This window comes from Comamonas thiooxydans (assembly GCF_002157685.2).
Taxonomy (GTDB): domain Bacteria; phylum Pseudomonadota; class Gammaproteobacteria; order Burkholderiales; family Burkholderiaceae_C; genus Comamonas; species Comamonas testosteroni_H.
This window is the reverse complement of record NZ_AP026738.1, coordinates 2,228,780-2,341,166: the sequence shown is the minus strand read 5'-3', so window position 1 is coordinate 2,341,166 and position 112,387 is coordinate 2,228,780. Positions and strand designations below refer to the sequence as shown.

Here is a 112,387-nt window from a genome sequence, read left to right as displayed (position 1 = left end):
CACCATCATGCGCGAGCATGGCGCCTGGGTAAAGATCGCCTTTGACCAGGTCGCCGAGGATGTCAAGCACCGCGCAGAAGAGCTGCACTTTGCCCGCACCCGGGCTGCATTCTGAGAAAACCCCAGGCTATATATCCAAGGAGACCCATATGCTTCTGAAAGACAAAGTCATCATCATCTCTGGCATCGGCCCCGGCATGGGCATCAAGCTCGCCCTGCGCGCGGCGGAATATCAGGCCAAGGCCGTGGTGCTGGCAGCCCGTACACAGTCCATGCTCGATGAGGCAAAGCAAGCGATTCGCGATGCCGGCCACTCCAGCGAGACGCTCAAAGTGTCCACCGATATCTCGCAGCCCGAGCAGTGCCAGCGGCTTGCAGAGCTGACCATTGCCAAGTTCGGCCGCATCGATGCGCTGATCAACTCGGCCTATGCCCATGGGACCTGGGGCTCTTCGAGCAACTCCTCCATGGATGACTGGCGCAAGGTCATGGAAGTCAATCTCTACGGCTCCATGAACATGACCCAGGCTGTGGTGCCGCAGATGAAAAAGCAAAAAGACGGCAGCATTGTGATGATCAACACCATGGCAACGCGCCGCCCCAATCAGCTTGAAGCGGGTTACGCCGTCTCCAAGGGCGCGCTCAAGACTGCGGTGCAGTATCTGGCAGAAGACCTGGGGCCCTTCGGTATCCGCGTCAACAGCACCTACAACGGCTGGATGTGGGGCGCACCGGTCAAAGGCTATTTCCAGGCAGAAGCCAAGCGCCAGGGGGTGTCCATGGAATCGCTGGTCGACGTAATTGCCCAGCAGATTCCCTTGCGCAACGAGATTCCCGACGATGCCGATTGCGCCTCCGCAGCGCTGTATCTGGCCAGCGACTATGCGCGCGTGGTGACCGGCGCCCAACTGGACGTCAGTGGCGGCCACTACCTACCTCACTAAATTCCAGCGGAGAACAGCATGCAAACTCTTCTGGATATTGAGGAAATCAAACAGCTCAAGGCGCGCTACTTTCGCGGCATCGACACCTGCAACCTGGAGCTTCTGAAAACCGTTCTGGCCGATGCTGTCCATATCCGCTTCGACAGCCCGACTTACCAGTATGAGATCAATGGCATCGATGAAGCCATGAACTTCTACCGCAATGCCTTCACCCATCGGCGCTTTGGTATGCACAACGGGCATACACCGGAAATCAAGGTCAACGGTGACACGGCCACCGGCATCTGGTACCTCAATGATCTGTTCATCAATCTGGATGAGCAGACCATACTCACCGGCAGTGCGCTATACGAGGACTGCTATACCAGGGTCGCCGGTCGGTGGCGGGTGCAGCGCACGGGCTACAAGCGGCTGCTGGAGATGATTGAGCCTCTGAGCAGTGGTTGTCGCATCACATCGCGACCTATTACGAGCAACTTATAAGCAACATAAAGACTGCTATTGGACTTTCCCTTAGAAGGTAGACATGCCTAGGGACAGTCCAATGCAGGCTGACGGACGAGCAGGTGCAGAGCTCTGCACCTGAATCCTTTTGCTCCTATAAAGCGCTTTTGTGGAGCGCTTTTTGGTTCGATGCGCACCGTGTTCGGCACGGTGATGCTTTGAGTTTGCACAAATCCAGGTTGAGCTCGCATGAGCCTCGTTATCGCTTCCTGTCTGGCCGAGAGGAGCGCGTCTTGAATGCCGCGAGATCCTGCGCTCTCTTGAACCACCAAATCCACGATCTGCAGCAATCTCTTGTGCAGGACTGGCTTTCTCCCGCTGATTGCCATCATTGACTACGGCCGCACGATACCCCGATTACCTCTCGACGCGGGTCAGGTGATCCAGTGACGGTTTTCAAGCAAGCAGCAGGCGGCGGCTATCGGTTTCAGGCCGGATTTCACGCCTCAACTTCAACGGATCAGTGCGAGATTGAGGTGCGAATTCAGTTTGCAGAGGGCTGATCCAAGCCCCGCCTGATTCCACCGGCTATTTAGTCAACGCCCGAGGCATTTACTTGAATGTCAATTCACTCAATGAAATCTTGATGAAGGAATTGATGCAAAGCAACGAATCAAGAAGAACCTTGTTGCAAGTCAATTTTGTAGGTAATCTCGTGGCAAAGTTCGTTATCGGATCTCTATCGCCAAATCATGGATGCCCAGGCATCCAAGCCAAGGGGGATTGCTAATGACAGAACCTCAGCCTGAATCGACTCGTACCGAGGAGTTGCGCAGCTTCGCATTTCTCGCAGTTGTTATGGCACCTATATTGGCCGTTGTACTGATTGCGTCTTACGGCTTTGCGATCTGGTTTTATCAGATGATCATCGGTGGCCCCCCACATGCATGAAGAATCTGAGCCCATTGAAACTCATACCGACTTGCATATCACCAGTCTGGTTGTGCATGTGCTTCCCCATGCACTGGCGCAAGTAGCTGCCGGCATCGTCACGATCAAAGGCGCTCAAATACATGGAAGTCATCCCGCCGGCAAGTTGGTGGTGACCTTGGAAGCGCCCCATGCAAGAGAAATACTTGATTGCGTGTCTCAGATTGAGCTGCTTGATGGCGTAATCAACGCATCCCTGGTTTATCAGCATGTTGAGAACTGGCAGTCGCTAAACCAAGAGGTAACACATGACTAGCACTAGGCGTGATTTTGTCCGTCAATCTGCAGCCGCAGCCGCAGGGGCTGTTGCAGGCATCCCCATAGAAGTTCTGTCCCAGGATGCAGGAGCAATGGCTGCCGACCTGAAGTGGTCCAAGGCGCCATGCCGCTTTTGCGGTACAGGTTGCGGCGTCATGGTGGCCGTCAAGGACAACCGCGTAGTGGCCACTCAGGGTGACCCTGAGGCCGAGGTCAACCGGGGACTGAACTGCGTCAAGGGTTACTTCCTGTCCAAGATCATGTATGGCGGTGATCGTCTGACAAAGCCGTTGCTGCGCATGAAGAATGGTCGCTATGCCAAGGATGGCGAGTTCCAGCAGGTTTCCTGGGATACGGCATTCGACGTCATGGCAGAGCAGTTCAAAAAGACGCTCAAGGCCAAGGGGGCCGACGCGGTGGGCATGTTCGGCTCCGGCCAGTGGACGGTATGGGAGGGCTATGCCGCCTCCAAGCTGTTCAAGGCGGGCTTTCGCACCAACAACATTGATCCCAATGCACGGCACTGCATGGCCTCGGCAGTTGCCGGCTTCATGCGCACCTTTGGCATGGACGAGCCCATGGGCTGCTATGACGACATCGAGGCCGCGACTGCCTTTGTGCTATGGGGCTCGAACATGGCTGAAATGCATCCGGTGCTATGGACGCGCGTGACCGACAGGCGCCTGTCCACACCAGGCGTGAAGGTGGCCGTGCTGTCCACCTTCGAGCACCGCTCGTATGAGTTGGCGGACATGTCTCTGACCTTCAAGCCTCAGACCGACCTGGCCATACTCAACTACATCGCCAATCACATCATCACCACAGGCAGGGTCAACAAGGATTTTGTCTCCAAGCACTGCAATTTCAAGCTCGGCAACACCGATATCGGCTACGGGCTGCGTCCCGAGCACCCCCTGCAGAAGGCTGCCAAGAACGCCAAGGATCCCAACGGTGCCAAGTCCATAAACTACGAGGAATACGCCAAGTTCGTATCCACCTATACGCTTGAGTACACAACCAAGCTCACGGGTGTACCGGCCAACCGTCTCAAGGCTCTTGCCGAGCTCTATGCAGACCCCAATAGCAAGGTGGTGTCGTTCTGGACCATGGGTTTCAACCAGCACACACGGGGTGTCTGGGCCAACAACATGGTCTACAACATCCACTTGCTGCTGGGCAAGATCGCCACACCCGGCAACAGCCCGTTCTCACTGACGGGACAGCCTTCTGCCTGCGGAACGGCGCGTGAGGTGGGCACCTTCTCGCACCGCCTGCCAGCGGACATGGTGGTGACGAACCCAGAGCATCGCAAGACTGCTGAAACCATCTGGAAGCTGCCCGAAGGCACGATTCCACCCAAGCCCGGCTACCATGCCGTGGAACAAAACCGTGCGCTCAAGGACGGCAGGCTCAATGCCTACTGGGTGATGGTCAACAACAACATACAGGCCGGCGCCAACCTCGCGCAGGAAGGCTACCCAGGCTACCGCAATCCTGACAATTTCGTGGTGGTCTCCGATGTCTACCCCACAGTCACAGCCGTAGCCGCCGATCTGATCTTGCCGTCGGCCATGTGGGTCGAGAAGGAAGGTGCCTACGGTAATGCAGAGCGCCGCACCCACTTTTGGCACCAGCTGGTCAAGGCTCCTGGTGAGGCGCGCTCCGACCTGTGGCAATTGATGGAGTTCTCCAAGCGTTTCAAGGTCGAGGAAGTCTGGCCCGAGGAACTGCTGGCCAAGAAGCCCCAGCTGCGCGGCAAGACCCTGTTCGAGGTGCTGTACCGCAACGGCAACGTGGACAAGTTCCCCTTGGCCGACATGGACCCTGCCTATGAAAACGAGGAAGCCAAGGCCTTTGGCTTCTATCCGCAAAAAGGTCTGTTCGAGGAGTACGCCTCGTTCGGCCGTGGCCATGGCCACGATCTGGCACCGTTCGACCAATACCACAAGGTGCGCGGCATGCGCTGGCCCGTGGTCAACGGCAAGGAAACGCTCTGGCGCTACCGCGAAGGCTCGGACCCCTATGTGAAAGCTGGTACGGGCTACCAGTTCTACGGCAATATCGACGGCAAGGCCAACATCTTCGCCTTGCCATACGAGCCACCGGCGGAGGCTCCGGACAAGGATTACCCGTTCTGGCTTTCCACGGGCCGGGTGCTTGAGCACTGGCATTCAGGATCCATGACCCGGCGCGTACCCGAGCTGCATCGTGCCGTGCCTAACGCACTGTGCTACATGCATCCTGACGATGCCAAAGCACTGGGCGTGCGCCGCGGCAGCGAAGTCGAGCTGTCCTCTCGGCGCGGCGCCATGCGCACGCGCGTCGAGACCCGCGGCCGCAACAAGCCGCCGCGCGGATTGGTCTATGTCCCCTGGTTCGACGCCAGCCAGCTGATCAACAAGGTGACGCTGGATGCTACCGACCCGATTTCGTTGCAGACGGACTTCAAGAAGTGCGCTGTGAAGATCACCAAGGTTTGACGAAAGAGAGGTTGACCATGAACTTCTTGCGCAAACTCGTCCGTCTTGTGGGCATGCTGCTCATGCTCAATATAGGTATGGCCTGGACGCCAGCCGCCATCGCGGAGACCTTCTATGACTCGGCGCGTGGCCCCACGCCCATCATGCAGGCAACCAAGCCGCCAGTGCTTGGCAATGCCGTCAATGATGATGTGCGCCGCACGCGCAACTACACCTGGCAACCGCCCACGATCCCCCATCGCGTGGACGGCTATCAGGTGGACAAGAACTTCAACAAATGCATGGACTGCCACTCGCGAACCAAGGCCGAGATCTCGCAGGCCGTGCCGGTATCGGTCACGCACTATATGGATCGCGACGGGCGCATGTTGGGGCAGGTATCCACGCGACGCTACTTCTGCCAGCAATGCCATGTGGCCCAGGATGCCGTCCGCCCTCTGGTCAGCAACACCTTCGAAGACGTGGATACCGTGATTCTGAAGGCCCTGCAGTCCCAGTCGGGCAAGGCATCCAAGAAAAACTGACGCTGCGGCGCACGAGGCTCATCTATGTTGACACTTCTCAAGCGCTACTGGGCGGTGATCCGCCGCCCCAGCGTACATTTCAGCCTGGGCTTTCTGACCATCGGCGGCTTCATCGGCGGCATCCTCTTCTGGGGCGCGTTCAATACCGCCATGGAGCTGACCAACACGGAGAAATTCTGCACGGGTTGTCATGAGATGCGGGACAACGTGTTTGCAGAGCTCAAGAGCACGATCCACTACACCAACCGCTCGGGCGTACGTGCGGTATGCTCCAACTGTCATGTGCCCCACGACTGGACCGACAAGATCGCTCGCAAGATGCAGGCCTCCAAAGAAGTGTGGGGCAAGATCTTCGGAACGATCGACACGCCTGAAAAATTCGAAGCCAAGCGGCTGGAGTTGGCGCAGCACGAGTGGGCTCGCTTCAAGGCCAACGATTCGCTGGAGTGCCGCAACTGCCATAACTACGACTCCATGGATATGACGCGGCAGAGTTTGCGTGCACAGAACATGCACAGCACCTATTTGGCCAGCAAGGAAAAAACCTGTATCGATTGCCACAAGGGCATTGCCCACAAGCTGCCTCACATTCCCCCCGGACAGGGTCCCAGCGACACGCCAGGTCAGAAAGTGCCAGGGCCAGCTGAGGCTTCGGTTGCGTCGGTGCAGTAGCGGGATGAATGGCTTGGGCACGGCTGCTTCCAGATTTCTTTGCATATCCGGCCTGGGTTGTGTACGCGGCGGCCGGGTGGTGCTGCGCGATCTGGGCTTGGAACTCGGTGGCGGTCAGCTCCTGATGCTCAGAGGTCATAACGGCGCGGGCAAGAGCAGCCTGCTGCGTTGTCTGGCCGGCCTTCTGCCATGGCGCACTGGAAGCCTCCAGTGGTGCGGCGCTACGCTGTCCCCTCAGGATCCAGCCTACCAGCGGCAACTGGCCTATATGGGGCATCAGGCAGGAATGAGCGACACCTTGACAGCGATGGAGAATCTGCGCTTTGCACTGGATTTGATGGCAGTGAGCTGGAATGAAGCACGCGTGCAAGCCGTTTTGCAGGCCTTGTCGATGACGGAAGTCGTCGCACGGCCTTTTGGCCGACTGTCCCAGGGTCAGCGCCGGCGATTGGGGCTGGCCCGTGTTTTGCTGGGCGAGCGTCCGCTTTGGTTGCTGGACGAACCCGACAACTGTCTGGATGTCCAGGGCGAACAATATCTGGTCGAGGCACTGGAGCAGCATCTGGCCTCAGGAGGAATGGCCGTGGTGGCTTCGCACCGCAACCTGGTGCTGCCGACGCCCTGGGTGTCGGCGCTGGACTTATCCCGCTCCGTGGTCACGACGACAATGAATGAGCAGGTGGCTGTTTGCTGAGAGCTGTGTGCGCAAGAGAGTTGAAATTGGCCGCTCGAAGGCCTTCCGATGCCTTGGGCGGGCTGTTCTTCTTCGTGCTGGTGGGCAGTCTTTTCCCCTTGGCTTTGGGACCGGACGCGCCCCTGCTGAAGCAGATTGCGCCGGGCATTGTGTGGGTCGCGGCCTTGCTGGCCGTGTTGCTGGGGCAGCACCGGCTGTTCGAGAGCGACATGGCCGACGGCTCGCTGGAGCAGTGGTTGCTGGCGCCTGCGTCCCTTTCGCTGCTGGTGGGCCTCAAGGTGGCCACGCACTGGTTGCTGGGTGTGTTGCCATTGTTGCTGGTGGCCCCCTTGCTGGGCTGGCAGTACGGCCTGGATGGGGCGGTGGTCGGCATTCTGCTGGCATCGCTGGCCCTGGGAACGCCCAGCCTGTGCCTGCTGGCGGCACTGGGCGCAGCACTGACACTGGGTGTGCGGGGGCAGTTGCTGCTGGCTCTGGTGGTGCTGCCGCTGAGCGTGCCCATCCTGATTTTTGGCAGCCATGCCGTGGCCCAGGCGCAGCAAGGGCTGAGTGCAGCGCCTGCTCTCAATCTGCTGGGGGCCTGCCTGTGTCTGGCGTTACTGGCCGGCCCCTGGGCTATAGCAGCGGCCTTGCGCCTTGCGCTGGAGTGATATGAATTCTCTTACTTCCAATGCATCACCGACGCCTGCAGCAGGGTCCAGCGGCCGCAAATGGCGCCAACTGACTTCGCCCCCGATTTTTTACCACTGGGCGGGTCGAGTCTGGCCCTGGATGGCCGTGCTGGCTGCCGTGCTGGCTGCTGCGGGTCTATGGGTCGGATTTGGACTGGCACCTACGGATCACCAACAGGGCGAGGTCTACCGCATTATCTTTTTGCATGTGCCGGCCGCCTGGATGTCCATGTTCATCTATCTGGTGGCAGCGCTCCATGCTGCCCTGGGGTTGATTTACGGCACCCGTCTTTCCCCCCTACTGGCAAGGGCCCTGGCACCCACGGGAGCTTTGTTCACAGCCATCGCCTTATGGACCGGGGCTGCCTGGGGCAAGCCGACCTGGGGAGCCTGGTGGGTATGGGATGCCCGTCTGACGTCGGAGCTGATCCTGCTGTTCCTGTATCTGGGTTATATGGCCATGGTCTCGGCCATAGAGGATTCGCGTCGGGCCGATGGCGCTGGCGCCATCGTGCTACTTGCTGGCGTGGTCAATATTCCCATCATCTATTTCTCGGTTCAGTGGTGGAGCACCCTGCATCAGGGTGCGAGTATCCGCATGGATACAGCTCCCAGCATGACACACACCATGCTGGCCGGCATGCTGCTGATGGCGCTGGCCTGCTGGGCCTATACGCTGGCCGTCGCTCTGGTACGGGCACGTTGCCTGATTCTGGAGCGAGCCCGCGAGGAGAGTCTGTAATGCAGGATCATGCTTTTTTCATTGCTCTGGCCTACGGTGTGAGCGCGATGGCGCTGGGTATCGAGCTGGTCAGCATCTTTGTGCGCAGCCGTCGCCTGAAGGCTGAAGCCGCGTCCGGACTCGCACCTGGGGAGAACCCATGAAGCCGCGCCAGCGTCGCCTGCTGTGGGTGTTGGCAGGACTTGCGCTGGTGGCCGCCGCCGTCACGCTGGTGCTGCGAGCGCTCAACTCCAATGTGATGTTCTTCTACAGCCCCAGCCAGGTTCATGCGGGCGAGGTTCCGCATGGTGCGGCCTTTCGCCTGGGAGGCCTGGTGGAGCCTGGCTCACTGCAGCGCAGCGGCGATGGAATGCTGCTGCGCTTTGCCGTGACCGATGAAGTGCGCAGTGTGCCTGTGCAGTATCGAGGATTGCTGCCCGACCTGTTCCGCGAGGGCAAAGGTGTGGTGGTATCGGGCCGTATGCAGGCGGACGGGGCCTTCCAGGCCTCCGAGGTTCTGGCCAAGCACGACGAGAACTACATGCCGCCCGAAGCGGCCCATGCATTGAAAAACGCCGCTGGCAAGCCGTCGGAAAAGTCTGCCGACGACGCCACTGCCAGGGAAGCCGGCCAGGACAGCGCCGGTGCCGTCTCCAGCGGAGGCCGCACATGATCGCTGAACTTGGCGTGTTCGCCCTGGTACTGGCCCTGGTTACGGCAGTGCTGCTGGCGGTGCTGCCGCTGGCCGGTGCCCACTGGGGACTGGCGGGCTGGGTAAGGCTGGCCCGGCCCGCAGCCTTTTTGCTATGCGCATTGTGCGTGCTGTCTTCGGCCAGCCTGTTCTGGTGCTTCTGGCGCGCAGACTTCTCGGTGCTGTATGTGGCGGCCAATTCGCATAGCGACCTGCCCATGGCCTACAAGCTGGCAGCGTTCTGGGGCGGTCATGAAGGTTCCATGCTGCTGTGGCAGCTCATGCTCTCGGGCTGGACCCTGGCGGTGGCCTGGCGCAGCCGAGACCTGCCGCCGGCCTTCGTGGCGCGCGTGCTCTCGGTGCTGGGCTGGATCAGTGTGGGCCTGCTGCTGTTCCTGCTGTTTCTCTCCAACCCGTTTACGCGCCTGATCCCGGCTGCTGCGGAAGGCAAGGACCTCAACCCCCTGCTGCAGGATCCCGGCATGGTGCTACATCCGCCGCTGCTGTACATGGGCTATGTGGGCTTTGCCGTGCCTTTTGCGTTCGCACTTGCGGCACTGATCTCGGGCGAGCTGGGTGCGGCCTGGGCGCGCTGGTCGCGTTCCTGGACACTGGCGGCATGGGGTTTTCTCACGCTGGGCATTCTGCTGGGCAGCGCCTGGGCCTATTACGTATTGGGCTGGGGCGGCTGGTGGTTCTGGGACCCTGTGGAAAACGCCTCTTTCATGCCCTGGCTGGTGGGCACGGCCCTGCTGCATTCGCTGATCGTGACCGACCAGCGCGGCGCCTTTCGCAGCTGGTCGGCCCTGCTGGCCATCTGCGCATTTTCACTGAGCCTGCTGGGTACCTTTCTCGTGCGCTCCGGCGTGCTTACCTCGGTTCATGCCTTTGCCGTGGACCCAGGGCGGGGGCTCTTCATCCTGTGTTTCATCGTGGCTGTGGTGGGAACATCGCTGTGGCTGTTCGCCTGGCGCGCGCCGGAGCTGGGCCGGGGCTCCGGGGAATTTGCCATGCTCTCGCGCGAAACCTTTTTGCTGATCAACAACGTGCTCTTCACGGCTGCCGCGCTGGCGGTGCTCATAGGCACGCTGTACCCGCTGGCGCTCGATGTGCTGAGCGGCGAGAAGATCTCCGTGGGGCCGCCGTACTTCCAGGCCGTCTTTTTGCCCTTGGTACTTCCGGCCCTGGCCCTGATGGGCGTGGGCACGGTGGCGCGCTGGAAGAGTAGCCAGGCCGCAGAGCTGTGGCGGCGCCTTCGCATGGCTTTGATACTGAGTGCAGCCTCTGCTGCCGTGCTGGCGCTGGCCGGCGGCTGGACTGGCCTGCGCCTGTCGCCCGCCACCTTGCTGGGCCTGGCGCTGGGCCTGTGGTGCCTGTTCAGCACGCTGGCCCATGTCTGGCAGCGCCTGGGGCAAGGCCTGGAAATCGGCCATCTGGGTCAGCGCCTGTCGCGCCAACCCTGGGGCTGGTGGGGCATGCTGATGGCCCATGCCGGTGCGGGCGTGTTCGTGCTGGCGGTAAGCTTGGCCGACGGGCTGGAGAGCCGGCACGAAACCACGCTGGCGCAGGGTGAGACTGCCGAGGCGGGTGGCTACCGCTTCCGCTTCGACAGCCTTGGTCCCGCCGCCGGCCCCAACTATGACGCGCAACGTGCCCAATTCACCGTCAGCCGAGCGGGACTGGACAGCTGGAGCATGTTTCCCGAGAAGCGGGTTTACCGCGCCCAGGGCATGGCGCTGAGCCAGGCCGCCATTGACAGCGGCTGGACACGCGACGTTTTCGTGGCCCTGGGCGATCCACTGGACGATCAAGGCCTGCGCTGGACCGTACGCCTACAGGTCAAGCCTTTCATGGACTGGGTCTGGATAGGCACACTGATGATGGCGCTGGGCGCGGGCCTGAGCCTTATGGACCGGCGCTTTCGTACAGCCAAGCAGCGAGCGCACAGCCAGTCCGGCGCTCCGGCCCTGCAAGGAGCTGCCTGATGCGCTTTGTCCTGCCCCTGGCAATATTTTTAGGCTTAGCCATCATGCTCGGGCTTGGCCTGCAGCGTGACCCACGGGCCTTGCCTTCGGCGCTGCTCGAACAGCCAGCACCGGCCATAGACCGCCCTCTGCTCGAAGACCCGCAGCAAGTCCTGCATCTGCAGGACCTGCGAGGTCGGGCCTGGCTGCTCAACGTCTGGGCCTCATGGTGCGCACCCTGCCGACAGGAGCTACCCGTATTGGCTGAACTCTCGAAGCGCGACGCGGTCGCCGTCTACGGCCTGAACTACAAGGATCAGCCGGACAAGGCTCGCGCGCTGCTGCGGGTGGCGGGCAACCCCTACCGAGCTTCAGCCATCGACGGCGATGGCCGCGTAGGCATGGACTTCGGCATCCAGGGAGTGCCGGAAACCTTTGTCATTGACGGCCAGGGCCGCGTGCGCTATCGCCATGTGGGCCCGGTAACCGCAGAGATATGGCGCGACCGGCTGCTGCCGGTCATCAGGAGTCTGCAATGAAACCGCGAAGTATCGGCGCAGCCTGCACGGCGGCCTTCCTGGCCTGCATGGCGATGCTGGCCCAGGCCGGACAGACCGCTCGGGACCAGGAGCTGCTGGATCGTGAAATGGCGCTGGCCGCTCAGCTTCGCTGTGTCGTCTGCCAGAACCAGACCGTGGCCGAATCGCGTGCCCCCATGGCCGAGGACATGCGCCGCGAGATCCGTAACCAACTCGAGCAGGGCCATAGCAATGAGCAGGTGATCAACTTCTTCGAACAGCGCTACGGCTCCTTTGTGCGCTACAACCCGCCCTGGAAGCCATCGACCTGGTTGCTGTGGAGCGGCCCCTTCCTGGCCGCGCTGGGGGGCTTTGTGCTGCTGCGCAGAACGCTGCGCCGCAGGCTCATGCCGAATGTCCCGCTGACCCCGGAGCAGCGTGATCGTGCGCGCCAGTGGCTGGACACGACCTCGAAGGAGGAACGCCAATGAGCGCCATGCACTGGTTGTGGCTGGGCGCCATCGCCCTGATGCTGCTTAGCCTGGCGGTACTGCTGCCGCCTTTGCTGGCCGAGGTCCCATTGCCCGCCAGCGATCCTGATGAAGCGCTGCGCCGCCTCTACCAGGCCCAGTTGGCCGAGCTGACGCTGGAGCGCTCAGGCGGACGCCTGAGCGAGACCGACCATGCTCAAGCGGTCGAAGAACTTCAGCGACGTCTGCTCAGCGAGCTGGACAGACCCCGAGCATCGGTTGCCTGGAGCCAAAGTCCATGGCTGCGCCGTGGCAGCGCGCTGTTGTTGGCGGTGCTGCTCCCTCTCGCCGCGTTCGCTTTGTACCTGCAGGTGGGCGACCCCAAGGCTGCAGCGCAGCTGGCGCAGGAGCAGCCCGGCGCGCACGGAGACGGCGCGGACGATACACAGGTGCAGACCATGGTGGACGGACTGGCCCGGCGTCTTGAGGAGCAACCCCAGAACCTGCCTGGCTGGGTGATGCTGGCCCGCTCCTATGAAACTCTGGAGCTCTTTGACGCTGCGGCCCAAGCGTACCGGCGGGCTTTGCAGGAAGCGCGGCGTAGCGCGGCGGATGAGGAAGTTCAGGCAAGGTTATGGGCCGATCTTGCCGACGCGCTGGCATCGGCACAGGGCGGTGATCTGGATGGCGAGGCCGGCAAGGCCATAAAGCAGGCACTGATGTTGCAGCCTGATCAACCCAAGGCACTGGCCCTTGCAGGGAGTGCAGCCGTGCGCCACGGCAAGCTGGATGAGGCACAAAAGAACTGGCAGGCCCTGCTGCGCCAATTGGAGCCAGGATCGGACATGGCACTGCGAGTGCAAGATGATCTGCTCAAGCTGGAGGCTTTGGCGTCTGAAGACAGTTCAAGCATCACTGCCAAGACTGCGGCTGCATCCAAGAGCCGCCTGAGCGGAGAATTGCGCTGGGCAGCCTCCAAGGCCAATCCATCTGAACCAGCCCGATTGGCAAAGGCTCAGGTCTTTGTCGTGGCTCGCGCCGACGGTCACCCCCGCCCTGTGGCAGTGCTGCGCCTGCCTGCGACCTCCCTGCCGGCACATTTCACGGTGGGACCGGAGAACCTGCTCGATCCTTCAGTTTCGCTGTCGTCATTCCCGGAGCTACGTTTGCAGGCGCGGCTGTCGCTGGACGGCCAAGCCATGCCACGAGCTGGAGATATCTACAGTCAGTCGTTCTCGGTGACTCCCGGCTCCTCGAACTTGCTGCTGGAATTGAACCCGGCCTTCTAACAAGTGTGTCTGGACTGTGGCCAGTTAGGCAGTCCGGATCGTGCAGTCACGCATAGAACCTCGCAGCAATCTGCACATCAGGCTGATGGCACGCTTGGCTTCCGTACTCTTGCGGAGATATTCAGCGCATGTGTCGCATTGACCGGTTGAATCCGCCAGCGATTCCCGTCCTTCGATCACGGCAGCCCTGCATCAGCTCTACGCACCAGACACGCCATTCCCTTCGAAAAAACAAAGCCCACAGTTATCAGAGTGACTGCGGTCCTTGTTGTACGGCCTGACTACTTGGATACTCAACATGATCGATGACTTCAATCGCGAGGCTCCGGGCATTGATGTGGACTTCTCGCTGCCGACGCATCGTGTGATCCGAGTGCTGACGCAGATCATGGCCAGGCGTGGAAAGCCACAGGCGATCCGTTGTGACAGCGGGCTGGAATACATCCGCACCACGCTGCTGCACTAGGCCGGTTTCCAAGAAATTCGCATTGAGCACATTCAGCCAGGCAAGCCCCAGCAGAATGCCTATGTGTAACGCTTCAACAGAACGGTCCGCTTTGAGCTGCTGTCACATTAGTATTGGAGCGATCTCGAAGATGTTCTGGAGTTCGCCACGTAATGGATGTGGCACTGTAACCACGAACGCCCGAACATGGCCTTTGCCGGCACTACCCCAAAACAGCGGCTCGCCATGGCCACATAGCTTATTTCTCAGGGCAATGGGGGAATTACCGTCCTTGCCCCCGATGCAGCAACGTGCGGCAATTGGGACAACCTAGCCGCAGCCCATGCGGCCAAATGGCCGAGGCCCATACATGTAGCTAGGTTATCCCTATCACCGCATCGCTGGCCCCGCGTGCCAACACCCGGGAAAATGACTGGCACATGCCGGCGAAAGTATCCGCGCTGGCGCTTAGCGGGCTGTCGCTGCGGTAGATCAGGCAGTTGTCGAAGGTCGGCGACGACTCCTCTATGGGCAGGGCCACGACATCGTTGCCCAGCAAATTGTTGTCCATCATGACCACGGGCACCATGGCCAGCCAGTCCGTCCCTCGGAGCAGGGGCGTGAGGTGGGAGAAAGACTCGCAGGTGGCGGCCACCCGCGGCATGGGCAGGCCTTGCTCGGCATGAAAGCGCAGCACTGTGCCCCCGGGGCCGCCGGGCGGGCCCAGCAGCACCCATTCCTGGCCTTGCAAGGCTTTGAGACGGCACGCCCCGGCTAGGGGGTGACCGCGCCTGGCTATCACCACCAGGGCGCTGCGAAACAGCTTGCGCACTTCAAAGCCCGCGGCCACTCCCGCATCGGGCACGGCGGTGACCGCCAGTTGGATGCGCGACTGCTGTAGTTCGGGCAGCAACTGCTCATAAAAGCCGCTGAACAAGCGCAGCTGCACTGAGGGAAAGCGTCGGTGGAACTCGGGAACCACCAGGTGCAGCAAAACCGCCGTAGGCGTGGGCCCCAGGCCAATGGCCAGGCTGCCGCCCTCGGAAGTGAGGGCCTGGCGCGCATCCTCCTCGGCCTTGTAGGCCTCGCGCGTAATGAGCTTGGCGCGCGGCAGCAGCCTCTCGCCCTCGGCCGTCAGCGCAACGCCCTGCACCGAGCGGCGCAGCAGTTGCACGCCCAGCGTGGCTTCCAGCGCCTTGAGGCTGGTCGTGATCCCGGCCTGTGAAATATCCAACTGGCGCGAAGCCGCCCTGAAGCCGCCGCACTCCACCACGGCCAGAAAAACTCTCAACTGTTGCAGCGTCATGGCCTTTACCGATAAGAAAACCTGATCACTATAAGCCTCTCCTAGCTTATCCAGCGCAGCGCTTGTCCCTACCATCGACTACGCAAACACACTTTTCGCCATCTCATTTAATTTAGAAGTTTCAAAGTGAAAACACAGGTTGCAATCATTGGAGGCGGGCCCGCCGGATTACTTTTATCCCATTTGCTGTACCAGGCCGGCGTGGACAGCGTGGTGCTGGAGCACCGCAGTCGCGCCCAGGTTGAGGCACGCATACGCGCAGGCGTGCTCGAGCAGGGAACGGTCGATCTGCTGCGCAGTTGCGGTCTGGGCGAGCGCATGGACAAGGAAGGCCATTTGCACGACGGCATGAAGATCGCCTGGGCCGGCCAGGAGAGCTTCTTCATCGATGTGCACAAGCACCTGGGCAAGCGCTTCATGGCCTACGGCCAGACCCAGATTCAGGAGGACTTGCATGCGGCCAGCGATGCGCGCTCGGCGCGCATACTGCATGAGGCCATGAACGTAAGCTTGCACGATGTGGACGACCAGGCGCCTTTCGTCACCTTCGAGCATAAAGGCCGCGCACAACGTCTGGACTGCGAGTTCATCGCGGGCTGTGACGGCTTTCACGGCGTCTCGCGCAAGACCATTCCCGCCGATGTGCTGCGCGAGTTCGAGAAGGTCTATCCGTTTGGATGGCTGGGCATCCTGTCTGAGACGCCGCCGCTGGACGACATCGTCTACGCAAATCACCCGCGTGGCTTTGCGCTGGCCTCCATGCGCAACCCCATGCTGAGCCGCTACTACATACAAGTGCCCCTGGACACACGCCTGGATGACTGGTCGGACGAGCGCTTTTGGGAAGAACTAAAGGCCCGCTATCCCAAGGAGATGGCTGAGCGCATCGTCACCGGCCCGTCCATCGAAAAATCGATTGCCCCCCTGCGCAGCTACGTGGCTGAACCCATGCGCCATGGCCGCCTGTTCCTGGCCGGCGATGCGGCCCACATCGTGCCGCCCACGGGCGCCAAGGGGCTGAACCTCGCCGTCTCCGATGTGTTTTACCTGTCCAGGGCCCTGGCCAGTTTCTATGCCACGGGCTCGGCCGAACTCATAGACGGCTACAGCGACATGGCGCTGCGCCGCGTCTGGACCTCGGTGCGCACCTCCTGGTATCTGACCAATCTGCTGCACCGCTTTCCGGACAGCTCGGCCTTCGACCAGCGCGCCCAGGAGTACGAGCTCGAATACCTGCGCGCCAACCCCTCGGCCCAGTTGGCCTTGGCCGAGCAATACGCAGGCCTGCCGTTCGAGGAAGTCGCAGGCGTAGCTGCAACTAAAGCGAAAGGAGAAAGCTCATGAAGGAGCAACTTATGGAGACAAAAGCCGCCCTGGCCGACATCCCCGGCACCTATGTTTTCGACGGTACCCAGCACCGCCTGGGTCTGAGGCTTAACCTGTTTTGCAAGTCCCTGGACGACAAACACAACCGCGAGCGTTTTCGCCAGGATCCCGAGCAATATCTTGCAGGCCATGCCCTGTCCGATGAACAGCTGGCCGCCGTGAGCTCACGCGACTGGCTGGCCATGCTGAGCCTGGGCGGCAACATTTACTACCTATTCAAGCTGGCCATCTTCGATGGCTGGAGCATGCAGCACGCGGGAGCAGCCATGTCCGGCACGGGCATGAGCGTGGACGAATTCCGCCAGATGATGCTCAGCGGCGGCCGGCCCATAGAAGGCTGGCGCAGCCGCAAGGAGGCTTACCATGGCTGAGATCATTGGAGGCGTTGGCACATCGCATGTGCCAGCCATTGGCGCGGCCATTGACCATGACAAATGCCACGAGCCCTACTGGCAGCCCGTGTTTGCGGGCATGCTGGCCGCGCGCGATTGGATAGCGAAGACCCGGCCCGATGTCTGCATCATTGTCTACAACGACCATGCATCCTGCTTCGACCTGAGGCTGACGCCGACCTTTGCGCTGGGCGTGGGTGAGAAGTTCGCCCCACATGACGAAGGCTATGGCCCCAGGCCCGTACCCGAGGTCCAGGGCGCTCCAGAGCTGGCCTGGCATATCGCCGACTCCCTGATCACCCAGAACTTCGACCTCACCCTGGTCAGCGAGATGAGCGTAGACCACGGTCTGACCGTGCCCTTGTCGATTCTCTACGACCAGCCTTCGGTATGGCCCTGCAAGGTGATTCCACTGTGCGTGAACGTGATACAGCACCCGCTGCCCACAGCTGCGCGCTGCCATGCGCTGGGCAAGGCCTTGCGCGCCGCCATAGAAAGCCATGCCAGCGGTCTCAAGGTCGCCGTCATTGGCACGGGCGGGCTATCGCACCAGTTGCAGGGGGAGCGTGCCGGCCTGATCAACGCGACCTATGACCAGCACTGGTTGGACCTCTTGATACACAAGCCCGAGTGGATCGCGGAAATCGGCGTTGCCGAGATGCTGCGCGAGACGGGCTCGGAAGGGGTAGAAGCCATCATGTGGCTGGTTATGCGCGGCTGCCTCAACGACCGGGTCAACACTTTGCACCGCTTCTACCATGTGCCTGTCTCGAACACTGCCTACGGACTGGTGGTGCTGGAAAACGAATGACTCCCTTGAGCTGTCTGCAGCGCTTTCCCTTTGAAAACAGGGGGACAGCCTGCTCGCTGTCCCTCAGTGGAGAGCTAGTTTTATTGCACTTGGGTACTGAGTAGGCTTCCCCCTTAGCAACGTGGACCTACGCATGCAACTCCAAGCACCGCTGAGATCACTGAATTTCAAACAACAAGGAGACAAACCATGCCCATCCACCTCAAACTCACACGCTACCCGATTCTCGCAGCAATTGCTGCAATGGTCGCACTGACCTCGCCAACCATGGCATCCAACGTCGGCACTTGGCCGCAAAAGCCTGTACGTGTGATTGTCAACTTCCCGCCGGGAAGTTCGCCTGATGTGGTCGCTCGGGCGATTACCGTGCCCCTGGCACAGGCCCTGGGCCAGCCTTTTGTGATCGACAATCGGTCGGGCGCTGGCGGCAGTCTGGGCGCCGATGCCGCAGCCAAGTCCGCCGCCGACGGCTATACACTGCTAGCCTCCTCGGGCAGTGCTATTTCCATCAATCCCCATGTCTATCGCAAGCTTCCTTACGACACGGAAAAGGACTTGTCCCCCGTGGCCGCAGCGGCGCGCATAGAGCTTTTTTTGGTTGCGCGTGCAGATGCGCCCTTCAACAGCTTCGATGAACTGGTTACTTATGCGAGAGCCAACCCCGGTCAACTAAGCTATGGTTCGCCCGGAAACGGAACGGCTCCCCATATCGCCGGTGAAATGCTCAAGGAGCAGGCCAAGATCAACCTGCTTCATGTGCCCTACAGGGGGGCAGCCAATGTGCTGCAGGACGTGCTCGCAGGACAGATCGACGTCTTCTTCGACCCAGGCATTGCCATCAGCCATATTCAGAACAAAAAACTCAAGCTGATTGCTGTGGGTAGCCTCAAGCGCTCCAGCCTGTTTGCCCAAACGCCAACGCTGGATGAGCTAGGCCTCAAGGGCTTTGATGCAGGCACCAGCCATGCGTTCTACCTGCCAGCAGGCACCCCCCAGTCTATCGTCCAGCGCCTGAACCAGGAAATCAATCGCATCGTGCAGACGCCCGCGGTCACCTCCCAGATCCATGCTCTAGGGGCCGAGGTGCAGGTACTGTCTCCAGAACGGCTGCGCATCCAAATCCGGCAAGATCACCAGCGCTTTGGCGAAGTGGTCAAGCGACAGGGTATTCGCGCAGAATAACGTTGGCAGGCGATGTGTGTTGATTTCCATCTCAAAGTGACCCACAAACCTACGCACAGGACTGCTCGGTACGGGCACCCCAACAGGCGACCTTGGCACGGGCAGAGGCGAGCGAGCATCACATCAACCTGCAGCGATTGGATCTGGAACTCCAGATCCGTTCAGCCGACGAAAATGCTCACTCATTGCTCCAGCGCGCTGATCTCTATGATGGCTTGACGGCAGAGACGGACATAGTACGCAAAGCATTTTTGAGCAGTGAAACCACCTTGGAAACGTTCGCTGCTGGACGTTTTGACAGACTAGGCTCCGATGTGTGTGCTGGCCGTTGTAATAAACGATTCAGCTATCCAAATCTACCTGTAGTTCGTCAATGGATTTGTAGATTTGTGCCTGAATGCCACCTGCTAGAACTTGTGCAAGATAGTCTTGTGGAACAGCATCACAGATGCCATTGGTCTGTGTGTGATTAGCGTTGGTCTTGGTGTAATCGATGTCAGGCGCTACTGCATAAATCAGCGGTTGAGGTGAGGTAGCCTCGAGCGATGAATCTGCCCACGCAGAACAAGCCTCGTTACCGCACCGCCAACTGGAAGCAATACCACGAAGCGCTCAAAGCGCTGGGCTCCTTGACTATCTGGCTGGATAAAAGCATATCTTGGTTTGCCGCTACCAACCGATAGGAAAAGTTTTGAGTTTAGAAATAGATGCGGATGTCCAGGAACAGGTTGTTTTGGGTAGCCATGGGACAGCAGCAACGAGCCAACGTAAGGGGCGCCGGCACAATCTCAAAAGTATTGCGTACGGGCAGTATGTGAATAGTGCCTCTGCCCGTCCTGATCCGCTGTTTGAGTTCAGTTTCTCTCCCCCTCGCTGTGAATGCGATTAGGCAACGGCATTCAGCTCGTGGCTGGAAAATCATCCACACGCACAAGGGGCAGGAGTTTTTGATCAGTCGAACCAAGCTCGGGTGCGACTTCTCAGCTCCACTACCGGGCATTAGTTACTCCTCGCTGATGGCGATGGATGATAGAAACCCGATCTACGTTTTGCTGCCCCCGGCTGCGTGATGACTTGACGGGCCGGCGCTGTTTCTGCGCCATGTCCGGCATGGATGCCGGTCAATCGATCGACATCACGCCCCAGATCTGGCGACTGTTCAAGGTCATGAACGGCATGCTTAAAAAACTTCCGAGTCAAACAGCAACTGACATCAATCCAGTGCGCTGATTCCAGCTGTAGCCAAGGCGCATGACCTCATGCGTGACCCGCAGGCAGGCCCCAGGAGATGCGAGGATGACCCTCCAGGACTCCCTTGCAGCCAGGTACCGCCAGTTAGGAGGTAGCTCCAGATACGAGATCTGCGCAGTGGCTGCGCAGACCTCAGCCTCTTTTGCGAGTCACCAAACAGTTGAGCTTTTCAGCGCTTTGAATCGCTAAACGCTGATCAAGATGGAAAAATTGTGGGAACCTGTGGAAAGAGAAGATCCAAATTAGTGGGGAATTGCGACACTTTTTGTGCTGAGAAATACGCACTTGAGCACCCAAGTCTGAGAATTCTTTTCCTACTCTGGAAACAAAAATGCCCGCTTTTCAGCGGGCATTTTCTGTTGCAAACTCTGGTTTCGTTTGCAGTTTGGTAGGCGCGATTGGACTCGAACCAACGACCCCCACCATGTCAAGGTGGTGCTCTAACCAGCTGAGCTACGCGCCTGTTGTTCTGTTCGATGAAGCAATTGTAGCACGGGTTTTTCACTCATTTTTTGAGAGCTAACATTTTCTTGTCATCGAGCACTGTCAGGCGCAATCGGGACTTACGTCAGCGCCTTCTGGCCGAGCGAACGCCGGACACACTGGCGACGATGCCAAGTACCTTGTTGAGGCGACCCGAATCTGCCACCTCCACCGTGAACGTCATCCATGCCGTCCCCTTGACGGACTGGGTCTGCACCCCGATGACATTGGTCTTCTCGCGCGCAAACACGTCCGAGATATCGCGCAGCAAGCCTTGACGGTCGGCCGCCTCCACCGCAACGTCCACAGGGTAAACCGGTCCGCCCTTGTCCACGTGCTTGGGAGTACCCCAGTCGACCTCGATGACGCGCTCGGGGCTCTTGGCCATCATCTCGCGGAAATTGGAGCAATCGCAGCGGTGCACGCTCACGCCCTTGCCACGAGTCACAAAGCCGCCGATCTCGTCCGGAGGAGCAGGCTTGCAGCATTTGGCCAGTTGAGTCATGAGCGAATCAACGCCCACCACCAGCACCCCGCCGCGCGAAGAATCATGGCCGCGCGCCTTGCGCACCGGCGTGAACGCATCTTCCTCTGGCGTTTCTTCACTGGGACGCAGCACGACTTCGATATTGCGCAGTGAATACTCGTCCTTGCCCACGACTTCAAACAGTGCATCGGCAGACTTGAAGCCCAGCTGTGCAGCCAGCTCTTCAAGCTTGATCGCCGTCTTGCCCTCGCGCTGCAGCAGCTTTTCAACAGCCTCGCGCCCGCGCGAGACGGTTTCGTGCGTAGCCTGGGCATTGAACCAGGCGCGCACCTTGGCCTTGGCCCGGTTGCTGACCAGATAACCCAGCTCGGCATTGAGCCAGTCTCGGGAGGGGCGGTCTTCCTTGGCCGTATTGATCTCTACCGTCTGGCCGCTTTCCAGAGCGGTGTTCAGCGGCACCATGGCCCCGTCCACACGCGCACCACGGCAGCGGTGGCCCAGGCTGGTGTGCACCGAGTAGGCGAAGTCCACCGGCGTAGCCCCTTGCGGCAGCTCGATCACGGCCGCATCGGGAGTCAGTACATAGATGCGATCTTCAAACAGACCACGCTGGGCCGAGCCCGTCAGGTCACTGCCCCAGGCCAGCAACTGGCGCAGCACGGCGATCTTGGCGTCATATTCGCTGGACGCAGACACGCCCGCATAGCCTTTGGTACCAGCTTCCTTGTAAGCCCAGTGCGCGGCCACGCCATGCTCGGCATGGTCGTGCATGGCCTGGGTGCGGATCTGGATCTCTATGGTGCGGCCGGTTTCATCGCGCACCACCGTGTGCAGAGACTGATAACCGTTGGGCTTGGGTTTGGCAATGTAGTCGTCGAACTCCTTTTCCAGCGGCGTGAATTGCTCGTGCACCCAGGACAGGGCTGCATAGCAGTCCTTGACCGTAGGCACGATGACGCGCATGGCACGAATATCGAACAGTTGGTCAAAGCTCAGCGACTTTCCGCGCATCTTCTTGACGATGCTGTAGATATGCTTGGGTCGCCCCTGAACCGAGGCGCTGATACTGTGGGCGCGCAAGTCGGCTTCGAGCCGCGCACGCATCTGCTCCATATAGGCTTCGCGCTCGACCCGCTTTTCGTCGAGCAGACGCGCGATCTGGCGGTAGGTATCGGGCTCCAGAAATCGGAACGCCAGATCTTCGAGCTCCCATTTGATCTGCCAGATGCCCAGACGGTTGGCCAGCGGCGCAAAGACATAGAGAGCTTCTCGCGCAATGCTGGGTGAAACCGGACTCTTCTCGGCCGCGTAGTAGCGAAGCGTCTGCAGACGCGACGCCAGGCGCAGCAGCACCACGCGCAGGTCGCGCGAAAAGCCCAGCAGCATCTTGCGCACGTTCTCGGTCTGCGTGGCCACGCCATCGACATGCTGGCTGCTCAGCTCGGCGTCTCGCGCCTGCTGCTGCACGCGAATGAGCTTGATGGTTTCGACCGCCAGGGTCGCAAAATTATCGCCGAACGCCTTGGCAATCACTTCCTGTGGCTTGTTCAGGTGCACGCTGGCATGCACCAGATAAATGGCCGCCTGCATGGTTTCCGAGCCGCCGATTTTCTTGAGGATGGCGGCAACGGCGTCGGCATGGGTCAGGGTGTTTTCACCGGTCTCCATGACTTCGCCGGCAATCAGCGGTTCTGCAAAGGCGCGGGCACGCGCCAGCGCATTGACTTGATCGGGCAAAACCTCGGAAGTGGCGGTAATCAGATGCGGCGTAGGCTCCGTGAGCTTGGGTGCGGCGTCAGAGACGGTGGTTACGGTATCGCTGGTCTTCATGCAGCTTCCTCTTGGGCCTGCTGCGCAAGACTGATGCTCGCAGGCAGACCCTTATCCCCTTGTAAAAACTTTTGTATCAAAGCCACTTGTCCCGGCACTACCAGTGTTGGAGCATGTCCCACGCCTTCCAGTTCCGTGCAATGCGCCCTGGGGCCACGCTCGGCCATGGCTTGGGCGGTACGGCTCGAAAGCAGATCGGACTCGGCCCCTCTGACAAGCAAGACCTGTGCCGTGATCTGGTCGTAAAGCTGCCAGAGCAAGGCCTCACCAGCCTCAGCGGTCTCGCGCGTCATCTGAGCCATGGGCACTGCAATACGGGGGTCGTAATGCAGCACCACGCCCCCTTGGGGATCTGGCTTGATCATGGCCTGCGAGAGCCGGCTCCACTGCTCATCGCTATGTGGGCCGAATCCTTCGGAAATCAAGCGCATGGCGGCGGCAGCGCTCTCGAAGTTGGGAAACTGCAAGCTTTTGCCGACATAGGAACCGATCCGTTCCAGCGACTCCCACTCAATGGTCGGGCCGACGTCGTTGAGCACCAGCCGCCGAACAGGCACCGGCAGCGGCAGGCCGGGCTGGCCCACGATGCCCATGCCGATCAGGCCGCCCATGCTGGTACCCACCCAGTCCAGGGTTTCAATAGGCACCTGAGCATGCAGCTGGGCCAGCAGCGCCAACATATCGGCTGCGTACAGCGGCAGCTGATAACCCATGGGGTCGGCCAGCCAGTCGCTTTCGCCGCGTCCCACCACATCGGGGCAGATCACGCGGGCAAAGCGACTGAGCTCGGCGGCCAGCACATCAAAGTCCCGCCCCTGCCGTGAGAGGCCGTGCACGCAGACGATGACATGAGGATGTCTTGGGTTGCCGGTATGGTTCCATTCCCAGTACGCCATGCGGTGCGTTCCCTCGGGCTGAGCCTCGACCTGTTGGCGGCGCTGAGCACTGGCCCAGGTGGGAGCCGTTGCAGAGGCTCCGGGACACGATACGTAATTCAGCGTAGGTTGATTCATGGAGAACGCGTTTTCAAGACCGGGGCCGATAATGGCTGTCGTCGCATCGTCAATCGCTGAGAGAGTCATCAACATAGGCTCCAAGTACAGGCAACTTTGGACGGACGTTGCGAGAGGTCTGTGGATTCAGATATCGGCAGACCGTCGACATGGAGATATCGTACCTCGCCATAAGCTGCTTTAAGGTGGCCCCGGCCTGCTTTAATTGCCTCAGCTCGTTTTGCTCAATATCACTGAGCTTTCCCCTACTCCCACCCCACCTTACCCCTCTGTTATAGGCGGCTATTTGCCCAGCCAAGGCCCGCTCTCTAATGATGGAGCGCTCTAACTGAGCAACAGCACCCAGCACCTGCACCATAAAGATGCCTACCGGCACAGAGGTATCAAGCGGCTCAGTCAAAGACCGGATATGCGCGCCGGCGGACTGGACGCTGTCCAGAATCGCCAGCAAATCCTTAAGGGACCGGGCAACACGGTCCATTTTGTAAACAACAAGGATGTCGCCGGCCTTCAAAGACGACAGACAGCGTTGCAATTGAGGCCGTGCACTTACAGCACTTGCCTTCTCTTGATAGATCTTTGAAACACCTGCCTTATTCAACGCGTCAATTTGCAGATAAGTCTCCTGCTCCCTTGTCGAGACGCGAGCATATCCAATCAGCACTTTTTCCCTCCGTTGTTTTGATAGCTGGAATGCTATTGAGATCGCCATTTATCTAAGCTGAGATTAAATCCATTGCTTCTCTTTTCATAGCAAAAATGCCATTCTTGAAAATGGCCAGAATCACTTGCTGAGGGTTGAGCGCCTTCGGCGATTTGTTTCTCAGGCGAGAGTGGCGACCGGCATTTATGAATAAGGGATACACCCTCCGTCGATCTGTATGCCTTGCAAGAGCTGCGGCGCGCACCTGGTGCGGTGCGTGGGGTTCTGCCTGGTCAAACGTTGACATCAGGGGCGCGGCCCCCGATACCCCCATCAGCTGTTAGAACCTGCAGTCATAAAAATGTCCACGGACTGATTGGCCATTTAATTTAGAAGTGGCCGATAGCCCTCTCAGTTATCCATCAGAACAGAGCGCACCTGTGAATTGCGCCTCGCCAGGGCTTCCAGGTAGCCGCCTGCCTGTTGCTGCTGTTCCTGGCGCACCTGGGCCACCTCCTGGGGCATTGGCGCGTTGCTGTAGCGGGTGTTGCGGCCATCGCTGCGTGAACCAGTCGCAGCATCAACCACTAGGGGCCTGTCCTGGCCGCCGGTGTTCAGGTATGGAGCGTCGCAGGTGACGGGCCGAACGACCCCGTCAAACTTCACTGTGACCATGCAGTTAGCCAGGCGCTTGACGCTGTAGCCCGCATCCTCCAGGTCATCGCTGGTGACCTCAAACATGCGGCGGGTGCCATCGCTGACGATGAAGAGCGTGACGCTTTTGTCCTTCTTCGACAGATGTCCCGCTACGTGTAGCTGCTTGCCGAACAGCGGTTCTTTGGTCTGAGGTGCGGCCTCAGCAGGGGCCGCGGTGGCCTGCTGCGACTCCTTTGGCTTAGGCTCGACCGACGCTGGAGCTGATGACGCGACGACAGGGGTTGCAACAGCACCAGGTGCGGGGCCGAGGACGCGCGGCTTGACGGGTGGCGAAGGCACGATCTTGCGGCCCCATACATCGTGCTTACCATCAGGCCAGAAGGCCCAGATCACCAGAAGCACCGACAGGAGTAGCCAGAACTTCTTGAAGCGGTTGAATTTGACGATCATGGGGCTGACGTCTGTCACCCCAGATTCAGCAGATCCGCTGCTTTGCGTGTTGCTACGGTACAGGCCGAAATACTGGCTCTTGTATTCGCGTTCGTCGGTCTGGATGACTGCGCCGCGATAGCCGGCATGCACCTTGCGGATGTAGCTATCTTTCCGGCCCAGGATGTCGGCCTTGCGGCACTTGATGAGCGTGGCGATGAGCTGGGCGATGGGCTGGTTGATGTCGCGGAAGCTTTGCGTCATCAGCAGCACATCGGCGTTGTAGTGCCGATGCAGCTTGAACCATTGCACGACGCTTTCAGGGGTGCCCAGCTTGGGCAGCGCGACGTGACATTCGTCGATGACGTACAGGGGGCCTTGGTTCTTGGAACCGCGCCATTCGCTGTAGTAGTCCCAGACGGTACCGAACGTAAACACGTTCTCGGACTGGGGAATGGGCTCCTTGTCCGTCCAGAGCTGAAACGCTTCCTGCTCTGCAATGTTGGCTGCGTTCCAGTCGCCGAGCTGGGGTGTTGGCCTGGTGCGAACTTCGACCAGGTCGCGATAACTGGGGTCGATGGCCGCGAGCGCATCGATGTTCAGCGGCAGGTTTGTGATGACCTTGCGCCCGGCCTGGAGCGCGGGCAGCACGTGATAGGCCACTGCCTCATAGCTTTTGCCAGAGCCAGGGATGCCCTCTAGTCCATTGATCATGAGCCGAGCCTTGTGAACGGGATGAGCTGGAGCGCCAGCCGTATGCCGATAGCCGTGACGACAATGGCCATGGCCGTGCCGATGCCCGAGAGCTGCATCACAGTGACGATCTCGGGCGGCAGGTTGATGTTGTCGGCAATGCCCTTGAGCGGTGACACATCGACTGCATCAAGGGCGGCTTTGATGATTTCAAAGAGCTTCTCAATCAGCCAGGACACGGCGTCCGTGAACATGTCCCAGGCCGCTTTAAAGATGGCCTTGATGAGGTCTGCCGCCCACTTGTACCAAGCATCAACGACATCCTTGGCCCACTTGAAATACTCGGTCAGAGACTCCGTGAGCCACGAGAAAAATGCATCAATACGACGCTTGAGCCAATCGAACATGCTCAGCCTCCGAAGATCAGACGACGCGCGGTAATGAGCGCGGTCAGGATGGTGATGGCCTTGAGCACATCCCAAAGCCACAAGGGCGGAGAGATGTCATGCACACCGAAATCACCCACCGGCCTAAAGTTGAGATCAACGATCCAGACTGGTGCAGTTCCGCCATCCCCGATCTTTGGCATCAGGGCCATTGCAAGAGAGCCAAGGCCAGAGTTCTTAATGCCTGCACTGCTTTGCTTCCAGACCTCTACAGGCCCCTGCGGATACTTGGGCTCATAGAGCTTGCCGAACTCACCAGCTCCGGTGCCAGGAAGACCCGCCTTGCCAGGGCCGCTACCCGTGTCGCTACCGCAATCTTTGATGGTGCAGCCGTCGCCATCGCCGTTCCCGTTACCGCTTCCAGTACCTGAGCCTGTGCCGCTCTGGTTGTCTTTGCCTGGAACAGGATTGGCATTGACCGCAGCGCAAAGCATTCCATCCTTGTTTTTGGCCTTGGCGCAGTACTGGTCCTGGCTGACCTTGTCTGTCGAAGTCGTGGTACCGGTGACGTTGCCGTTAGCGTCCTTGGTGGTCTTGGTCGTGGTGGACTCACAGACGCCGTTAGAGCAAGTTGTCGTGGTCTTGCCTTCGGTGCTGGTGCCGTCGCTGTTCTTTGTGGTTCCTGTCCAGTCCACGCCTGTGGCACTCGCAGCAGGTATGCAAACCGTGTCGCCATTTACCGTTCCGGTTTGCCCAGCGCAACGCTTGTCTATTGGCTCGGCTTTTTCCGCAGGAGGCGGTGCATCAGGTGCAGATGGCTCACTAGGCGTGCCGTAGCTGCACTTGCCGCCTGTAAGGGTGCCCATGCCCTTGTAGAGGGTCTTGCCGGTGCTATCGGTTACGCCTGTGCTTGGGCCGGCATTCGCCATGCAGCCTTGGCTGCAGCCTGGAAACTTAGGTTCGTGCCAAAACAGGTCATCAGGGGGCTGATAGCAGGATGTAGTCGCATCACCATCGTAGGTGGCATATGAATGCTGAGAGCCTTTGGCGGCAGAGCAAAAGGCGGCAAGTGCAGAGCACTTATCTTGCGTGCACTGCCCCTTAGCCTTGTCGAAATACTGACCCGCAGGGCAAACAGGACAAGGGGCAATGGAGAAATCCACATAGGCCATGACCGCCTCAACAGTGGATCCATCGCCCTGCTTTGACGAGCCGTAGCAGACAATTTTAGATCCAGAGATTTGCGCTCTAGTCGCACTCCATTTGGGGTTATAGCGTGCGCCGCTCGCGTTGCAAATGGCCATCTCGCCGTAGTAGTACTGTCCGCCGATTTGAGAGAACGGTGTCTCGCATTGCTCGGCAGAGAACGCAGTACTGCAGAAGGAGACGACAAAGAGGAAAAGGACCTGGATGATGTTGCGCATGCCTAGATCCTTGCGAGCATGAAAAAACAAATCGCCCCGATTGCACCGATCAGCGCAAAAGCAGCGTGGACGGCGACAACCAGGGCGACGATCAACATGGCGAAGCCTTAGATCTTGGCGATGATGCGCTTGACGATCGCAGGGCCCTTCAAGTAGAGCGCGATACCCACGATGATCACGCCCATGGCGAGAACCTTGACGTTGATCCCGGACAGATCGACAGCGTCAAACAGATCATCCAGGCCTGCAGCGTGAGACGATGCAACGGCCAAGGCACCCGCAGAACCTGCAACGACCTTGGCACCGTACTGACGGGCGATAGAACGAGTTTTATTGAACATGATTTCTCCTGAAAAGATCGGTGCGAACTTGCACCAGGGAGCAGGCACAGCGCCCGCTCTCGGCTGCAATCTCAAGCCTTGCGGATCATCGCTATCACGACGCCAAGCACGTAGCCGACCAGGGCCAGAGAGAACACGATGCCGAACCCCAGGGTCACAGACTTGGCGATGCTCTCGGGCGTGATGCCCAGCGCGGCAAAGTCTTGAACGGTGATTTCCGTTATCGCGACCTGGTTGCCGGGCTGACATGGGCTTTCGACCTGGGTGCAAATGAAGTAAGTCATTGGCGTTCAAACGGCATCAGTACTCAGTCGCATCAGGCAAGTCTTCAACCCATTCGACATAGGGTCGAATGTTGTTGGAGCCACAAACAGGACAGCCACACTGCACAACTTCATCGACGGTAAAGCCAAGGTTGATTTCGTGGCACTCATCGCAGCAGGCCGTGTCGTCTTCGAGTTCTCTGCTCATGGGGATACCTCATCAAAGTTCGTCCAGGTCAATGACCTGGGCCTTGTGGAATGAATCAACGTGATCCGCGATCATTTCGACAGCGGTTTCCATGTCGTCCACAGTGCAGGCATCACGCAAGAGCAGCACCCAGCGCGGCTGGCCGTCATCTGGGTCAGGAGAGAGGAAAGCGCCGGTAAATGCCGACTGGATCACGTAGCGGGACATGCTTAAGCAGCCTTCCCGGATGCCTTGGGCTTGATGTCCACCAGCACGAGCTTGGAGGACTGATCAGCGCCTGCAGCCATTTCAAAGACGCAATCAACGGCAACACCCCCAACCGGCCACGAGTTCTTCAAGTGCTTCCACTTGCCGTACTCGGCAGAGGTGCCCATCTTGAAAGGTCGAGTGACTTGGCCCAGGCTTTCGCCGTTCTGGCTATCCGGCAGGTCGACGGCCAGATGGAACGTGGTCGAGTCGAAGGCGCGGCCCTCGTAATCGCCTTTGCTGGACTTGATGCCAGTGAGTACACCTTGTGCTTGAAAACGCATGTTGATTCCTTGGTTTAGGCATTAGGCAAATGCCGGACTAGCCCGCCCACTGCTAGCCAGCTTGGTAAAGACACGTTGATATGCGGCCTCTATGTCGGCCATGCCGAATTTCCTGAGGCGGTTTGGCAGCTTGTTTTCAAACTCTTTGAAAAGGCTGTGCATCTGCTCTCTGGGCAGGTTGATGAAGGCCAAGACAGCCGACGCACCAGCGGTATTCATGAACCAGCGCGCATTGCGCGTCACTTCGGCGTCGATGGTTTGAATCTGGACTTGCTTCTCGCACTTGACGGGTTCAGGAATGGCCTGAGCGCCCAGCTCTCGCAAGATGGATGCATGCCAGTCGCTGGCACCGGCAAAGAAGTCAGCAGGACGGCGCAGCATGTCGGGCAGCAGCACACGCTTTTGGTTGCCGTAGCGCAGCTCGACGCGGATCCATTGCGAGTCATCCTCTTTGCCGAAAAGCTGCTTGCCCTTCTCGTAGATGTTGGTGAGCTTGCCCCCGGCCCGAGAGCCAAGATAGAAACTACGACCCTTCTTTTTGGAAAGGTAGCTGCCTGAAACGTCCTCATCAGGACGATGGCCGAGGTGATCCATCAAGCCAGAGCGGTACTCTTCAAAGAAGCGCTCAAAGACGTCGCCATGGCCCTTGTCGCTCATACCGTCCATGAAGTCGGCAGCCAAGTCGATGCGCGTGATGACGCCGCGATGATCTTCGATGTAATCAGCCATGACCTGGGGCCAGCCGCGCTGCGCAAATGTGCAGGCCATGCCTTCCAGATTTACGTGCAGCGTGTTGTTTTGGTTCTCGGCACGCTTGCCGTTATTCGTGGCCAGGAAACCCACCCAGCCGACCGGATGACCCTTGCGCAGAATGTCGATGCGGAAGCGGTAGAAGTCCTTGCCCTTTTGAATCAGAGGATCTGCGGTGAAGTCCTGGCCGAGGATTTCCGCGACCTCCTCTGCCAGGGTGAATGCCTGCGAGCTGGCCTGATAGTCTGGGTCGGGCAAGTCCTTGAGCAGGTTCACCACACGCTGACGGCGTTGCTTGACTTCGGCATGCGCAGCGGCGCGGCGGTTCTCACTCCATCCATCGCGCTCGGCCATGTAGTCGATAGATCCATCCGGCTCAGGAAACAGCAGCTCAACACTTGGGACTGGTGCATGACGGCGGTTCACTGTGAAGCGCAGCCAGTCGATATGGATGTAAGACCACTCTTCAACTTTTGCCGCATGCAAGCGCACCTTGATTTCGCGGTTGTTGACCAGGACTAGATCGTTTTGGCGCTTGCTCATACGCCCTGCCCTGTAGAAGTTGTCCCCGTGTTACCTACGGGGACAGAAGATGAATAAGCCGGTGCGTACCCACCAAAATTGATAGCAGCGGGAGCAGCTGCGGACGTATCCCCGCAAGCGGGGCCCCTCGCCGCAGCAGCTCGCGCTTGCAAGACGATCACGAGGTTCTGACGGGTCAGGAAGTCGGCAATGGATTGCCATTGAGCACGATTGCGGGTCATACGCGCCCCCAACCAGGAGCGCCAGAGCAGTAAGCGCCGGAAATCAAATACCCGGCTTCACGCTTGCACTCATGGCACCAAAATTTCGTCCAAGAATGCGAAGGGCCATACCTTTTGGATACGGCTTCAAAGTTGCGGCGGGTTTTCTCAAGAAAGCGAGCCTGCTCCGACTGGTAGGACTGATAGGCCTGAGGCTCATACATGCCGCCAGAGCCTGGAGTGCGCTCAATCAAGGTAATCATGAGCCTGCCCCCTTGCGTGCCTTAAAGCGCTGAACCGCTTCAACAACACAACCAATAGCCAGAAGCACAAACAGGGCAATGCCGAACGCCAAAACAATGAGGGCTTGAGCGCGAAAGGCCCATTCAGCGAAGAAAAGGAATGTGCTCATGCGCGCCCCAGACGGTGATCTACGAAGCGCATGTAAACACGCAACGCCGCCTGACACTCTCGATAGCTCGGATAGTCAGGGCTAGATGGCATGCCGTCCAAGCGGGCCAGCTCAGCAAAGAGCCAGTCCACGTACTCACCGATTGGGCGATAAATGGTGCCCTCCACCTGGTCGACCTGGGCGGAAGCCGTCTTAAGATCAGCAGCTTCTAAAGAGGGAGAAGCCGCCGTGGGATTTATCGGATTGGGTCTGCTGTTGCCGTTAATAGCAGCCGGAATAGGACTACTGCTCACGTACTGGGTGCTGTACTCAGCTATCAAAGCAGGTGTCAGAGACGGAGTTTCAGAGGCGAGATTCAAGCTACCCGCTGCACCATCGGCACAAGCTCCATCTGCGCCGCCTGGGTTCAAATGGGTTCTGATGCCAGACAAGCCGACAGCCGGCAATGCGCGGCTAGATGACTTGCGGATCGATTGAGGAGTGGTGCCCTCCACCTGATCGACCTGGGCGGAAGCCGCCAGGCGAGCGCTTCGGTCTTTTTGACCAGGCGGAGGACTTATTGGGGACGTGTGAACGGTTTTAGACATGCTGGCGGCTCCTAGGTTTTTCTCAGGAGCCGCCTAGCTCTGCTTCTGGCGGTAGGGCGTGCTGTTGATCACTGCATCTGCCCGAGCTGGTTGGCTCCTGCTTAGAATCAGCACACACCTCACAAAGGTGTACACAATTAATTCGTGTATCAATTAGTACACGAATTCATGGTGTAGTCAACAACTTAATTGGTGTAAACGACAGGAGCGACCATGTCCGTGAAAGCCTTGATAGACAAAGCGATAGAACAAGCCGGTAGCCAGGCCAAGCTGGCCGAGATGATGGGAGTAAAGCAACAACACATCAGCGCTTGGAAAACAGGGGTTCGCACCTGCACGATGCCAACGCGCATACAACTGTGCGAGATAACTGGCTATGACCTAAAAACAGCCCTCCTAGAGCAAGTCATAGAAGGGCTAGACGAGAGCGACGAAACTCAAAAAGGCGCCAAGGAAATGATCCAAGCTATGCTTGACGCGTTCCCCAACCGTTCGTAATTCATTCGGAGACCTTGTATGTCCATGTTGAAAGGCAAAACCGCTCTCGTGACGGGATCGACCAGCGGAATCGGCCTAGGTATCGCAATCGCCCTGGCACGCCAGGGTGCCAATATCGTGCTCAACGGCTTTGGCGATGTCGAAGCACCACGCGCCCAGGTGCTTGATGCCGGCAAAGCGGCCGGTATCGAAGTCGGCTACCACGGAGCAGACATGAGCAAGGCCACCGACATTGAAGCCATGATGAAATACGCCGCCGCCGAATTCGGCCGCGTCGACATCCTGGTCAACAACGCCGGCATTCAGCATGTGGCCAAGGTGCAGGACTTCCCTGTGGAGAAGTGGGATGCCATCCTCGCCATCAACCTGAGCAGCGCCTTCCACACCACGCGCCTGGCCCTGCCCGCCATGCAGCAGGCCAACTGGGGCCGCATCATCAATGTGGCCTCGGTACACGGCCTGGTCGGCTCGGCCGAAAAATCGGCTTATGTCGCTGCAAAGCACGGCATCGTCGGCTTGACCAAGGTGACGGCGCTGGAAAACGCAACCACCGGCGTGACCTGCAACGCCATCTGCCCCGGCTGGGTGCTGACGCCGCTGGTACAAAAGCAGGTGGACGCGAAGGCTGCCGCCCAAGGCATCAGCAATGAAGACGCCACCAAGCAGTTGCTGGGAGAAAAAGAGCCTTCGATGCAGTTCACCACGCCCGAAGAGCTCGGCGAACTGGCCGTCTTCTTCTGCTCTGCCGCGGCCAACAATGTGCGCGGCGTGGCATGGAATATGGACGGTGGCTGGGCCGCACAATAAAAGCCGCTCGGCTCCGACGCATGCGTCTATCAATTAGATAGCATCCAGCACCTGCCAGGAAATATATTCAGCATCAAATCATGATGAAAATCAAAAAGGAGCAGCGCAAGCTGCTCCTTTTTTATACACGCCGCGCGGATCCGATCACTGCATCTGAATCGAGCCACCGACGCTGACTGTCACCTCGGTGCGATCCGCCTCCACCGGCACGGGCGCGGCATCCGCATAGCTGGCCTTGGCCATGCTCATCATGCGCGGGCGAGGCATGGGATGCCCGCCGCCACCGCTGCTGCTCACATCGACCTCGCGCAGGCTGTAGCCCGCAAAACCGAAGCTCTTGGAGATGGCCGCAGCACGCTGGCGGAAGCTCTCGATCGCCTTGGCCTGGGCCTCGCCCTCCACCTTTTCCCGTGCTTCGCGCGAGAGGCCGAAGCTCATGCTGGCCAGCGTCATGTCCTGCACCTTGGCCGCAGCCTGAGTGATGCGCACAAAGTCGCGCCCCTGCAGCACGATCTCTGCCTGGCCCTGCCAGCCTTCGATCTTGCCGTTGTTGCCATAACGCGGCGAGATGGAGAAATTGCCGGTGCTCAACTCCATCTGCCGACCTTGCGCATCGTTGCGCAGCGTGGTCATGGCGGACTCCACGATCTTCTGCAACTGGGACTGCACCGAAGCGGCATCGCGGCCGTCCTTGCTGGCCGACAGCGTCGCCGTCATCCAGTCCTGCTTGACCTCCACCGTGCCCTGGGCCGACAGCTGCACCACATTGGCGGGTCTTTGCATGTCACGAACGGCGCCCTGGGCCCATACATTGCCGCCGGCGCAGGCCGCAGCCAGCGCAAGTGCGGCGGCCGCGGCGCGAGAGGAAGAGGAAGAGGAAGACTTGGAAAATTGATTCATGCGGTTCACCCTTGTAAGTAAATCAGGCCATGCAGATACACATGCATTTCACCATTGCGCAAAGTCGCTGCAGCGCAGCATGTCAGCCCAGAGTGTGACTTTATGTACGAATACTCCACATTCGACACACCAACAGAACAAACACTGAAACAATAGTGCAAAATACTCTTGAAAAGTTCCTCATGAAACATTTATTGTTCCATTAATAAACGCAACAATCGTAACAAGCAGCAAGACTTGACCTTGTTTTGCTGGATTTTTTTGATCTAGCGATAACAATGGGCCAGTTACAAATAAATCGACAAGGACGATCATGGCAACGACGAACAACCGTACTGACAAGATCCTCGTGGTGGATGACGATGCACGCATCCGCGACCTGCTGCGCCGCTATCTGACGCAGGAAGGCTTCGAGATCATGATTGCCGAGGACGGCAAGGCGCTCAACCGCATCCTGCTGCGCGAGACTGTCGACCTGATCGTGCTGGATCTGATGATGCCCGGCGAGGATGGCCTGTCCATCTGCCGCCGCCTGCGCTCGGCCAATGACCGCACTCCCATCATCATGCTGACCGCCAAGGGCGAGGACGTGGACCGTATCGTGGGCCTGGAAGTGGGTGCCGACGACTATCTGGGCAAGCCCTTCAACCCCCGCGAACTGCTGGCCCGCATCCATGCCGTGCTGCGCCGCCGCCCGCCTCAGGAAGCACCGGGCGCGCCTTCTGGCGACAACGAGGTGGTGACCTTTGGCCCCTTCACCTTCGACCTGGGCACTCGCGTGCTGCAAAAAAATGGCGAGGAGTTGCCACTCACCACCGGCGAATTCGCCATGCTCAAGGCCCTGGTGCGCCACCCACGCCAGCCTCTGTCGCGCGAAAAGCTGGCCCTGCTGGCCCGTGGCCGCGAATTCGAGCCGTTTGACCGCAGCCTGGACGTGCAGGTTTCTCGCCTGCGCAAGCTGATCGAGGAAGACGCTGCCGCACCACGCTATATCCAGACCGTCTGGGGCGTGGGCTATGTGTTCGTACCCGATGGCATGAACTGATTCTGCCCGCCTCCATCGCAACAAGCCGCCCGCTGCGCGGCTTGTTGCGCTTGGGGGCTGGCCCATAAGTCAAGCTCTTTCAACAAACACCAGTAGATAGACACTTTTTGGACAAACCGTAACCCGTGTCGCCCATATTGGGCGTACCCTCGGGCCCAGTTATTTCCGCATTGCTGTTCATGAGCGCTTTTCACCATCCGCCGCCCGACGCCACCAGCCCCGTACCTCTGGAGTACGAGCGGCGCAGCACAGCTCGCTCCCCCGTGGGGCTGAACCTGTTCTGGCGTACTTTCTGCCTGCTGGCCCTGCTGCTGGTGGGCAGCATTCTGGCCTGGCTGCAGACACTGCGGGCACTGGATTTCGAGCCGCGCACGCTGCAGACGGCCAAGCAAGTAGCCTCTTTGGTCAACCTGAGTCGCGCTGCCCTCGAGCATTCGGACGCGATCAACCGCGTCTCCCTGATCAAGACCATGGCCGACCAGGAAGGCGTGCGCATTCTGCCCCGCGAGCCCGGCGACTCCTTCGAGCTGCTGGAGCAGAACGCGCTGGGCCAGAAGCTGACCGAGGAGCTGACCACCCGCCTGGGCTACGGCACCGTGGTGGCGCGCAGCGTCAACGGAGAACCCGGCCTGTGGGTGGGCTTCACCATCAACGGCGACCGCAACTGGATGCTGATGGACCAGTCGCGCTTCACTCCCGCCAGCGGCCAGACCTGGCTGATCTGGCTGATCACGGCCGCCCTGCTGTCGCTCATCGGCGCGGCCGCCATCGCCCGCCTGATCAACCGTCCACTCAAACAACTGTCCTATGCAGCCAATCGCGTGCGAGAGGGCGACTTTGACGCCAGCCAGCTCGACGAGGAGGCCGTGACCAGCGAAATCCGCGAAGTCAATATCGGCTTCAACCGCATGGCGCAGAAGCTGGCCAAGCTGGAGCAGGACCGTGCCGTGATGCTGGCTGGTATCTCCCACGACCTGCGCACGCCGCTCGCGCGGCTGCGTCTGGAAACCGAGATGAGCGTCTATGACGATGTGGCACGCGAGCATATGGTGGCCGACATCGTTCAACTGGACGCCACCATCGACAAATTCCTGGATTACGCCCGCCCCGATCATCGCGTCATGCTCAGCCCCGTGGATCTGCACGCCGTGGTTGCCTCCTGCGTCTATGCCGTGCAGGACCACCGTGAGCTGCAGATCACCATGAACGTGCCCGAAGATCTCTATGTCATGGCCGACGAGGTGGAGCTGGCGCGCGTGATCTCCAATCTCTTCGAGAATGCACGCCGCTACGGCAAGACCCCGTCCACCGACACCACCGAGGTGGACGTGGTTGCCAAGGAAAGCGAGAAATGGGTGGTCATCCGCATCCGCGACCATGGCAAGGGCGTGCCGGCCGAGCAACTGGCCAACCTGACCCAGCCCTTCTTCCGCGGCGACACGGCGCGCACGGCTGCCGCAGGTGCGGGCCTGGGCCTGTCCATCGTGGACAAGACGGTGCAGCGCATGGGCGGCATGTTTGCCCTTTCCAACTCATCGACGGGCGGCCTGGTCGCCCATCTGCAGCTGCAGCGCGCCATGGGTGTGACGGCCGGTGCGGCGCCCGAACAGCGCCTGCAGCGCCCCCAAGTCAAGCGCAATCTGCCGCGCGACAAGAAAGACGACGAGACTGCGGAAGACTGAATCGGCCCGCCTCCATGCACAATCGGCATCGCCTTTTCAACCATCTGCCGGAGAGTTCACCATGCAAGCCCGATGCCTGTGCAAAGCCGTTCTCGTCACCGCACCCGATACCCACGAAGTTCATGTCTGCCATTGCAGCATGTGCCGGCGCTGGGGAGAAGGCCCAGCCTTCACCCTGCATGGCGGCACGGCGGTGCAGACCAGCGGCCCCATCACACGCTATGCCTCCTCGCCCTGGGCCGAGCGTGCCTTCTGCAGCAGCTGCGGCACCCACCTCTTCTACTGCCTGCTGGCCAGCAACGAGCATTTTCTGTCGGCCGGGCTGTTTCAGGATGCCCAGGGGCTGACACTGGCACAGCAGATCTATATCGACGAGAAGCCCGACTATTACGCGCTGGCCAATGACACCCCGACCCTGACCGGGGCCGAGGTGCAAGCCCTCTACAGCGATTCATGACCGGCCTTCGCAGCGGCCATTGCGCCGAACGTGGCTAGGCAGTCCGTACCAGCAAGGCCACGGCACGAGCCTCCATGGCCTGCTGCTGACCCACAGGCCCCAGCTTCTCGGCTGTCTTGGCCTTGACGTTGACCTGTTCCACATCCAGCTCCAGCACCTGGGCAATGCGCTCGCGCATCTTCTCGATATGGGGTGCCAGCTTGGGCGCCTGAGCCACGATGGTGCTGTCAATATTGCCGATCTCGAAGCCCTTGGCGCGCACGCGCCTGGCAGCCTCGGCCAGTAGCACGGCCGAGTCCGCCCCCTTGAACTGCGCGTCGGTATCCGAGAAATGACGGCCGATATCGCCCAGCGCCGCGGCGCCGAACAAGGCGTCGGTGATTGCATGCAGCAGCACGTCGGCATCCGAATGACCGAGCAAGCCCAGGCTGTGAGGCACTTCGACACCGCCGAGAATCAGCTTGCGTCCAGGGACCAGGGCATGGACATCCCAGCCTTCACCAATACGAAAATTCATGAAAATTCCTTCCAAACCCTTGCCCACAAAGTACAAGCAGCTATCAAATTAAATACCATCTGCGCCAATCCGGCTCGGACACGGTCTTGCCAGCCGCCAAGACCTGTCGATGGCGAATCCGTCTAGCCACGCGCCTTGCGCTGCAGCAGCACGGCCTCGGCCAGCGCGAAGTCGTCGGGGTAGGTCACCTTGAAGTTCTGCGCACCGCCCGGCACCAGTCTGGGGGAGTGACCGGCCAGTTCCATGGCGCTGGCTTCGTCGGTCACGGCTGCGCCAGCCGCCTGCAGCGCAGCCAGCAAGGCTGCGATGCGGAACATCTGCGGCGTCTGTGCCAGCCATTTGTCGCTGCGCTCCACCGTCTGCGCCACACGCGCCGGGCCCGCACCGGCGGCCTGCTGCTTGAGGGTGTCAGGCAGCTTCAGCGCCAGCAGCCCCCCTACCGCATCCGGCAGACAGGCATCGATCAAGGCATTGACCTGCGCCGATGCGACCAGACAGCGCGCCGCATCATGCACCAGCACCCAGTCTTCGCCGCTGGCCCCCATGCGCAGCAACTCCTGCAGGCCGTTGCTCACGGTCTCGGCACGGGTGACTCCGCCGCAGGCAGCAATGCCGAGCCGAGCGTCCGTGGCGCGCCCCCGCCAGAAACCATCGGAAGCAGAGACCACCAGCAGCACCCGGTGCATGCGCTGCACCGCCAACATGGCGGCCAGCGTGTGCATGACCATGGGCTGGCCGGCAACGTTCTGGTATTGCTTGGGCAGCTCGGGGGCCGGGGAATCTGCAGCAATGGCGCGCAGACCGACGCCCGCGCAGGGAATCAGCCCCCAGCAACGGGGTGCAGATGCCGACGACGACGCCGCAGCAGCGTTTGCCTTGTCGTCCGTCATGGACTCAGGCGAGAAAAACCGATCTGTCATGCACAGTATTTTAAAATCACCATTTCGTCCGAAAGCGCGTGAGATCCATCGACGACCTGCTTTCGGCTTGCATCGCCTTGAGGTGTCCCCATTTTGAGTGAATGCGCCGCCAACCGTCAGCTCCGCGCTGATTGGGCTGTGAGCCCTGCCTCTGATGGCCGGACTCGCCCGCATTCAATCTGTCCCCGTTTTTTTGCATCCAGCCCGCACCTGTGCGCCGCTGCCTGCGCCCGTCTGTGAAAAACCATGCAACTGCCCAAGCTCACCCCCGGTAAACGCTTTCACCTGCCCCGCCCCGTTGGCAGCGCCGACGCGCTGTTGCTGGCCAGGCTGGGCGAGCGTGAAAAGCAGGACGGCCGGGTCACGGCCATCGTCACGGCCGATGCCGCCGATGCCCACCGCCTCATGGAGGAGATGGCTTTCTTCGCCCCCGAGCTGCGCTGCGCATTGTTTCCCGATTGGGAAACCCTGCCCTACGACAGCTTCTCGCCGCACCAGGATCTGATCAGCGAACGCCTGGCCACGCTGTGGCGCATCAACCAGCGCGACAAGCAGCATGGCGCCGATGTGGTCATCGTGCCCGCCACCACGGCCCTCTATCGCCTGGCCCCGCCCTCGTTTCTGGCCGGCTATACCTTTGAATTCAAGCAGGGCCAGAAGCTGGACGAGGCCAAGCTCAAGGCCCAGCTCACGCTGGCGGGCTACCAGCATGTGTCCCAGGTGGTCAGCCATGGCGAATACGCGGTACGCGGCGGTCTGATCGATCTGTTCCCCATGGGCTCGCTCCAGCCCTACCGCGTGGACCTGTTCGACGACGAGATCGACTCCATCCGCACCTTCGACCCCGACACCCAGCGCAGCCTCTACCCCGTGCCCGAGGTGCGCCTGCTGCCCGGCCGCGAATTCCCGATGGACGAGGAGGCGCGCGCCAAGTTCCGCAGCCGCTGGCGCGAGCTGCTCGAGGGCGACCCCACGCGCAGCCGCATCTACAAGGACATGGGTCTGGGCATTGCCACGGCCGGCATCGAGTACTACCTGCCGCTGTTCTTTGACGAAACGGCCACGGTCTTCGACTATCTGGGCGACGAGGCCACCGTGGTGCTGCATGGCGATCTGGAGCCGGCCTTCCAGCGCTTCTGGCAGGACACCAAGGATCGCTACCGCCTGGTGCAAGGCGACCCCGACCACCCGGCGCTGCCGCCCGAGACCCTGTTTCTCAGCGCCGACCAGTTCTATACCCGCAGCAAGGAGCATGCCCAGCTGGCCTTGCGCCCGGGCACCGAAGATGTGGCCGACAGCGCCATCTTCCAGAAGCTCGAAGACCTTTCCGTGCTACGCGGGGCCGATGACCCGCTGGCCAAGCTGCAAAAACATATAGCAGCTGGCGCAAGCCGGGTATTGCTTCTGGCCGAATCCGATGGCAGACGCGAGAGCCTGCTGGACTTTTTCCGCGCCTCGGGCGTCAACCCGCCTGTGTTCGATTCTCTGGCCGAGTTCCAGGCCGATGCCACGGAAAAGGTCGGCATTGCCACCTCCAGCCTGATGACGGGCTTTGCCTGGGTCGAGGAAGGCCTGGACTTCGTCACCGAAACCGAGCTGTTCGCCAGCAGCCCCACAGGCCGCCGTCGCCGCCGACAGGAGCAAGTCAGCGATGTGGAAGCCCTGATCAAGGACCTGTCCGAGCTCAAGGTGGGCGACCCCATCGTCCATGCCGACCACGGCATCGGCCGCTATCGCGGGCTGATCAATATGGACATGGGCCAGAAGAACCCGGACGGCACGCCCGCGTTTCAGGAGTTTCTGCATCTGGAATATGCGGCCGACGCCGTGCTCTATGTGCCCGTCAGCCAGTTGCACCTGATCAGCCGCTACACCGGCGTCTCGCCCGACGATGCGCCGCTGCACAAGCTGGGCGGCACGCAATGGGAAAAAGCCAAGCGCAAGGCCGCCGAACAGGTGCGCGACTCCGCCGCCGAGCTGCTCAATATCTACGCCCGCCGCGCCGCACGCCAGGGCCATGCCTTCCGCTTCCCCACGGCCGACTACGAGCAGTTTGTGGCCGACTTCGGCTTCGAGGAAACAGCCGACCAGCGCGCCGCCATCCACGCCGTGGTGCAGGACATGATCAGCCCCCAGCCCATGGACCGCCTTGTCTGTGGCGATGTGGGTTTTGGCAAGACCGAGGTCGCGCTGCGTGCGGCCTTTGTGGCAGCCATGGGCGGCAAGCAGGTCGCCTTCCTGGCCCCCACCACGCTTCTGGCCGAGCAGCATTACCAGACCCTGGTGGACCGCTTCTCCAAATGGCCAATCAAGGTGGCCGAGGTGTCGCGCTTTCGCTCGGGCAAGGAGATCACGGCGGCCATCAAGGGCATCTCGGACGGTACGGTGGATATCGTGGTCGGCACGCACAAGCTGCTGTCCGAGTCCACGCAGTTCAAGAACCTGGGCCTGCTCATCATCGACGAGGAGCACCGCTTTGGCGTGCGCCACAAGGAGGCCATGAAGGCCATGCGTGCCGAGGTCGATGTGCTGACGCTGACGGCCACCCCGATTCCGCGCACCATGGGCATGGCACTGGAGGGGCTGCGCGATCTGTCGGTGATCGCCACGGCGCCGCAGCGGCGCCTGGCCATCAAGACCTTTGTGCGCAACGAGGGCACGGGCGTGATTCGCGAAGCCGTGCTGCGCGAGCTCAAGCGCGGTGGACAGATCTACTTCCTGCACAACGAGGTCGAGACCATAGAGAACCGCAAGCAGAAGCTGGAGGAAATCCTGCCCGAGGCGCGCATCGCCGTGGCCCACGGCCAGATGCCCGAGCGCGAGCTGGAGCGCGTGATGCGCGATTTCGTCGCCCAGCGCTACAACATATTGCTGTGCTCGACCATCATCGAGACCGGCATCGACGTGCCATCGGCCAACACCATTCTCATCAGCCGCGCCGACAAGTTCGGTCTGGCCCAGCTTCACCAGCTGCGCGGCCGCGTGGGACGCAGCCACCATCAGGCCTATGCCTATCTGATGGTGCCGGACCTGGACGGCCTGACCAAACAGGCCCAGCAGCGACTGGAGGCCATCCAGCAGATGGAGGAGCTGGGCTCGGGCTTCTATCTGGCCATGCATGACCTGGAGATCCGTGGCGCCGGCGAGGTGCTGGGCGAAAACCAGAGCGGCAATATGATGGAAGTGGGCTTTCAGCTCTATAACGAGATGCTGTCCGAAGCCGTGCGCAGCCTCAAGGCCGGCAAGGAACCCGATCTGCTCTCGCCGCTGTCGGCATCCACCGACATCAACCTGCACGCCCCGGCCCTGTTGCCCAACGACTACTGCGGCGATGTGCATCTGCGCCTGTCCTTCTACAAGAAGCTGGCCACGGCCAAGACCGCCGATCAGATCGATACCCTGCTCGAGGAAATCGTGGATCGTTTCGGCAAGCTGCCGCCCCAGGCACAGACCCTGATCGATGTGCACCGCCTGCGCGTGCTGAGCCAGCCCTATGGTGTGGTCAAGGTCGATGCCGCCCCCGGCGTGATCAATATCAGCTTCAAGCCCCAGCCGCCGATCGATCCCATGAACATCATTCACCTGATCCAGAAGAACAAGCACATCAAGCTGGCGGGCAACGAGAAACTGCGCATCGAAAAAGAGCTGGAGAACCCCAAGGACCGTGCCCAGATGGTGCGCGATGTGCTGCGCAGCCTGGGCCAGCCGCTCAAGAACGAAACTGCCGTCCATGCCTGACAAGGCTGCTGGCAACGCCAGCAGGGCTATTGAGGCCAGTCCGATGCAGACGGTGCAAGATGGCGACGGAACCTGATTTTCCGAGCCGCCATGTTTCTTGAAGCCGCCATTGCCCTGCAGGCCCTGTTGCTGGCCCTGCTCTGCCGCCCCTGGCGCATGCTGGGCAGCCGGGCCGGCCCCGGTGGCCTGCATGACCCGGTGCTGTCGCCGCTGGTCACGCCGCTGCTGGCCATTCTGGTGCTGCTGCCCTGGGTCTGGGCACTGCCTGCGCTGCACCAGACGCCGCTGCAGTTGCGCTGGTCTGGTGCACCGCTGGTCGTGCTTTTGATTGGCTGGCCGCTTGCAGTACCCGTGCTGCTCTCGGTGGGCTCCATAGCTTTTGCACTGGCTCCTGCCTTGGGACTGGAAGAAGCCCTTGGCATGGTGGTCTGGCAAGGTCTGGTGCCGGCCACGCTGGCCATGCTCTGGGGTGTGGCAGTACGCCGCTGGTGCTGGCACAACATTTTTGTATTCATTCTTTTGCGCGGCTTTTTGGGCACAGTTCTGTGTCTTTTTGTCGCGTCTCTGGTCGGCCAATGGGCAGGCCATGTGCTGCCCAATGTCAACGAAGACCTCTCGCGCATGGCCCGCTGGCTCATGGCCTGGGCCGATGGCGTGACCACCGGCATGCTGACGGCGGTGTTCGTAGTCTTTCGCCCGCACTGGGTGGCCACCTGGTCGGATGCCATATATCTGCAGCCGCCTGGCAATCCTGAAAGCTGAAGCCGTCGAGGCGCATCAGCTCTGCCACTTTCCCGGCAACTGCGCAAACCGCATCTTTCCCATCCGGCAAAACGCCAAGGCATTTGGCACAGGGCTTGCTCATCATCGGGTTATCGCACTGCAGCCATCACCAAGCTGGTGCATATCTTGAGAAAGAGAGGGATCGCATGCTGCTCCAACCCGTCCGCAATATCGCCAACCGCAAAATTCGCCATGCCGTTCATGCCATGGCTCGCCCCGCGCTGGCCTGCGCGCTGGTGGCAGGCTTTGCCGCCACGGCCCAGGCACAGGACGCCTATCCCGAGCGTGCAGTCAAGGTCATAGTCGCCCTGCCCGCCGGAGGCAGCGCCGACATGATTGCCCGAGTCGTGAGTCAAAAGCTGGCCAGCGAACTCAAGCAGCCTTTTGTAGTGGACAACCGCGCCGGTGCCTCGGGCCAGATCGGTACACCGGCCGTGGCACGTTCCGCCCCGGACGGCTATACGCTGATGGTCTCGCCGGCCTCATTCCTGACCACCAACAAGAGCATTTTCAAATCCCTGCCCTATGACCCCGAGACCGACTTCGCGCCCGTCAGCAAGCTGGTGAACCAGCCCATGGTGCTGGTGGTCAAGGACAAGCAGAAATTCCCCAGTGTGGCTGCCGTGGTGGCGGCAGCGAAGGCCGCACCGGGCAAGCTGACCTTTGCCTCATCCGGCGACGGCAGTCCCCAGCATCTGGCCGCACTGATGTTTGAAACCCGCACCCAGGCCAAGATGCTGCACGTGCCCTACAAAGGCGGCGCGCCAGCCGTCAACGATACGCTGGCGGGCAATGTGGACATGTTGTTTGCCGTGCTGCCCGAAGCCCTGCCCCATATCCAGGCCGGCAAGCTGCATGCCCTGGCGCTGATGGCACCCAGGCGCGCGGCCATGCTGCCCAACACCCCGACCATGGCGGAAGGCGGTTTTGCCGACCTCAACCTCTCGGCCTGGGTCGGCCTGTTCGCCCCGGCCAAGACACCGCAGCCCGTGATCGACAAGCTCAACCGCGCCGTGCGCGTTGCACTGGACAGCGAGATCAAGACCAAGCTCGGTGAAAACGGCATGGAAGTCGCGCCATCGACGCCCGAGCAGCTCAGGCAGACCGTGGCCCAGGACATCAGACTGCATGCCGAACTGGTCAAGGCCGCAGGCATTCAGCCGCAGTAGGCGCGCACCAGGGGCAGACTCAGAGGGAAATGGCCAGCCGAAGCCCGCCACAACAGCGGATAATGGCGGCCATCTTGAGGAATGGCGCAGACCCGATCTCCGCCATTCCCCTTTCTGCTACCCCCTCATTCGCACGACTCGCAATGACCGACGCCACCGAATTCGCTCCCGGCCTGATGATCCGCGGCTTTACCGCCCCCCAGAAGCTGGCGGACTACAAGCTCATCGCCTTTGATATGGACTCGACGCTGATCACCATCGAGTGCATCGACGAAATCGCCGACGCCACGGGCAAGAAGGCTGAAGTAGCGGCCATCACAGAAGCCACCATGCGCGGCGAAATCACCGACTTCAAGGACAGCCTTCGCCAGCGCGTAGGCAAGCTGGTCGGAGTGACCGAGGCCGACATGGCCCGCGTTCTGACCGAACGCCTGAAACTCTCGCCGGGTGCCGAGACGCTGGTCAGGGCCGCCAAGGCCGCCGGCCTGAAGGTGCTGCTGGTCTCCGGCGGCTTTACCTACTTTGCCGAGCATGTGCGCGGCCTGCTGGATATCGACTTTGTGCGCGCCAATGTGCTGGAGATCAAGGACGGCGTGCTGACCGGCGGGCTGGTCGAGCAGGCCTGGGGCGATATCTGCGACGGCGCGGAAAAGCGCCGCACCTTGCTGGAAGTGGCTTCGCTGATCGGCATCGATGCCAGCCAGTGCATTGCCGTGGGCGACGGCAGCAACGACATCCCCATGATGCAGGCGGCAGGCCTGTCCGTGGCCTACCACGCCAAGCCGCGCGTGCGCAACGAGGCCAAGGTCGCCATCAACGAGGGCGGCCTGGATCGCCTGCTGGAAGTGCTCCGATAGGCTGAAACAGACCAGCCCAGCACCAAGCCGCTGTCCCTGCTCCCGGGGACAGCGGCTTTTGTGCGCCCGCTGCGACGCGGCAATCCCCGGCAGCTTTGCTACAGTGCCATGCATCTCCCCCAACCCGGTCGAAAGGTCAGAGCATGAGCCAACTCAGAATCGCCGTCATCGTGGGCAGCCTCAGCAAGCAGTCCATCAACCGCCAGCTCGGCCAGGGCCTAGCCGCGCTCATGCAGGACAAGGCCGATTTCGAATTCATCGATATCAGCCGCCTGCCGCTCTACAACCGCGACTTCGACAACACCCCCGATTTCAAGCCCTTCGACGACCTCAAACCCCAGATTCGCGGCTGCCACGGCGTTCTATTCGTGACGCCCGAGTACAACCGCTCCATCCCCGCATCGCTCAAGAACGTGCTCGATGGCCTGAGCCGTCCCTATGGCCAATCCGTCTGGGCAGGACTGCCGGCCGCCGTGATCGGCAGCTCGCCCGGCGCGGCCGCCACGGCCATGGCCCAGCAGCACCTGCGCAATGTGCTGGTGTCGCTGGACATGCCTACCCTGCCCCAACCCGAGGGCTTTGTGCGCTGGTCCGACACGCTGCTCGACGCCGACGGCAAGATCGGCCAGGGCAGCCATGACTTCCTCGTCAAGTACATGACACGCTTTCTGGACTGGGTGCAGTTGCACCAGAAGCGCTAAACCAATCTTCCTCTGGCTCGATGGCATGCCCCGCTCGCGTTTCAGGCGCTGCGGGGCATTTCATGACTATTTCCCTGCATTGAAGACTGCTGGAACTTTTGCGCACGCAGACTGTTCCTACAATAGCGTGCGGCCTCATACATCACACAACATCCGGCCGCCAGGGTCTGAGCCCTGTCCTTTTACGGACAGTTTCAGTTCAGCACCTTGAAAATCCAACCATTGACTTTAAATACCATAGCAAGCAAGCCTGATGCGATAAGCGTCACAAGGCATGCTGGTTGTCTGCACCCTTGAGAAGCAGGCGGCCATCTATGACAACCATGACTGGAAACCAATTCGTGAAGACTTCGTACCGTGCTGCTGCCTCCGTGATTGCCATCGCCATCGCATCGCTGACCGTGCCTTCGCTGGCTCAGGCCAAGCGCATGGGCAGCAGCAAGTCCGTTCGCCCTGCCAGCATCGGCAACAAGGCGCCGGCTCAGCCCGCACCCGTGGCTCCTGCCGCCGCCGCGCCCAAGGCTGCGGCACCTGCCACCCCCGCAGCCCCCGCTGCAGCGGCAGCTCCTGCGGCCGCCCCCACAGCTGCAGCGGCTCCTGCCACTCGTGGCTCCGGCATGATGGGCACCATGGCAGGCGCTGCCGTCGGTGCCGTGGCTGGCACCATGGCCGGCAATGCCATTGCCGGCGCCATGGGTGGCGACAAGGAAGCCGAAGCCAAGAAGGCCAAGGAAGAAGAGGCCAAGAAGGCTGAAGCGGAAGCCGCCGCTCTGCAAAAGAAGCTGGACGAGGCCAAGGCCAAGGCAGAAGCCGCACGCGCGGCCGCCAAGTAATCATCAGCCCTCAACCGGGCTTCAATACAGGCCGACCAGGCATTCAGACCTACCGGCCTCATTCAAAAAGGGATGCGCTCAGCATCCCTTTTTTCATCCCTTTCTGCGTGCCTCCGGGTGTCTCCAGCCACCGTACGTTGCCAGCTACGGTGCAGCCCTGGCAACAGACAAGGTCTGCAACGCAGACCATGCAATGGCGCGCAGCCAGATCCTTGTCACACGCTCCAGACCCAAGCCAGCGCCGCCGCAGCAAGAATGCAGCCAGCAACTGCGGCCCAACGGGCGGCAGCGCTGATCAGGGCGACAGCGAGCAGCGCTCCTATCGACAGCCAGCCCAGCCAGGCCACGACCCCCACCGAGAAGCCCCAGGCCTGCAAACAGGGCATGGCTGCCACCACCAGCAGAAGCACTCCTGCGCAGCGCAACAGCCGCGATCGAGCCGGAGAAATCTCCATGGCTCCCGTGAGCTGTTCATGATGGCGCTCCATGGCAAAAGCCAGTGCCACCATGCCGGCAAAGGCCAGCGCAAACGCCAGTACCGAAGCTTGCAGTGCATTCATGCTCCCACCTCCATCTTGACTGCAGGAACACGCCGCGCTGCGTCGGCGCCGCGGCGCCTCAGGCAAGCCCAGGCCCAGGCGGCAAGCAATCCCAGCGCCATGGCACACAACTCCACGCCCGCGCTCTCCCAGTCGCCGCGAGCAATCTGGGCCGGCAGGCTGTCCCCGACCGTGAGCCAGTTCAGCAGCGGCAGCAACAGACACAACAGTGCCAGCAGGCCCAGCTGCTCCTTCCATGCCGCGGAGGGAGCACGCACCAGGGCATGCAGCAGCGCCAGACTCCAGAGCCCGAAGAACACCGCCAGCTCCCAACTCGCTCTATGGGACAGCCCGACGGGAACCAGGCGGTTGGCCCACAGATAGCCGATGCAGCCCAGACTCAGACCCGTGATGGCCGCTACATTGAGCCCTTCGATGAGCCGGTACACGCGCGCCGTGGCACTGCCGAACTCGCCAGCCTGCCGGCCCAGATGCTTGCTGCGACGCTTGACCATGAACAGAATGGCCCCGGTTGCCATCATGGCGCTGCCGGCCAGCCCGCACACGAAATACAGCCATTTGAGCGGCTGTCCGCCGAACTCCACCTGGTGCAGACTGCCCATCACCGACTTGGCCATGGAGGCGCCACCACCGTCCACATCACCAGGCTGGCGCAGAGTCAGCACTTCTGCGGTCGCCGCCGAGAACATCGCCATGCCGGTCGTCGGGCTCAGACGCCGCTGCATTTCAGCATCGTCGTTCCAGCCGTAGACACCGATGCGCGCGGCCGCGTCGCCAGGGTTGTCCACGACCACGGCCCGCACAGGCTGGCCCATCAGCGCCTGACCGCGCCGAGCAAACGGCTCCAGATCCGGAACAGCCATTACCCGGCCCGAACGCTCAGGCCTGTCCGACTCGTTGAGCGCAACCACATAGGAGTGCAGCCCCTGGCTGCCGGTACCGAAATAGGCCGCAATGCCGGCCGGCATGAATGTTGACGCGGAGATGGCAATCCCCGTGTAGGCAATCATGATCTGGAACGGCAGCGTCAGCACCGCCACCGCATTGTGGGCATCCAGCCAGCTGCGCTGACCTTTATGGGCACGAAAGGTGAAGAAATCCTTGAAGATGCGCCTGTGCGTGATGACGCCGCTGAGCAGCGCCACCAGCATGGCCATGCCGGCAATGCCGACCACCCAGAGTCCCGCCTGCCCCGCATGCAGCCGATAGTGGAAATCCACGAAATGGTGGCCGCCCTGGGTGGCGCGCACAGCGCCATGAGCTGGCTGTGGCTGTCCGGTAGCGGAATCCAGCTGGGCCGAGGCGTACTGGCGCTTTTCATCGAACCAGTACACACGCAGGTCGCCGGCTCCCTGGGCATCCGAGGGCCATAGCTCCCACATCTCGGCCCCCGGATGGTGTTTTTCCATATAGGCCAAGCCCCATGCCAGCCGCTGCGCGAGGTCGCCCCCTTGCTTGTTGGTGGCTGCCGTCTGCGCACGCTCGGCCTCTTCGGCATGGTGCTCGGGCGTCATCCAGTGCGAAATAGGCTCAGCAAAGACTGCCAGCGTGCCCGTCAGGAACACCGCGAACAGCAGCCATGAGAACCACAACCCGCACCAGGTATGCAGCCAGGCCTGGGCCTGGCGAAAGCCGCCCTGCCCGGCGCCAGAGGTTTTTTTCTGCTCGGCCATGCTCAAGCACTCCCTGCCAGCCAGGCTGATGCCGCTGCCATGACGGCTGCCGGCAGCAGCAGACCCAGCCAGACGCGGCCGGGCGACACAGGCGAGAAGGCCCAGATCACGGCCAGCACGTGCAGCGCAAAACTCCACAGCATGCCGGCGAGCACAGCCTCGGCACGCGATGCAGGCAAGACTGTGGCAAGGAAGACGGCCAGGGCACTGGCCAGCAGGTAGCCGCCCAGGACGGCGGCCAGCAACCGGGATAGGACGCTGCTGCCCGCGAAGCTTAGAAAGAAGGGGGTCATGACATAAGGAGAGAGATGGATGCCCAAGACAACCCAGGGCGAAGCAGGCCGCAGGGCCTGTCTCTCTGTATGACAAACGAAAACCCAAAAAGGGTCATCCGCGCCACGCCCTGGCACAAGCGGGCTTGAGGGGCAGGACCTGCAAAGGCGCAGGCTTGCCGCCGCCAGTCCACACAGAGCCTTGGCTGAACCATGGCAGCGGCAGCAGAGATCGCCAGCCTGGAGCGCCGCTGCACTCAGGCCGAGGGCACCGGCGGCCTCCAGGTCAGGAGTGCTGTCTGCACTCAGAAGTCGTAGCGCATGCCCACGTTCACGCTGCGCGGCGCGCCCCAGGTGTAGTACAGGCCGCCCAGGCTGCTGACACCGGCAAAGTACTTCTTGTCCAGCAGGTTGTTCACGTTCAGGCTCAGCGACAGATGCTTGTCGACCTGGTAGCGGGCCATCAGGTCCAGCACGGCATAGGACTGCTGCGCCAGGGTGTTGTGGCTGTCGCTGGTCGAGGTCTTGCTTTGCCAGCGAGTGGCCGCTCCCACCGTCAGGCCGCGCAGCGACCCGCCATCGAAGCGGTAGGTGCTGCCGAGCTTGAGCTGGTACTTGGGATACTGGCTGGAGCTGGTCAGCGAGCTGTTTTGCTGCACCAGACTGCCCTGCACCTGCCAGCCGCGCGCCAGCTCTCCCGACAGCTCCAGCTCCCAGCCGCGCCGCGTGGCTCCGCTGACGGCACGGTAGGCCATATCGCCGCCAGGGGTGAAACCGCCTGTCTCCTCGGCCGAGTTATCGGTCTTCATCCAGAAGTGAGCGATGCTGGCGTTGAGCCGCTTGTCGAAGAACTCGGCCTTGGCCCCGACCTCATAGGTCTTGCCTTGCTCGGGATCGAGGGTACGCCCCAGCTCGTCCTGGGCGCTTTGAGGTTTGAAGATGGTCGCGTAGCTACCGTACAGCGAGACCTGAGGATGCACTTCGTAGACCAGGCCGGCATAGGGCGTGGTGACGGTCTCGCGCATATCGTAGTTCCACCAGGTGGGCGTCACATCATGCTGGCGGTACTGCGTCACGCGCATGCCGGCTATCAGCTGCAGAGGCTCCGCCAGGCGGAAGCGCCCTGCCGTATAGGCATACTGCTGACGCTGGTTGAAGACATGGCGGTCATAGTTCCAGTTGCGGAAATCAGGCTGCGCCAGCGCACCGCCGCCCTGGGCATAGTTCAGGCCCAGATTGGCCAGGGAAACACTCTTCGAGCTGCCGTAGAGCAAGCCGCTGTGGTAGCGCGACATGCCCACGCCGGCCAGCAGCTCGTGCGTGCGGCCCAGCAGGGTGAAAGGACCTTTGACGTCGAGATTGACCGACCAGTTGCGGTTTTCCACGTCCTGCCATGGCAGATAGGCAGCGGTGGTGCTGTTCCAGAGATATCCCAGCTTCATGTCGTCCATCTTCACGCTCTGATGGAAGAACTTCAGGCTTGCCGTCCAGTCATGAGCCAGACGTTGCTCCACGCTGCCGAACAGCTCGGTGCTTTCCTGTTCATAGCCCGACCAGGGTGCACCGTTGTTGAACGAGCGCGGCATCAGCCCCACTTCGGCACCCGCTGCGGTGTAGCGCTGGATGGGTCGGGTCGTGCCGAAGCCGCGTGCCTCGCGCTGGCGCAGCGTGATGCCCAGGTTCAGCAAGGTATCGGGGGTGAGGTCGGCCTCCAGCGTGCCGAACAGCATCTTGCTGTTGCTCTTTTCGTTGTCGCGAAAGCTGCCCGCATCCGTCATGGACGCAACCACGCGGCCGCGCAGCGTCCCCGCCTCGTTGAGCGAGCCGCCTATATCGGCTTGTGCACGGTAGGTATCCCAGCTGCCGGCATTGGCGCGCACGCTGGCCTGGAACTCGCGTGTGGGACGCTTGCGGATCAGGTTGACGGTGGCGCCATAGCCGCCCTTGCCGACAACCAGTCCCGACGAGCCTTTGAGCACCTCGACGCGGTCCATCTCCGCCATATCGTCCAGCGCATACATGGTGCTGGTGACAAAGTACCAGCCATTGCTGAGCTGGGACATGCCGTCGACCTGCAGATTCACCTCCGAGCCGCGGGCCTGGAAATCCGTCGCGTTGTTCTGTCGATAGACGCCTATGCCCGGGGTCTGCTCAAGCACATCGGCCAACGTCTCCAGCTTGAAGTCATCCATGCGCTGGCGTGTCATCACGCTCACCGACTGCGGCGTCTCGCGCAATGTCAGGCCCAGACCCGTTGCCGTGCGGCTGGGACCAGTCTGGGTGTAGCTGCCAGTGCCTTCCGTGGTGCCGCTGCGTTCGGCCTGAGCCGTGACACGCACCTCGGACAGCGTGCTGCCCTCCTCACTCGAGACGGGCGCCACGGTCTGCCTTTGCAAGGTGTAACTACCGCCGTGACGCGGCACCAGCTCCAGCCCGCTGCCAGCCAGCAGGCGCTGCAGTGCCTCGCGCGGCGTATAGCTGCCGGAAAGCACCGGGCTTTGCCTCCCTTGTGTGAGCGCAGGATCGAACGACAGTGCCATGCCGGCCGTAGCCGCCACCTCGGACAACACCCGGCCCAGCGGGCCTGCTTCTATCCGGTAGGCCTGAACCTGCCCGGCTATGGGCGGCTCGGCGGCCTGCACGGAGGTCGCCGCCAGCGCCCAGCCCAGCAAGGCAAGCTGCGCGGCGCGCGCAACCGGGCTGATTACAGGATTCGATAGGGAACGGGAGGCCATGGAAGCAGGCATGAAAGACAGTCCTTTGGAAGCAAAAATGAGTGGTTCACCTTGCTTGCCAAACAACTTCCCAGAAAGTCTCACCTTCGTGCATTTTTTTGAAGATGCCTTGCTTGTGAACTCAGCGAGCCGCCACCGTGACCCAGTAACCCTGCCAACGCCGGTGCACCGTCACGGCATAGGTTTCGGCCAGCATGGCCAATGCCCGGTCGGTATCGGCCAAGGGGTACGCGCCCGACACTTTGATGGACACCACCTCCGGGGCACAGTGCAGCAGGCCGGGCCGGTAACGCGACAGCTGGGCGCAGACTTCTGCCATGGGCATGGCGTCCGCCACCAGCATGCCGTGCACCCAGGCCAGTTGCTGCGGCCGTACTGTCTGCAGCCCCCCTGCGCCCAGCGCAGTCAACCTCGCCCAGTTGCCTGCGGGCACCACCAGCGCGGGCCGGGAGGCTCCGAGCAATGTGACTTCGACCGCCCCCTGGGTTACGGCCAGATCCACGAATTTGCCCTCGCTGTTCTGCTGCACCGAAAAGCGTGTGCCCAGCGCCCGCAGGCGCCCCACGGCCGTCGCAACCAGCAACGGCCGGTCCACGCCACTGGGGTCGGCAGCTGTTTCCAGCAAGATCGAGCCCCGGCGCAGATGTATCAGGCGCTGATGAGCATCAAACCGGACATCGACGGCCGTTCCTGTATCCAGCAGCAAACGGCTGCCATCGGCCAATGTCACGAGGCGCTGCTCGCCAGCGACAGTACGCAGGTCGGCTGCCCATCCCTGCTGCTGTGCCACACGCCAGCTCATCCAGCCACCAGGCACGGCTGCCAGCAAAACAGCCAGCCTGGCCACAGCGGCCCGTCGGCTGCGACGCTGTGATCGGCCCAGCGCCGGCATGGCCAGCGCCGGCGGCAGCCCGCCCAGCTTGTCCATCAGCCGCTCGGCCCGCATCCAGGCACCTTCATGGGCGGGACTGGCCTGGCGCCAGCGCTCGAAGGCAACGCGTTCGGCAGCCGTCAGACCTTCATCGTTCAGACGGACCAGCCAGTCCGCAGCCTCGTCCAGCAAACGTGCATCCATTGCAGTCATTCCATCAACGCCAGACACTGCCTGAAAGCCTGGGCCATGTAACGCTTGACGCTGGTCAGCGATACGCCCAGTTGCAAGGCAATATCGTCGTACTTCATGTCCTCCAGCTGTGAAAGCAAAAAAGTGCGCCGTACCAGCGGCGGCAAGGCATCAAGCATGGCATCTATCTCATGCAGGGCCTCCAGCACCAGGGCCCGGTGCTCCGGCGACGGCGCTTCAGGCTCCGGCAACAGGGCCAGAGCCTCCAGATAGGCACGCTCCAGCGCCTGCCGTCGGCACCAGTTGACAAGCACCCCCTTGGCCACGGTGGTCAGATAAGCACGCGGCGACTCTATGCGCGGCGGCTCACGCACGCCCAGGATACGGACAAAAGTGTCTTGCGTCAGATCTGCTGCGTCAAAGGCATTGCCGACCTTTCGGCGCAACCAGCCCTGCAACCAACCGTGATGATCTGTGTAAAGCGCGGCGACTTCACGATGGGAAGCTGTTTCGACAACGGGCATGGTGCAATGGGGATAGATCTCAAACAGACCTCAAATGATATCAATTCTCATTTCAGATTTTCTCAATGCCTTCACTATTTCCGCATATGCTTCAGCGCCATCTTCTGCCGGGCAGCATCGCCTTGTGCCCGCGACAAGCACGGAGAAAAGGCTCGACCCTGCACAATCATTCATCAGGAATACTCGGAGTCTGGAACTCCGCTTCTGGCCATTCGCGCAGGTGGCGCCCCTCTCGGGAGAATGCTCGCAGCAACCTCCCGACACCTGTTGGATGATTGCAAGACTATTGCGCTGTTGAGCTCTGCGATGCTTTACTCGACAGGTGGTTGATGCAAATGTCCGGAACCGAGCAGTTTCCGACCCAGGTTGGTATTCAAGGACCTCAAGAATCAAGATGACAAGCTTTCGCTCTCACAAGCTTTTGCATCGCATCGTGCTCGGCAACCTGCTGGTAGCGGCCTTGCTGTGCTTTGCCACGTGGCTTGGCGTGCATGCCAATTACCGCGCGGACATGGACCTGGGCGTAGCCGTCACCAGGCACCAAGCACGCAGCCTGAGTTTGGAGTTGGCTGCCGAGGTGCGACTGGTGGACAACGCTCTGTCATCGATTGCCAGTCGTTACCGCGCGCGCAGCTTTGACGGCCTTTCCGCAGCCAACTTTGCCTTGTACGAAATGCTCCATGAGCAGCGGGCCCTGATTCCTTTTGTCACTGCCCTGCGCATCACAGACAGTGCTGGCGAGGTACTCATCACCCCCAGCGAAATTGATGTGCCGTTTTCAGTGGCGGAACGTGCCTATTTCGCTCAAGCCCGCGAAACGGACCGAATGGTGGTGTCTGAGCCTTTGATCAGCCACTCCTTCGGAAAGTGGTCTATCGTGCTGGCAAGGCGTCTTCAGGCCGAGGACGGCCAGTTCCAGGGCATCGTCTATGCCATTGTCGCGGCCGAGCATTTTCACCAGCTATTCCAGCGCCAGTCGTTCGGCACCAGCAGCGCCATGGCATTGCGCACCGATCAGGCACTGCTGGTAGCGCGCTATCCCGCTGCAAGCCAGGATGCCGACGCGGGTATCGGCAAGGCCGCCGTCTCGTCTGAATATCACCAGGCCATCAGTCGCAACAGCGAGGAAGGCTGGTACATCACACCGACCCTGATCGATGGCGTAGAGCGCATCACGGCCTACCATCGGCTGCCCGGATATCCTCTGACGGTGTTTACCGGGCTGGGTACGGAAGCCTATATGGCCATGTGGCGCGCCTCCGCCTGGCGTGCATGGGGTCTCGCCGGCTTGTGCATTGCCCTGATTGCTTTGGGTTCGGTAGCCCTGTACCGGCTGCAGCAGCGTGAACGCCGCATTCGCAAAGAGCAGGAACTGGTCATCAACAATGACCTGATCGGCATGGCTCGCCTGCGCGAGCGCAAGATCGTCTGGACCAACCCCGCCATGCGCCGTCTGCTCAAGCAACCAGCAGCTGCACTGCAGGGCGCGTCCACGCGCATGCTTTACCCGGACGAAGCCTCCTACAGGCGTATCGGCGAAAAAGCCTATGGCTCTTTGCTGGCTCGGGGCAAATTTCACGCGCAATTCCAGGTGCAGAATGCCGAGGGCAGGCTTTTGTGGGTGGATGCATCCGGCACACTGCTGAATGCCGAAGAGTCGCTATGGATTCTGGTGGACATCGACGCCCTCAAGCGAGGCGAACAAGCCGCCAACCATCTTGCCAACCACGACGCTCTGACGGGTCTGGCGAACCGACGAGCACTTGAGGAAACGCTGAGCCAGGAGCTGGCTGACGGCCAGATGCTTGCCGTGTGCTTCATGGACCTGGATGGTTTCAAACAGGTCAACGACACCCAGGGTCACGATGCGGGCGACGAGGTTTTACGTGTGGTGGCTGCCCGACTGACGGCCCATGCTCGTGCCGGCGACTGCGTTGCACGCCTGGGCGGCGATGAGTTCGTGGTGCTGCTATCGGGCTTACGCACTCCCGGTGAGGCCATGTCTGTCATGAAGCGCTGCATGGAAGCCGTGCGCCAGCCCATTGCGCTGAATGGTGGAGTGATGGTGCAAGTCGGCAGCAGCATCGGTATCTCCATCAGCACCGCAGGTAGTTCTTCGGCCAACCTGATGCAGAGTGCGGACGAGGCCATGTACTCGGCCAAACATGCAGGCAAGGGGCGCATTGTTCAGCATTCGGACCTCTCGCAAGACTCCGAGGCTTGAGGCTGCCCCCTGCGACCAGTCGCATCTTTATATGTCCAGAGCCGAGGATTGACAACGCCTTCGGGGTCAAAGCAGGGCATTTGGGAGACTCGCGTCCTGGCCGCAGTCAGCCAAGCCCAAGGCCAGCCACCTGCTTCCGGCCAAAGGCAAACTGCCAGGGCTTCTGCGGGCCCGCCTGCCGCATATTCATCTGGCCGACCGAAGCCAGCCCCCTCTCTTGCCTATTCCTGTGCTCTTGGCGGCAGCCCTGCGGCCTTGCGAATGGGCTCCAGCAAACCGCTGAGTCCATTGTGGTCAAGCTCCTGCATCAAGGCCAGCAACTGACCAATCTCGCCTTTGGGAAAGCCCTCACGGGCAAACCAGTTGAGGTAGTTGCCGGGCAGATCGGCAATCAAACGGCCCTTGTACTTGCCATAAGGCATAGGCACGCGCACCAGGCGCTCCAGCATTTCGGGATTCATGGCAGTCAATCGGAATCAGATTTTGTATAAAAAACGACGCTCTTATAACCAAATAAGAAAAATGTCCTGCAGACGTCGGTACACGGCACTAGACTATGCACCTTAGTTCGCTGCGGTCCAGATGAGGCCCGGAATTTATTGCAACTTGCTGAAGAAGGTCAGAACCAATGTTGAAGAAAGCTCTCTCTGCTATCGCTATTGCCACTCTGGCGCTGTCGGCCCAGGCTGCTGACGTGCTCAAGGTGGGCGCCACGGCCGTTCCTCACGCCGAAATCCTCAATCACATCAAGCCCGCACTGAAGGCTCAGGGCATCGATCTGGAAATCAAGGAGTTCAGCGACTACGTGCAGCCCAATGCTGCCGTGGAAGACAAGCAACTGGATGCCAACTTCTTCCAGCACCAGCCCTATCTGGACAGCTACAACAAGGACCGCAAGACCTCGCTGGTGGCCGTACCCAACGGCAAGGTTCATGTGGAGCCGTTCGGCGCCTACTCCAGCAAGATCAAGAACATCAAGGATCTGAAAAATGGCGCTACCGTGGCCATTCCCAACGACCCTTCCAACGGCGGCCGTGCGCTGATTCTGCTGGCCAAGCATGGTCTGATCGAGCTCAAGGATCCCAAGAGCCTGACCCCCACTGCTCTGGACGTCGTCAAGAACCCCAAGAAGCTGAAGTTCAAGGAACTGGAAGCGCCTTTGCTGCCCCGCGCACTGGCTGATGTCGACCTGGCCCTGATCAACACCAACTACGCAATCGAAGCCAAGCTCAACCCCACCAAGGATGCCCTGTTCATCGAAGGTGCCGATTCGCCCTACACCAATATCGTGGTGGCCCGCAAGGATCGCGCCAACGGCGCCGACATTGCCAAGCTGATGAGCGCTCTGCACTCTGCAGACACCAAGAAGTTCATTCAGGAAAAGTACAAGGGCGCCGTGGTTCCTGCGTTCTGATTCGCAAAGGCCTTAGAAACGTTGCTCTCCCATCCTCTGCAGAGGATGGCGGTCGCGCTGCGAAGGGTACGGTGGGCACAGGCACCTGCTGCGGCCCTGGGGCCGGACAGAACCGGCCGCCGGCCACACTTGACGACCTGACCCAGAAAAAAGCGCTACTTCTGCAGCGCTTTTTCTTTTTGTTTGATCGCTTATAGCGCTTTACAGGCAAGGGCTTAAAGCAACTTCCACTTGAGATGCCTCAATGCGAGGGGGCTGGCACCGAGTGCAGCAAAACCGGAGTCTCGCCATCGCCGTTGACGCTTTCCAGATGCACGCCAAATCCCCACAGGCGAGCCACATGCTTGAGAACCTCCTGTGCATCCTCTGCCAGCGGCCTGCCCTGGTACTGGGTATGTCGCAGAGTAAGACTGCGGTCGCCGCGCAGATTCACGCTCCATGCCTGAATATTGGGTTCGCGCGTCCCCAGGTCGTATTGCTGAGACAACAACTGGCGCAGCGTGCGGTAGCCATCTTCGTCGTGAATGGCACTGACCAGAACATCACGTTCGTCAGGGTCATCGTGCAGAGAGAACAAACGCATGTCGCGTATCAGGTGCGGGCTCAGAAACTGGCCGACAAAGCTCTCGTCCTTGTAATTGCGCATGGCGTGGTGCAGCGCCGGCAGCCAGGGCGTACCGGCCATGTCGGGAAACCAGCGGCGATCTTCCTCGGTCGGCTTTTCGCAGATCCGTCGAATATCACGGTACATGGCAAAGCCCAGCGCATAAGGATTGATGCCGCTGAAGGCCCGGTGGCCAGCGGGCGGCTGGTAGATCACATTGGTATGCGATGACAGCCACTCCAGCATCACGCCATCGGTCAGCCAGCCCTCGTCATACAGAGTGTTGAGCAATGTGTAATGCCAGAAGGTGGCCCAGCCCTCGTTCATCACCTGAGTCTGGCGCTGCGGATAGAAATACTGGGCGATCTTGCGCACGATGCGCACGATCTCTCGTTGCCAGGGTTCGAGCAAGGGAGCGTTCTTCTCGATGAAATAGAGGATGTTCTCTTCGGGCTCTCTGGGAAAGCGCTCGCTGCCTTGCGTCGTGCTGTCCTTGTCCTTGTCCCTTCGGGCTGGAAGGGTGCGCCACAGCACATTGACCTGTTGCTGCACATAGGCTTCACGCGCCTCTCTCTCGGCGCGCTCGCGCGACAGGCTTTTATGCGAGGGACGGCAATAGCGGTCCACACCAAAGTTCGACAACGCATGGCAGGAATCCAGCAACTGCTCCACGGTGTCGAAGCCGTAGCGTTCCTCGCATTGCGCCACATAGTCGCGCGCATAGACGAGATAGTCGATGATGCTACCCGCATCGGACCACATGCGAAACAGATAATTGTTCTTGAAAAAGCTGTTGTGTCCATAGGCCGCATGCGCAATCACCAGGGCCTGCATGGCCGTGCTGTTCTCCTCCATCAGATAGCTGATGCAAGGGTTCGCATTGATGACGATCTCATAGGCCAGTCCCATATGACCTCGTCGGTAGCGGCGCTCCGTGGCCAGAAACTCCTTGCCATAGCTCCAGTGCCGGTAGTTGACCGGCATGCCCACGCTGGAATAGGCATCCATCATCTGCTCGGCCGTGATGATCTCCAGCTGATTCGGATAGGTATCCAGACCGTAGCGCTCAGCCGTGGCCGCAATCGCCGCGTGATACTGTTCGATCAGCTCGAAAGTCCAGTCGCTGGGGTCGGGCAAGGGAGACGCCGGTCGCTGGGACGCCATCAAAGGTGCCTGCGGCACATCGCGAAAGCGCGGCTCCCCCTGGGCATGCGAATTTCCGGCCTTTCTGCTGGCGCTGAGATCCAGCACGGGATAGAGATTGAGGTTCATATCGATACCCCATCCTTCTTGAAGAGATCGCGGAACACCGGGTAGATCTCGTTGGCTGCCGATACCTTGCGCATGGCGAAATGGGGAAACAGCGGCAGCAGGCGGCTGTACTCTTCCCAGAGGCTCTGCTCCTCGAGCACCACTTGCAGGTACGCGTAGTAGCGCACCAGCGGCAATATTCTTTCGGCCAGAAGGCTGTGGCATTTGCCGCCGTCGTCGCTGAAGTTGTCGCCATCGCTGGCCTGGGCGACATAGATATTCCAGTCATTGACCGGGTAGCGAGCCCTGATGATCTGCTCGAGCAGAACCAGCGCGCTGCTGACTACCGTGCCGCCGCTTTCCGTGGAGTGAAAGAACTCGTCTTCGCTGACTTCTGCGGCCTGGGTGTGGTGGCGGATGAAAACAATCTCGATCTTGTCGTAATGCCTGGTGAGAAACAGATACAGCAGGATGAAAAAGCGCTTGGCCAGTTCCTTGCGCTCCTGATCCATGGAGCCGGACACGTCCATCACGCAGAACATCACGGCCTGGCTGCTGGGCACGGGCACCTTGCTGCGGTTGCGGAACCGCAGATCCAGCTGTTCGAGAAATGGCACTCCGCCTATGCGCTCACGCAGGGCGTCGATCTGGCGCTGCAACTCGGCCACGGCCTCGCTGGTACCGTCATCCTGCGCCAGCAGAGTTTCAAGCTGTTCTTCCAGTACCTTGAGCTCACGGTGTGAAGCTTTGGTCAGCGCAATGCGCCGCCCCAGGGCACCGCGCATGGTGCGCACCAGCGCCAGATTGCTGGGCGTTCCGTCATGGCTGTAGCCGGCGCGCCTTGTCTTGTACTGCAAGGTATTGCCGATGTGATTGCGCAGCAGACGCGGCAGCGCCAGATCTTCAAAGAAAAGCTCCATGAACTCTTCCTTGGTCAAGGTGAAAGTGAAGTCATCCTGCCCCTCACCGCTATCGCTGGCCTGCGATCCCGAACCGCCGCCCCCACCGGGCGGCCGGGCAATGCGATCACCGCGCACATGCTCGCGATTGCCGGGCAGCACCATATCGCGGATACCACCCTGACCATGCCTGAAGACCGGCTCCTGAATGTCTTTTTTCGGAATGGTGATGCTTTCCGCCTGATCGATATGGCGTATGTCGCGCGCAGACACGGCTTTGCGCACCGCCTCCGCGATCTGCTCTTTGAAACGCCGCACAAACCGCTCGCGGTTGCCCACCGATTTATTCTTGCCTGCGAGCCTGCGGTCGATGATATGCAGTGCCATCTGTGCTCCCATCTCCAGGGGCTGTTCTCAACTCAACCGTCCTGTCGGTGGCCGCGCCGGGCCACCGACACCGCTGTCAGCTGCTCTTGCGCACGCGCAGATACCATTCGCAAAGCAGACGCACTTGCTTGGGCGTATAGCCCTTGGCTTCCATGCGAGTGACGAAGTCCTCATGCTTGCGCGCATCTTCGGCACTGGCCTTGGCGTTGAAGCTGATGACGGGCAGCAACTCCTCGGTGTTGGAGAACATCTTCTTCTCGATCACCACGCGCAACTTCTCGTAACTGGTCCAGCTGGGGTTCTTGCCCTGGTTGTTGGCCCTGGCCCGCAGCACGAAGTTGACGATCTCATTGCGGAAGTCCTTGGGGTTCGCAATGCCGGCCGGCTTTTCCACCTTCTCCAGCTCGGCATTGAGCGCATTGCGATCGAACACCTCGCCGGTATCGGTGTCGCGGTATTCGCTGTCCTGAATCCAGTAATCGGCGTAGGTGACGTAGCGGTCAAAGATATTCTGACCGTACTCGCTATAGCTCTCCAGATAGGCAGTCTGGATTTCCTTGCCGATGAACTCGGCATAGCGCTGGGACAGATATTCCTTGATGAAACCTATGTACTTGGTCTCCAGCTCGGCCGGAAATTGCTCGCGCTCGATCTGCCGCTCCAGCACATACATCAGGTGCACGGGATTGGCCGCCACTTCGGTGCTGTCGTAATTGAAGACCTTGGCCAGTATCTTGAAGGCAAAGCGGGTGGAGATGCCCTCCATGCCCTCGTCTACGCCCGCGTAGTCACGGTATTCCTGATAGCTCTTGGCGCGCGGATCAGTGTCCTTGAGACTTTCGCCGTCATAGACCTGCATCTTGCTGAAGATGCTGGAGTTCTCAGGCTCCTTGAGGCGCGTGAGCACGGAGAACTGCGCCATCATCTTGAGCGTGCCAGGCGCGCAGATGGCGTTGGCCAGCGAAGACTCCCGGATCAGCTTCTCGTAGATGCGGACCTCCTCGCTCACGCGCAGGCAGTAAGGCACCTTGACAATGTAGATACGATCGAGAAACGCCTCGTTGTTGCGGTTGTTGCGGAAGGCTTTCCACTCGCTTTCATTGCTGTGCGCCAGCACCACGCCGTCGAACGGAATCGCGCCAAAACCTTCCGTGCCCTTGTAATTGCCTTCCTGTGTGGCCGTCAGCAAGGGGTGCAGCACCTTGATCGGAGCCTTGAACATTTCCACGAACTCCAGCAGACCCTGATTGGCCAGGCACAGGCCGCCGGAGTAGCTGTAGGCGTCGGTGTCGTCCTGCGAAAAGTTTTCCAGCTTGCGGATGTCCACCTTGCCCACCAGGCTGGAGATGTCCTGGTTGTTCTCATCGCCAGGCTCGGTCTTTGCAATGCCTATCTGCTTGAGAATGCTGGGGTAGCGTTTGACCACTCGGAACTGGCGAATGTCTCCGCCGAACTCCTCCAGCCGTTTCACAGCCCAGGGCGAAAGTACATGCTGCAGGCTGCGGCGCGGAATGCCGAACTCGTCTTCCAGCACCGGGCCGTCTTCCACGGGGTCGAACAAACCCAGTGGCGACTCGTTCACAGGCGATCCCTTGAGCGCGTAGAACGGTGCCTTTTGCATCAGGTATTTGAGACGCTCTGCAATCGAGCTTTTACCGCCGCCCACAGGTCCCAGCAGATAAAGAATCTGTTTGCGTTCCTCCAGACCCTGGGCCGCATGGCGAAAGAAGCTCACCACCTGCTCGATGGCATCTTCCATGCCGTAGAACTCAGAGAATGCGGGATAGCGACGAATGACCTTGTTGGCAAACAGACGCGACAGCACAGGATCGTTGCGGGTATCCACCATTTCGGGTTCACCGATGACGGACAGCATGCGCTGCGAGGCTCCGGCGTAGGCCATGGGATCACGCTGGCAAAGGCTAAGGTACTCGTCCAGCGACATTTCTTCTTCACGCAGGCGAACGTAGCGTGCTGCGGAATTGCTGATGACATCCATATGACCTCCCGTGGCGGCACCAGGGCTCGAATCAGTGCCGCAAAGTTGCAAGGCATTCGTTACCGTGTGCGTCCGTTGTAGCACCTCGCTCCTAATTTGAATAGACCGAGATTCCTACAAATACGCAGTAGCCACGACAGCCAAAACCGCAAACCGGATAGCGCAAAAATCGGTCAAAAAATATGACTCGAAATGAGCATAGAAGCCAGTCTTCATGGAAGCAAGAAAGCCCCCTATCTATCTGCCATCATTCAAGATTTCGTCGACGCGAAAAACTGATCGGAGCATCGCTTTACAGGCAATCTGGGTGACAACAAAAAACGCTGCACAAGCAGCGTTTCGAACTATTGCAGCTACAGAAAACAGAGCTTGCCGCTTAAATTTCAAGGGTTATTCACTAGAAATATTTCAGCAAAGCATTGATGAGTAAGCGCTAGCAGCATCTCTTTTCATAGCATGGGTATTCATCCGGAAGTGGCTGCCGAAGCATCCACCGCGGGCGATTTGGTACCTGGGCGCGTCACGGCACTGCCCATGGCCGCTGCCATGATGCAGGCAATGGCGGTCCACTGCGTGGCCGTCAGGTTCTCGCTGAGCAGCAGCATGCCCATCAGTGCTGCAATGGCTGGCTCGGTCGCCAGCGCGATGCCGAAGGTGGCAGGCGGCAGACGGCGCAGAGCCAGCATTTCCAGTGAGTAGGGCAAGGCACTGGAGATGGCCGCCACCATCAGCCCGAACAGCAGGATCGACGGCGTCAGCAGCTTGAGCCCGGCCTCGGCCACACCAAACGGCACCACCACCAACGCCGCGCACAGCAAGCCCAGAGAGACGGCCTGGCCGCTGGGGATATGGCCCAGCCTGCGTCCCAGAACGATGTAGGAGGCCCAGCAGATGGCGGCTCCGAGTGCGCAGGCAATACCCACCGGGGACAGGTTGAGGCCCGAAGCACTGCCGCCCAGGGGAAGAATCAAGGCCAGGCCGACAACCGCCAACGCCAGCCAGATAAAGTCCAGCGCGCGGCGTGAGTAGTAGATGGCCACGGCCAGCGGTCCTGAAAACTCGATGGCCACGGCCAGGCCAAACGGAATATCGCGCAGCGCCATGTAGAACATCAGATTCATGCCACCCAGTGCCATGCCGAAAACCAGCAGAGCCAGTGCCTGCTGACGGTTGAGCGACCAGCGCCAGGGCCGCCAGACGCACACCAGAATCAACGCGGCAAAGCCCACTCGCAGTGCCGATGTACCCTGGGCACCAATCAAGGGAAACAGCTGCTTGGCCAGCGAAGTCCCCAGCCCGAGTGCAGTGACCGAGCCCAATACGGCCAACACGGGCCACCAATGATTCCAGCTGTTTTTTGACATAGGTGGGTACGATATTGCAAGTCACCCGCGAAATTTGCTCGTTTTCAGCCCTGAATCTGCAAGTTTCGCTCTCAACCCATCCCACACCATGCCTGCTGCCGACCTGGACTCCTTTGACCACGCGATTCTTGCCCTGCTCCAGCGTGACAACCTCATGCCACAGCGTCTGATTGCTGAGCACATCAACCTCTCGGCCCCAGCCGTGCAGCGGCGCATCAAACGATTGCAGGAAACCGGGGTGATTGCCGCCAATGTGGCCGTGCTGGAGCCCGTCAAGGTGGGCCGCTCACTGACTGCGGTCATCACCGTGCAGCTGGTCAACGACAGGCCGGACCTGTCGCGCGGCTTCAGGGCGCGTATCGCCGACGAAGCGGCCGTGCAGCAGTGCTTCTATGTGACGGGCGAAACCGACTACATCCTGGTCGTCACGGCAACCGACATGGATGACTATCAGGCCATCTGCAAACGTCTGTTCGAAGGTGACGAGAACATTCGCCGCTACAGCACCTCGATCGCGCTGGAACGCATCAAGACCGGTCTGCAGCTGCCACTGTCTGCGCCATGACACCGTGTGGCCGTGCGACCCGAACTGATGCCGCACGAGGGCTGCCATCTGCCATGAAGATTGGCACTGGCTCCAACTGAAACAAAATGCAACAATCACGTCATAAACCGGCTCAGATTCTGCACACAACAAGAGTCCACTCTTGAGGAGACATGATGAACACTTCTTCCGCCACCTCGCCCGATATGGCCACGCTGGTTGCCGATCGCACGCTGGACAAATATGCCAAGGACTACTTTCCCCGGCGCGAGCAGGTGACGATTGCCTTTCGTGGCGATATTGCAGAGAAGCACAACTACGACAAGATCCGCCCGATTTCGGAAGCCCAGCGTCACGGCAGGCATATTGTGGTGATCGAGGGCCAGAGCCAGAAGACCGGAGCCACAGGCCACTACCGCATTGAATGCAATAGCTGGAACCTCATCGAAGCCGTGGGTCTGTGGGAACAGGCCTCAGAGGCTTGAAGCCCAATGTGGGGATGTGAAAGAGTCTGCAATGAGTGGCGCTGGCGCAACCTGAGACTCAAATTTCCATTCCCAAAGCGCTGTTCGCCACCCACCAGGCCAGACCCAGCATCATCACGCCGGTGATGCCATCCATGACGCGCCAGGCGCCGGGGTTGGCAAACAAGTGCCTGAGACGGCGCCCCGCCATCGCCAGCAGCACAAACCAGAGACAGCTGGCCGAGGCGGCCCCCATCACATAGGACCAGCGGCCTGTGCCTTCCTGCTGGGCACCAATGGAGCCCATCAGCAGCACCGTATCCAGGTACACATGGGGGTTGAGCAAGGTGATGGCCGCCAGCGCAGCCAGCACGCTCATCATCCCACGCGGTGCCGCCCTGCGCTCGCCAGCCTCCATGGCAGCATCCGGGGCCAACCACATGCGCCGCAGGGCGAAAAGACCATAGGCCAGCAAGAATGCGGCTCCGCCCAACGTCAGATACTGGGCCAATGCCGGATAGCTGGTCAGCATCTGCGCCATGCCGGCCACCCCCAGCGCAACCAGCAAAGCGTCGCTGAGTACACACAGAGCCACGCAGGCCTTCACATGTTCGCCCTGCACTGCCTGACGCAGCACATACAGGTTCTGTGCACCGATGGAAACAATGAGCGATGCGCACACCGTAAAGCCTGCAATCCAGGCGGAATAAAAATTAGTTGTCATGTCCATGAGCCGTTGACTCCTCCAAACCGGCCCGGATTCTTGCTCTGCAAAGCAATTAAGTAAAATTACATTTACTCAATCCAATGAAGAATTTCTAATGTTTGACTACGCGGGACTGGAAGCACTGGCAGCCGTATTGCGTGAGGGAAGCTTCGAGCGTGCGGCGCGCAAGCTGCATGTCACCCCTTCCGCCATCTCCCAGCGCATCAAGTTGCTGGAAGAACGCGTGGGCCAGGTGCTGGTGCTGCGCGGCACGCCTTGCACCGGAACGGAGGCTGGCCGCCGCCTGTGTCTGCATGTGGAGCAGGTGGCGCTGCTGGAAAACGATCTGCGCCGCAAGAACCCCGAGCTGGTCCCCGAAGGCCAAACCGCCCTGCCCACGCTGAAGCTGGCAGTCAATGCCGACTCCCTGTCGACCTGGTTCATGGATGCCATGGCGGCTTTCACGCAGGACGGCAATGAGTTGCTGGACATCAGCATTGACGACCAGGACCACACTGCCAAACGCATCAAGGAAGGCGAAGTCATGGCCGCCGTCACTGCCACAGGCTCGGCGATTGCGGGCTGCAACACCTGGCCGCTGGGTCGCATGCGCTATATCGCCGTGGCCAGCCCGGAGTTTGTGCAGCGTCACCTGGCCCAGGCCGAGTCGGACAGGGAGCTGGCCCAGATGCTGGCCAGGGCGCCCATGATGTACTATGGCCGCAAGGACAGCCTGCAGGACCAATGGCTGCATGGTCTGGGGCTGGACGGGCGGCGCAACAATGCGCGTCACTTTCTGCCCTCCAACCAGGGCTACACCCGTGCCGTGGAACTGGGCATGGGCTGGGGCATGCACCCGGCCCAGCTGATCACCCCGCAGCTGGCCAGTGGCGATCTGATGGAACTGCTTCCGGGCAGGGATCTACACATCCCCATGTACTGGGCCCACACCCGCAATGCCCAGGCCAGCCTGCAGCGACTGACCGACTGCATCATCCATGCGGCAGCCGCCTGGCTGGAGCCCATACAGGACTAGCTCAGGCGACAGCAGACTTCTTCAGGCCGTAATAGAACACCCAGGCTGCCGCCAGGTACAGAAAGGGATAAAGCGCCAGATAAGGCCCCAGATGCAGATAGGCCGACCACCGGTCGGCCGCAAAAAAGCTTGCATACACCAAGGCCGCAAGCAATGCCCCGCTGCCCGTCAGCAGCCCGGCATAGGCCAGCAAGGTGGCCAGGCGCAAGCCCGGCCTGCCGCGCTCGACCAGCCGCAACCGGCCCGAACGCAGCTGCACGGGAATCTGATAGAGGCGAACGAGTGCCATCAGGAAGACGATGGGCACCAGGATCAGAGGCAGGAAAAACATGTCTCGCAGCGCAATCAGGGGCGATGCTCGGACTCCACATGGCGCACTGCCGCCCTGGCCTGGGTGAGCATATGAAAGTCCAGAATGCGTGTCGCCATGATGGTCTCCCAGAGGAAGCAGCACAGCGCCAGCACAAAGGCCAGCACCCCCAGCAGAAAGCTGAACACGGCATAGCCATGGCCGTTGACGCCGTAGGCCTGGCCCACGAACAGCAGCACGATGGTCAGCCCTATGCACATGCCGCACAACGTCAGCAGTGCAATGGAGACGTTGGCCAGCCGCCCGCGCTCGCGCAGAAAATGCAGCTCCTTGAGGTGGCGGGCGATCAGATCGTGATCGTCCAGGGTGCGCAGGCTTTCCTCCAGCTTGCGGGCCCGGTCAATGATGCGGGCCAGCCGCCCCGCTACGGAGCCAATCATGCCGGCCACGGCAGTCAGGAAAAAAACCGGCGCAACAGCGAGCTGAATGCTGTGGGTGACGGTCTGCGCGTCGATGGACCAGATGCTCATGGTGTCCTCAGAATCGGGGGGCTTTCTCAGCCTCTATTTTTATGCACAAATGTCAGCTCAGTTTTGACTAGATTCACTCAAAAAACAGCCATGACTGTTTTTCTACTGCGACAGATGTTTGACGGCAATTGGCATGCCTGCCGCAATGCCGATGCTGGCCCTGTGTCTGTCCTTGTCGCCATGGATCCCGCCTCGTAGTCACTGCCGATGGCCAGTGCTATATAATTTTTCGCGAACGATCTTTCAGACTGCGGTCTGCCAAGCTTGTTCAACGTAGCAGGTGCCCGATGTTTCATCGGGTTAAACGGGAACAAGGTTCAAAGCCTTGGCTGCCCCCGCAACGGTAAGCAGATCAATCCACTTCACGGCTTTTGCACCTGCAAGAGTCAGTCACTGGCGTTCTACGTGGCCTCTTCAAGAGGTGCGCGGCAGCGCTGGGAAGACGAAGTGGCATGCCTCGCGCAATCTGCCAGCCCGGATACCGGCCTGTTAAGCGCTGACCGTCCGGGTGCAATTCCGGCAGTCGGCATTTGCAACGACCGTCTGCGGGGAGCAGCGTGACGGCAGCTGATTGGCGACAGGCGCGCACACCCAGGCGCACTCCGGACGCCGGTCATGGTCTCGTCACATGCATGCAGGCTGGTCAGTTCTCGCTGACGACATGAAATCTTTCGCCCTGCCTGCTGCCCTGATCGGCTTGGCACCTGCCTTGACCTTGGCCGCAGAACCTTCGGCCAACAGCTCAAGCCCCTCCACTTTCTCCTCGGCAGCACAACTGCCCACCGTACAGGTCACGGACAACGCCCCTGGCGGACTGGGTCTGTCGCAGCCAACAACATCGGGCAGCCGGACCGGCATCGCCACCCGCGACCTGCCCGCCAGCCTCGACTATGTGGACGAGCAGACCTGGCAGGAGCGCGGTGACAGCCGAATGGCCGACATCATCGGCCGCACCGTGGGCATGACGCCACTGTCTGCAACCAGCTACAGCAGCCTGTCCTTCAGCACGCGCGGCTTCACCGGCACCAACTCGGTGGGCATCGCCGAAGACGGCGTGCGCCTGAGCGTGGCCTCGTCGACCACGCCCTACCCTGCCAACAGCTGGGGCTATGAGCGCGTGGAAGTGCTGCGCGGCCCTGCCTCCATCGTCTATGGCACGGGTACCGTGGGCGCCACGGCCAATGTGGTGCGCAAGCAGCCCAGCAAGGAGACGGTGCGCGAAGTACTGGTCGGGGCCGGCTCGCACGGTACGGCCAAGCTTGGTCTGGGCATGGGCGGCGCACTGAGCGACACGCTGAGCTACCGCCTGGATGCCTATGGCCACCACACAAATGGCGAGCACGACATGAGCCGCGCCAGCGGCGGCAAGCTGATGAGCACGCTGCGCTGGCAACCCACGGCGGCCCTGCGCATGGAACTGCTGGCCGATGTCAGCGACGAAAAACCTGCACGCTATTTCGGCACGCCCACCATGAACGGTGCCATCGTGCCCGAGCTGCTGGGACGCAACTTCAACACCGCTGACAGCGATATCCGCATCAAGGACAAGCGCGTGCGCGCCCGTGTCCAGTACCAGGTCAACGACTGGCTGAGCGTGAGCAACGAGCTCTACCATTTCAAGGCCGACCGCTACTGGCGCAACATCGAAGCCTATAGCTACAACCCCAGCAAGCAGCAAGTGACGCTGGGTGACTATCTGGAGCTGGCCCACGATCTGGCCCAGACCGGCAATCGGCTGGAAACTACCATCCAGGCCGGTGCACACAAAGTAGTAGCGGGCTGGGAGGTAAGCCGCGCCCGGTTCAACTTTGCACGCAACGACTATGCGGGCAGCGCGACCATCGGCGTGAACGAGCCCTCGCTGGGCTACTGGCCCAATACTTCGCCCATGCTGCCAAGTTATCGCACTCAGGCCACCACGCATGACTTCTATGCCGAGGATGCCTGGACGCTGAGCGACAAATGGCTGCTGCTGGCCGGCATACGCCGCGCCCTCACGGACTTTGAGCGCAATGACCTGGTGGGCAGCGGCTCCTTCGACAAACGTCTGAACGGAACGGCCTGGCGCCTGGGTCTGACGCACAAGCTCAGTGCCCAGACCAGCCTCTACGGCCAGCTATCCCAAGGCCATGACCCCGTCACCAATGTGCTGACCCTGAACCTGGGCAACAGCCCCTTCAAGCTGACCACGGCACGCCAGATTGAGCTGGGCCTGAAGCAGCAGTTCGCCCAGGGCCAGGGCGAATGGACGGCCGCTGCCTATCGCATCGAGAAGAAAGACATCATCACGCGCGACCCGAACAACGCTTTGCTGTCCGTGCAAGGCGGCAAGCAAAGCTCGCAGGGGCTGGAGCTGAGCGCGGTGATGCGCCTGTCACCCAACTGGCGCCTTGAGGGTAATTACGCCTTTGTCGACGCCAAGTATGACCAACTGATCGAAGCCGGTGGCGCCGACCGCTCCGGCAAGCGTCCCACCAACGTGGCGCGCAACACCGCCAATCTGTGGGCCCACTACACCACCCACAACACCCTGGGCCGCTGGCAGGCATCGCTGGGCGCACGTGCAGTGGGCAGCCGCTTTGCGGACAACGCCAACACCGCGCGCAGTGGCGGCTACACCGTCTGGGATGCTGCACTGAGCTGGCGTCCCCAGCCGCACAGCACCTATCGACTGACGCTGCGCAACCTGACGGACAAGCTCTACACCTACTCGGCCGTCTCCAGCGCCAGGGCGGCACAGGCTTACCCGGGTGAGGGGCGGCGCGTCGATCTCACGGCCGAGTTCACGTTCTAAGTGCCATGCATCGCTTTGATATCAGTAGCTGCCTGCGCTTGTATTTTCTTGAGTTCAGACACTTTCAGCCATGAAGTCCTTTAAGTACATTCGCCAGCAGCTCCTGTTACTGAAGCAACCACTATGGTTTGTCGCGATGCTGGCTTCGGCAGCAGCGCTCAGCGCCTGCGGCGAAAGCCATCAGGCCGGCAGCATCCCGCAAGCCTCAACCAGCAAGGCGGCAAAAACAGCGCTCACCATCGATGTCTGCACCCAGCCCGTGGTCTATGACAAAGTTCCGCAGCGTGCCGTGGTGCACGGCATCAATCTGCTGGAGATGTTTCTTGCCCTGGGCCTGCAGGACAGGCTTGTGGGCTATGGCGGTCTGCGCGACATCAGCCGCCTGCCCACCACCATGCAGCCGCTGCTGGCCGGCGTGCCCGATCTGTCCAGCCAGGGCATGAACCTGGAGACCCTGCTCAACGCCCAGCCGGACTTTGTCTTCAGCGGCTGGTCCTATGGCTTCAGACCCGGCCAGATCACTCCTGCCAGCCTCAAGGAGCTGGGCATTGCCAGCTATGTGCTCAGCGAATCCTGCATACGCCAGGTGGCTCGCGAGCGCGTTTCGCTGGAAGACACTTTCAACGACCTGCTCAACCTGGGCCGCATCTTTGACATCGAGGCACGCGCCCAGGCGCTGGTGGGCAAGCAGCGCGCCCAGCTGCAGCGCGTGACCGATGCCCTCCAGAACGTGAGCCACAAACCCAAGGTCTTTGTGTTTGACAGCGGCACAGACATCCCCGTCACCACGGGCCGCTATGCCATGCCCCAGGCCATGATCGAGGCCGCGGGCGCAACGAATATCTTTGACGATCTGGACAGCAGCTGGATGCGCGGCAACTGGGAAGACGTGATTGCCCGCGAACCGGACTGGATAGTCATCGTCGATAACGACAGGCCCGTGGCCGACGGCAAACGCCAGTTTCTACTGGCCAAGCCCGAGCTGGCCCACCTCAAGGCCATACGCGAGCAAAAGTTCGTGCTGCTGGAGTTTGCCGAGGCAACGCCAGGCCCGCGCAATGTCGCCGCCACCCAGCGCCTGGCCCATGCGCTGCACCCCGAGCAGATACCCGAGCAGGTGAGCGAGCCATGATGCAGACCGCCGAGCACCCAAGCAGTGCGGCTTCGGTCAGCGCCACCGCCAATGCTTTCTCGGCCCAGCGCCGTCAACTGGCACTGTGGCTGGCGGCGTTGATCGCGCTGCTGCTGCTTTCGCTCACGCTGGCCATCACGCTGGGGCCGGTGCGCATGGCGCCGCAACTGGCATGGCAGATCACGGCGCATGAAATAGGCCTGCAGCTCAACAACCTGGGCTTGAGCTTTGGTGGGTCCGGAGGTGACTGGACCGTGGCCCAGCAGCAAATCGTCTGGCGGGTGCGCCTGCCGCGCGTGCTGCTGGCCGCTCTGGCCGGAGCAGGTCTGGCCGTGGTGGGCGTGGCCATGCAAGCCATGGTGCGCAATCCCTTGGCCGACCCCTATCTGCTGGGCGTGTCGTCTGGCGCTTCGGTAGGCGCGGTCAGCGTACTGGCCTTTGGCACACTGGCCTTTGCGGGCGAGCTGGCCCTGCCGCTGGGCGCTTTTGGCGGTGCGCTGGCCGCCTGCACCACGGTGTATTTTCTCGCCCATGCCCACGGCAGGCTACTGGCCTCGCGCCTGATTCTGGGTGGCGTGGCCATTGCCTACTGCCTGGGCGGCGTCACCAGCCTGATCGTGCTCACGGCCGATCAGCGCGAGCTGGCTAACTCGGTGCTGACCTGGACACTGGGCAGCCTGGCCGGCACGCGCTGGGACGAGCTGGGCCTGCCAGCCTTGCTGCTGCTGGCTGGCGTGGTTCTGCTGCTGACGCAGGCGCGCTCACTCAATGCCCTGCTCGCGGGCGAGGAAACCGCCATGACGCTGGGCGTGGACACCACGCGCACAAGGCGCTGGCTGTTTGTGCTGGTTTCCCTGGTCACCGGCGTGCTGGTGGCACTGACAGGCCCAATCGGCTTTGTGGGCCTCATCGTGCCTCATGTCACGCGCATGCTTGTGGGGGCCGAGCATCGCAGCGTGCTGCCCGTGGCGGCGCTGGTGGGCGCCATCTTCCTGGTCTGGGTCGATGTGTTCTCGCGCATCAGCTTTGCCCCGGCCGAAGTGCCTGTGGGCGTCATCACCTCGCTGCTGGGCGGCCCCTTCTTTGTCTGGATGCTGTGCCGCAAGAATTCCCGGGAAAGGCTGAGCCTGTGATGCTCCAAGCCCATCAAGCTCAGGCACCCAGCCACAGCGAACTGCTTTTGCAGGCCAGTCAGCTCAACTTTCAGGCCGCAGCGGCGCATATCGTGCGTGATGTCAGCCTGCAGGTGGCGCGTGGCCAGTTCGTGGGCCTGCTCGGGCCCAACGGCAGTGGCAAGTCCACGCTGCTGCGCATGATCTACCGTATCCTCAGACCCGCCAGCGGCACGGTCTGTATGCAGGAGCGCGACGTCTGGCGGCACAGTGCCCGCGACAACGCCCGTGCCATGGCCGTGCTGGCACAGGAAAATGCCAACGAGTTCGATCTGCGCGTGCGCGATGTGGTGCTGATGGGACGCACGCCGCACCAAAGCGCCTTTGACAAAGACAGCGCGCAAGACTTTGCCATCGTCGCCCAGTCGCTGGCGCGGGTGCAGGCCCAGCCACTGGCCGAGCGCATGTTTTCTACGCTCTCGGGCGGTGAGAAGCAGCGCGTGCTCATGGCCCGCGCACTGGCCCAACAGGCACCGCTGCTGGTGCTGGATGAGCCCACCAACCACCTCGACGTGCGCCACCAGTTCGAGCTGATGAATCTGATTCGCGGCCTGAGCCTGACCACTTTGGCCGCTCTGCACGAGCTGCCGCTGGCCGCGCATTACTGCGACCGCATTTACCTATTGCAGCACGGTGCACTGGTGGCGCAAGGCACTCCGAACGAGGTGCTGACGCCAGAGACCATTGCCCGTGTCTACGGCGTGCGCGCCCAGGTGCACACTAGCGCACGCACGGGCAAGCCCGTGATCGAATTCATGCCGGATGAGCTGCTATGACCCAGACCAGCAATGAGCCCACGCCCTCTTTACCTGCAGCCAACACCGGCCTGGCCATCGTACTGCTCAGCCGCGGTGCGGCCTATGCGGGCGGCCTGACGGAACTGAGCGATCTGGCAACGCAGCTTGAGGCCCGGCTGGCTGCCGCACAAACGCCTGTGCTGCGTGTGCAACCCGCCTTTGTGGACCGAGCACAGCCTGCCTTGCCCGAAGCGCTGGACCTGTGCGCCGATGCCGATCAGATCCTGATCCTGCCCGTGATGGTGCCCGACGAGGCGTCGCTGCGCCGCTGGCTGCACAAGCTCATCATGCGCTGGCGCGCCAAGCAACAGGCTGAAGGGCAACCCGGCAAACACGCCCCTCGCATCGTGTTTGCTCAACCCCTGCTGCAGTTGCCGACGTTGGCCGAGCTGCTGGCCGCCACCATTCCCAGCGCACTGCAACAGCCCGATGTGCCGCAATTGCTGGCCGATGAAGACTGGGAGCGCGACCCCAAAGCCTGGTCCCAAGTGCCGGAGCACCAGCACCATGTGCTGTGGTGCGTGGGCCCACGCTGCGCGGCCAAGGGAGCCGTCGCGCTGTGGCCGCAACTGGCACGCACCGTGCAGCAAAACCCGCTGCTCAAAAAGCAGGTAATGCTGCTGCAAACCAGCTGCCAGTACCCGTGCAACCATGGCCCGCTGATGATCGCCTACCCCGAAGGCGTGTGGTACGGCCCCATGGATGCTACGACGATCGAGCCCGTGCTGACAGCCCATGTGCAGCAGCATGACTGCCCCCACGAACACCTGCGCGTGCATGGGCCACGGCCCGCACTGCACGAATCAGTTTTACCTGTCGAATTTCCCTGTTGATTCCCATCCGGAGAGTGATCCATGCAAACCACCAAGATCCCCGCCACCATCGTCACCGGCTTTCTCGGCAGCGGCAAGACCACGCTGATGCGCCATATCCTCGAGCAGGCCAAGGGTCTGCGCGTAGCGGTCATCGTCAACGAGTTCGGCGAACTGGGCATTGACGGCGAAATCCTCAAGACCTGTGCCATAGGCTGCAAGGAAGAAGGTGGTGCCGACGGCCAGATCTACGAGCTGGCCAACGGCTGCATGTGCTGCACCGTGCAGGAAGAGTTCTTCCCCGTCATGAAGGCCCTGGCCGAGCGCCGCGCCGACATCGATGTACTGCTGATCGAAACCAGCGGCCTGGCCTTGCCCAAGCCCCTGGTCCAGGCCTTCCAGTGGCCCGATATTGCCAATGTCTTCACCGTCGATTCCGTGGTCACCGTGGTCGACACGCCCGCTGCGGCTGCCGGCCAGTTTGCCCATAACCCGCATGCCGTCGATGAACAGCGTCAGGCCGACCCTAATCTGGACCACGACGCCAGCCTGCACGAGCTGTTCGAGGATCAGCTCTCGGCCGCCGACCTGGTGGTGCTGTCCAAGGCCGATCTGGTCACGGCCGAACAACTCGGCCAGGTGCGTGCCCTGGTGGCCGAAGAGGTGCCAGCCAGTGTGAAGATGATCGAAGCCGTGCAGGGCCAGGTGCCCCTGAACGTGCTGCTGGGCCAGCATCGCGCCGCCGAGCTGTCGATCGACGACAAGCACAGCCACCACGACCATGACGAAGACCATGACCACGATGCCTTCGACTCCCTGCACCTGGACCTGGGTGCCGTGGACCGTGATCGCCTGATGCTGGCCCTGCAGTCCATCGTGGAGCAGCATGGCGTGCTGCGCGTCAAGGGCTTTGCCGCGCTGCCGGGCAAGAAGATGCGTCTGCTGGTACAGGGCGTGGGCCGCCGCTTCGATGCCTATTTCGACCGTGCCTGGGCCGAGGGCGAAGCTGCAGCCACGCGTCTGGTGTTCATCGGCAAGCAGCTGGACGCCAACGTGCTGCGCCAGGCCTTGCTGGGCGCACAGGCATAAATAAAAGCAAAATCAGCCTCAATCGCTTTACTGGCAAGCGTATAAAGCTATCTTTTCTGAATCATGCACCTGCTCAGCACCCGCCCCGGTGGCTTTGTCGAAGACGACAGCATCATCACCCGTCTGGACCAGACGCCTGCAGACATGGTGGTGCTCAGTTCCGCAGACACCACGCTGTCGCTGCTGGCCGATGCCTACCGGATGTGGCAGCAAGCCGAAACCGCTGTCCCCACGCTGCGGCTCGCCAACCTGCTGCACCTACGCCAGAGCGCCTCGCTCGATCTGTATATCGACGAGGTGCTGCAGCATGCCAGGCTGGTCATCGTCGATCATCTTGGAGCCGAATCCACCTGGCCCTACGGCATAGAGCAGCTGCAGAAGCTGGCGCGCCGCAAGGGCCAGAAACTGGCCATGTTCTCGGGCGACAACCAAGAGGATCCGGAGCTGCTGGCCAAGGGCACGCTGGAGCCCGAGCAAAGCCGTGCGCTGTGGCAGTACCTGCGCGCCGGCGGCCTGGGCAATGCGCGCGAGTTTCTGCGCATGGGGGCGGCCTGGGGTTTGAACCAGGGCCGCGAGGCAGCGCCCGTGCGTGTGCTGCCCCCCGTGGCCGTGCATGTGCCGCAAAGCTGGATGGATGACGCTGCAGGGCATCTGCCGGGCCTCGACGACCTGCAGGCACGCTGGCGGCCCGGCGCGCCCGTGGCCATGCTGGTGTTCTACCGCTCGCATCTGCTGGCGGCCAATACCGAGGCCTTCGACCTCATGGCCGACGCCCTGCTCGCGCGCGGCCTGAACCCGCTGCCCCTGGCCCTGGAGTCGCTCAAGGACGGGCTGTGTCTGCAGACGCTGCGCTCCCTGTGCATCGCCCACCAGGTGCAGATCATTCTCAACACCACGGCGTTTGCCGCACTGGGAGAGCATGCGCGCACCGGCGAAGCGGCCGATGCGCTGGCGGGCGACATCCCTGTGCTGCAGGTGATTGCCAGTGGCAGCAACCGCGAAGACTGGCTGGCCGACAGCCAGGGCCTGCGCCCACGCGACATTGCCATGCAGGTGGTGCTGCCCGAGATGGACGGCCGCATCATGACGCGCGCCATGAGCTTCAAGGGCCTGGCCCATCGCTGCGAGCTGACGCAGACCGATGTGATCAGCTACCAGGCAGAGCCCGACCGCGTCGCCTGGATTGCCGAGCTGGCCTGGCGCTGGTGCCAGCTGCGCAGCAAGCCTGCGGCGCAGAAGAAAGCCGCGCTGATACTGGCCAACTACCCGGGCAGCGAGGCACGCATGGGCAGCGGCGTGGGTCTCGATACGCCGGAATCCGTGATCGCCCTGCTCGATCAGCTGGCTGGTGACGGCTGGCAGCTGGGGGATGCTGCCGAGCGGCCCGACTCCGGCCTGGCACTGATGGGCCTGCTGCAACAAGGCATTGCCAATGACCCGAAAAAATGGCCCCTGCGCCCCGCAAGCCAGGGCTATTCGCTGCAGGCCTATCAACAGCGCCTGGCACAGCTGCCCGGCGACATGGCCCAGGCCATCGCCGCCCGCTGGGGTGCGCCCGAGCAAGACCCCATGCTGCGCGATGGCTGGTTCATGATTGCCGGCCTGCAACTGGGCCATGTCTTCGTGGGCATACAGCCCGCGCGCGCGCTCGATGGACGAAATGACTACGCCAGCTATCACGACGCCGAACTGGTGCCGCCCCATCACTATCTGGCGTTCTACTTCTGGCTGCGCGATGTGTTCGGCGTGGACGCCATGGTCCATGTCGGCAAGCATGGCAATCTGGAATGGCTTCCCGGCAAGAGCCTGGCACTGTCCCAGCAATGCTGGCCCGATGCCATTCTCGGCCCGCTGCCGCATGTCTATCCCTTCATCGTCAACGACCCCGGCGAAGGCGCGCAGGCCAAGCGTCGCAGCCAGGCCGTCATCATCGACCACCTGATGCCGCCGCTCACGCGCGCCGAAAATCACGGCCCCATGCAGGAGCTGGAGCGTCTGGTGGACGAATACTACGAAGCCCTGCTGGTCGATCTGCGTCGCTCCGGCATGCTGCGCAAGCAGATTCTGGACTGCGCCAGACAGCAGGATCTGCTGCGCGAACTCGGCCTCGAAACGGCGGACGCGCAGCCAGATGCCGACGAGCAGCTGCTGGAACGCATCGATGCCTATCTGTGCGAACTCAAGGAAACCCAGATCCGTGACGGCCTGCATGTCTTCGGTCGCTCCCCCCAGGGTCAGCTGCGCGAATCCACCCTGCTCTCGCTGGCGCGCTATCCCGGCAATGCCGGCAGCGAGCAGGGCCTGCTCAACGCACTGGCAGCCGACCTGCTGCCGGACATGGACTGGAACCCGCTGGACATGGATGCCGCCGCGCCCTGGAACGGCCCGCGCCCGGCCGCGCTGCAGCAGCAGGATGCCGGTGCCTGGCGCCACGGCGGCGACACGCGCGAGCGGCTCGAGCTGCTGGCCCTGCAGGTCATTGCCCGGCCCGAACTGGCCCGCGACTGGCCGCACACACTACGAGTGCTGACGCGCATAGAGCAGCAGATTGCACCGTCACTGGACGCCTGCGGCCCGCAGGAGCTACTGCAGTTCTCGCGCGCACTGCAAGGGCGCTTTGTGCCGCCCGGGCCCAGCGGCTCGCCCTCGCGCGGGCGCTGCGACACCTTGCCCACAGGGCGCAACTTCTACACCGTGGACACCCGCGCCATCCCCACCCAGACCGCCTGGGCGCTGGGACAGCAGTCCGCGCAGCGCCTGCTGGAGCGCTATCTGCAGGAGCACGGCGAATATCCGCAGGCCATCGGTCTTTCCGTCTGGGGAACAGCCACCATGCGTACCGGCGGTGACGATATCGCCCAGGCCTTTGCCCTGATCGGGGTTCGCCCCAAATGGGCAGCCGGCAGCCAGCGCGTGACCGACTTTGAAGTCATTCCCGCCGTGGGGCTGCGTCGCCCGCGCGTCGACGTGACGCTGCGCATCAGCGGCTTTTTCCGCGATGCCTTTCCCAATGTGGTGCAGATGTTCGATGCCGCGGTGCGTGCCGTGGCCGAGCTCGATGAGGACGCCGAGGACAACCCCATCCGCGCGCGCGTGCTGCGAGATACGCAGGCAGCCATGGATCAGGGCCTGATCGCCGAAACGGCCCGCGAACAGGCGCTGTGGCGCGTTTTCGGAGCGCCCACCGGCAGCTACGGCGCCAGCATGCACGAGATGCTGCGCACCGGCCAGTGGACCGATGCTGGCGATTTTGCACGCCACTATCTGCACTGGGGTGCCTATGCCTACGGCCAGCAGGCCGATGGCGTGCCGGCCCGCGCCGCACTGGAGCGGCGACTGCAGGCACTCGATGTGGTGCTGCAGAACCAGGACAGCCGCGAGCATGACCTGCTGGACTCCAGCGAGTACTACCAGCATCAGGGCGGCATGGTGGCGGCCGTTCGGCACCTCGGCGGCAGCGACCCTGCCGTCTATCATGGCGACCACGGCAATCCTCAGTCTGCCAGGATTCGCTCCCTGGCCGAGGAGATAGGCCGTGTGGTGCGCGCCCGCGTCACCAACCCAAAGTGGATTGCGGGTGCCATGCGCCACGGCTACAAGGGCGGCTTCGAGATGGCGGCGACGGTGGACTATCTGTTCGGCTTCGATGCCACCACCGCGCTGGTATCGGACCAGCATTACGCCATGGTCACCCAGGCCTATGTGGAAGATGAGAGCGTGCGCCAGTTTCTGCGCCAGCACAATCCACAGGCGCTGGGCGATATCGTTTCGCGCCTGCTGGAAGCCATAGACCGCGGCATGTGGGAGAAGCCCGGCGAGCACCGCCAGAGCCTGCTGGCCCAGATGCTGGAGCACGAAGAATTCATGGAAGGACAACTTTCCCAATGAGCCCGAACCACGATCCGGCACCCGTATTCCCACTCTCTGCCATACAGGGGCAGCCCACCCTGGTACAGGCCCTGCTGCTGGCCGCGATAGAGCCGCAGCTGGGCGGCGTGCTGATTCGAGGTCCGCGCGGCACGGCCAAGTCCACGGCGGCCCGTGCACTGGCGGATCTGCTGGCGCCTGCGCCTTTCGTCACCCTGCCGCTAGGCGCCTCCATCGAGCATGTGACCGGCAGTCTGGACCTGTCCAAGGCGCTCTCGGGCCACGAAGTGGGCTTCGCTCCGGGTCTGATCGCCAAGGCGCACGAGGGCGTGCTCTATGTCGATGAAATCAATCTGCTGCCCGATGCCATCGTCGATGTGCTGCTTGACGTGGCGGCCTCCGGCATCAATCGCATAGAGCGCGACGGGATCTCGCACAGCCATGCCGCGCGCTTTGTGCTGATCGGCACCATGAACCCCGAGGAAGGCATGCTGCGACCGCAGCTGCTGGACCGGCTGGGCCTTTGCGTGCAACTGGACAATGCCAATGATCCGCAACTGCGCAGCAGCATTGTCAAGGCCAGGCTGAGTTTTGATCAGGACCCTCAGGGCTTTGCCCGATCTTGTGCAACCGAGCAACAGAAGATTCGCCAGCGGCTGGTGCAGGCCCGCAGCCGTTGCCTCAATCCATCGGAGCTGGCATGGAGCGATGCCGTCCACGAGGCCGTGGCCCTGCAGTGCATTGCCGCCCAGGTCGACGGGCTGCGTGCCGACCTGGTCATGCTGCGCGCTGCACGCGCCCTGGCGGCCTGGCAAGGCAGTCAGCGCATTACGCCCGCACATGTGTCCGAAGTCGCGCCACTGGTGCTGCTGCATCGCTCCAGCCAGTCCGATCCTGGCAGCGCCAGTCAGCCCCGGCAGACACCGGCCAGCACACCGCCACCCACGCCCGCTGCGCCATCCGACACGGACAGCAAAGACCGCGCAGAGCCCGGCACCCAGGCGCCAGCGTCTCATTCACCGGCCACCCGCGAGCCCGGCGCCACGAACTCCTTGCCTCAAGACACAGGCCCGGGCCTCGAACAGCCGCCTGCCGGCTGGGGACAGGCTCAAGCCGTGAGCAGCGTCGTCTTCGAGCCTCAACAGGCCGACGCCATGGCACAGGCAGCCCTGGAGGCCCTGGCCGCAAAAAAAGCCCGAGCCTCCGGTCCGCTGCGCTGAGCGCCGGCCGGGGGCAAGTCGGCTTCGAAAACCATGGCCCGGCCCTGGCCAGCCATGCTGTACCCAGCGTCCACAAGATGCCAGGGGCATCAATTGACTGGACCGCCACCCTGCGCCAGCGCCAGGGGCTGCCACTGGCACCCGCACATCTACGCTGGCGCCAGCCCGAGGGAGCGGTGCGCAGGCAACACCTGTTCCTGCTGGACTGCTCGGCCTCCATGGTGGAGAGCGGCGCGTTCGCCCAGGCCAAGGGCCTGCTGCTGCAGTGGCTACGCCGGGCTTATCTGCAACGCGAATCCGTGGCACTGCTCTGCTTCGGCGCAGGCCAGCTGCACTGGCTGCTGGAGCCCACGCGGGCGCCACGCTGGAATGCCGACCTGATCGAGCCGCTGCGCGGCGGTGGCGGCACGCCTCTGGCCCATGCCCTGCAGTCAGGCTGGCAGATGGCAGCCAGATACTCCCGGCAACCATCCTGCCTGTGGCTGATCAGCGACTTCCGCAGCCCCGATGTGCTGCAACTGGAGCACGGGCCTGTACCTGCCGTGGCACAGATTCTGGTGGACTGTGAAACTGCTGCGGGCCAGAACAGGCGTCTGTTTGGCGGTGCCGATCGGCTGGCAAAGGCCTGGCCGGATACTCTGCGACTGCCGTTGAAATTCAACTAAAAATCGCCTCCATCGCTTAACGGTAAAGCGCCAACAGCTATCTATTTTGATAACCATCTGACAGGGCATCATGCCGGCCAGCCGGCTCGCCTTATCGATATCCGGCAGCCGCACAGGCGGCAGGAAAGCTGCTGCCAGGCCGATGATTTGGGCCTGGTGCACCGGGTTATCGCGTAAGATCGCGCCACCACAGGTGCCTCATGGCGTGCTCTGCGCGCGGAGGTGAAACGAGAAGCAGGTGGATGGAGTCTCCATCAATCCTGCACTGCACCCGCAACGGTAATCAGAGATATGGCGATGCACGCTCTGGCCCACGGCCATGGCCGCCACTGCGAAAGCGGGAAGGCGCATCGACATGCCACCCTCAGGTGGGCTCTGTAAGTCCGGAGACCGGCCTGATGTGTACAAGGCGCAGCGGGATTGCATGTGGCTTGTGATATGCCGGCGCCTGCGCGCGGCTCATCACCTCTTCATTTCCCTCTGCACATTTTGTTTGTCTGGCCCGGGTATCGGCCAAACCGACCGTGGATGACCTATGTTGCATGGAATTTGCCAGTCAGATTTGTCCCAGCGGGCCGGCCGTGCCTTGGCCGCGTCGCCTGGAGCAGCGCTTGTCCAGCCCTGAGACCATCCAGATTCGTGGCTGGTGCCCCAGCACCTGGAAGCCCATGCAGGCACAGGACGGCTGGATCGTGCGCGTACGCCCTCGCTGCGCGTCCCTAAGCGCCGCTCAGTGGCTGGTACTGGCCGAGCTCGCACGCACCCATGCCTCGGGCCAGATCGAGTTGACCCGCCTCGGCAATCTGCAATTGCGCGGCGTGCACGAATCGGCCCTGCCTGCCTTGCGCACGGCGCTTGTTGTCTCGAGACTGGCCCCTGCCGATAAACAGGCAGATCTGGCGCCTGCCGTGCATTGCACTCCGTTCTATACAAGAGGAGATCGCACCCATGCACTGGCTCTGGCGCTTTCCGGTGCAGCGGCGCGTGACCTCAGTCCCCTGGCCTTGCAACAGCTGGGCATTCCGGCCCTGCCCGGCAAATTCGACATGCTGGTCGACGATCCGCAGTGCCATCTCCGAAACATGAGCTCCGACCTTCAGCTATGGGCCTGCGCCGATGGAGGCTATGGGCTTGCCCTGGGCCAATCGGACGACTGGTATGGCTTTGAGACTGCACCGGCTGCCGTGCAGGCAGCCATACAGATTGCCCTGTGGTTTGCCCGTGAGCGCAGCGCGCAGGCGGCAGGCCGATTGCGCGGCCTTGCCAAGTCCATCGACCTTCAGGCCTGCGGACTCGCCAAGGCCAGTCATAACCTTGAGCCCCGCACTCCGGACAGGAACGCTGCCAGGTCGTTGCGGCCCGGAGCACTCAACCCTCACGGCCTGCTGCTCGGCGCCCCGTTGGGGCGCCTGGACGCATGGGCCATGCAGAAGCTGGCGGCTCTCATGCCCGAACAAGCGGAGATCCGGGTCACGCCCTGGAAATCCTTGCTGCTGCCGAACAAGCACCTGGATTCACTGCCTGCCCGGCTCGATGCCAGGGACTGGATCAGCCAGTCTGCGGATGTGCGCCTGCGGGTCTCGGCCTGCACCGGCGCCCCCAACTGCCCTCAGGCCCATATCCCGGCCCAGCCCATGGCCTTGCAATTCGCCAGCTCACAGAAGGCGGACCGGCATCTTCATATCAGCGGCTGCGCCAAGCTCTGTGCCCTGCCTGCCGATGCGACAAATGTGGTGTTTGCCAGCCAGGACACAGCGGGCCAGATATGGCTGCACGCTAGCCCCGCCGAGGCACAACCGTCGACCCGGGCATCCATTCCCTATCGACCCCTGAACTCCGATCCTCACGATATACAGCAACAACTCAATGACCTACAACTATGAAAAGTGCGGTGAAGAGATTTACCGGCAATCGTTCAGCATCATCCGCCGCGAGGCCGATCTCAAGCGTTTCAACCCCGTGGAAGAGCGGGTCGCCTGCCGCATGATTCACGCAGCCGGCATGGTGGAGCTGGCCGCGCATATCCATTTCTCCCCGACCTTTGCGGAAGCCGCGGAAGCCGCGCTGCAGCGAGGAGCACCCGTGCTCTGCGATGCACGCATGGTCAGCGAGGGCATCACGCGCAAGCGCCTGTCGGCACAGAACCCCATCATCTGCACCCTGCAGGACCCGCGTGTGCCAGCGCTGGCCGCCGACATGGGCAACACCCGCAGCGCCGCAGCACTGGAGCTGTGGCGCGAGCATCTGGACGGCGCCGTGGTCGCCATCGGCAATGCGCCGACCGCCCTGTTTCATCTGCTCCATATGCTGCAGGACCCGGGCTGTCCGCGTCCGGCCGCCATCGTCGGCTGCCCGGTCGGATTTGTGGGAGCAGCGGAGTCCAAGGACGCGCTGCGCGAATGGGGGCAGATTCCGTTTGCCATCGTGCAAGGGCGCCTAGGCGGCTCCGCCATCACGGTTGCCGCCATCAACGCGCTGGCAACCACGGTGGAGTAGGAAGAGTCACCATGAATCACGGAAAAATCTTCTGCGTGGGACTGGGTCCCGGCGATCCCGACATGATGAGCGTGAAGGCCGACCGCCTGCTGAGAAACGCCCGCCATGTGGCCTACTTTCGCAAGCGCGGTCACCCGGGCAAGGCACGGCAGCTGGTCAATGGCCTGCTGCATGCCGAGGTCACGGAGTACCCGATGGAGTACCCGCTGACCACGGAGATCCCGCACGACGACCCGCGCTATATCGCCCAGCTGTCCAGCTTCTATCAGGACTGGCAGTCCAGGCTGACGGAGCTCACGCGCAGCGAGGATGTGATCGTGCTCTGCGAAGGCGATCCGTTCTTCTACGGCTCCTTCATGCACCTTTATGTGCGCCTGCGCCAGGCGGCACAGGTGACGGTGGAGGTGCTGCCCGGCATACCGGGCATGGTGGGCTGCTGGCATGCCACCGGCATTCCCATGACTTGGGGTGACGATGTGATGAGCGTGCTGCCCGCGACCCTGCCCGATACGCCGCTGCGTGAGCATATGGCGCGCTCGGACGCGCTGGTCATCATGAAGGTGGGACGGCATCTGGGCCGCATCCGTTCGCTGCTGAGCGAGCAAGGCAAGCTGGAGCGTGCATGGCTCGTCATCAACGGCACCATGAGCGATCAGCAGGTCATGCCACTGCGCGACGCACCCGAGCGCTGTCCCTATTTCGCCATCATCGTCGTGCACGGCCAGGGCCGTCGCCCGGCAAACGACATGTGAATGCGCCGCCATGAGCACGACCACAATGCCTCCACAACTCCTGGTGCTGGGCCTGGGCCCGGGCGATGATGCCCTGCTGACCCAGCAGGTGCGCGACAGCATTGCCAGCGCCAGCGACGTATTCGGCTACTTTCCCTATGTGGCGCGGCTGCAGGGCCTGGAGCACCTGCAACTGCACGCCAGCGACAACCGCGAGGAACTGGAGCGTGCGCGCAATGCCTTGGATCTTGCAGCCCTGGGCCGCAAGGTGCTGATGCTCTCGTCGGGCGACCCGGGGGTGTTCGCCATGGCCAGTGCCGTGTTCGAGACGCTGGAGCAGGCCAGCCCCGAGGAGCATGCCCGCTGGCAGGGCGTGGACGTGCAGGTGCAGCCGGGTATCACCGCCATGCTGGCAGCGGCAGCTCGCCTGGGCGCGCCCTTGGGACATGATTTCTGCACCATCAATCTATCCGACAACCTCAAGCCCGCGAAGATCATCGAGCGCCGCATCCGCCTGGCCGCCCAGGCCGATTTCGCCATGGCCTTCTACAACCCCTGCTCGCGCTCGCGCCCCGAGGGCTTCTCGCGCGCCCTGCAGGTGCTGCAGCAGGAGTGCGAGCCCGAGCGCCTGATCTGCTTTGCCCGCAACGTCAGCCGCCCCGATGAGACGCTGCGGGTCGTACGACTGCTGGACGCACGAGCCGACATGGCCGATATGCGCACGGTGGTGATTGTGGGCAACAGCCAGACCAGGCGGGTTGGCAGGCATGTCTACACCCCGCGCAGCTATGAGGCCGGAAGCAGCACTACCTCTGCCGTAACAGAGCATGCCTGAGCGCACACAAGGCCTTGTCAGGCACAGGTGCTCAGCAACGCTGGCGGCGCAGCCACTCCATGGCCTGCTGAGGGCTTTGGCACTGGGTGCGCGACGCCAGCACCGGCCTGTCAACCATGATGACCGGAATACCCAGTTGCCGTGCGGCCTCGATCTTGGCATAGGTATCTGCGCCACCGGCGTTCTTGCTGACGATGCAGTCGATGCGGTACTGCCCGAGCAGCGCCAGCTCATCGGCGAGCCGGAACGGGCCGCGCGCCACGATCAGCTCATAGCTGGATGCAGGCAAAGGCAAGGCGCCGCCCTCCTGGTCGATGACGCGCAGCACAAACTGGTGCTCGCCGGCCAGGCCCGCAAACGCCGCCAGCTGCTTGCGCCCAATGGCCAGAAACACCCGCTTGAACATGGGGTCCAGGGCCTTGGCGGCCGCCGCCATATCCGGCACATGCTGCCATTGATCACCGGGCTGCGCCTGCCAGGCTGGCCGCTCCATGCACAGCAAGGGCAGATCCAGTTGAGCGCAGGCCGCGATGGCATTGGCACTCATCTGTGCCGCGAACGGGTGGGTGGCGTCGATGACATGGGTGATGTGATGCGCGCTCAGGTAATCGACCAGCCCCGGCACGCCGCCAAAGCCGCCCACACGTACCGGCAAGGCCGGAGTACGGCGCGTCTGGGTGGCCCCGGCATAGGAGTAGATGGCTTGCACCCCTGCCTCATGCAGCAGCGTGGACAACATATAGGCATCGAAAGTGCCGCCTAACAGGAGAACTTGGGTCATGGCCAATCCGTGGCTTTCAATTATCGGAATTCATCCATCAGGGCTGGAAGGCCTGAGCCCTGCAGCGCGACGAGCCCTGGATGATGCCAGTGTTGTGTTCGGCAGTCCGCGTCATCTGGCACTGGCGCAAACAGGGACGCGTGGCAGGGCCTGGCCTGTGCCCTTCAGCGTCGAGCCCGTGCTGCAGTTGCGTGGACAGCAAGGTGTGGCCGTGCTGGTGTCCGGCGATCCGTTTCACTTCGGTGCTGGTGCATCTCTGGCCAGGCACCTGCAGCCGGGCGAGTGGCGCAACTACCCTCAAGCCTCGACGTTTTCCTGGATTGCTGGCGAGCTGGGCTGGTCCCAGGAGCGCACCCATTGCCTAGGCCTGCATGCCCGCAGCCTGAGCAGCCTGACACCTCTGCTGGCGCCTCAAGAACGCTTTATCTGCCTGTTGCGTGACGGTCCGGCCGCTCACACCCTGGCGCAATGGCTGCTGCAGCAGGGCTGGGGCGACAGCCCTCTGTGGCTGGTGGAGCAGGCAGGCAGCGATCAGCAGGACATACGCAGCGGCACGGTGCGCGAGCTGGCCGCACTGTTGGCAACCCATCCTGCCAAGGCCCCTGTGACTGCAGCTTTCGAAGCACGCGGCGGAAAAGGCCTGTCCCGGGTACCTGGCAGGCCCATCAGTGAGTTTGCACATGACGGGCAGATCACCAAAAGCCCGGTGCGCGCCATGACGCTGGCCGCGCTGGCTCCGCGTCAAGGCGAGTGGCTCTGGGATCTGGGTGCGGGTTCGGGCTCGGTCGCCGTCGAGTGGTGTCTGGCGGGGGGCCAGGCCATCTGCGTGGAGCAGCATGCCGCGCGTGCGGCCAATATTGCGCAGAACGCGCAGCGCCATGCGGCAGCGCTTGAAGTGGTTCATGAGCACGCCCTGGCAGCCCTGCCCCGTCTGCAGCCAGAGCCACAGGCCATCTTTGTCGGCGGCGGCTTCAGCGCCGAGCTGTTCGATGCCCTGTGCATGCGCCTTTCCGGGCCTTGGCGGCTGGTGGTGAATGCCGTGGCGCTGCACACCCAGGCACTGCTGCTGGAACTGCACCGCACGCATGGCGGCCAACTGTATCAGCTGCAATGGAGCGAAGCACAGAGTCTGGGCAGCATGCATTCCTGGGCCCCGTCTCGCCCCCTGGTGCAGTGGGTCTGGAGCAGCCAATGAGATATTTGTTCGCAGGCTGGGGATTTCAAGCCGCTGCCCTGCCTCAATCATTCGAGAGCTGCTGGACCCAGGTCCGCCATATGCTCGAGAGCGCGGATTCAGCGCCCTGCCACTGGACCTTTGCCCTTCTGAGCATCAGGAGCCAGACCTCAGCGGCCCGCGCCTTGCAGGATTGGGCGGGCCAGATTCCGGGCCATATCGACTGGAAGACCTATGCCGAAAGCGCGATTGCGCATATCGCCACACCATCCCATTCCGCAAGATTGCAGCAGCGCTTTGCCACGGGCAGCGTTGCAGAAGCCCTGGCCCTGCATGCCGGCGCCGTCCTGCCCCATAGCCGGCTGCTGGTGCTGCGCACCGTTTCGGCAGACCGACGTGCGACGCTGGCGATTGCCGGCTTGCCGCTGCCCACACCATTTATCCCTGGAGTTTTGTCTTGACCGTTCATTTCATCGGAGCCGGCCCCGGTGCGGCCGACCTCATCACCGTTCGCGGGCGTGATCTGCTGGCCGCATCGCCGGTGTGCCTGTACGCAGGCTCGCTGGTACCCAGCGAGTTGCTGGCGCACTGCCCTGCCGGAGCCCGTCTCGTCAACACCGCCCCCATGTCGCTGGAAGACATCGTGGCAGAAATTCAGACCGCACACGGGCAAGGGCAGGATGTCGCCCGCCTGCATTCCGGTGACCTGAGCATCTGGTCTGCCATGGGCGAGCAGTTGCGCGCCCTGCGCGCATTGAACATCCCCTACACCGTCACGCCCGGTGTCCCCGCCTTCAGTGCCGCAGCCGCGGCCCTGGAGGCCGAGCTGACTTTGCCCGGCTCCTGCCAATCGGTGGTGCTGACACGTACTTCGGGCCGGGCGTCAAGCATGCCCGACGGCGAAACCCTGGCCGCCTTCGCTGCAACCGGAGCCGTACTGGCGATTCATCTGTCGGTTCATGTGGCCGAGCAGGTGCAGCAGGAACTCACCAGCCATTACGGTCCAGATTGCCCTGCAGCCATTGTCTGGCGCGCCTCATGGCCGGACGAGCAACTGCTGCGCACCCGAGTGGGAGATATCGCCAGCGCCGCCCAATCCAATCCGCTGCAGCGCAGCGCACTGATTCTGGTCGGGGCCACACTGAGCCAGCAGGATTTCGGCAACAGCCGACTCTATGCCAATGACTACGATCGCCGCTACCGGCCGCGCGGCGACGAACCGCGCTTCCCTCGCGGAACCGAGGGCGCCTGATGCTGGAGCTGTTCCTGATCGGCATCGGCACCGGCAACCCCGATCACCTCACCCGGGAAGCAGAGAAAGCGATTCGCGGCGCCGACCTGGTTCTGTTGCCGCACAAGGAGGATAGCAAGGCCGAGCTGGCCCAGGTCCGCCTGTCGCTGCTGCAAAGCCTGGCCGTGGAAGAGAGCCGAATTGCTCACTTCGACATGCCGCAACGCCGTCAGCAGGGATCGGACTACGACCAGCAGGTGGACGAATGGCATGACGCCATTGCCCGGCGCTGGCAAGCCAGTCTTCAGGACCGTCTGCCTGCCCGCTCGGGACGCGTGGCCCTGCTCGTTTGGGGCGATCCGGCCCTCTACGACAGCACGCTGCGCATTGCCTCGCGTCTGGGCCTGGCCCGCGAACAGGTACGCGTCGTGCCTGGCATCACGTCCATGCAGGTACTGTGCAGCGCCCACGGCATCGCCCTCAATGAAATCGGTGAACCCTTTCTGATCACCACCGGCCGCCAGCTGCGCGAAAACGGCTGGCCATCCGCAGTGAACACCCTGGTCGTGATGCTGGATGGCCAACGCAGCTATGAACAGCTGAAAGACACCGATGTCGACATCTACTGGGGCGCCTATCTGGGCATGCCACAGCAATTGCTCATGCATGGCCGACTTTGCGACATCGCCCCAGACATCACCATCAGGCGCGCCCAGGCCCGCGAGCAAAATGGCTGGATCATGGACATCTACCTGCTGCGCAGGGTTGCGGCACCCTGACCCAAGGTCGCCAAGGCGCGTCCGTCGCCTGGCAGGTACACCGGATCACCGTGCGGTGTGCTTCACCGCATCAAGGATTCGATGACCCGGGATGTTCAGCTTGCTTGCCAATGCCAGCCTATGCGGACGCCGGTACTGCTGCATGGGTCAGTTCGAGCCGACGCCAGAGCCTGAGCATCTCCTGCAGCAGCGCTGGCGCATGGTCTGTACGATACACCGCACCCAGCGGCGGCAAGCCACCCTCGATACGCACATCCAGCGTACGCACACGCCCCTGGGAACGCAGTCCCGGCAGGATGCTGCGAGGCACCAGCGATACGGCCCCAGGCTGGGTGAGCAGGCCCTCGAGCACGGGCAGGGACACGGTGGAGGCCGGAAACCAGGAGGCATCCTCCAGCACGGGCAGCACCTCGGTCTCCACGATATGGCGTACCGCAATGCCAAAGCTCGGCAGCACCCAGCGCGCCCCCCTCAAGGCAGGCAGCGGCACATCGCGCCGCCCGACCAGCGGATGACCTGCATCCGCAATCACCACGGCCGCATCCAGCAGCAGCGGCTCGAAGGAAAACTCCACCGGCAAAAGCTGGGGCTGGCGACAGAACACCACATCGAGTCCGCAAGCCATGAGCTGCGACAGCAAAGGGGCGCTGGCGTCCTCATGCACATCCACATAGACCTGCGGGTGTGCCTCGTAAAAGCGTGGCAGCAGCTGGGAGAGCACCGACAGCGCAGCTGCCGGAATGGCCCCGAGGCGCAACGCAGCCGAAGCCCCGCGCCGGATAGAGGCCAGCGATTCGGACACTTCCTGCAGTCCCACCAGCATGCTGCGTGCCGAATCGATCAAGGCCTGGCCTGCCACTGTGGGCCGCATGCCACGCGCATGACGCTCGAACAGTTTGATGTCCAGCACCCGCTCCAGCTCGGCCAGGGCCTGGGTAGCCGCTGACTGGCTCATGCTCAGCTCCACTGCCGCCTGCATGACCGAGCCACATTGCTGCAAAGCCAGCAAAAGCTGCAACTGACGCAGCCGTACCTGCTTGACCATGCGGGAAAAGAGCAAGCGGCCCTCGGGGCTTGCCGCGCCTGCTCCGGCCTGTATCTGAGAAAAAGAAGAGTCAGCAGCCATGATTTCAACGGATGTCGATCGCTTCCACAAAGTTCGTTGCAGCCTCTCGCCAACGCCGGCGCCGAACACAGCCAGTGTTCGAGGGCGAGCCACTCGCATCGAGCATCGAAATGACCGTGATTCGGATGGCTTGCACGCATCCGACTGTGCGTTCACTCCCGCTTGAGCGTTCGCAAGAAACGCTGCGACACCGCATTGTCATGGCAATTGCCCCGTCTGCTGATGACAGAGCGCCGAACCAGCCGCTCGTGAACCTCATGAGAGCGATCAATGCATGGGCCTACCCAGTCGCTGACTCGCCTTTGAAATCGCATAGTTCACAAGGCAGTAAAGCGCCGCCACGACCAGGTACACCGGCACCAGTGAGTGGTAGTTCGCTATGAGCACCTTGGCGTTCTGCATGAGTTCACCATAGGTGACGACATAGCCGAAGGTGGTGTCCTTGACCACGATGACCAGTTGCGCAACCAGGGCCGGAACAATGTAGCGAAGGGCCTGAGGGAAGACGACGAAGAAAAAGACCTGGACTTCGGTCAACCCCAGGCTTCGCGCGGCATCGGTCTGGCCGCGCGGAACGGCGAGCACGCCCGCGCGGTATACCTCGGCAACCACGGCTGCGGTACTCAGGCCTATGGGCAAGGTCAGCATCCAATAGGTGCTCAGCTTGATCCCGATCGATGGCAACACCAGAAAGCAAACATAGATGAGCAGCAGCGTCGGCGTGCCGCGCAGGAACTCGATGACAGCAATGCTGGGCCAACGCATCAGCCTCAGCCGCGACAGCCGCCCCAGCAACAGCACCAGCCCGAGGACCAGAGCAATGACGGCGGCCATCGCCGACGATGCCAGCGTACCGAGCAGACCTTTGGCAAGAAAGCTCCAGGTCGTCAACCAGGCAAAGAATTCCCAATACGGGGCATCGAGCTGCCCTGCCGAATGGAAGCGGAACACGATTGCCACCGCCAGCAAAAGCAGCACGGCTGCGACGATCGCGCTCACCGCGTTGGTGACAGCCCGGGCCTGGGGGCCTGGCGCAGCAAACAGAATGTCCTCCAGAGAGCGGCTCATCGCAGTATCCGCACTTTCTTTTCCAGAGCCGCGCCGGCCAAGGCGATGAGCAGGCCTGTCGCTACATACATCGTGGCAGCCACGGCGAACGCGGCAATGCCGAGTGCCGAGTCGTTGGCGATCTTGGATACGAGTGCGGTGAGCTCCCGGCCTGGAAACGGCAACTGCGACGCCAGAGAAGTCGACAGCATCAATGCAATCAGCAGCGAAGTCATCGGCTGCACGACCGAACGCAGCGCCTGCGGCAAGACCACGGCAGAAACAATCTGCAGCGGCCGCATGCCCAGGCTGAGTGCGGCCTCAATCTGGCTGCCAGGAATGGTGTTGATACCCGAGCGCAGGTAGTCCGCCGTGAACGCGGAGCAGACCAGAGTCAGCGTCAGGATCACGCTGGGCTCATAGTCAATCACGATGTTGAGATCGGGTAGCGCGAAAACGATGAAGATCAGCAGCGCTACGCTGGGAATATTGCGGAAGATCTCCACGTAGATAGTCAGAGCCAAGCGCAACGGCGGCAATGGCATAAGCCTAAGCACCGCGACGATCGTGCCCAGCATGACCCCGGGCACAAAGGACACCACCGTGAGCTTCCATGTCAGCAAGAGGGCCTGCCAGAAGGCAGGCCCATGGTCGGCCAGGAGTCTTGAAACCTCACCCATTGTTCAAGGCAGGGCGGGCGGCGTCGGAACAGTGGTGCTGCCGGTGCGCTGGCCTATGGAGACAGTCCAAAGCTTGGCCCAGGTACCGTCAGCCTCCAGCTTCTTCAGGAAGGCATTGATAAATGCTACGCCGTCCGAACCCTTGGGCAGTCCAACTCCATAGGGGTCCTGCGCGCCGAATGGCGCGCCCGCCAGCCGCGCGTTGCTGGTGCCAAGGCTCAGGGCGTTGAGCAGCAGCGTGTAATCGGTCACGTAGGCATCCACGCGCCCCTGACGCAGTGCATCGAGGGCTTCCTGATGTGTCTGAAACTCCTGCACGACAGCCTTGGGGGCATACTGAGCCAATATCGCAGGCCCCGTGGAGCCCGCTTGCGTGGCCACCTTCTTGCCGCCCAGGTCGTTGTACGACTGAACCGTCTTGTTGTTCGACTTGACCAGTACGCCGGACTGCGATGTGTAGTAAGGGCCAGCAAACGAGATCTTCTCGGCGCGAGCAGGAGTGATGGAGTAGGTGGCGAAGACCATGTCCACCTGATTATTGATAAGCACCTGCTCACGCGTGGACGAGGTCACCTGCGTGAACTGGTACTTGGCGGCATCGCCCAGAATGTAGCGAGTGATGAGCTGGGCCAGGCCCAGGTCAAAGCCGCGGATCTTGCCGTCTTTCTCATTGAGCAGCGAGAAAAGATTCGAGGTTTGCGTGCTGCCGAGGCGCAGCGTGCCAGCCTGTTTGATCTTGCTGGCCCAGGTGCTTGATGCGATGGTCGCCGCATCGGCCACAGGCCCCTGCGCAACCAGTGCGTCATAGGCCGCTGCATTGATGGGAGTGCCCTGTGCGAAAAGCGACCCACCGGTCACGATCGTCAGTGCCACCACGGTGGATTTCAGAATGGATTTGATCGACATGCGGTCTTCTTGGATGGTCTGCGACGCGAATCAATATAAAGCAGCATTTGGAATGCGCGAGCCGCTCGTCCGAGCGTAGCCACCATTGTGCACACAATACAGCCCTTGTGCCCCAACACGGCACGACGCCGCCAACAGTCTCAGGCCTTGCCTAGCACTCATTCGAGAGACTGACCCTGCCGGCGTCCGGCTATGGCAACTAGCGAACAGTCTGAACTCAAGCTCGATGCGATTGCTGGTACCAAGCCGGCCAAGCAGCACCTGCCGCGGGCAAGGCAATATTGCCGCCTATCACTCAGGCTATGCTGGCTACGTGGCCTCACCAACCAGACCGCTCGGTCACCAGCTTGACCGCTTCAACCTTGAATTCCCAGCTGCACTGCCGTCTCGTTCCCATAAACCACCTCCGGTTTTATCTTCCTCCTTAACAAGGTGTCTTTGAAACCGGCAATAGCCCAAACATCGCCGCTGGACTGCGAGTAGCATAAGGACCGCCATGCTAAGTGCCCGATACTCTACCCTCAGCTTAGCCTTGAGATGTGGCTGAGCTAGGAGGCTCTCTCTGATATCAGCGGCTGGCCCGTGTGCTCTGTAACGCAAAGAGGTGTTGGAAGGTCGCCGAATGTGCCCCCTTAGAGTGATCAGGTCTCGCCCATTGCTCCTTCAAGATGAGCTTCAAGTGACCGAGCGCGCAACATCGCGGCGGATGGATAGAACACCAACCAGGCCAATGATGGCTGCGACGATTACAAAATAGGCAGGAGACTGCTTATTCTCGGTCATCTGTACCAGCTTGACGGCCACATAGGGGGCGGTACCGCCAGCAATGATCACGCCCAAGTTCCAGCCGGTGGCAACGCCGGTGTAGCGGTACTGCGGCTGGAACAGCAGTGGCAGCAAGGTGTAGGCGCTAACCTGGGTGGCAACCGTGTTGAGCATCAGCACCACATAGGCCCACGCAGCGACCATCAGGCTGCGCTCCATCAGGCCCATCATCGGGTAGGTCAGGATGATGTAGCCGATCAGGCCAACCAGCATCAAGCGGCGCAGACCGATGCGATCACCGATATAGCCGCCCAGCGGCATCAGCAGCGCAGACAGGCCGATGGCCAAGGTGGCGACCCAGTACACATTGCCAGCGGGGTAGCCCAGTTGCTTGACCAGATGGATACTCATGTAGGTCAGCCCGATATAAGCCGTGCCATTGGTGGCGGCGCTGATCGCGGTCGATTGCAGCAAGGCCTTGGTCTGCAGGCGAAAGACGGCACCAATGGGCGAATGCTCTTTTTTCTCGGGCTTGCTCTCATAGGTTTCCTTGACGCGGGTACGGGCCCAGATGCACAGCAGGGTCAGCGGAAGTGCCAGCAAAAAGGGTATGCGCCAACCCCAGGAACTCATCTGCTCGGGCGTGGTGAGCGCGGTGACCGCGCCAGCCACTGCGGCCGCAACGGCAAAACCACCGGTCGATCCCATTGGCGTGAAGGCGCCAAAGGTGGCCTTCATGTGCGGTGGCGACGACTCCGAGATAAAGGTTGCCGAGCCCCCTACTTCGCCACCGGCCGAGAAGCCTTGCAACAGGCGCACCAGCACCAACAAGGCGGTGGCGAAATAGCCCATCTGCTCAAAGGTGGGCAGCAATCCCATCAAGGTGCTGCCGATGCCCATGCAGATCAGCGTGCCCAGCAGCGCCGTCTTACGGCCGTACTTGTCGCCTATATGGCCAAACACGATGCCGCCCAAGGGACGAACGAAGTAGGCCGTGCCAAACACCGCCAGTGCGGCCAGCAGCGATACCGTCGGGTCGCCGCTGGGAAAGAACAGCGGCGCAATCACGACGGCCATGTAGCCGTACAAGCTGAAATCGTAGTATTCGATCAAGGTGCCCACAAAACCCGAAACCGCTGCGCGCTTGGCATCGGCGGGTGCTCCGCTCTCACTGGCCTGCGCTGCTGCACCAGCGCTCAAGGTGTTCGCATTCGTCATGATTCATCCATTCGGAAAGGTGGTTTGGATAGAGGGCAACTCCACAAGAGCCACCCCTGGGTTCACATCGGTGCCGAGGGCTTTGTCGCCCCCTTGTCTCGCGGCACCAGTGTTCAAGACGGAAACAGGGAAATCGGGAAATGCTTGGTTGTTTAAGTGCTACGGCACGACGACGACTACCTCGCCAAGCGCCGCTTGCAGCGCAGGCAGATCGCGCAGTTGCAGCGCCGACGGCGGGCCAAACTGTTCGCGCATCAGGGTCTTCATCGCACGCCTCCTTCTTTGAACAGCCGGCGCACCACCGACTCGGCCACACAAGCGGGTTTGCTGTGGCCTTCCAGCGCTACCGTGGCGTTGAAGAGCATCTGCACACCACCGGCAACCAAGCTGACCTCCGTCAGCACAAAGCAGCTGCGCAGCCGGCTGCCCGCACGCACCGGTTGCATAAAGCGCACCCGGTTCAGGCCGTAGTTGATGCCCAGGTCGCAAAACGGAAGCAGGCTGGGCATAAAGTCCTCGTAGTGCTTGCCGAGCAGGGAAAGCGTGAGGAAGCCATGCGCAATCGTGCCGCCAAAGCCGGACTCCTGCGCCGCACGCGCCGGGTTCACATGGACCCACTGAAAATCGCCGGTCGCCTCGGCAAAGCGGTCGATGCGGTTCTGGTCCACCTCCACCCAAGGGCTGACATACAGCTCGGAGCCGGTCAGGGCTTGCAGATCGTCGACGTTTTGGCAGACGGGCACCTGCAGGCCACGGTCTTGGGCGGGCGGGTTCAGTAATTCGTTCATATCGCCTCCTTAGCGCCCCTGGAACACGGGGCTGCGCTTGTGCAAGAAAGCCTGGACAGCCTCCTGGAAATCCTCGGTCATCAGGCCCAGCACCTGGGCATGGTTCTCCAGCTCGATGGCTGCGGCCAGGCTCGGGGCATCTAGGTTCTGCCACATCAGCCGTTTGGTGTGGGCCGTGGCATAAGGCGCATGGGCGGCGATCTGGCGCGCGCACTGCAAGGCCCGCTCCAGCAGTTCGGCCGCTGGCAGCACCTCGCTGACCAACCCTATGCGCAGCGCCTCGTCCGATGCAACGGGGCGGCCGCTCAGCATCAGCTCAAAGGCACGCCCGGCGCCGATGAGGCGCGGCAGGTGGTAGCTGATGCCGCATTCGCCGGCGGTGATGCCGATCTTGACGGCGCCCACATGGAAGGCAGCTTGCTGCGCGGCAAAGCGCACATCCGCCGCCAAGGCCAGCGCCATGCCTGCGCCCACCGCCACGCCGTTGACGGCGGCGATCACCGCCACGCGGGTATCGCGCAGGCGCTGCACCAGCCCAGCAAAGCTCTGCTGCAAATCCATGTTCTCGCGCACCGTGGCCGGCATCTGCCCGTTCTCATCCAGCAAGGATTTGAGGTTCAGGCCGGCGCAAAAGCCCTCCCCGTCGCCGGTGATGACCAGCACGCGCTGGCTGGCATCCGACAGGCAGGTATCCAGCAGCCCGTGCAGAAACTGCAAATCCGGCAGGCTCAGCGCATTGAGGCGCGCGGCGCGCGTCAGACGCAGCAGCGCAATGCCCGGCTGCAGGGTCTCCAGGGTGGCGGCATCTGTTGGCATGCGGGCGCCCTCCTTCAAGCCTGGGCGGCGAGCAGCTCTTGGCGCAGCACGCGCTTAAGCAGCTTGCCGTTGGCATTGCGTGGCAGCAGATTGCGGCTGACGGTAAAGCTCTCGGGCACCTTGTAGTCGGCCAGGCGTTCTGCGCAAAAGCGGCGCAGCGCCTCGGCCTCCGTGTGCTTGTCGTCTCGCAAGGTCACAAACACATGCACGCGCTCACCCAGCACCGGGCAGGGCTTGGCCACCACTGCGGCCTCCAGCACATCGGGGTGTTCGCACAAGGCGTTTTCCACCTCCACGCTGAAGATCTTGTAGCCACCCCGGTTGAGCATGTCCTTGCGGCGGTCCATCACATAGACAAAGCCCTGCGCGTCCATGCGGCCCACATCGCCGCTGCGCCAGTAGCCATCAACAAAGTTCTCCTGCGTGGCCTGCGGGTTGTTCCAGTAGCCCTTGGCCACCATCGGGCCCTTGAGCCAAAGCTCACCGACCTCATCGGCCGGCAAGGGGTGACCATCGTCGTCCATCACCGCGATATCGGCGCAGGGCAGCGCCAGACCCACGCTGGCCAGATGCGTGCGCGTCAGCTGCGCGGGCATCACCGCCACCGGTGAGGTGGTCTCGGTCGCGCCATAGCAGTTGGACAGGCGCAACCCTGGCAGCCATTGCGCCAGCCGGTCGATGGTCTCCGGCGGCATCGGCGCGCCGCCAAAGCCGCCCACGGTCCAGTGCGAGAGGTCATGCTGGCGGCAGTTTTCCTGCAGCAACAGCAGCTGGTACATCGCCGGCACCATGATCGTGAAGCTGATGCGCTCCTGGGCGGCCAGCGGCAGCATCTCGGCTGCCTTGAAATGCGGCACCACTACCAGGGCGCCACCCAGGCCCAGAGTCACTGCCATCAGCGCCACCAACCCGGTGACATGACTGAGCGGCACCACGGCGCAACCCCGCACCGTGGCATCCAGCCCCAGCGCCTGCGCGTAGTGCAGGATGGTATGCACAATGCCCAGATGCGTCAGCATCGCCCCCTTGGGAAAACCGGTGGTGCCCGAGGTATAGACCAACATGGCCAGGTCTTCTTCGTCCAAGGCCTCGCACTGTGGCAGTGGCGCATGGGCCAGCAACTGCGCAAAGGCCTGGGCCGCATCCGGCGCGCCACCCACCGCCACCTGGTACCGCAGCGCCGGCGTCTCGCCCATGCCGGCTACCACGGCGCCCAGCGCTGCATCATGGATCAGCACCACCGCCTCGCAATCGCGCAGGATGTAGCCAATGCCGGCCGACTGGTCGCGGATGCTCAGCGGCACCACCACCGCGCCGATGGCCATCGTGGCGTAAGAGGCGATCACAAACTCCGTGCCATTGCCCAGCAGCAGCGCCACGCGGTCGCCCTTGGCGACACCGCGTGTGCGCAGCGCGGCTGCCACGCGCATGACCCGGTCTTGCAGCTGTACCCAACTCAGGCGCTGCGCACCGCAGACCAGCGCCTCGGCTTGGGGTTGGCGCCGGGCCGCCTGCTGCCACATGGTGATGACATCGTTTGGCCGCTCGGCAAAGCAGCGCATCACACGCTGGTCGTAATGGGTTTCCAGCCTCAGCTGGGGGGTGGGTGTGGACGGAGTCATGGTCATCAAGCCTCCTGCAGCACGGGCGCCTCGGGCACGCCAGCGCGGCGCGCGGCGCTGGCCAATGCCTCTTGGCACTCGGCCACCATGCGCTGCACCAGCTTTTCGCAGCTGGGTACATCGTTCACCAGGCCAACCACCTGGCCGGCCCAGACCAGACCGCCATCGACATCGCCGCTGTGCAGCGCGGCGCGGCCGCGCTGACCGGCAACCAGCGAGTGGATCTCGGCAAACTCGCAGCCGCCGGGCCGGCGCTCGGTGGCCACCACCTGGTCCGATATCGCGTTCTTCAGCACCCGGCCGGTGTTGCGGAGCGTGCGGAAGATCAACTGGGTATCCCGCTCGCCGGCCTTGACCAAGGCGCGTTTGATGTCGTCGTGGATCGGTGCCTCGATCGTTGCGCAAAAGCGCGTGCCCATGTTCACACCTTCGGCGCCCAAGGCCAGCGCAGCGGCCAGCCCGCGCCCATCGGCAATACCGCCGGATGCGATCACCGGAATGCGCAGCGCGCGGGCGGCCAGCGGGATCAGCACCAGGCCGGCCACATCGTCCTCGCCCGGGTGGCCGGCGCATTCAAAGCCATCAATGCTGACGGCATCGACCCCATTGCGCTCGGCCGACAACGCATGCCGCACGCTGGTGCATTTGTGGACGATGCGCATATGGCCGCGCTTGGCTTTTTCGATAAAGGCCACGGGGCTGTTGCCGGCGGTCTCCAGCACGCGCACACCGCTGTCGATGGCCGCATCCAGGTAGGCCTCATAGGGGGGCGGCTTGACCGAGGGCAGAATCGTCAGGTTCACGCCAAAGGGCTGGTCCGTCATCTCCCGGCAGCGGGCGATCTCGCGCGCCAGCGCCTCGGGCGTGGGCTGGGTCAGCGCAGTCAGCACGCCCAGGCCGCCGGCGTTGGAGACGGCCGATGCCAGCTCCGCCGTGCCCACCCACTGCATGCCGCCCTGGATGATGGGGTAGCGGATGCCCAGCAATTGCGTAATACGTGTCTTCATAGGATGCCTGTGGCTTGCGTTCATGAATGGGTTGGTCGATCAACTGCTCAGCGGCCTTGAAACCGCGCTGCGCGCTTCTCGCGGAAGGCGCTGATGCCTTCCTGAAAATCGGCCGTGCCGGCGCACTGGGTAAAGCTGTCGGCTTCCTTGTCGAGGTGGGCATCCAGCCCGCGCTCCAGGACGCTGCGCAGCAGCTGCTTCATATGGCCCAGCGCATGAGTCGGGCCTTGGGCCAGGCGCTGCACCAGGGCCTCGGCCTCGGCTGCCAGGCGGTCCTTGGCCACCACGCGGTTGACGAGGCCCAGGCGCAGGGCCTCGGCCGCCTCCAGGTTGTCGCCCAGCAGCGCCAGTTCCATCGCCTTGCGCAGGCCCAGCACGCGCGGCAGGCCCCAGGAGGTGGAGCAGTCGCAGCTTGCGCCGATCAGCGGATAGGCCACCCCAAAGCGCGTGCCCTCGGCAGCAATGGCCAGGTCGCAGGCCAGCATCAGCCCCAGGCCGCCGCCCGCCACCGCGCCCTGCACGGCGCAAACCACGGGGGCCTGCAAGGCCGTCAGCAGGCGGATGCCGCCATGCATGCCGGCAATCAGCTGCGCAGCGGCCTGCTGCGGATCGGCGCGCATTTCATCGAGGTCGCCACCGGCCATAAAGGCCCGGCCTTCGCCTGTGATGAGCACGGCGCGCACCTGCGGGTCGCCGGCAATGTCCTTGCAGGCCGGGTGAAAGGCGGCTGCCATGCCACGGTCAATGGCGTTGAGCGCCTGGGGGCGGTTGAAGCGGATATGCGCCACGGCGCCGCTGCGCCAGTGCAGCACGCTGCCGTCCGGGTTCTGGTCGGGATAGGTCATCGCAAGCTCTTCAGTGGCTGGTGCTGTAGTAGGCGGCGGTGGCGCCCAGGTTGTCGCGTGCGCGGGCCAGCTCGGCGCGGGCAATGGCGCGCAGGTGCACCTCGTCCGGGCCGTCAAAAAAGCGCATCGCCCGGCCCCAGGACCAGAGGTAGGACAGGGGCGTATCGGGCGTGATGCCCATGGCGCCGAACACCTGGATGGCGCGGTCCAGCACGCGGGTCTGCAGCTGCGCCGCCACCAGCTTGATGGCCGACACATCGATGTGCGCCGCCTTATTGCCGAACATGTCCATCTTCCAGGCGGCCTGCAGCACCAGCAGCCGCGCCTGGTCGATCTCGACGCGGGACTGGGCGATCCAGTCCTGCACATTGGCGTAATCGCTCAGGTGCTTGCCAAAGGCGCGGCGGGTGAGTGCGCGCTCGCACATCATCTCCACCGCCAGCTCACACTGGCCAATGGTGCGCATGCAGTGGTGTACCCGGCCAGGGCCCAGGCGCGCCTGCGCCAGCGCAAAGCCGCTGTGCTCCTCGCCCAGCAGGTTGCTGACGGGCACGCGCACATCGGTATAGGTCACCTCGCAATGCCCTTCGGGGGCGTGGTGGTGCATGATCGCTACGTTGCGCACGATGTTCAGGCCCGGCGTATCCAGCGGCACGATGACCATCGAATGGCGCTGGTGGCGGGGCGCATCGGGGCTCTCGTCGCTCACGCCCATGACAATGGCGAACTTGCAGTTCGGGTGCAGCGCACCGGTGGTGAACCACTTGCGGCCGTTGATCACGTACTCATCCCCTTCGCGGCGGATGGTGGTGCAGATATTGGTGGCATCGGACGAGGCCACATCGGGTTCGGTCATCGAGAAGCAGGAGCGGATGCTGCCGTCGAGCAAGGGCTTCAGCCAGCGCTCATGCTGCTCGGGCGTGGCAAACAGGTGCAGCAGCTCGGTGTTGCCGGTATCGGGTGCATTGCAGTTGAACACCTCGGCCGACCAGTAGACCCGGCCCATGATCTCGGCCAGCGGGCTGTACTGCATATTGCTCATGCGGGTGCCGGGCTCATCGTCACGCAAGCCGGGCAGGAAAAGGTTCCACAAACCGGCCTCGCGCGCCAGCTGCTTTAGCGGCTCGACCACCTCGGTCGGGTAAGCGCCCGTAGCCGCTATGCGCTCGTAGTCGTGGTAGCGGGGCACCACATGGCGCTCCATGAACTGGCGCAGCGTGCGCTGCATCTGCTGCGTGTCCTCGGGGTACTGGAAGTTCAAGAGCGTCTCCTGTAAAAAATTCAAAACACTGCCGCTGGAGTCTCGATCGCCTCCAGCCCACGCTGGGCCAGAGCCTGGGCCATGGCGCCCACCTCCGAGGCGTTGTCGGCCACCGCATTGCCCCGCGCGGCGCGGGCGGCAATGCCTTCAAAGATGACGGCCCAGCGCATGAACGCAAAGGCCCAGTGGAAAGGGGCGGCCTGGCGGGCAGGATCGCTGCGGCCGGCGCGCTGGTAGAAGTGCGCGAGGTATTCGGACTCGGACGGAATGCCCAACGCCGCCAGATCCAGCCCGCGCAGCCCGCCAAACTCCTCGGGCAGGGTGCGCCAGGCCACCGTGTTGAAGGCCACATCGGCCAGCGGATGGCCCAGGGTGGAAAGCTCCCAGTCCAGCACCGCCACCACCCGCGCCTCCGTGGGGTGGAACAGCAGGTTGTTGAGCTTGAAGTCGCCATGGGTCAGCGTGGTTTCCTCATCGCTGGGGCGGTTTGCGCCCAGCCAGGCCAGCAGCTCATCTATGGCCGGGTTGGGTGCTATGCGCGACAGATCCCACTGCTTTTTCCAGCGGTGCAGCTGTCGCTCAAAAAAGCCGCCCTCCTTGCCAAAGCCCTCCAACCCGGCGGCGCGCCAGTCCACCGCATGCAGGGTGGCCAGGGTGTCGGCCATCGCCAGGTAGATGGCCCGGCGCTCGGCCGGGCGCATGCCGGCAAGTGCGTTGTCGTTGAACACCCGCCCTTCGACCTTTTCCATCAGGTAGAAAGGCGTGCCGACCACATCGCTGCCTGCGTGGTAGAGCAGCATCTGCGGCACGGGCAGCGCCGTAGCTGCTAACGCCTTCATCACGCGGTACTCGCGGTCCACCGCATGGGCCGATGGCAATACCTCGCCAGCGGGCTTTTTGCGCAGCACCATGTGCCGGCTGCCGTAGCTCACAAAAAAGGTCGGGTTGGACTGCCCGCCGCCAATGACCTGCAGCGCCATCTCTCCCTGCAGCCCTGGCAACTGCGCGCGCAGAAAGCCGTCCAAGCGGGCCGGGTCAAAAACTTGCGGGTGGGTAGAGGGGGAGCTGGAGGGAGTCATCGAGCAAGGGGATTGAATGGGTTGCAATCGCAGTCAGGCAAAGCTGCGCCCAGGCCGTCCGCAGACGGCATCGTGGTGTTGACGTTGGAAAAAAGGCGCTTAGCTGCGCACAGGACGGCGGAGCGCTACAGCGCCAGTGCTGGGGCTGTAGATGGGATCAGGTGCGCAATCCGCCTAGCGATGTGGCATGAACATGGCTTGTCTCCTGTCTTTGCTATTTTTAGCCATCATGCGGCCAGCCGCTCCACCCCGCCCCCACCCGATGTGGGTGGCTCGGGTTTCCCCCTGCCATGTGGGCGATCAGCCCTGCACCAGGCCCAGGTCGCGCGCCCGGGCCACGGCATCATCGCGGCCCACCACCTTGAGCTTGCCGTAGACATTGCGCAGATGCCATTTGACGGTCTCGGGCGAGATGCCCAGTACCTGGGCGATGCGCTTGTTGGACATGCTGTGCGCAAGCGCCCGCAAGATCTCCAGCTCCCGCTCGGACAGCGGCTCGCTGAGCCCCGCCTCCTCGGGCTGCTGCAGGCTGCGGTAGCGCTGCGATTGCTGCTGCAGCCGCTCCACATAAAATGCCAGCAGAGGATCGGAGGCGCCAAAGGTCTGGGCACAGGCCTCGGCCAGCAGCAGCGCGGGCTCACCCAGGTCGAGCAGGCTGCGCACCAGGCCCAGCTCCTGGCCTTGCAGCAAGGCATCGCGCATGACCTCCAAAGCCTGCTCCTGCCGGCCCAGGCGGCTCAGCAGCAAGGCGCGCAGCACCAAGGTGGCGCAGCGGTCGCGGCGCTGCAAAAGCGCGCTGTCGTCCCGGCCGCGCTCGCCCAGCGCCTCCAGCGCGGCGCGGTCATCCAGGTTGGCCTCGTGGAACAGCGCCTGCGTGTAGCGCGCCATGCCGGTGATGCGCAGGCTCACGGGGCTGTGGGCATCGGCATGGCGCTGGGCCAGCAGCTCCAGCTGGCCCAGCATCTGCCGCGCGCCCTCCAGATCGCGCATCTGCAGCAGGCAGCGCACGCGCTCGCCCATCGCAAAGGCCAGCAGGCGGTCGAGGGATCGGCGCTGGGCGATTTCTTCGATGCGCGCCAGGCCCTCGATCGCTTCGAGCGGGTTGCCGTCCAGCCGGCTCAAGCGTGCGCAGACCAGGGCCACGGTCACCAGCGCATCGGGCAGTACCACGCGCTCGGTGGTGTCGAGCCGGCCGTCGAGCAACTGGCGCAGCTCGTCGAGCTCATTCGTCTCATACAGCACGGCCGCCAGGTAGGCGGCGGCATTGCAGGCCATCTCGCTATGGCGGCCCAGCGTTTTTTCGGCATGGGCGAGCGCATCGCGCAGCACCGGTTCGGCATGGCGCACATCGCCGGCATACAGCCAGGACAGGCCGCGCAGCGATTCGGTCATCAAATGGCCAAAGGCCGAGTCGAGCAGCGGCGTGCCGTCCTCCAGTAGGGGTGGCGAGCCGCGCAACACCTCGCGCGCCTTCTCGTACTCGGCACTGTGGCCGTACATCCAGCCCAGCAGGTTGCGCTTGCCGCCCACCAGCACGGCATCATCGCCCTGCTGGATGGACATCAGCTCGGGCAGCAAGGCCTGCGCGGTGCCCAGGTCATCCTCCTGCAAGGCCAGCGAGAAGGCCAGCAGCACGCAGTGCGCGCGGCCTTCATGGTCGCGCTCGCCCAGCTGCGTGCGCAGCGCATTCAAGGTCTCGTGGCAGGCGGCGAGCTTGTAGTAGCACAGCTGGGTCCAGCCCAGCCACAGCAGCAGCGCCGGCCGGGCATTGACGATGGCGCGCGGCAGCTCGGACACGGCGCGCACCAGCTGCTGCAGCTGCCCGTTCAAAAACAAAGCACGCGCCCAGCGTTCCACCCAATGCACGGCCTGCTCCATGTCCCCGGCCTCGACCGCATGGTGCACGGCATCGCGCAGATGGCGCCGGGCACCCAGCCATTGCGCCAGGGCCGCATGGGTGCGCTGGCGCTCGGCCTGCGGCAGTGATTGGAAGCGGGTCAGCAGCAGCTCGCGAAACAAGGGGTGGAAGCGGTACCAGCCCTGGCTGGCGGCATCCTGCAGCGGCAGCACAAACAGGTTCTCGCGCTGCAGCCGCTCCAGCAAGGCGGGGCCGACGGGCTCGCCAGCGATGGTGATGGCCAGCGCCTGGTTGAAGCTGCGCGCCGCTGCCAGTCGCGTCATCGCATCGATCTCGTCCTTGTCGACCTGGCACAGCACCTCGCGGTTGAAGTAGGCGCTGAAGTCCTGCGCGTTCTGCACCGGAGATGCGGGGGTGCGCGGCTGCAGCGCCAGCAGCTGCAGGCCTGCAGCCCAGCCATCGGTCACCTCCAGCAGCTGGCGCGCCATGGCCGGGCTGGTGCTGCGCGGCTGGCGGGCCTGCAAAAACTGCTGCACTTCTTCCAGGGTAAAGCGCAGCTCGGCGGGGCCGATCTCTTCGAGCAGGCCCTGGTCGCGCAGGCGCGCCAGGCGCAGCTGGGGCATGCTGCGCGAGACGATCACCAGCCGCAAGGCGGGTGGCGCAAAATCCAGCAAGGTCTGCAGCGCCGCACCCGCGCGCATGTCGCCCATGTTCTGCCAATCGTCAATCACCACCAGCAAAGGCCGGCTGCGCGCCAGAAAAGCACGCAGCAAGGCGATGACAATGGCATCCGCGCGCGCCTCGCCCCCCCGGTTGAACAGCAGCCGCGCCTCGCGTGCGATGTCGCGGTCAACGCGGTCGAGCGAATCGAACAGCGCGGCCATCAGCGCATACCCGTCGTCGCCGGGCTGCACCGTCACCCAAGCCGCGTCATGGCCAAAAGTCAGCGCCTGCGCCCGCCACTGCAGGGCCAGCGAAGTTTTGCCGCTGCCCGCCGGGCCGTGGATCAAGAGGCAGGTTTTGCTTCGGGCCTCAGACAAGCGCGCCAGAAGGTGTTTGCGCTCGATGCGCCTAGGCTCCAATCGAGGCAGTGTGGGATTTGTCTCGTTCACTGTTTTTATCGTTGCCCGGTATGTCTATCTCATGATGGTGTCACGACTCCCACAGCCGCTCAATCACGGTCACATTCGCTGTGCCAGCCTGATCTCCGACTGTGACGGCCACTCTGCTGTCGCAGAGCAGGGAGCAACGCGGCCATCAGACTTGCACCCATGCCGACCAGCGAATGCCCTAGCGCAATGTCGCCGCATGTGGCGATCATGCCGAATGCCCTAAAAGCGGCTTGTTACAGGTGTCGGGGTGAGGGACCAGAGCCGCTATCGGCTGTTTGCGCAGACCGACAACTGCAAATATACAAGCGGCTCTAAAGACGCACATCAACGACCTCCTGAGAGCTCAAATTCCTATCTACGCCTTCCCTTCAATGGCTACGGAGCCACTTCTGTAATGAAGATCCCACTCTTACATCCCCACGACAAACTTTGTTGCGAAAAACATCGACGAACTTTGCTAGATGCGACGAACCTTAATAAGAAAAACACCATGGCAAACATGATCAATGATCGCGAGAAGCATAAGGGTTTTTACTGGAAAGCATCGCCCTCCACATAGCGCGGTGCACCCAAGGTATCGGCAAAGCTTATAGCTAGCGGAAAATAACATGTACTGCCAAGGCTCCGGAATTTCTATATTTCATTTCCATGACGGCAGAAGTTCGTGAACAGCACTGATGGTGTAGGCACGCGTCGGCCGATATCTTTCAGGAGCCCTCCATGCCCACCTCTTCACGCACTCGCGGCTGCACAAATAGCCTCAATCGCAGCTTCGGCCTGCTCTCGCTGGCGATTGCCAGCTCCTTGTGGACCCTGGCCGCGCCGCAGGCGCTGGCCGCCGACGCCTATCCAAGCAAGCCTGTCAAGCTCATCGTGCCTTTTGCCGCCGGCGGCTCCACCGATATCGTGGCCCGCGTGATTGCCGAAGGCATGCACACCACGCTGGGGCAACCGGTGATCGTGGACAACAAGGGCGGCGCAGGAGGACTGATCGGCAGCGAGGCCATCGCCCAGGCAGCTCCGGACGGCTACAGCATTGGCATGGCTACCGTGAGCACGGCCACAATCAACCCCCTGCTCTACAAACGCGCCAGCAAGATTGAGGGCAAGCTGCTGCCGGTGGCCAATCTGGTGACCATGCCTTCGGTCTATATGGCCCACCCCAAGATGGGCGTGAACAACTTCAAGGACTTTCTCGCCAAGGTCAAGGCCCAGCCAGGCACCTACAGTGCCGGAGTGCCAGGCCTGGGAACGCTGGGACATCTGATGGTTGCCTCGTTCAACGAAACCATGAAGACCCAGATCCAGATCGTGCCCTATCGCGGCAACGGCCCTGCACTCAATGACGCCTTGGCCGGCATGGTTCAGATCATGACCGATCAGTTGCCCTCGGCAATGCCCCAGATCAAGGGCGGCAAGCTGCTTCCCGTGGTGGTCGCCTCACATGGCCGCTCGCCCGACCTGCCCAATGTGCCGACCTTCAAGGAACTGGGCTACGACGAACTCAATGAGCTGGGCATCAGCTGGTTCGGTTTGGTCGTCCCCAGCAACACACCAGCCCCCATCGTGAAACAGTTGCAGGACGCAGCTGTCAAAGCAGTCCACCTGCCCGAGGTACAAAAGCATCTGAAGAATCTGGGCGCTACAGCGACCGAGGCGGCGCCCTCCCAGTTCCCAGCCCAGATCGCCGCCGAACTCAAGCGCAACAAGGCCCTGCTCGACAAGACCGGCGTCAAGCCCGAATAAGAGCCCGTCCTGCAGCCCGCCGGTTGCTTCTTCATGCCCTATCTTCTTCACCACAGCTCAAGGACCCTTTTGCCATGCAAGCGATGAGCGCCCTGCAGGATTTTTTTCAACGCGAGACACCACGCATGACGGCATTGGCCGACCAGATCTGGTCTCTGGCCGAGCTGCGCTATGCCGAGAACGCTTCGGTCCAACTGCACATCGATGCGCTACAGCAGGCTGGCTTTCGCATCACCCGCGATGTAGCAGGCATTCCCACCGCCTTCATGGCCGAATGGGGCGATGCAGGCCCGGTCATTGCCTTGCTCGGTGAATACGACGCCCTGTCAGGCCTGAACCAGCAAAGCGGTGCTCTGGTTTGCACCCCGTCCACCGACAGCCCCGGTCTGGCCGGCCACGGCTGCGGCCACCATCTACTGGGAACTTCTGCGCACTTTGCCGCCATTGCGCTGCAACAGCACCTGAAAAGCACCGGCACGAGCGGGCGTGTGCGCTATTACGGCTGTCCAGCCGAGGAAGGCGGCTCCGGCAAGACCTTCATGGCCCGCGCCGGCGTGTTCGATGATGTGGATGCAGCACTGACCTGGCACCCAGCCAGCTACACCGGTCTGTTCAGCCAAAGCACGCTGGCCAATATTCAGGCAAAGTTTGTCTTCCACGGCAAGGCATCGCATGCCGCGCACTCGCCCCACCTGGGCCGCAGTGCCTTGGATGCAGTGGAGCTGATGAACGTGGGGGTGAACTATTTGCGCGAGCACATGCCCTCGGACGCCCGCGTGCACTACGCCGTCACCGATAGCGGTGGTCTGTCGCCCAATGTTGTGCAGGCGCGCGCCGAAGTGCTGTATCTGGTGCGGGCAGCACGCAACCACGAAGCCAGCGAACTCTATGAGCGCGTTCAGAACGTGGCGCGTGGTGCCGCGCTGATGACGGACTGCAAGCTCGAAATCGTCTTCGACAAGGCCTGCTCCAATCTGCTGCAAAACAGCACGCTGAACAGCGTGATGCATGCACAGATGCAGGCACTGGGACAGTTGCAAGCCGATGCGCAGGCGCATGCTGTTGCCGGCCAATTCCAGGCCACGCTGGACAAAAACGATGTCGATGCCGTCAGCCGCCCCTTGGCCAGTGTGCTGCGCGGCAAGGTGCCGGCCATTTTTGAAGGTCTGACGCCCTACGACCCGAACGCCAAAGACATCATGTTCGGCTCCACCGACGTGGCCGATGTGAGCTGGATCACGCCCACGGTTCAGGCCTGGGTGGCCTGCTATGCTTTTGGCACACCGCTGCACTCCTGGCAGATGGTGTCGCAAGGGCAGTCCGGCCTGGCTCACACCGGCATGGTGCACGCCGCAAAAATTCTGACCGCCACCGCTGTGGAACTGTTCGCCCAGCCCGAGTTGCTTGAACGCGCCAAGAAAGAACTAGTGCAACGCCGCGAGGGCAAGCCCTATGTCTGCCCCATTCCAGAAGAGGTAGCCCTGCCCTTTTTGCGAAAGTAAGTTGGCAGCGGCTCCTCCTCTGAAAGGAATTTCGGCAACTTCAAAGCAAAAATCCCTGCAAGCGCCCGCCAGGATTGAGGATTCGCCATGCGCGCCAGCTTGCTCTGCCTCAAAGCGACAGCAGCCAAAGCTTGATGCAGCACAAGCCCCCGGCCAGACCGAGCGGCCATAGTGAGACATGCCGCAAGACTGCGGAAACTCAACAGGGAGGCACCATGAAGCTGATGATTGATCTCTTTTCCACCGACTACGGGCTGATGAGCCTGGCCGTGATTTTGCTGATCATCGTCATGGCCGCTTTCTTTACGCGCCTCTTCCTGGGCAAGATGAAGAACGTCGCCAGCACCCCATTGGAGTAAATCCAGACTTCATAGCGCACTGCGCATGCACTGCCTTGGGTTGCTGGCGATATGACGCGGTTTGAGTGCAAAAAAGGCCGGAGCTTTCACTCCGGCCTTTTTCTTGAGCGCATCGCCCAGCGCGCTCAGTAATGCGGCGGCAGCTCGTCGCGCAGATTGCGCACCATCGCGCCCCCGCCTTCTGGCGCTTGGCGCTTGAGCTCCCTCACCTCGTTGATCAACAGATCGATCTGCTGCTGCTGGCGGTAGATCGTCATATTGAGTTGCTCAAGCAAATCCTCGGTGTAGCTGGCCTTGATCTCCAGCTCCATGATTCGCTCTTGCAAGGCCTCGTGACTGTCGCTCATGACTTCAGCGCCTTGGCAAGGCGAGCAATGCCTGCGCGAATCTTGTCCTCGTCAGCCGTGGCAAACGAGAGGCGGAAGGTCGCCGAATCAGGGTTCTGTGCATAGAACGGAGCGCCCGGTACAAAGGCCACGCCCTCTTCAATGGCCTTCTTGGCCAGCACGGCCGCATCCGCCAATTGGCCACGCGCGCCCGTCAGGCGCACCCACATGAACAGGCCGCCGGCAGGCTGCACGAACTCGACGGCATCGCCCAGTTGCTCGCGCAGCGCATCACCCATGGTTTCCGCGCGCTTGGCATAGACCTCGCGTACATGGGCCAGGGTCTTGGGCATGGCGCCGGACTTCAGATACTGGGCTGCAGTGGCCTGGGCAAAGGTGCTCGTATGAGCATCGCTGAACTGCTTGCACATCACGGCGCGAGCAAGCAATTCGGGATGTGCGATCAGCCAGCCGATACGCAGACCAGGGCTGAGCACCTTGGACAAGGAACCGCAGTGAGCCAGCCACTCTCGGCTGCCGGGGACTTCGCGTGTCAGCGACAGCAGACTGGCAGGAGGCGCTTCATTGAAGTACAGATCGCCGTAGGGGTCGTCTTCCACCACCAGAGTCTGGTACTTGACGGCCAGCTCCAGCACCTTTTTGCGGCGTTCCAGACTCAGCATGGCACCACTGGGGTTGCCAAAGGTCGGGATCAGATAGACCAGCTTGGGCTTGTGCTCGGCAATCAGCTTCTCCAGTTCGTCGGTCTTCACACCATGCTCATCCACAGGGGCGGAGATCACCTCTGCGCCATAGAGGCGAAAACACTGAATCGTGGCCAGGAAAGTCGGGCCTTCGACGATGACCTTGTCACCCTCTCCCACCATGGTCTTGCCCAGCAGGTCCAGCGCCTGCTGGCTGCCGGTGGTGACGATGAGTTGATCGGGCGCCACATCGGGCACGCCCTTGCCGGCCATAAAGGACGACAGTTGCTCGCGCAGCGGATGGTAGCCCTCTGTCGCACCGTACTGCAATGCGGCTCCCGCCTCCTGCTGCAGGGCTGCCGCGGAGGCAGCGCTGATGCCCGCTACGTCAAACATGGCGCTGTCCGGAAAGCCGCCCGCAAAGCTGATGATGCCTGGCTTGCCCAGCAGCTTGAAGAGTTCGCGGATCGCAGAGGTTTCTACGTTATCGAGTCGTTTGGCAAATTGCATACGTTTTCTTGGTTAAAGCGCTACGGGAATCTCGTCGCTGCTTGAGCGGCAGATGCCCATTGTGGCGCGCGAATCGCCCCAGAGACAGGAAGTGGCTTTTATGTAGGCGCTATTCCATGCCGCAAGTAATCAAACTCCTACCAAAATACAAAAGTTGATAGCAATTGTTAATTGCGCATAACTTCGTGTCTCAAACTTTGAATTGGACAGCGCCAAGCCTCTGACAAGAACATACGCCTACCGATCAACGGACCGCGTATTTGACGGATTTTTTCACTTGTTTTTGGGATGGAGGATTTATGCGTACTACTACTTTTACCGGCAAGGCACTGTCTGTTGCCATTGACGGCAAGACCCCGTTAAGCCTGCGCAGCCTGTGTGCCGTAGCCTTGGTTGCCAGTCTGGCTGCCTGTGGCTCCAGCGGCTCTCTGCGCAGCGACCTCGGACCCGACGGCACCGGCGGCGGAGATGTTGTTGCCGGAGGTGGCACTGGTGGCGGTACCGGAGGCGGAACGGGCGGTGGCACTGGTGGAGGCACAGGCGGCGGTACCGGTGGTGGCAACACCGGCGGGGGTGATGGCGGCACGGGCAACCCGCCTGTGGCAAGCACTCCGCTCACGCCGGTGCGCGACACCGTGGCGGATGTCACAGGAACGCTTTCCGGAACAAGTGGCGTCATCAGCGACGTCAACAACATCGTGACCTCCACTCTGGGCACGGCCACCAACGGCACGCCTCTGAGCGGTGTGGCCCAGCCGGCCAGCGGAATTCTTGGCAATGTGAACAATGCCGTCAACAGTGTGGGTAGCGGCGTCAGCGCAGGCCTGGGCCAGATCGGCAAGACGGCCGACCCCATCGGCACCACCTTGCAAGGCGTGGCTCCTGCTGTCGGCTATCTCGGCGCTGCGGTCACTTCGGCAGGCAAGACGGTCAGTGCGCTGGACAAACCTCAGCTTGGCGTGGTCGGCGATGTGGCGGGCCTGGCGGGCGGCACGGTGCAAATCCTTGGCACCACCGTTTCCGGTGTCGAAGGCACGGTGGCAAAGCTGACCGGCAACCCGCTGGTCTCGGGTCTTACGACTCAGGTCAGCCAGGTCGCCACACCGGTACTGAGCACCGTCCTGGGCACGACCCAGAATCTGGTTCAGACCACGGGCCTGGGCCAGCCGGTGAACAGCTTGCTGGGCACCGTGGGCGGTGTGGTCAATCATGTGGGAGCTTCCGTCACCAGCACCGGGGTTCCGGTTGTGGCTCCGCTGGGCGGCGTGGTTTCGGGTGTCGGTCAGACCGTGGCCGGCCTGGGTGGCGTGGTGACAGGTCCCGGCACGCCTAACGGCGGCCTGCTCGGCGGCGTGCTCGGCAATGTCACGGGCGGCGCGGGTGGCTCTGCCGGCGGCTCCGGCAATATCGTCGGCGGCGTGCTGGGCTCGGTCACAGGCCTGGTGGGCGGCGTGACCGGTGGCGTGAGCGGCGGCGGAAATGCCGGCAGCCCAGTTGCAGGAGCAGGCAATCTGGTCGGTGGCGTGCTGGGTAGCGTGACCGGGCTGGTCGGCGGTGTCGCAGGATCAGCAGGCGGAGCAACAGGAGGCAGCGGCAATGCCGGCACCGCAGTCACGGGCCTGGTGGGCAATACCGTGGGCACGGTCACCGGCCTCGTGGGCGGCGTGCTGGGCGGCGTGACCAATGTCGCGGCTGGTGCAGGCGCTGCAGGTGGTGCAAGCGCCTCGGGTGGCCTGCTGGGTGGACTGCTGGGCGGCAATCTGGCGCTCGGCCTGGGCGGTGGAGCGGTAGCCACCAGCAAATAAGGGAAACAGCGGTGGCCAGTGCACCGCTTGAGCCTGGCCCGCCTTCAGGCGGGCTTTTTTACGACAGCCCCATACCCAGTTCTGGGGATGTAGGGAACAATGAGAGCCATAAAAATAGAACAGGAGGGACTTTTGCAGTCAAAAGCAAAACCACAGGGCCGCATCGGCTACAGGATTCAGGCACTGGCACTTGCGGCCTGGGCTCCTCTGGCCTGGTCACAGCAGGGCGGCAATCCGCTCAACAGCCTGCCCCAGACGCCCGAATCCGCAAGGAATCTGCAA

108 protein-coding genes, 1 tRNA gene, 2 pseudogenes and 2 riboswitches (2 of these 113 cut by a window edge) are annotated in these 112,387 nt (G+C 62.0%); of the genes and pseudogenes, 62 read left to right on the top strand and 49 right to left on the bottom strand.

What is annotated here, in order from left to right; genetic code table 11:
* From CTR2_RS10850 to CTR2_RS10765, 18 genes and pseudogenes are all read left to right on the top strand, one after another.
* Nucleotides 1-115, top strand: partial view of an SRPBCC domain-containing protein gene (locus CTR2_RS10850; protein WP_087084090.1) — the final stretch only. Its footprint begins 365 nt before the window's first position; 115 of the gene's 480 nt are visible here — the last part of the coding sequence; its start codon lies off the left edge, out of view; it ends in the stop codon at nt 113-115.
* 34 nt (nt 116-149) lie between these two features.
* On the top strand, nt 150-944 hold the full coding sequence (locus CTR2_RS10845; protein WP_087084091.1) for an SDR family oxidoreductase: 795 nt from the start codon (nt 150-152) through the stop codon (nt 942-944).
* Between the two features lie 18 nt (nt 945-962).
* Nucleotides 963-1,427 (top strand): nuclear transport factor 2 family protein, encoded by a 465-nt coding sequence (locus CTR2_RS10840; RefSeq protein WP_087084092.1) that lies wholly within the window; start codon nt 963-965, stop codon nt 1,425-1,427.
* A 750-nt stretch (nt 1,428-2,177) separates the two neighbouring features.
* On the top strand, nt 2,178-2,339 hold the full coding sequence (gene napE, locus CTR2_RS10835; protein WP_003070148.1) for a periplasmic nitrate reductase, NapE protein: 162 nt from the start codon (nt 2,178-2,180) through the stop codon (nt 2,337-2,339).
* On the top strand, nt 2,332-2,634 hold the full coding sequence (locus CTR2_RS10830) for a chaperone NapD (protein ID WP_229228610.1): 303 nt from the start codon (nt 2,332-2,334) through the stop codon (nt 2,632-2,634). Before napE ends, CTR2_RS10830 begins: the two co-directional genes overlap by 8 nt.
* Nucleotides 2,627-5,116 carry a periplasmic nitrate reductase subunit alpha gene (napA, locus tag CTR2_RS10825; RefSeq protein ID WP_087084093.1) on the top strand — a complete coding sequence of 830 codons (2,490 nt, stop codon included), beginning with the start codon at nt 2,627-2,629 and terminating at the stop codon, nt 5,114-5,116. Before CTR2_RS10830 ends, napA begins: the two co-directional genes overlap by 8 nt.
* A 17-nt stretch (nt 5,117-5,133) precedes the next feature.
* Nucleotides 5,134-5,640 carry a nitrate reductase cytochrome c-type subunit gene (locus CTR2_RS10820; protein ID WP_087084094.1) on the top strand — a complete coding sequence of 169 codons (507 nt, stop codon included), beginning with the start codon at nt 5,134-5,136 and terminating at the stop codon, nt 5,638-5,640.
* Nucleotides 5,641-5,664: 24 nt separating this feature from the next.
* Entirely contained in the window at nt 5,665-6,312 is a 648-nt protein-coding gene (locus tag CTR2_RS10815; RefSeq protein ID WP_003070157.1) for a cytochrome c3 family protein, read from the top strand.
* 4 nt (nt 6,313-6,316) lie between these two features.
* Nucleotides 6,317-7,006, top strand: coding sequence for a heme ABC exporter ATP-binding protein CcmA (ccmA, locus tag CTR2_RS10810; protein WP_087084095.1), 690 nt, complete (start codon nt 6,317-6,319; stop codon nt 7,004-7,006).
* Nucleotides 7,000-7,656: a heme exporter protein CcmB gene (gene ccmB / locus CTR2_RS10805; protein WP_176391669.1), complete on the top strand. Its 657-nt coding sequence runs from the start codon at nt 7,000-7,002 to the stop codon at nt 7,654-7,656. The genes ccmA and ccmB overlap by 7 nt, the downstream gene beginning before the upstream one ends.
* Before the next feature lies 1 nt (nt 7,657).
* Nucleotides 7,658-8,419 (top strand): heme ABC transporter permease CcmC, encoded by a 762-nt coding sequence (ccmC, locus tag CTR2_RS10800; protein WP_217896242.1) that lies wholly within the window; start codon nt 7,658-7,660, stop codon nt 8,417-8,419.
* The gene (gene ccmD, locus CTR2_RS10795) at nt 8,419-8,562 is read left to right on the top strand and encodes a heme exporter protein CcmD (protein ID WP_087084097.1); all 144 of its coding nucleotides are present in this window, start codon (nt 8,419-8,421) and stop codon (nt 8,560-8,562) included. The genes ccmC and ccmD overlap by 1 nt, the downstream gene beginning before the upstream one ends.
* Nucleotides 8,559-9,071, top strand: coding sequence for a cytochrome c maturation protein CcmE (gene ccmE / locus CTR2_RS10790; protein ID WP_087084098.1), 513 nt, complete (start codon nt 8,559-8,561; stop codon nt 9,069-9,071). Before ccmD ends, ccmE begins: the two co-directional genes overlap by 4 nt.
* On the top strand, nt 9,068-11,074 hold the full coding sequence (locus CTR2_RS10785; protein ID WP_087084099.1) for a heme lyase CcmF/NrfE family subunit: 2,007 nt from the start codon (nt 9,068-9,070) through the stop codon (nt 11,072-11,074). Before ccmE ends, CTR2_RS10785 begins: the two co-directional genes overlap by 4 nt.
* Nucleotides 11,074-11,592: a DsbE family thiol:disulfide interchange protein gene (locus tag CTR2_RS10780; protein WP_087084100.1), complete on the top strand. Its 519-nt coding sequence runs from the start codon at nt 11,074-11,076 to the stop codon at nt 11,590-11,592. The genes CTR2_RS10785 and CTR2_RS10780 overlap by 1 nt, the downstream gene beginning before the upstream one ends.
* Nucleotides 11,589-12,062 carry a cytochrome c-type biogenesis protein gene (locus tag CTR2_RS10775; RefSeq protein ID WP_087084101.1) on the top strand — a complete coding sequence of 158 codons (474 nt, stop codon included), beginning with the start codon at nt 11,589-11,591 and terminating at the stop codon, nt 12,060-12,062. Before CTR2_RS10780 ends, CTR2_RS10775 begins: the two co-directional genes overlap by 4 nt.
* On the top strand, nt 12,059-13,330 hold the full coding sequence (ccmI, locus tag CTR2_RS10770) for a c-type cytochrome biogenesis protein CcmI (RefSeq protein WP_087084102.1): 1,272 nt from the start codon (nt 12,059-12,061) through the stop codon (nt 13,328-13,330). The genes CTR2_RS10775 and ccmI overlap by 4 nt, the downstream gene beginning before the upstream one ends.
* Nucleotides 13,331-13,619: 289 nt before the next feature.
* A pseudogene (locus CTR2_RS10765) lies at nt 13,620-14,033 on the top strand (transposase); the annotation flags it as partial.
* Between the two features lie 118 nt (nt 14,034-14,151).
* Here CTR2_RS10765 and CTR2_RS10760 read toward each other — a convergent pair.
* Nucleotides 14,152-15,081, bottom strand: a complete 930-nt coding sequence (locus CTR2_RS10760) for a LysR substrate-binding domain-containing protein (RefSeq protein ID WP_003064842.1) — start codon at nt 15,079-15,081, stop codon at nt 14,152-14,154.
* A gap of 126 nt (nt 15,082-15,207) precedes the next feature.
* On the opposite strand from CTR2_RS10760, the gene pobA reads away from it, so the two are divergent.
* The 6 genes and pseudogenes from pobA to CTR2_RS10730 all read left to right on the top strand — a co-directional run bounded on the left by pobA (nt 15,208) and on the right by CTR2_RS10730 (nt 20,082).
* Complete coding sequence (gene pobA / locus CTR2_RS10755; RefSeq protein WP_087084103.1) at nt 15,208-16,425, top strand: 4-hydroxybenzoate 3-monooxygenase; 1,218 nt, start codon at nt 15,208-15,210, stop codon at nt 16,423-16,425.
* Nucleotides 16,422-16,838, top strand: a complete 417-nt coding sequence (gene ligA / locus CTR2_RS10750) for a protocatechuate 4,5-dioxygenase subunit alpha (RefSeq protein ID WP_087084104.1) — start codon at nt 16,422-16,424, stop codon at nt 16,836-16,838. Before pobA ends, ligA begins: the two co-directional genes overlap by 4 nt.
* Nucleotides 16,831-17,670 (top strand): class III extradiol dioxygenase subunit beta, encoded by an 840-nt coding sequence (locus CTR2_RS10745; RefSeq protein WP_087084105.1) that lies wholly within the window; start codon nt 16,831-16,833, stop codon nt 17,668-17,670. The genes ligA and CTR2_RS10745 overlap by 8 nt, the downstream gene beginning before the upstream one ends.
* A 189-nt stretch (nt 17,671-17,859) precedes the next feature.
* Entirely contained in the window at nt 17,860-18,852 is a 993-nt protein-coding gene (locus CTR2_RS10740; protein ID WP_087084106.1) for a Bug family tripartite tricarboxylate transporter substrate binding protein, read from the top strand.
* A gap of 545 nt (nt 18,853-19,397) precedes the next feature.
* Nucleotides 19,398-19,529, top strand: a pseudogene (locus CTR2_RS10735) (IS5/IS1182 family transposase); the annotation flags it as partial.
* A gap of 424 nt (nt 19,530-19,953) precedes the next feature.
* Nucleotides 19,954-20,082, top strand: coding sequence for a hypothetical protein (locus CTR2_RS10730; protein WP_254913381.1), 129 nt, complete (start codon nt 19,954-19,956; stop codon nt 20,080-20,082).
* A 407-nt stretch (nt 20,083-20,489) separates the two neighbouring features.
* On the opposite strand, the gene CTR2_RS10725 is transcribed toward CTR2_RS10730, so the two are convergent.
* The 15 genes from CTR2_RS10725 to CTR2_RS10655 all read right to left on the bottom strand — a co-directional run bounded on the left by CTR2_RS10725 (nt 20,490) and on the right by CTR2_RS10655 (nt 31,982).
* Nucleotides 20,490-20,566 (bottom strand) — tRNA-Val (locus CTR2_RS10725).
* A gap of 105 nt (nt 20,567-20,671) precedes the next feature.
* Nucleotides 20,672-22,903, bottom strand: coding sequence for a RelA/SpoT family protein (locus CTR2_RS10720; protein WP_003070275.1), 2,232 nt, complete (start codon nt 22,901-22,903; stop codon nt 20,672-20,674).
* Entirely contained in the window at nt 22,900-23,916 is a 1,017-nt protein-coding gene (locus CTR2_RS10715) for an alpha/beta fold hydrolase (RefSeq protein ID WP_176391729.1), read from the bottom strand. The genes CTR2_RS10720 and CTR2_RS10715 overlap by 4 nt, the downstream gene beginning before the upstream one ends.
* Nucleotides 23,917-23,965: 49 nt before the next feature.
* Nucleotides 23,966-24,628, bottom strand: coding sequence for a recombinase family protein (locus tag CTR2_RS10710; RefSeq protein WP_254913382.1), 663 nt, complete (start codon nt 24,626-24,628; stop codon nt 23,966-23,968).
* A gap of 342 nt (nt 24,629-24,970) precedes the next feature.
* Nucleotides 24,971-26,359, bottom strand: coding sequence for a zonular occludens toxin domain-containing protein (locus tag CTR2_RS10705; RefSeq protein WP_087084107.1), 1,389 nt, complete (start codon nt 26,357-26,359; stop codon nt 24,971-24,973).
* Nucleotides 26,356-26,745 (bottom strand): DUF2523 family protein, encoded by a 390-nt coding sequence (locus CTR2_RS10700; protein WP_140401053.1) that lies wholly within the window; start codon nt 26,743-26,745, stop codon nt 26,356-26,358. Before CTR2_RS10700 ends, CTR2_RS10705 begins: the two co-directional genes overlap by 4 nt.
* 2 nt (nt 26,746-26,747) lie before the next feature.
* Nucleotides 26,748-28,148: a hypothetical protein gene (locus tag CTR2_RS10695; RefSeq protein WP_087084108.1), complete on the bottom strand. Its 1,401-nt coding sequence runs from the start codon at nt 28,146-28,148 to the stop codon at nt 26,748-26,750.
* A gap of 107 nt (nt 28,149-28,255) precedes the next feature.
* Entirely contained in the window at nt 28,256-28,489 is a 234-nt protein-coding gene (locus CTR2_RS10690; RefSeq protein WP_087084109.1) for a hypothetical protein, read from the bottom strand.
* A gap of 71 nt (nt 28,490-28,560) precedes the next feature.
* Nucleotides 28,561-28,773: a hypothetical protein gene (locus CTR2_RS10685; protein ID WP_087084110.1), complete on the bottom strand. Its 213-nt coding sequence runs from the start codon at nt 28,771-28,773 to the stop codon at nt 28,561-28,563.
* Between the two features lie 16 nt (nt 28,774-28,789).
* Nucleotides 28,790-28,960 (bottom strand): hypothetical protein, encoded by a 171-nt coding sequence (locus CTR2_RS10680; RefSeq protein WP_176391670.1) that lies wholly within the window; start codon nt 28,958-28,960, stop codon nt 28,790-28,792.
* Nucleotides 28,961-28,972: 12 nt separating this feature from the next.
* A complete protein-coding gene (locus tag CTR2_RS10675) occupies nt 28,973-29,167 on the bottom strand; it encodes a hypothetical protein (protein ID WP_087084111.1) in 195 nt (64 codons plus the stop codon).
* 2 nt (nt 29,168-29,169) lie between these two features.
* A complete protein-coding gene (locus tag CTR2_RS10670; protein ID WP_087084112.1) occupies nt 29,170-29,490 on the bottom strand; it encodes a hypothetical protein in 321 nt (106 codons plus the stop codon).
* Between the two features lie 21 nt (nt 29,491-29,511).
* Nucleotides 29,512-30,783, bottom strand: a complete 1,272-nt coding sequence (locus CTR2_RS10665) for a replication initiation factor domain-containing protein (RefSeq protein WP_087084113.1) — start codon at nt 30,781-30,783, stop codon at nt 29,512-29,514.
* 459 nt (nt 30,784-31,242) lie between these two features.
* Nucleotides 31,243-31,395, bottom strand: coding sequence for a hypothetical protein (locus CTR2_RS10660; protein ID WP_176391671.1), 153 nt, complete (start codon nt 31,393-31,395; stop codon nt 31,243-31,245).
* Nucleotides 31,392-31,982 carry a hypothetical protein gene (locus CTR2_RS10655; protein WP_140401054.1) on the bottom strand — a complete coding sequence of 197 codons (591 nt, stop codon included), beginning with the start codon at nt 31,980-31,982 and terminating at the stop codon, nt 31,392-31,394. Before CTR2_RS10655 ends, CTR2_RS10660 begins: the two co-directional genes overlap by 4 nt.
* 213 nt (nt 31,983-32,195) lie before the next feature.
* Between CTR2_RS10655 and CTR2_RS10650 the strand changes: the two genes are divergently transcribed.
* Nucleotides 32,196-32,480, top strand: coding sequence for a YdaS family helix-turn-helix protein (locus tag CTR2_RS10650; RefSeq protein WP_087084115.1), 285 nt, complete (start codon nt 32,196-32,198; stop codon nt 32,478-32,480).
* Between the two features lie 24 nt (nt 32,481-32,504).
* Nucleotides 32,505-33,287 carry a 3-hydroxybutyrate dehydrogenase gene (locus tag CTR2_RS10645; RefSeq protein ID WP_034352209.1) on the top strand — a complete coding sequence of 261 codons (783 nt, stop codon included), beginning with the start codon at nt 32,505-32,507 and terminating at the stop codon, nt 33,285-33,287.
* 144 nt (nt 33,288-33,431) lie between these two features.
* Here the strand turns inward: CTR2_RS10645 and CTR2_RS10640 are convergent, their stop codons facing one another.
* Nucleotides 33,432-34,187 carry an SIMPL domain-containing protein gene (locus CTR2_RS10640; RefSeq protein WP_087084116.1) on the bottom strand — a complete coding sequence of 252 codons (756 nt, stop codon included), beginning with the start codon at nt 34,185-34,187 and terminating at the stop codon, nt 33,432-33,434.
* Between the two features lie 313 nt (nt 34,188-34,500).
* Here CTR2_RS10640 and ompR point away from each other — a divergent pair, with 313 nt between their 5' ends.
* From ompR to CTR2_RS10625, 3 genes are all read left to right on the top strand, one after another.
* Nucleotides 34,501-35,232: an osmolarity response regulator transcription factor OmpR gene (gene ompR, locus CTR2_RS10635; protein WP_003055820.1), complete on the top strand. Its 732-nt coding sequence runs from the start codon at nt 34,501-34,503 to the stop codon at nt 35,230-35,232.
* 179 nt (nt 35,233-35,411) lie between these two features.
* Nucleotides 35,412-36,914 (top strand): sensor histidine kinase, encoded by a 1,503-nt coding sequence (locus CTR2_RS10630; protein WP_087084647.1) that lies wholly within the window; start codon nt 35,412-35,414, stop codon nt 36,912-36,914.
* Nucleotides 36,915-36,975: 61 nt separating this feature from the next.
* Nucleotides 36,976-37,371, top strand: a complete 396-nt coding sequence (locus tag CTR2_RS10625; RefSeq protein WP_087084117.1) for a GFA family protein — start codon at nt 36,976-36,978, stop codon at nt 37,369-37,371.
* Between the two features lie 34 nt (nt 37,372-37,405).
* On the opposite strand, the gene ispF is transcribed toward CTR2_RS10625, so the two are convergent.
* Together ispF and ispD are read right to left on the bottom strand one after the other, a co-directional pair.
* Nucleotides 37,406-37,888 (bottom strand): 2-C-methyl-D-erythritol 2,4-cyclodiphosphate synthase, encoded by a 483-nt coding sequence (ispF, locus tag CTR2_RS10620; protein ID WP_003070287.1) that lies wholly within the window; start codon nt 37,886-37,888, stop codon nt 37,406-37,408.
* 122 nt (nt 37,889-38,010) lie between these two features.
* Nucleotides 38,011-38,778, bottom strand: a complete 768-nt coding sequence (ispD, locus tag CTR2_RS10615; protein ID WP_087084118.1) for a 2-C-methyl-D-erythritol 4-phosphate cytidylyltransferase — start codon at nt 38,776-38,778, stop codon at nt 38,011-38,013.
* A gap of 276 nt (nt 38,779-39,054) precedes the next feature.
* Between ispD and mfd the strand changes: the two genes are divergently transcribed.
* The 6 genes from mfd (at nt 39,055) to CTR2_RS10585 (ending at nt 46,889) form a co-directional block, all read left to right on the top strand.
* Complete coding sequence (gene mfd / locus CTR2_RS10610; protein WP_087084119.1) at nt 39,055-42,546, top strand: transcription-repair coupling factor; 3,492 nt, start codon at nt 39,055-39,057, stop codon at nt 42,544-42,546.
* A gap of 90 nt (nt 42,547-42,636) precedes the next feature.
* Nucleotides 42,637-43,308: a hypothetical protein gene (locus CTR2_RS10605; protein WP_087084120.1), complete on the top strand. Its 672-nt coding sequence runs from the start codon at nt 42,637-42,639 to the stop codon at nt 43,306-43,308.
* A gap of 167 nt (nt 43,309-43,475) precedes the next feature.
* Complete coding sequence (locus tag CTR2_RS10600) at nt 43,476-44,498, top strand: Bug family tripartite tricarboxylate transporter substrate binding protein (protein WP_087084121.1); 1,023 nt, start codon at nt 43,476-43,478, stop codon at nt 44,496-44,498.
* Nucleotides 44,499-44,641: 143 nt separating this feature from the next.
* Entirely contained in the window at nt 44,642-45,355 is a 714-nt protein-coding gene (serB, locus tag CTR2_RS10595; protein ID WP_087084122.1) for a phosphoserine phosphatase SerB, read from the top strand.
* A 143-nt stretch (nt 45,356-45,498) separates the two neighbouring features.
* Nucleotides 45,499-46,056 (top strand): NADPH-dependent FMN reductase, encoded by a 558-nt coding sequence (locus CTR2_RS10590; RefSeq protein WP_087084123.1) that lies wholly within the window; start codon nt 45,499-45,501, stop codon nt 46,054-46,056.
* A 314-nt stretch (nt 46,057-46,370) separates the two neighbouring features.
* A complete protein-coding gene (locus tag CTR2_RS10585; RefSeq protein WP_087084124.1) occupies nt 46,371-46,889 on the top strand; it encodes an ABC transporter substrate-binding protein in 519 nt (172 codons plus the stop codon).
* A 215-nt stretch (nt 46,890-47,104) separates the two neighbouring features.
* Here the strand turns inward: CTR2_RS10585 and CTR2_RS10580 are convergent, their stop codons facing one another.
* From CTR2_RS10580 to CTR2_RS10555, 6 genes are all read right to left on the bottom strand, one after another.
* Entirely contained in the window at nt 47,105-47,449 is a 345-nt protein-coding gene (locus CTR2_RS10580) for a DUF3325 domain-containing protein (RefSeq protein ID WP_087084125.1), read from the bottom strand.
* The gene (locus tag CTR2_RS10575; RefSeq protein WP_087084126.1) at nt 47,446-49,122 is read right to left on the bottom strand and encodes a PepSY-associated TM helix domain-containing protein; all 1,677 of its coding nucleotides are present in this window, start codon (nt 49,120-49,122) and stop codon (nt 47,446-47,448) included. The genes CTR2_RS10580 and CTR2_RS10575 overlap by 4 nt, the downstream gene beginning before the upstream one ends.
* Before the next feature lie 2 nt (nt 49,123-49,124).
* A complete protein-coding gene (locus tag CTR2_RS10570; protein WP_087084127.1) occupies nt 49,125-49,415 on the bottom strand; it encodes a DUF3649 domain-containing protein in 291 nt (96 codons plus the stop codon).
* 284 nt (nt 49,416-49,699) lie between these two features.
* Nucleotides 49,700-52,141: a TonB-dependent siderophore receptor gene (locus CTR2_RS10565; RefSeq protein WP_087084648.1), complete on the bottom strand. Its 2,442-nt coding sequence runs from the start codon at nt 52,139-52,141 to the stop codon at nt 49,700-49,702.
* 109 nt (nt 52,142-52,250) lie between these two features.
* Nucleotides 52,251-53,204 carry a DUF4880 domain-containing protein gene (locus tag CTR2_RS10560; RefSeq protein WP_087084128.1) on the bottom strand — a complete coding sequence of 318 codons (954 nt, stop codon included), beginning with the start codon at nt 53,202-53,204 and terminating at the stop codon, nt 52,251-52,253.
* A gap of 5 nt (nt 53,205-53,209) precedes the next feature.
* A complete protein-coding gene (locus CTR2_RS10555) occupies nt 53,210-53,716 on the bottom strand; it encodes a sigma-70 family RNA polymerase sigma factor (protein ID WP_034349759.1) in 507 nt (168 codons plus the stop codon).
* Nucleotides 53,717-54,110: 394 nt separating this feature from the next.
* Here CTR2_RS10555 and CTR2_RS10550 point away from each other — a divergent pair, with 394 nt between their 5' ends.
* The gene (locus CTR2_RS10550; protein WP_087084129.1) at nt 54,111-55,940 is read left to right on the top strand and encodes a sensor domain-containing diguanylate cyclase; all 1,830 of its coding nucleotides are present in this window, start codon (nt 54,111-54,113) and stop codon (nt 55,938-55,940) included.
* Nucleotides 55,941-56,161: 221 nt separating this feature from the next.
* On the opposite strand, the gene CTR2_RS10545 is transcribed toward CTR2_RS10550, so the two are convergent.
* Nucleotides 56,162-56,401, bottom strand: a complete 240-nt coding sequence (locus CTR2_RS10545; protein WP_012838051.1) for a DUF3820 family protein — start codon at nt 56,399-56,401, stop codon at nt 56,162-56,164.
* Nucleotides 56,402-56,568: 167 nt separating this feature from the next.
* Here CTR2_RS10545 and CTR2_RS10540 point away from each other — a divergent pair, with 167 nt between their 5' ends.
* Entirely contained in the window at nt 56,569-57,354 is a 786-nt protein-coding gene (locus CTR2_RS10540; RefSeq protein ID WP_003055852.1) for a MetQ/NlpA family ABC transporter substrate-binding protein, read from the top strand.
* Nucleotides 57,355-57,595: 241 nt separating this feature from the next.
* Here CTR2_RS10540 and CTR2_RS10535 read toward each other — a convergent pair whose 3' ends face one another.
* The 4 genes from CTR2_RS10535 to CTR2_RS10520 all read right to left on the bottom strand — a co-directional run bounded on the left by CTR2_RS10535 (nt 57,596) and on the right by CTR2_RS10520 (nt 63,858).
* Entirely contained in the window at nt 57,596-59,230 is a 1,635-nt protein-coding gene (locus CTR2_RS10535; protein ID WP_087084130.1) for a SpoVR family protein, read from the bottom strand.
* Entirely contained in the window at nt 59,227-60,495 is a 1,269-nt protein-coding gene (locus tag CTR2_RS10530) for a YeaH/YhbH family protein (protein WP_087084649.1), read from the bottom strand. The genes CTR2_RS10535 and CTR2_RS10530 overlap by 4 nt, the downstream gene beginning before the upstream one ends.
* A gap of 76 nt (nt 60,496-60,571) precedes the next feature.
* Complete coding sequence (locus CTR2_RS10525) at nt 60,572-62,494, bottom strand: PrkA family serine protein kinase (RefSeq protein WP_003062956.1); 1,923 nt, start codon at nt 62,492-62,494, stop codon at nt 60,572-60,574.
* 464 nt (nt 62,495-62,958) lie between these two features.
* Nucleotides 62,959-63,858, bottom strand: coding sequence for an EamA family transporter (locus CTR2_RS10520; protein ID WP_063660934.1), 900 nt, complete (start codon nt 63,856-63,858; stop codon nt 62,959-62,961).
* 88 nt (nt 63,859-63,946) lie between these two features.
* On the opposite strand from CTR2_RS10520, the gene CTR2_RS10515 reads away from it, so the two are divergent.
* Complete coding sequence (locus CTR2_RS10515; RefSeq protein ID WP_087084131.1) at nt 63,947-64,423, top strand: Lrp/AsnC family transcriptional regulator; 477 nt, start codon at nt 63,947-63,949, stop codon at nt 64,421-64,423.
* Between the two features lie 155 nt (nt 64,424-64,578).
* A complete protein-coding gene (locus tag CTR2_RS10510) occupies nt 64,579-64,887 on the top strand; it encodes a hypothetical protein (RefSeq protein WP_087084650.1) in 309 nt (102 codons plus the stop codon).
* Nucleotides 64,888-64,945: 58 nt separating this feature from the next.
* Here the strand turns inward: CTR2_RS10510 and CTR2_RS10505 are convergent, their stop codons facing one another.
* Complete coding sequence (locus CTR2_RS10505) at nt 64,946-65,596, bottom strand: LysE/ArgO family amino acid transporter (protein WP_087084132.1); 651 nt, start codon at nt 65,594-65,596, stop codon at nt 64,946-64,948.
* Between the two features lie 91 nt (nt 65,597-65,687).
* Here CTR2_RS10505 and CTR2_RS10500 point away from each other — a divergent pair, with 91 nt between their 5' ends.
* Nucleotides 65,688-66,608: an HTH-type transcriptional regulator ArgP gene (locus CTR2_RS10500; RefSeq protein WP_087084133.1), complete on the top strand. Its 921-nt coding sequence runs from the start codon at nt 65,688-65,690 to the stop codon at nt 66,606-66,608.
* 1 nt (nt 66,609) lies between these two features.
* Here CTR2_RS10500 and CTR2_RS10495 read toward each other — a convergent pair whose 3' ends face one another.
* A complete protein-coding gene (locus tag CTR2_RS10495; RefSeq protein ID WP_087084134.1) occupies nt 66,610-66,939 on the bottom strand; it encodes a hypothetical protein in 330 nt (109 codons plus the stop codon).
* 14 nt (nt 66,940-66,953) lie between these two features.
* Complete coding sequence (locus CTR2_RS10490; RefSeq protein WP_087084135.1) at nt 66,954-67,448, bottom strand: DUF2721 domain-containing protein; 495 nt, start codon at nt 67,446-67,448, stop codon at nt 66,954-66,956.
* 261 nt (nt 67,449-67,709) lie between these two features.
* Nucleotides 67,710-67,952, top strand: a riboswitch (cobalamin riboswitch).
* A gap of 157 nt (nt 67,953-68,109) precedes the next feature.
* On the opposite strand from CTR2_RS10490, the gene CTR2_RS10485 reads away from it, so the two are divergent.
* The 13 genes from CTR2_RS10485 to cobJ all read left to right on the top strand — a co-directional run bounded on the left by CTR2_RS10485 (nt 68,110) and on the right by cobJ (nt 85,058).
* Entirely contained in the window at nt 68,110-70,242 is a 2,133-nt protein-coding gene (locus CTR2_RS10485) for a TonB-dependent receptor (RefSeq protein ID WP_254913386.1), read from the top strand.
* A gap of 70 nt (nt 70,243-70,312) precedes the next feature.
* A complete protein-coding gene (locus tag CTR2_RS10480) occupies nt 70,313-71,374 on the top strand; it encodes an ABC transporter substrate-binding protein (protein ID WP_254913387.1) in 1,062 nt (353 codons plus the stop codon).
* A complete protein-coding gene (locus CTR2_RS10475) occupies nt 71,371-72,507 on the top strand; it encodes a FecCD family ABC transporter permease (RefSeq protein WP_087084138.1) in 1,137 nt (378 codons plus the stop codon). Before CTR2_RS10480 ends, CTR2_RS10475 begins: the two co-directional genes overlap by 4 nt.
* Nucleotides 72,507-73,322 (top strand): ABC transporter ATP-binding protein, encoded by an 816-nt coding sequence (locus CTR2_RS10470; protein WP_087084139.1) that lies wholly within the window; start codon nt 72,507-72,509, stop codon nt 73,320-73,322. The genes CTR2_RS10475 and CTR2_RS10470 overlap by 1 nt, the downstream gene beginning before the upstream one ends.
* The gene (locus CTR2_RS10465) at nt 73,319-74,176 is read left to right on the top strand and encodes a (2Fe-2S) ferredoxin domain-containing protein (RefSeq protein WP_087084140.1); all 858 of its coding nucleotides are present in this window, start codon (nt 73,319-73,321) and stop codon (nt 74,174-74,176) included. Before CTR2_RS10470 ends, CTR2_RS10465 begins: the two co-directional genes overlap by 4 nt.
* 21 nt (nt 74,177-74,197) lie before the next feature.
* On the top strand, nt 74,198-75,244 hold the full coding sequence (gene cobW / locus CTR2_RS10460; RefSeq protein ID WP_087084141.1) for a cobalamin biosynthesis protein CobW: 1,047 nt from the start codon (nt 74,198-74,200) through the stop codon (nt 75,242-75,244).
* A gap of 63 nt (nt 75,245-75,307) precedes the next feature.
* A complete protein-coding gene (gene cobN / locus CTR2_RS10455) occupies nt 75,308-79,132 on the top strand; it encodes a cobaltochelatase subunit CobN (RefSeq protein ID WP_087084142.1) in 3,825 nt (1,274 codons plus the stop codon).
* Nucleotides 79,129-80,331, top strand: coding sequence for a magnesium chelatase ATPase subunit I (locus CTR2_RS10450; RefSeq protein ID WP_087084143.1), 1,203 nt, complete (start codon nt 79,129-79,131; stop codon nt 80,329-80,331). The genes cobN and CTR2_RS10450 overlap by 4 nt, the downstream gene beginning before the upstream one ends.
* 77 nt (nt 80,332-80,408) lie before the next feature.
* Nucleotides 80,409-80,996 carry a vWA domain-containing protein gene (locus CTR2_RS10445; protein ID WP_087084144.1) on the top strand — a complete coding sequence of 196 codons (588 nt, stop codon included), beginning with the start codon at nt 80,409-80,411 and terminating at the stop codon, nt 80,994-80,996.
* Between the two features lie 174 nt (nt 80,997-81,170).
* Nucleotides 81,171-81,409: riboswitch (cobalamin riboswitch) on the top strand.
* Between the two features lie 129 nt (nt 81,410-81,538).
* Nucleotides 81,539-82,879 carry a nitrite reductase gene (locus tag CTR2_RS10440; RefSeq protein ID WP_087084145.1) on the top strand — a complete coding sequence of 447 codons (1,341 nt, stop codon included), beginning with the start codon at nt 81,539-81,541 and terminating at the stop codon, nt 82,877-82,879.
* Complete coding sequence (locus CTR2_RS10435) at nt 82,863-83,492, top strand: precorrin-8X methylmutase (RefSeq protein ID WP_087084146.1); 630 nt, start codon at nt 82,863-82,865, stop codon at nt 83,490-83,492. The genes CTR2_RS10440 and CTR2_RS10435 overlap by 17 nt, the downstream gene beginning before the upstream one ends.
* Nucleotides 83,493-83,503: 11 nt before the next feature.
* Complete coding sequence (cobI, locus tag CTR2_RS10430) at nt 83,504-84,244, top strand: precorrin-2 C(20)-methyltransferase (RefSeq protein ID WP_087084147.1); 741 nt, start codon at nt 83,504-83,506, stop codon at nt 84,242-84,244.
* A 25-nt stretch (nt 84,245-84,269) separates the two neighbouring features.
* A complete protein-coding gene (cobJ, locus tag CTR2_RS10425; RefSeq protein ID WP_087084148.1) occupies nt 84,270-85,058 on the top strand; it encodes a precorrin-3B C(17)-methyltransferase in 789 nt (262 codons plus the stop codon).
* Between the two features lie 31 nt (nt 85,059-85,089).
* On the opposite strand, the gene CTR2_RS10420 is transcribed toward cobJ, so the two are convergent.
* Nucleotides 85,090-85,845: a cobalt-precorrin-6A reductase gene (locus CTR2_RS10420; RefSeq protein ID WP_087084149.1), complete on the bottom strand. Its 756-nt coding sequence runs from the start codon at nt 85,843-85,845 to the stop codon at nt 85,090-85,092.
* On the opposite strand from CTR2_RS10420, the gene cbiE reads away from it, so the two are divergent.
* Genes cbiE through cobF form a run of 4 tightly spaced genes read left to right on the top strand, consistent with a single transcriptional unit; the run spans nt 85,838 to nt 89,023 of the window.
* On the top strand, nt 85,838-87,034 hold the full coding sequence (gene cbiE, locus CTR2_RS10415; RefSeq protein ID WP_087084150.1) for a precorrin-6y C5,15-methyltransferase (decarboxylating) subunit CbiE: 1,197 nt from the start codon (nt 85,838-85,840) through the stop codon (nt 87,032-87,034). The two genes, CTR2_RS10420 and cbiE, sit on opposite strands and share 8 nt — an antisense overlap.
* Nucleotides 87,031-87,474 (top strand): cobalamin biosynthesis protein, encoded by a 444-nt coding sequence (locus CTR2_RS10410; protein ID WP_087084151.1) that lies wholly within the window; start codon nt 87,031-87,033, stop codon nt 87,472-87,474. The genes cbiE and CTR2_RS10410 overlap by 4 nt, the downstream gene beginning before the upstream one ends.
* Entirely contained in the window at nt 87,471-88,265 is a 795-nt protein-coding gene (cobM, locus tag CTR2_RS10405; RefSeq protein ID WP_087084152.1) for a precorrin-4 C(11)-methyltransferase, read from the top strand. The genes CTR2_RS10410 and cobM overlap by 4 nt, the downstream gene beginning before the upstream one ends.
* Entirely contained in the window at nt 88,265-89,023 is a 759-nt protein-coding gene (cobF, locus tag CTR2_RS10400; protein ID WP_087084153.1) for a precorrin-6A synthase (deacetylating), read from the top strand. The genes cobM and cobF overlap by 1 nt, the downstream gene beginning before the upstream one ends.
* Nucleotides 89,024-89,141: 118 nt before the next feature.
* On the opposite strand, the gene CTR2_RS10395 is transcribed toward cobF, so the two are convergent.
* The 13 genes from CTR2_RS10395 to CTR2_RS10335 all read right to left on the bottom strand — a co-directional run bounded on the left by CTR2_RS10395 (nt 89,142) and on the right by CTR2_RS10335 (nt 105,153).
* Nucleotides 89,142-90,149, bottom strand: a complete 1,008-nt coding sequence (locus CTR2_RS10395; protein WP_087084154.1) for a LysR family transcriptional regulator — start codon at nt 90,147-90,149, stop codon at nt 89,142-89,144.
* A gap of 267 nt (nt 90,150-90,416) precedes the next feature.
* Complete coding sequence (locus tag CTR2_RS10390; protein ID WP_087084155.1) at nt 90,417-91,217, bottom strand: amino acid ABC transporter permease; 801 nt, start codon at nt 91,215-91,217, stop codon at nt 90,417-90,419.
* Nucleotides 91,214-91,876 (bottom strand): amino acid ABC transporter permease, encoded by a 663-nt coding sequence (locus tag CTR2_RS10385; RefSeq protein ID WP_087084156.1) that lies wholly within the window; start codon nt 91,874-91,876, stop codon nt 91,214-91,216. Before CTR2_RS10385 ends, CTR2_RS10390 begins: the two co-directional genes overlap by 4 nt.
* 3 nt (nt 91,877-91,879) lie before the next feature.
* Complete coding sequence (locus CTR2_RS10380; RefSeq protein ID WP_087084157.1) at nt 91,880-92,782, bottom strand: glutamate ABC transporter substrate-binding protein; 903 nt, start codon at nt 92,780-92,782, stop codon at nt 91,880-91,882.
* 675 nt (nt 92,783-93,457) lie between these two features.
* On the bottom strand, nt 93,458-94,765 hold the full coding sequence (locus CTR2_RS10375) for an MFS transporter (protein WP_087084158.1): 1,308 nt from the start codon (nt 94,763-94,765) through the stop codon (nt 93,458-93,460).
* A 263-nt stretch (nt 94,766-95,028) separates the two neighbouring features.
* Nucleotides 95,029-95,553, bottom strand: coding sequence for a MaoC family dehydratase (locus CTR2_RS10370; RefSeq protein WP_176391672.1), 525 nt, complete (start codon nt 95,551-95,553; stop codon nt 95,029-95,031).
* 9 nt (nt 95,554-95,562) lie between these two features.
* Complete coding sequence (locus CTR2_RS10365; RefSeq protein ID WP_087084159.1) at nt 95,563-96,369, bottom strand: enoyl-CoA hydratase/isomerase family protein; 807 nt, start codon at nt 96,367-96,369, stop codon at nt 95,563-95,565.
* Nucleotides 96,370-96,383: 14 nt separating this feature from the next.
* Nucleotides 96,384-97,997, bottom strand: coding sequence for a class I adenylate-forming enzyme family protein (locus tag CTR2_RS10360; RefSeq protein ID WP_217896243.1), 1,614 nt, complete (start codon nt 97,995-97,997; stop codon nt 96,384-96,386).
* On the bottom strand, nt 97,997-98,998 hold the full coding sequence (locus CTR2_RS10355) for an NAD(P)H-dependent flavin oxidoreductase (protein WP_087084160.1): 1,002 nt from the start codon (nt 98,996-98,998) through the stop codon (nt 97,997-97,999). Before CTR2_RS10355 ends, CTR2_RS10360 begins: the two co-directional genes overlap by 1 nt.
* Before the next feature lie 47 nt (nt 98,999-99,045).
* Nucleotides 99,046-99,843, bottom strand: coding sequence for an enoyl-CoA hydratase/isomerase family protein (locus CTR2_RS10350; protein WP_087084161.1), 798 nt, complete (start codon nt 99,841-99,843; stop codon nt 99,046-99,048).
* 10 nt (nt 99,844-99,853) lie between these two features.
* Nucleotides 99,854-101,104 (bottom strand): acyl-CoA dehydrogenase family protein, encoded by a 1,251-nt coding sequence (locus tag CTR2_RS10345; RefSeq protein ID WP_238707657.1) that lies wholly within the window; start codon nt 101,102-101,104, stop codon nt 99,854-99,856.
* 20 nt (nt 101,105-101,124) lie between these two features.
* Entirely contained in the window at nt 101,125-102,183 is a 1,059-nt protein-coding gene (locus tag CTR2_RS10340) for a phosphotransferase family protein (RefSeq protein WP_087084162.1), read from the bottom strand.
* Between the two features lie 300 nt (nt 102,184-102,483).
* Nucleotides 102,484-105,153 carry a winged helix-turn-helix domain-containing protein gene (locus CTR2_RS10335; RefSeq protein WP_087084163.1) on the bottom strand — a complete coding sequence of 890 codons (2,670 nt, stop codon included), beginning with the start codon at nt 105,151-105,153 and terminating at the stop codon, nt 102,484-102,486.
* A 720-nt stretch (nt 105,154-105,873) separates the two neighbouring features.
* On the opposite strand from CTR2_RS10335, the gene CTR2_RS10330 reads away from it, so the two are divergent.
* From CTR2_RS10330 to CTR2_RS10320, 3 genes are all read left to right on the top strand, one after another.
* Nucleotides 105,874-106,899 carry a tripartite tricarboxylate transporter substrate binding protein BugE gene (locus tag CTR2_RS10330; protein WP_087084164.1) on the top strand — a complete coding sequence of 342 codons (1,026 nt, stop codon included), beginning with the start codon at nt 105,874-105,876 and terminating at the stop codon, nt 106,897-106,899.
* Nucleotides 106,900-106,973: 74 nt separating this feature from the next.
* Complete coding sequence (locus CTR2_RS10325) at nt 106,974-108,401, top strand: M20 family metallopeptidase (RefSeq protein WP_087084165.1); 1,428 nt, start codon at nt 106,974-106,976, stop codon at nt 108,399-108,401.
* Nucleotides 108,402-108,616: 215 nt separating this feature from the next.
* Nucleotides 108,617-108,760, top strand: a complete 144-nt coding sequence (locus tag CTR2_RS10320; protein ID WP_012837967.1) for a DUF3149 domain-containing protein — start codon at nt 108,617-108,619, stop codon at nt 108,758-108,760.
* 125 nt (nt 108,761-108,885) lie between these two features.
* On the opposite strand, the gene CTR2_RS10315 is transcribed toward CTR2_RS10320, so the two are convergent.
* Both CTR2_RS10315 and CTR2_RS10310 read right to left on the bottom strand, forming a co-directional pair.
* A complete protein-coding gene (locus CTR2_RS10315; protein ID WP_003063015.1) occupies nt 108,886-109,107 on the bottom strand; it encodes a SlyX family protein in 222 nt (73 codons plus the stop codon).
* Nucleotides 109,104-110,300 carry an aminotransferase-like domain-containing protein gene (locus tag CTR2_RS10310; protein WP_087084166.1) on the bottom strand — a complete coding sequence of 399 codons (1,197 nt, stop codon included), beginning with the start codon at nt 110,298-110,300 and terminating at the stop codon, nt 109,104-109,106. The genes CTR2_RS10315 and CTR2_RS10310 overlap by 4 nt, the downstream gene beginning before the upstream one ends.
* A gap of 299 nt (nt 110,301-110,599) precedes the next feature.
* Here CTR2_RS10310 and CTR2_RS10305 point away from each other — a divergent pair, with 299 nt between their 5' ends.
* Both CTR2_RS10305 and CTR2_RS10300 read left to right on the top strand, forming a co-directional pair.
* Nucleotides 110,600-112,105, top strand: a complete 1,506-nt coding sequence (locus CTR2_RS10305) for a collagen-like triple helix repeat-containing protein (protein ID WP_087084167.1) — start codon at nt 110,600-110,602, stop codon at nt 112,103-112,105.
* A 132-nt stretch (nt 112,106-112,237) separates the two neighbouring features.
* Nucleotides 112,238-112,387 carry the 5' portion of a ShlB/FhaC/HecB family hemolysin secretion/activation protein gene (locus CTR2_RS10300; RefSeq protein ID WP_176391674.1) on the top strand. It continues 1,560 nt past the right edge of the window, so the window shows 150 of its 1,710 coding nt (coding positions 1-150); it begins with the start codon at nt 112,238-112,240; its stop codon lies off the right edge, out of view.

What these genes read in the sequence shown, in the direction of transcription:
- CTR2_RS10845 (WP_087084091.1), top strand. Translation starts at nt 150, where the DNA reads ATGCTTCTGAAAGACAAAGTCATCATCATCTCTGGCATCGGCCCCGGC.
- CTR2_RS10840 (WP_087084092.1), top strand. Translation starts at nt 963, where the DNA reads ATGCAAACTCTTCTGGATATTGAGGAAATCAAACAGCTCAAGGCGCGC.
- napE (WP_003070148.1), top strand. Translation starts at nt 2,178, where the DNA reads ATGACAGAACCTCAGCCTGAATCGACTCGTACCGAGGAGTTGCGCAGC.
- CTR2_RS10830 (WP_229228610.1), top strand. Translation starts at nt 2,332, where the DNA reads ATGCATGAAGAATCTGAGCCCATTGAAACTCATACCGACTTGCATATC.
- napA (WP_087084093.1), top strand. Translation starts at nt 2,627, where the DNA reads ATGACTAGCACTAGGCGTGATTTTGTCCGTCAATCTGCAGCCGCAGCC.
- CTR2_RS10820 (WP_087084094.1), top strand. Translation starts at nt 5,134, where the DNA reads ATGAACTTCTTGCGCAAACTCGTCCGTCTTGTGGGCATGCTGCTCATG.
- CTR2_RS10815 (WP_003070157.1), top strand. Translation starts at nt 5,665, where the DNA reads ATGTTGACACTTCTCAAGCGCTACTGGGCGGTGATCCGCCGCCCCAGC.
- ccmA (WP_087084095.1), top strand. Translation starts at nt 6,317, where the DNA reads ATGAATGGCTTGGGCACGGCTGCTTCCAGATTTCTTTGCATATCCGGC.
- ccmC (WP_217896242.1), top strand. Translation starts at nt 7,658, where the DNA reads ATGAATTCTCTTACTTCCAATGCATCACCGACGCCTGCAGCAGGGTCC.
- ccmD (WP_087084097.1), top strand. Translation starts at nt 8,419, where the DNA reads ATGCAGGATCATGCTTTTTTCATTGCTCTGGCCTACGGTGTGAGCGCG.
- ccmE (WP_087084098.1), top strand. Translation starts at nt 8,559, where the DNA reads ATGAAGCCGCGCCAGCGTCGCCTGCTGTGGGTGTTGGCAGGACTTGCG.
- CTR2_RS10785 (WP_087084099.1), top strand. Translation starts at nt 9,068, where the DNA reads ATGATCGCTGAACTTGGCGTGTTCGCCCTGGTACTGGCCCTGGTTACG.
- CTR2_RS10780 (WP_087084100.1), top strand. Translation starts at nt 11,074, where the DNA reads ATGCGCTTTGTCCTGCCCCTGGCAATATTTTTAGGCTTAGCCATCATG.
- CTR2_RS10775 (WP_087084101.1), top strand. Translation starts at nt 11,589, where the DNA reads ATGAAACCGCGAAGTATCGGCGCAGCCTGCACGGCGGCCTTCCTGGCC.
- ccmI (WP_087084102.1), top strand. Translation starts at nt 12,059, where the DNA reads ATGAGCGCCATGCACTGGTTGTGGCTGGGCGCCATCGCCCTGATGCTG.
- CTR2_RS10760 (WP_003064842.1), bottom strand. Translation starts at nt 15,081, where the DNA reads ATGACGCTGCAACAGTTGAGAGTTTTTCTGGCCGTGGTGGAGTGCGGC.
- ligA (WP_087084104.1), top strand. Translation starts at nt 16,422, where the DNA reads ATGAAGGAGCAACTTATGGAGACAAAAGCCGCCCTGGCCGACATCCCC.
- CTR2_RS10745 (WP_087084105.1), top strand. Translation starts at nt 16,831, where the DNA reads ATGGCTGAGATCATTGGAGGCGTTGGCACATCGCATGTGCCAGCCATT.
- CTR2_RS10740 (WP_087084106.1), top strand. Translation starts at nt 17,860, where the DNA reads ATGCCCATCCACCTCAAACTCACACGCTACCCGATTCTCGCAGCAATT.
- CTR2_RS10730 (WP_254913381.1), top strand. Translation starts at nt 19,954, where the DNA reads ATGTCCGGCATGGATGCCGGTCAATCGATCGACATCACGCCCCAGATC.
- CTR2_RS10720 (WP_003070275.1), bottom strand. Translation starts at nt 22,903, where the DNA reads ATGAAGACCAGCGATACCGTAACCACCGTCTCTGACGCCGCACCCAAG.
- CTR2_RS10715 (WP_176391729.1), bottom strand. Translation starts at nt 23,916, where the DNA reads ATGAATCAACCTACGCTGAATTACGTATCGTGTCCCGGAGCCTCTGCA.
- CTR2_RS10710 (WP_254913382.1), bottom strand. Translation starts at nt 24,628, where the DNA reads ATGGCGATCTCAATAGCATTCCAGCTATCAAAACAACGGAGGGAAAAA.
- CTR2_RS10705 (WP_087084107.1), bottom strand. Translation starts at nt 26,359, where the DNA reads ATGATCAATGGACTAGAGGGCATCCCTGGCTCTGGCAAAAGCTATGAG.
- CTR2_RS10700 (WP_140401053.1), bottom strand. Translation starts at nt 26,745, where the DNA reads ATGTTCGATTGGCTCAAGCGTCGTATTGATGCATTTTTCTCGTGGCTC.
- CTR2_RS10695 (WP_087084108.1), bottom strand. Translation starts at nt 28,148, where the DNA reads ATGCGCAACATCATCCAGGTCCTTTTCCTCTTTGTCGTCTCCTTCTGC.
- CTR2_RS10690 (WP_087084109.1), bottom strand. Translation starts at nt 28,489, where the DNA reads ATGTTCAATAAAACTCGTTCTATCGCCCGTCAGTACGGTGCCAAGGTC.
- CTR2_RS10685 (WP_087084110.1), bottom strand. Translation starts at nt 28,773, where the DNA reads ATGACTTACTTCATTTGCACCCAGGTCGAAAGCCCATGTCAGCCCGGC.
- CTR2_RS10680 (WP_176391670.1), bottom strand. Translation starts at nt 28,960, where the DNA reads ATGAGCAGAGAACTCGAAGACGACACGGCCTGCTGCGATGAGTGCCAC.
- CTR2_RS10675 (WP_087084111.1), bottom strand. Translation starts at nt 29,167, where the DNA reads ATGTCCCGCTACGTGATCCAGTCGGCATTTACCGGCGCTTTCCTCTCT.
- CTR2_RS10670 (WP_087084112.1), bottom strand. Translation starts at nt 29,490, where the DNA reads ATGCGTTTTCAAGCACAAGGTGTACTCACTGGCATCAAGTCCAGCAAA.
- CTR2_RS10665 (WP_087084113.1), bottom strand. Translation starts at nt 30,783, where the DNA reads ATGAGCAAGCGCCAAAACGATCTAGTCCTGGTCAACAACCGCGAAATC.
- CTR2_RS10660 (WP_176391671.1), bottom strand. Translation starts at nt 31,395, where the DNA reads ATGAGCACATTCCTTTTCTTCGCTGAATGGGCCTTTCGCGCTCAAGCC.
- CTR2_RS10655 (WP_140401054.1), bottom strand. Translation starts at nt 31,982, where the DNA reads ATGTCTAAAACCGTTCACACGTCCCCAATAAGTCCTCCGCCTGGTCAA.
- CTR2_RS10650 (WP_087084115.1), top strand. Translation starts at nt 32,196, where the DNA reads ATGTCCGTGAAAGCCTTGATAGACAAAGCGATAGAACAAGCCGGTAGC.
- CTR2_RS10645 (WP_034352209.1), top strand. Translation starts at nt 32,505, where the DNA reads ATGTTGAAAGGCAAAACCGCTCTCGTGACGGGATCGACCAGCGGAATC.
- CTR2_RS10640 (WP_087084116.1), bottom strand. Translation starts at nt 34,187, where the DNA reads ATGAATCAATTTTCCAAGTCTTCCTCTTCCTCTTCCTCTCGCGCCGCG.
- ompR (WP_003055820.1), top strand. Translation starts at nt 34,501, where the DNA reads ATGGCAACGACGAACAACCGTACTGACAAGATCCTCGTGGTGGATGAC.
- CTR2_RS10630 (WP_087084647.1), top strand. Translation starts at nt 35,412, where the DNA reads ATGAGCGCTTTTCACCATCCGCCGCCCGACGCCACCAGCCCCGTACCT.
- CTR2_RS10625 (WP_087084117.1), top strand. Translation starts at nt 36,976, where the DNA reads ATGCAAGCCCGATGCCTGTGCAAAGCCGTTCTCGTCACCGCACCCGAT.
- ispF (WP_003070287.1), bottom strand. Translation starts at nt 37,888, where the DNA reads ATGAATTTTCGTATTGGTGAAGGCTGGGATGTCCATGCCCTGGTCCCT.
- ispD (WP_087084118.1), bottom strand. Translation starts at nt 38,778, where the DNA reads ATGACGGACGACAAGGCAAACGCTGCTGCGGCGTCGTCGTCGGCATCT.
- mfd (WP_087084119.1), top strand. Translation starts at nt 39,055, where the DNA reads ATGCAACTGCCCAAGCTCACCCCCGGTAAACGCTTTCACCTGCCCCGC.
- CTR2_RS10605 (WP_087084120.1), top strand. Translation starts at nt 42,637, where the DNA reads ATGTTTCTTGAAGCCGCCATTGCCCTGCAGGCCCTGTTGCTGGCCCTG.
- CTR2_RS10600 (WP_087084121.1), top strand. Translation starts at nt 43,476, where the DNA reads ATGCTGCTCCAACCCGTCCGCAATATCGCCAACCGCAAAATTCGCCAT.
- serB (WP_087084122.1), top strand. Translation starts at nt 44,642, where the DNA reads ATGACCGACGCCACCGAATTCGCTCCCGGCCTGATGATCCGCGGCTTT.
- CTR2_RS10590 (WP_087084123.1), top strand. Translation starts at nt 45,499, where the DNA reads ATGAGCCAACTCAGAATCGCCGTCATCGTGGGCAGCCTCAGCAAGCAG.
- CTR2_RS10585 (WP_087084124.1), top strand. Translation starts at nt 46,371, where the DNA reads ATGACAACCATGACTGGAAACCAATTCGTGAAGACTTCGTACCGTGCT.
- CTR2_RS10580 (WP_087084125.1), bottom strand. Translation starts at nt 47,449, where the DNA reads ATGAATGCACTGCAAGCTTCGGTACTGGCGTTTGCGCTGGCCTTTGCC.
- CTR2_RS10575 (WP_087084126.1), bottom strand. Translation starts at nt 49,122, where the DNA reads ATGGCCGAGCAGAAAAAAACCTCTGGCGCCGGGCAGGGCGGCTTTCGC.
- CTR2_RS10570 (WP_087084127.1), bottom strand. Translation starts at nt 49,415, where the DNA reads ATGACCCCCTTCTTTCTAAGCTTCGCGGGCAGCAGCGTCCTATCCCGG.
- CTR2_RS10565 (WP_087084648.1), bottom strand. Translation starts at nt 52,141, where the DNA reads ATGCCTGCTTCCATGGCCTCCCGTTCCCTATCGAATCCTGTAATCAGC.
- CTR2_RS10560 (WP_087084128.1), bottom strand. Translation starts at nt 53,204, where the DNA reads ATGGATGCACGTTTGCTGGACGAGGCTGCGGACTGGCTGGTCCGTCTG.
- CTR2_RS10555 (WP_034349759.1), bottom strand. Translation starts at nt 53,716, where the DNA reads ATGCCCGTTGTCGAAACAGCTTCCCATCGTGAAGTCGCCGCGCTTTAC.
- CTR2_RS10550 (WP_087084129.1), top strand. Translation starts at nt 54,111, where the DNA reads ATGACAAGCTTTCGCTCTCACAAGCTTTTGCATCGCATCGTGCTCGGC.
- CTR2_RS10545 (WP_012838051.1), bottom strand. Translation starts at nt 56,401, where the DNA reads ATGAATCCCGAAATGCTGGAGCGCCTGGTGCGCGTGCCTATGCCTTAT.
- CTR2_RS10540 (WP_003055852.1), top strand. Translation starts at nt 56,569, where the DNA reads ATGTTGAAGAAAGCTCTCTCTGCTATCGCTATTGCCACTCTGGCGCTG.
- CTR2_RS10535 (WP_087084130.1), bottom strand. Translation starts at nt 59,230, where the DNA reads ATGAACCTCAATCTCTATCCCGTGCTGGATCTCAGCGCCAGCAGAAAG.
- CTR2_RS10530 (WP_087084649.1), bottom strand. Translation starts at nt 60,495, where the DNA reads ATGGCACTGCATATCATCGACCGCAGGCTCGCAGGCAAGAATAAATCG.
- CTR2_RS10525 (WP_003062956.1), bottom strand. Translation starts at nt 62,494, where the DNA reads ATGGATGTCATCAGCAATTCCGCAGCACGCTACGTTCGCCTGCGTGAA.
- CTR2_RS10520 (WP_063660934.1), bottom strand. Translation starts at nt 63,858, where the DNA reads ATGTCAAAAAACAGCTGGAATCATTGGTGGCCCGTGTTGGCCGTATTG.
- CTR2_RS10515 (WP_087084131.1), top strand. Translation starts at nt 63,947, where the DNA reads ATGCCTGCTGCCGACCTGGACTCCTTTGACCACGCGATTCTTGCCCTG.
- CTR2_RS10510 (WP_087084650.1), top strand. Translation starts at nt 64,579, where the DNA reads ATGAACACTTCTTCCGCCACCTCGCCCGATATGGCCACGCTGGTTGCC.
- CTR2_RS10505 (WP_087084132.1), bottom strand. Translation starts at nt 65,596, where the DNA reads ATGGACATGACAACTAATTTTTATTCCGCCTGGATTGCAGGCTTTACG.
- CTR2_RS10500 (WP_087084133.1), top strand. Translation starts at nt 65,688, where the DNA reads ATGTTTGACTACGCGGGACTGGAAGCACTGGCAGCCGTATTGCGTGAG.
- CTR2_RS10495 (WP_087084134.1), bottom strand. Translation starts at nt 66,939, where the DNA reads ATGTTTTTCCTGCCTCTGATCCTGGTGCCCATCGTCTTCCTGATGGCA.
- CTR2_RS10490 (WP_087084135.1), bottom strand. Translation starts at nt 67,448, where the DNA reads ATGAGCATCTGGTCCATCGACGCGCAGACCGTCACCCACAGCATTCAG.
- CTR2_RS10485 (WP_254913386.1), top strand. Translation starts at nt 68,110, where the DNA reads ATGAAATCTTTCGCCCTGCCTGCTGCCCTGATCGGCTTGGCACCTGCC.
- CTR2_RS10480 (WP_254913387.1), top strand. Translation starts at nt 70,313, where the DNA reads ATGAAGTCCTTTAAGTACATTCGCCAGCAGCTCCTGTTACTGAAGCAA.
- CTR2_RS10475 (WP_087084138.1), top strand. Translation starts at nt 71,371, where the DNA reads ATGATGCAGACCGCCGAGCACCCAAGCAGTGCGGCTTCGGTCAGCGCC.
- CTR2_RS10470 (WP_087084139.1), top strand. Translation starts at nt 72,507, where the DNA reads ATGCTCCAAGCCCATCAAGCTCAGGCACCCAGCCACAGCGAACTGCTT.
- CTR2_RS10465 (WP_087084140.1), top strand. Translation starts at nt 73,319, where the DNA reads ATGACCCAGACCAGCAATGAGCCCACGCCCTCTTTACCTGCAGCCAAC.
- cobW (WP_087084141.1), top strand. Translation starts at nt 74,198, where the DNA reads ATGCAAACCACCAAGATCCCCGCCACCATCGTCACCGGCTTTCTCGGC.
- cobN (WP_087084142.1), top strand. Translation starts at nt 75,308, where the DNA reads ATGCACCTGCTCAGCACCCGCCCCGGTGGCTTTGTCGAAGACGACAGC.
- CTR2_RS10450 (WP_087084143.1), top strand. Translation starts at nt 79,129, where the DNA reads ATGAGCCCGAACCACGATCCGGCACCCGTATTCCCACTCTCTGCCATA.
- CTR2_RS10445 (WP_087084144.1), top strand. Translation starts at nt 80,409, where the DNA reads ATGCCAGGGGCATCAATTGACTGGACCGCCACCCTGCGCCAGCGCCAG.
- CTR2_RS10440 (WP_087084145.1), top strand. Translation starts at nt 81,539, where the DNA reads ATGGAATTTGCCAGTCAGATTTGTCCCAGCGGGCCGGCCGTGCCTTGG.
- CTR2_RS10435 (WP_087084146.1), top strand. Translation starts at nt 82,863, where the DNA reads ATGACCTACAACTATGAAAAGTGCGGTGAAGAGATTTACCGGCAATCG.
- cobI (WP_087084147.1), top strand. Translation starts at nt 83,504, where the DNA reads ATGAATCACGGAAAAATCTTCTGCGTGGGACTGGGTCCCGGCGATCCC.
- cobJ (WP_087084148.1), top strand. Translation starts at nt 84,270, where the DNA reads ATGCCTCCACAACTCCTGGTGCTGGGCCTGGGCCCGGGCGATGATGCC.
- cbiE (WP_087084150.1), top strand. Translation starts at nt 85,838, where the DNA reads ATGGCCAATCCGTGGCTTTCAATTATCGGAATTCATCCATCAGGGCTG.
- CTR2_RS10410 (WP_087084151.1), top strand. Translation starts at nt 87,031, where the DNA reads ATGAGATATTTGTTCGCAGGCTGGGGATTTCAAGCCGCTGCCCTGCCT.
- cobF (WP_087084153.1), top strand. Translation starts at nt 88,265, where the DNA reads ATGCTGGAGCTGTTCCTGATCGGCATCGGCACCGGCAACCCCGATCAC.
- CTR2_RS10395 (WP_087084154.1), bottom strand. Translation starts at nt 90,149, where the DNA reads ATGGCTGCTGACTCTTCTTTTTCTCAGATACAGGCCGGAGCAGGCGCG.
- CTR2_RS10390 (WP_087084155.1), bottom strand. Translation starts at nt 91,217, where the DNA reads ATGAGCCGCTCTCTGGAGGACATTCTGTTTGCTGCGCCAGGCCCCCAG.
- CTR2_RS10385 (WP_087084156.1), bottom strand. Translation starts at nt 91,876, where the DNA reads ATGGGTGAGGTTTCAAGACTCCTGGCCGACCATGGGCCTGCCTTCTGG.
- CTR2_RS10380 (WP_087084157.1), bottom strand. Translation starts at nt 92,782, where the DNA reads ATGTCGATCAAATCCATTCTGAAATCCACCGTGGTGGCACTGACGATC.
- CTR2_RS10375 (WP_087084158.1), bottom strand. Translation starts at nt 94,765, where the DNA reads ATGACGAATGCGAACACCTTGAGCGCTGGTGCAGCAGCGCAGGCCAGT.
- CTR2_RS10370 (WP_176391672.1), bottom strand. Translation starts at nt 95,553, where the DNA reads ATGAACGAATTACTGAACCCGCCCGCCCAAGACCGTGGCCTGCAGGTG.
- CTR2_RS10365 (WP_087084159.1), bottom strand. Translation starts at nt 96,369, where the DNA reads ATGCCAACAGATGCCGCCACCCTGGAGACCCTGCAGCCGGGCATTGCG.
- CTR2_RS10360 (WP_217896243.1), bottom strand. Translation starts at nt 97,997, where the DNA reads ATGACCATGACTCCGTCCACACCCACCCCCCAGCTGAGGCTGGAAACC.
- CTR2_RS10355 (WP_087084160.1), bottom strand. Translation starts at nt 98,998, where the DNA reads ATGAAGACACGTATTACGCAATTGCTGGGCATCCGCTACCCCATCATC.
- CTR2_RS10350 (WP_087084161.1), bottom strand. Translation starts at nt 99,843, where the DNA reads ATGACCTATCCCGACCAGAACCCGGACGGCAGCGTGCTGCACTGGCGC.
- CTR2_RS10340 (WP_087084162.1), bottom strand. Translation starts at nt 102,183, where the DNA reads ATGACTCCCTCCAGCTCCCCCTCTACCCACCCGCAAGTTTTTGACCCG.
- CTR2_RS10330 (WP_087084164.1), top strand. Translation starts at nt 105,874, where the DNA reads ATGCCCACCTCTTCACGCACTCGCGGCTGCACAAATAGCCTCAATCGC.
- CTR2_RS10325 (WP_087084165.1), top strand. Translation starts at nt 106,974, where the DNA reads ATGCAAGCGATGAGCGCCCTGCAGGATTTTTTTCAACGCGAGACACCA.
- CTR2_RS10320 (WP_012837967.1), top strand. Translation starts at nt 108,617, where the DNA reads ATGAAGCTGATGATTGATCTCTTTTCCACCGACTACGGGCTGATGAGC.
- CTR2_RS10315 (WP_003063015.1), bottom strand. Translation starts at nt 109,107, where the DNA reads ATGAGCGACAGTCACGAGGCCTTGCAAGAGCGAATCATGGAGCTGGAG.
- CTR2_RS10310 (WP_087084166.1), bottom strand. Translation starts at nt 110,300, where the DNA reads ATGCAATTTGCCAAACGACTCGATAACGTAGAAACCTCTGCGATCCGC.
- CTR2_RS10305 (WP_087084167.1), top strand. Translation starts at nt 110,600, where the DNA reads ATGCGTACTACTACTTTTACCGGCAAGGCACTGTCTGTTGCCATTGAC.